At 67.8% G+C, this 115,343-nt stretch carries 94 protein-coding genes and 3 pseudogenes (1 of these 97 cut by a window edge); 48 read left to right on the top strand and 49 right to left on the bottom strand.

The window, feature by feature from the left end; translation table 11 throughout:
* A protein-coding gene (locus CYFUS_RS27140) for a lantibiotic dehydratase (RefSeq protein WP_095987876.1) crosses the window boundary here: on the top strand, positions 1-1,549 show its final stretch. Its footprint begins 1,724 nt before the window's first position; only the last 1,549 of its 3,273 coding nucleotides appear in the window; its start codon lies off the left edge, out of view; it ends in the stop codon at positions 1,547-1,549.
* On the opposite strand, the gene CYFUS_RS27135 is transcribed toward CYFUS_RS27140, so the two are convergent.
* The 3 genes from CYFUS_RS27135 to CYFUS_RS27125 all read right to left on the bottom strand — a co-directional run bounded on the left by CYFUS_RS27135 (position 1,491) and on the right by CYFUS_RS27125 (position 5,090).
* A complete protein-coding gene (locus tag CYFUS_RS27135; RefSeq protein WP_157758677.1) occupies positions 1,491-2,447 on the bottom strand; it encodes an efflux RND transporter periplasmic adaptor subunit in 957 nt (318 codons plus the stop codon). The genes CYFUS_RS27140 and CYFUS_RS27135 overlap by 59 nt on opposite strands.
* Positions 2,448-2,556: 109 nt before the next feature.
* Positions 2,557-4,194 carry a methyl-accepting chemotaxis protein gene (locus CYFUS_RS27130; protein ID WP_095987874.1) on the bottom strand — a complete coding sequence of 546 codons (1,638 nt, stop codon included), beginning with the start codon at positions 4,192-4,194 and terminating at the stop codon, positions 2,557-2,559.
* 5 nt (positions 4,195-4,199) lie between these two features.
* Positions 4,200-5,090 carry a phosphate ABC transporter substrate-binding protein gene (locus CYFUS_RS27125; RefSeq protein WP_157758676.1) on the bottom strand — a complete coding sequence of 297 codons (891 nt, stop codon included), beginning with the start codon at positions 5,088-5,090 and terminating at the stop codon, positions 4,200-4,202.
* Between CYFUS_RS27125 and CYFUS_RS27120 the strand changes: the two genes are divergently transcribed.
* The 4 genes from CYFUS_RS27120 to CYFUS_RS27105 all read left to right on the top strand — a co-directional run bounded on the left by CYFUS_RS27120 (position 5,082) and on the right by CYFUS_RS27105 (position 8,651).
* Positions 5,082-5,303: a hypothetical protein gene (locus CYFUS_RS27120; protein ID WP_095987872.1), complete on the top strand. Its 222-nt coding sequence runs from the start codon at positions 5,082-5,084 to the stop codon at positions 5,301-5,303. The genes CYFUS_RS27125 and CYFUS_RS27120 overlap by 9 nt on opposite strands.
* 200 nt (positions 5,304-5,503) lie before the next feature.
* Positions 5,504-6,172 (top strand): hypothetical protein, encoded by a 669-nt coding sequence (locus CYFUS_RS27115; protein WP_095987871.1) that lies wholly within the window; start codon positions 5,504-5,506, stop codon positions 6,170-6,172.
* Between the two features lie 215 nt (positions 6,173-6,387).
* A complete protein-coding gene (locus tag CYFUS_RS27110) occupies positions 6,388-7,065 on the top strand; it encodes a hypothetical protein (protein WP_157758675.1) in 678 nt (225 codons plus the stop codon).
* Positions 7,066-7,163: 98 nt separating this feature from the next.
* Entirely contained in the window at positions 7,164-8,651 is a 1,488-nt protein-coding gene (locus CYFUS_RS27105) for a bifunctional metallophosphatase/5'-nucleotidase (protein ID WP_095987869.1), read from the top strand.
* 2 nt (positions 8,652-8,653) lie between these two features.
* Here CYFUS_RS27105 and CYFUS_RS27100 read toward each other — a convergent pair whose 3' ends face one another.
* Both CYFUS_RS27100 and CYFUS_RS27095 read right to left on the bottom strand, forming a co-directional pair.
* Positions 8,654-9,196 carry a GNAT family N-acetyltransferase gene (locus CYFUS_RS27100; protein WP_095987868.1) on the bottom strand — a complete coding sequence of 181 codons (543 nt, stop codon included), beginning with the start codon at positions 9,194-9,196 and terminating at the stop codon, positions 8,654-8,656.
* Positions 9,197-9,306: 110 nt separating this feature from the next.
* On the bottom strand, positions 9,307-10,203 hold the full coding sequence (locus tag CYFUS_RS27095; protein ID WP_095987867.1) for a LysR family transcriptional regulator: 897 nt from the start codon (positions 10,201-10,203) through the stop codon (positions 9,307-9,309).
* A gap of 145 nt (positions 10,204-10,348) precedes the next feature.
* Here CYFUS_RS27095 and CYFUS_RS27090 point away from each other — a divergent pair, with 145 nt between their 5' ends.
* Positions 10,349-11,770, top strand: a complete 1,422-nt coding sequence (locus CYFUS_RS27090) for a hypothetical protein (RefSeq protein ID WP_095987866.1) — start codon at positions 10,349-10,351, stop codon at positions 11,768-11,770.
* A gap of 147 nt (positions 11,771-11,917) precedes the next feature.
* Positions 11,918-13,594 carry a multicopper oxidase family protein gene (locus CYFUS_RS27085; RefSeq protein WP_095987865.1) on the top strand — a complete coding sequence of 559 codons (1,677 nt, stop codon included), beginning with the start codon at positions 11,918-11,920 and terminating at the stop codon, positions 13,592-13,594.
* 89 nt (positions 13,595-13,683) lie between these two features.
* Here the strand turns inward: CYFUS_RS27085 and CYFUS_RS27080 are convergent, their stop codons facing one another.
* Entirely contained in the window at positions 13,684-14,790 is a 1,107-nt protein-coding gene (locus CYFUS_RS27080; protein WP_095987864.1) for a hypothetical protein, read from the bottom strand.
* 178 nt (positions 14,791-14,968) lie between these two features.
* On the opposite strand from CYFUS_RS27080, the gene CYFUS_RS27075 reads away from it, so the two are divergent.
* Positions 14,969-15,886 carry an alpha/beta hydrolase-fold protein gene (locus tag CYFUS_RS27075; RefSeq protein ID WP_095987863.1) on the top strand — a complete coding sequence of 306 codons (918 nt, stop codon included), beginning with the start codon at positions 14,969-14,971 and terminating at the stop codon, positions 15,884-15,886.
* Positions 15,887-15,945: 59 nt separating this feature from the next.
* Here CYFUS_RS27075 and CYFUS_RS27070 read toward each other — a convergent pair whose 3' ends face one another.
* From CYFUS_RS27070 to CYFUS_RS27035, 8 genes are all read right to left on the bottom strand, one after another.
* Positions 15,946-17,655, bottom strand: coding sequence for a DUF4397 domain-containing protein (locus CYFUS_RS27070; protein WP_095987862.1), 1,710 nt, complete (start codon positions 17,653-17,655; stop codon positions 15,946-15,948).
* A gap of 90 nt (positions 17,656-17,745) precedes the next feature.
* Entirely contained in the window at positions 17,746-20,475 is a 2,730-nt protein-coding gene (locus tag CYFUS_RS27065) for a hypothetical protein (RefSeq protein WP_095987861.1), read from the bottom strand.
* Positions 20,476-20,679: 204 nt separating this feature from the next.
* A complete protein-coding gene (locus CYFUS_RS27060; protein ID WP_095987860.1) occupies positions 20,680-21,747 on the bottom strand; it encodes a substrate-binding domain-containing protein in 1,068 nt (355 codons plus the stop codon).
* 348 nt (positions 21,748-22,095) lie between these two features.
* Positions 22,096-23,280, bottom strand: coding sequence for a hypothetical protein (locus CYFUS_RS27055; protein ID WP_095987859.1), 1,185 nt, complete (start codon positions 23,278-23,280; stop codon positions 22,096-22,098).
* On the bottom strand, positions 23,274-23,822 hold the full coding sequence (locus tag CYFUS_RS27050) for a glycine-rich domain-containing protein (RefSeq protein ID WP_095987858.1): 549 nt from the start codon (positions 23,820-23,822) through the stop codon (positions 23,274-23,276). Before CYFUS_RS27050 ends, CYFUS_RS27055 begins: the two co-directional genes overlap by 7 nt.
* Positions 23,819-25,090 carry a hypothetical protein gene (locus tag CYFUS_RS27045; protein ID WP_095987857.1) on the bottom strand — a complete coding sequence of 424 codons (1,272 nt, stop codon included), beginning with the start codon at positions 25,088-25,090 and terminating at the stop codon, positions 23,819-23,821. The genes CYFUS_RS27050 and CYFUS_RS27045 overlap by 4 nt, the downstream gene beginning before the upstream one ends.
* 135 nt (positions 25,091-25,225) lie before the next feature.
* Positions 25,226-25,429, bottom strand: coding sequence for a hypothetical protein (locus tag CYFUS_RS27040; RefSeq protein WP_095987856.1), 204 nt, complete (start codon positions 25,427-25,429; stop codon positions 25,226-25,228).
* 203 nt (positions 25,430-25,632) lie between these two features.
* Entirely contained in the window at positions 25,633-27,339 is a 1,707-nt protein-coding gene (locus CYFUS_RS27035; RefSeq protein ID WP_095987855.1) for a flavin-containing monooxygenase, read from the bottom strand.
* Between the two features lie 315 nt (positions 27,340-27,654).
* Here CYFUS_RS27035 and CYFUS_RS27030 point away from each other — a divergent pair, with 315 nt between their 5' ends.
* The 8 genes from CYFUS_RS27030 (at position 27,655) to CYFUS_RS26995 (ending at position 35,907) form a co-directional block, all read left to right on the top strand.
* Positions 27,655-28,080 (top strand): VOC family protein, encoded by a 426-nt coding sequence (locus CYFUS_RS27030; RefSeq protein ID WP_095987854.1) that lies wholly within the window; start codon positions 27,655-27,657, stop codon positions 28,078-28,080.
* A gap of 187 nt (positions 28,081-28,267) precedes the next feature.
* Positions 28,268-28,564: a hypothetical protein gene (locus CYFUS_RS27025; RefSeq protein ID WP_095987853.1), complete on the top strand. Its 297-nt coding sequence runs from the start codon at positions 28,268-28,270 to the stop codon at positions 28,562-28,564.
* A gap of 241 nt (positions 28,565-28,805) precedes the next feature.
* Entirely contained in the window at positions 28,806-29,285 is a 480-nt protein-coding gene (locus CYFUS_RS27020) for an RNA polymerase sigma factor (RefSeq protein ID WP_095987852.1), read from the top strand.
* Positions 29,282-30,076 (top strand): ActD-like protein, encoded by a 795-nt coding sequence (locus CYFUS_RS27015; protein WP_095987851.1) that lies wholly within the window; start codon positions 29,282-29,284, stop codon positions 30,074-30,076. Before CYFUS_RS27020 ends, CYFUS_RS27015 begins: the two co-directional genes overlap by 4 nt.
* Positions 30,073-32,292, top strand: coding sequence for a caspase family protein (locus tag CYFUS_RS27010; RefSeq protein ID WP_095987850.1), 2,220 nt, complete (start codon positions 30,073-30,075; stop codon positions 32,290-32,292). Before CYFUS_RS27015 ends, CYFUS_RS27010 begins: the two co-directional genes overlap by 4 nt.
* 107 nt (positions 32,293-32,399) lie before the next feature.
* Entirely contained in the window at positions 32,400-34,055 is a 1,656-nt protein-coding gene (locus CYFUS_RS27005) for a carboxylesterase/lipase family protein (protein WP_095987849.1), read from the top strand.
* A 90-nt stretch (positions 34,056-34,145) separates the two neighbouring features.
* Positions 34,146-35,456: a hydroxyacid-oxoacid transhydrogenase gene (locus tag CYFUS_RS27000; RefSeq protein ID WP_095987848.1), complete on the top strand. Its 1,311-nt coding sequence runs from the start codon at positions 34,146-34,148 to the stop codon at positions 35,454-35,456.
* Between the two features lie 19 nt (positions 35,457-35,475).
* The gene (locus CYFUS_RS26995; RefSeq protein ID WP_198316088.1) at positions 35,476-35,907 is read left to right on the top strand and encodes an acyl-CoA thioesterase; all 432 of its coding nucleotides are present in this window, start codon (positions 35,476-35,478) and stop codon (positions 35,905-35,907) included.
* Positions 35,908-35,932: 25 nt separating this feature from the next.
* On the opposite strand, the gene CYFUS_RS26990 is transcribed toward CYFUS_RS26995, so the two are convergent.
* Positions 35,933-37,366 (bottom strand): amidohydrolase family protein, encoded by a 1,434-nt coding sequence (locus CYFUS_RS26990; protein ID WP_232536824.1) that lies wholly within the window; start codon positions 37,364-37,366, stop codon positions 35,933-35,935.
* On the opposite strand from CYFUS_RS26990, the gene CYFUS_RS26985 reads away from it, so the two are divergent.
* The 4 genes from CYFUS_RS26985 (at position 37,365) to tesB (ending at position 41,122) form a co-directional block, all read left to right on the top strand.
* Positions 37,365-38,015 carry a glutathione S-transferase family protein gene (locus CYFUS_RS26985; RefSeq protein ID WP_232536823.1) on the top strand — a complete coding sequence of 217 codons (651 nt, stop codon included), beginning with the start codon at positions 37,365-37,367 and terminating at the stop codon, positions 38,013-38,015. The two genes, CYFUS_RS26990 and CYFUS_RS26985, sit on opposite strands and share 2 nt — an antisense overlap.
* 282 nt (positions 38,016-38,297) lie before the next feature.
* Positions 38,298-39,401, top strand: a complete 1,104-nt coding sequence (locus CYFUS_RS26980; protein WP_095987847.1) for a M35 family metallo-endopeptidase — start codon at positions 38,298-38,300, stop codon at positions 39,399-39,401.
* A gap of 110 nt (positions 39,402-39,511) precedes the next feature.
* A complete protein-coding gene (locus CYFUS_RS26975; protein ID WP_095987846.1) occupies positions 39,512-40,147 on the top strand; it encodes a protease in 636 nt (211 codons plus the stop codon).
* Between the two features lie 108 nt (positions 40,148-40,255).
* The gene (tesB, locus tag CYFUS_RS26970) at positions 40,256-41,122 is read left to right on the top strand and encodes an acyl-CoA thioesterase II (RefSeq protein ID WP_095987845.1); all 867 of its coding nucleotides are present in this window, start codon (positions 40,256-40,258) and stop codon (positions 41,120-41,122) included.
* A gap of 18 nt (positions 41,123-41,140) precedes the next feature.
* Here the strand turns inward: tesB and CYFUS_RS26965 are convergent, their stop codons facing one another.
* The 10 genes and pseudogenes from CYFUS_RS26965 to CYFUS_RS26920 all read right to left on the bottom strand — a co-directional run bounded on the left by CYFUS_RS26965 (position 41,141) and on the right by CYFUS_RS26920 (position 50,740).
* Positions 41,141-42,277 (bottom strand): SGNH/GDSL hydrolase family protein, encoded by a 1,137-nt coding sequence (locus CYFUS_RS26965; protein WP_232536822.1) that lies wholly within the window; start codon positions 42,275-42,277, stop codon positions 41,141-41,143.
* A 241-nt stretch (positions 42,278-42,518) separates the two neighbouring features.
* Positions 42,519-43,556 (bottom strand): ABC transporter substrate-binding protein, encoded by a 1,038-nt coding sequence (locus tag CYFUS_RS26960; protein WP_095987844.1) that lies wholly within the window; start codon positions 43,554-43,556, stop codon positions 42,519-42,521.
* Positions 43,557-43,586: 30 nt separating this feature from the next.
* Positions 43,587-44,372, bottom strand: coding sequence for an ABC transporter permease (locus CYFUS_RS26955; protein ID WP_095987843.1), 786 nt, complete (start codon positions 44,370-44,372; stop codon positions 43,587-43,589).
* A pseudogene (locus CYFUS_RS26950) lies at positions 44,369-45,063 on the bottom strand (ABC transporter ATP-binding protein). The gene CYFUS_RS26955 and the pseudogene CYFUS_RS26950 overlap by 4 nt, the downstream one beginning before the upstream one ends.
* A gap of 289 nt (positions 45,064-45,352) precedes the next feature.
* Positions 45,353-46,387 (bottom strand): LLM class flavin-dependent oxidoreductase, encoded by a 1,035-nt coding sequence (locus CYFUS_RS26945; protein WP_095987842.1) that lies wholly within the window; start codon positions 46,385-46,387, stop codon positions 45,353-45,355.
* Positions 46,384-47,319, bottom strand: a complete 936-nt coding sequence (locus CYFUS_RS26940; protein WP_095987841.1) for an ATP-grasp domain-containing protein — start codon at positions 47,317-47,319, stop codon at positions 46,384-46,386. Before CYFUS_RS26940 ends, CYFUS_RS26945 begins: the two co-directional genes overlap by 4 nt.
* A 123-nt stretch (positions 47,320-47,442) precedes the next feature.
* The gene (locus CYFUS_RS26935; RefSeq protein WP_095987840.1) at positions 47,443-48,144 is read right to left on the bottom strand and encodes a head GIN domain-containing protein; all 702 of its coding nucleotides are present in this window, start codon (positions 48,142-48,144) and stop codon (positions 47,443-47,445) included.
* A gap of 113 nt (positions 48,145-48,257) precedes the next feature.
* A complete protein-coding gene (locus CYFUS_RS26930) occupies positions 48,258-48,980 on the bottom strand; it encodes a hypothetical protein (protein ID WP_095987839.1) in 723 nt (240 codons plus the stop codon).
* Entirely contained in the window at positions 48,977-49,870 is an 894-nt protein-coding gene (locus CYFUS_RS26925) for a hypothetical protein (RefSeq protein ID WP_095987838.1), read from the bottom strand. The genes CYFUS_RS26930 and CYFUS_RS26925 overlap by 4 nt, the downstream gene beginning before the upstream one ends.
* Before the next feature lie 57 nt (positions 49,871-49,927).
* Positions 49,928-50,740 (bottom strand): siderophore-interacting protein, encoded by an 813-nt coding sequence (locus CYFUS_RS26920; protein ID WP_095987837.1) that lies wholly within the window; start codon positions 50,738-50,740, stop codon positions 49,928-49,930.
* Between the two features lie 261 nt (positions 50,741-51,001).
* Here CYFUS_RS26920 and CYFUS_RS26915 point away from each other — a divergent pair, with 261 nt between their 5' ends.
* From CYFUS_RS26915 to CYFUS_RS26895, 6 genes are all read left to right on the top strand, one after another.
* Entirely contained in the window at positions 51,002-51,448 is a 447-nt protein-coding gene (locus CYFUS_RS26915; RefSeq protein ID WP_095992247.1) for a hypothetical protein, read from the top strand.
* Positions 51,449-51,454: 6 nt separating this feature from the next.
* Positions 51,455-52,156, top strand: a complete 702-nt coding sequence (locus CYFUS_RS51830; RefSeq protein ID WP_198316086.1) for a hypothetical protein — start codon at positions 51,455-51,457, stop codon at positions 52,154-52,156.
* Positions 52,068-53,123, top strand: a complete 1,056-nt coding sequence (locus tag CYFUS_RS51825) for a type IV pilus twitching motility protein PilT (RefSeq protein WP_198316939.1) — start codon at positions 52,068-52,070, stop codon at positions 53,121-53,123. The genes CYFUS_RS51830 and CYFUS_RS51825 overlap by 89 nt, the downstream gene beginning before the upstream one ends.
* Before the next feature lie 812 nt (positions 53,124-53,935).
* A complete protein-coding gene (locus tag CYFUS_RS26905) occupies positions 53,936-55,288 on the top strand; it encodes a Tox-REase-5 domain-containing protein (RefSeq protein ID WP_157758674.1) in 1,353 nt (450 codons plus the stop codon).
* Positions 55,285-56,004: an Imm52 family immunity protein gene (locus CYFUS_RS54375; protein ID WP_095987835.1), complete on the top strand. Its 720-nt coding sequence runs from the start codon at positions 55,285-55,287 to the stop codon at positions 56,002-56,004. Before CYFUS_RS26905 ends, CYFUS_RS54375 begins: the two co-directional genes overlap by 4 nt.
* Before the next feature lie 85 nt (positions 56,005-56,089).
* Complete coding sequence (locus tag CYFUS_RS26895; RefSeq protein ID WP_095987834.1) at positions 56,090-56,857, top strand: hypothetical protein; 768 nt, start codon at positions 56,090-56,092, stop codon at positions 56,855-56,857.
* Positions 56,858-56,866: 9 nt separating this feature from the next.
* Here the strand turns inward: CYFUS_RS26895 and CYFUS_RS26890 are convergent, their stop codons facing one another.
* Positions 56,867-58,387: an MFS transporter gene (locus CYFUS_RS26890; RefSeq protein WP_095987833.1), complete on the bottom strand. Its 1,521-nt coding sequence runs from the start codon at positions 58,385-58,387 to the stop codon at positions 56,867-56,869.
* 178 nt (positions 58,388-58,565) lie between these two features.
* Here CYFUS_RS26890 and CYFUS_RS26885 point away from each other — a divergent pair, with 178 nt between their 5' ends.
* From CYFUS_RS26885 to CYFUS_RS26860, 6 genes and pseudogenes are all read left to right on the top strand, one after another.
* Positions 58,566-59,570, top strand: a complete 1,005-nt coding sequence (locus CYFUS_RS26885) for a polyprenyl synthetase family protein (RefSeq protein WP_095987832.1) — start codon at positions 58,566-58,568, stop codon at positions 59,568-59,570.
* Positions 59,567-60,139 carry a GbsR/MarR family transcriptional regulator gene (locus CYFUS_RS26880; RefSeq protein WP_095987831.1) on the top strand — a complete coding sequence of 191 codons (573 nt, stop codon included), beginning with the start codon at positions 59,567-59,569 and terminating at the stop codon, positions 60,137-60,139. The genes CYFUS_RS26885 and CYFUS_RS26880 overlap by 4 nt, the downstream gene beginning before the upstream one ends.
* Before the next feature lie 24 nt (positions 60,140-60,163).
* Positions 60,164-60,685: a gamma-glutamylcyclotransferase gene (locus CYFUS_RS26875; protein ID WP_095987830.1), complete on the top strand. Its 522-nt coding sequence runs from the start codon at positions 60,164-60,166 to the stop codon at positions 60,683-60,685.
* Between the two features lie 111 nt (positions 60,686-60,796).
* On the top strand, positions 60,797-61,813 hold the full coding sequence (locus CYFUS_RS26870; RefSeq protein WP_095987829.1) for a type VI immunity family protein: 1,017 nt from the start codon (positions 60,797-60,799) through the stop codon (positions 61,811-61,813).
* Between the two features lie 51 nt (positions 61,814-61,864).
* A pseudogene (locus CYFUS_RS26865) lies at positions 61,865-62,215 on the top strand (DUF2019 domain-containing protein); the annotation flags it as partial.
* A 382-nt stretch (positions 62,216-62,597) separates the two neighbouring features.
* Entirely contained in the window at positions 62,598-65,216 is a 2,619-nt protein-coding gene (locus CYFUS_RS26860) for a Kelch repeat-containing protein (protein ID WP_157758673.1), read from the top strand.
* Between the two features lie 70 nt (positions 65,217-65,286).
* Here the strand turns inward: CYFUS_RS26860 and CYFUS_RS26855 are convergent, their stop codons facing one another.
* A complete protein-coding gene (locus tag CYFUS_RS26855; protein WP_095987826.1) occupies positions 65,287-67,338 on the bottom strand; it encodes a glycoside hydrolase family 71/99-like protein in 2,052 nt (683 codons plus the stop codon).
* 62 nt (positions 67,339-67,400) lie between these two features.
* Here CYFUS_RS26855 and CYFUS_RS26850 point away from each other — a divergent pair, with 62 nt between their 5' ends.
* Together CYFUS_RS26850 and CYFUS_RS26845 are read left to right on the top strand one after the other, a co-directional pair.
* Positions 67,401-67,820: a hypothetical protein gene (locus CYFUS_RS26850; RefSeq protein ID WP_095987825.1), complete on the top strand. Its 420-nt coding sequence runs from the start codon at positions 67,401-67,403 to the stop codon at positions 67,818-67,820.
* 111 nt (positions 67,821-67,931) lie between these two features.
* Positions 67,932-69,635 (top strand): serine hydrolase domain-containing protein, encoded by a 1,704-nt coding sequence (locus tag CYFUS_RS26845; RefSeq protein ID WP_232536820.1) that lies wholly within the window; start codon positions 67,932-67,934, stop codon positions 69,633-69,635.
* 40 nt (positions 69,636-69,675) lie between these two features.
* Here the strand turns inward: CYFUS_RS26845 and CYFUS_RS26840 are convergent, their stop codons facing one another.
* From CYFUS_RS26840 to CYFUS_RS26820, 5 genes are all read right to left on the bottom strand, one after another.
* Positions 69,676-70,602, bottom strand: coding sequence for a hypothetical protein (locus tag CYFUS_RS26840; RefSeq protein WP_095987824.1), 927 nt, complete (start codon positions 70,600-70,602; stop codon positions 69,676-69,678).
* Positions 70,603-70,718: 116 nt separating this feature from the next.
* A complete protein-coding gene (locus CYFUS_RS26835; RefSeq protein WP_095987823.1) occupies positions 70,719-71,414 on the bottom strand; it encodes a DUF1349 domain-containing protein in 696 nt (231 codons plus the stop codon).
* Positions 71,415-71,594: 180 nt separating this feature from the next.
* Complete coding sequence (locus tag CYFUS_RS26830) at positions 71,595-72,689, bottom strand: glycoside hydrolase family 76 protein (protein WP_095987822.1); 1,095 nt, start codon at positions 72,687-72,689, stop codon at positions 71,595-71,597.
* Positions 72,690-72,956: 267 nt separating this feature from the next.
* Complete coding sequence (locus CYFUS_RS26825; protein ID WP_157758672.1) at positions 72,957-75,119, bottom strand: protein kinase domain-containing protein; 2,163 nt, start codon at positions 75,117-75,119, stop codon at positions 72,957-72,959.
* A 6-nt stretch (positions 75,120-75,125) separates the two neighbouring features.
* A complete protein-coding gene (locus CYFUS_RS26820) occupies positions 75,126-76,394 on the bottom strand; it encodes a serine/threonine protein kinase (RefSeq protein WP_269770156.1) in 1,269 nt (422 codons plus the stop codon).
* A gap of 217 nt (positions 76,395-76,611) precedes the next feature.
* On the opposite strand from CYFUS_RS26820, the gene CYFUS_RS26815 reads away from it, so the two are divergent.
* From CYFUS_RS26815 to CYFUS_RS26805, 3 genes are all read left to right on the top strand, one after another.
* A complete protein-coding gene (locus CYFUS_RS26815) occupies positions 76,612-82,032 on the top strand; it encodes a caspase family protein (protein ID WP_095987819.1) in 5,421 nt (1,806 codons plus the stop codon).
* Between the two features lie 84 nt (positions 82,033-82,116).
* On the top strand, positions 82,117-82,695 hold the full coding sequence (locus CYFUS_RS26810) for a TetR/AcrR family transcriptional regulator (RefSeq protein WP_095987818.1): 579 nt from the start codon (positions 82,117-82,119) through the stop codon (positions 82,693-82,695).
* A 115-nt stretch (positions 82,696-82,810) separates the two neighbouring features.
* On the top strand, positions 82,811-83,293 hold the full coding sequence (locus tag CYFUS_RS26805) for a hypothetical protein (protein WP_232536819.1): 483 nt from the start codon (positions 82,811-82,813) through the stop codon (positions 83,291-83,293).
* A gap of 433 nt (positions 83,294-83,726) precedes the next feature.
* On the opposite strand, the gene CYFUS_RS26800 is transcribed toward CYFUS_RS26805, so the two are convergent.
* The 6 genes and pseudogenes from CYFUS_RS26800 to CYFUS_RS26785 all read right to left on the bottom strand — a co-directional run bounded on the left by CYFUS_RS26800 (position 83,727) and on the right by CYFUS_RS26785 (position 90,193).
* Complete coding sequence (locus CYFUS_RS26800; RefSeq protein ID WP_095987816.1) at positions 83,727-84,185, bottom strand: Imm26 family immunity protein; 459 nt, start codon at positions 84,183-84,185, stop codon at positions 83,727-83,729.
* A 3-nt stretch (positions 84,186-84,188) separates the two neighbouring features.
* Complete coding sequence (locus CYFUS_RS50945; RefSeq protein WP_157758671.1) at positions 84,189-85,049, bottom strand: hypothetical protein; 861 nt, start codon at positions 85,047-85,049, stop codon at positions 84,189-84,191.
* Between the two features lie 363 nt (positions 85,050-85,412).
* A pseudogene (locus CYFUS_RS54625) lies at positions 85,413-85,541 on the bottom strand (AbfB domain-containing protein); the annotation flags it as partial.
* A gap of 146 nt (positions 85,542-85,687) precedes the next feature.
* Positions 85,688-86,146, bottom strand: a complete 459-nt coding sequence (locus tag CYFUS_RS26790) for an immunity 26/phosphotriesterase HocA family protein (protein WP_095987814.1) — start codon at positions 86,144-86,146, stop codon at positions 85,688-85,690.
* Between the two features lie 3 nt (positions 86,147-86,149).
* Positions 86,150-87,010, bottom strand: coding sequence for a hypothetical protein (locus tag CYFUS_RS50940; protein ID WP_157758670.1), 861 nt, complete (start codon positions 87,008-87,010; stop codon positions 86,150-86,152).
* Between the two features lie 417 nt (positions 87,011-87,427).
* Complete coding sequence (locus CYFUS_RS26785; RefSeq protein ID WP_095987813.1) at positions 87,428-90,193, bottom strand: AbfB domain-containing protein; 2,766 nt, start codon at positions 90,191-90,193, stop codon at positions 87,428-87,430.
* 262 nt (positions 90,194-90,455) lie between these two features.
* Here CYFUS_RS26785 and CYFUS_RS26780 point away from each other — a divergent pair, with 262 nt between their 5' ends.
* The 3 genes from CYFUS_RS26780 to CYFUS_RS26770 all read left to right on the top strand — a co-directional run bounded on the left by CYFUS_RS26780 (position 90,456) and on the right by CYFUS_RS26770 (position 92,369).
* Positions 90,456-91,115 carry a MarR family winged helix-turn-helix transcriptional regulator gene (locus tag CYFUS_RS26780; RefSeq protein ID WP_095987812.1) on the top strand — a complete coding sequence of 220 codons (660 nt, stop codon included), beginning with the start codon at positions 90,456-90,458 and terminating at the stop codon, positions 91,113-91,115.
* Positions 91,116-91,209: 94 nt separating this feature from the next.
* Positions 91,210-91,797: a protoglobin domain-containing protein gene (locus tag CYFUS_RS26775; RefSeq protein ID WP_095987811.1), complete on the top strand. Its 588-nt coding sequence runs from the start codon at positions 91,210-91,212 to the stop codon at positions 91,795-91,797.
* Positions 91,797-92,369 carry a redoxin domain-containing protein gene (locus tag CYFUS_RS26770; RefSeq protein ID WP_095987810.1) on the top strand — a complete coding sequence of 191 codons (573 nt, stop codon included), beginning with the start codon at positions 91,797-91,799 and terminating at the stop codon, positions 92,367-92,369. Before CYFUS_RS26775 ends, CYFUS_RS26770 begins: the two co-directional genes overlap by 1 nt.
* Before the next feature lie 17 nt (positions 92,370-92,386).
* On the opposite strand, the gene CYFUS_RS26765 is transcribed toward CYFUS_RS26770, so the two are convergent.
* On the bottom strand, positions 92,387-93,574 hold the full coding sequence (locus tag CYFUS_RS26765; protein WP_095987809.1) for a sialidase family protein: 1,188 nt from the start codon (positions 93,572-93,574) through the stop codon (positions 92,387-92,389).
* Positions 93,575-93,656: 82 nt separating this feature from the next.
* Positions 93,657-94,574 carry a LysR family transcriptional regulator gene (locus CYFUS_RS26760; protein ID WP_095987808.1) on the bottom strand — a complete coding sequence of 306 codons (918 nt, stop codon included), beginning with the start codon at positions 94,572-94,574 and terminating at the stop codon, positions 93,657-93,659.
* Positions 94,575-94,633: 59 nt separating this feature from the next.
* Here CYFUS_RS26760 and CYFUS_RS26755 point away from each other — a divergent pair, with 59 nt between their 5' ends.
* Positions 94,634-95,560 (top strand): SDR family oxidoreductase, encoded by a 927-nt coding sequence (locus CYFUS_RS26755; protein WP_332468292.1) that lies wholly within the window; start codon positions 94,634-94,636, stop codon positions 95,558-95,560.
* Positions 95,561-95,644: 84 nt separating this feature from the next.
* Here the strand turns inward: CYFUS_RS26755 and CYFUS_RS26750 are convergent, their stop codons facing one another.
* From CYFUS_RS26750 to CYFUS_RS26730, 5 genes are all read right to left on the bottom strand, one after another.
* Positions 95,645-96,904, bottom strand: coding sequence for a cytochrome P450 family protein (locus CYFUS_RS26750; RefSeq protein ID WP_095987807.1), 1,260 nt, complete (start codon positions 96,902-96,904; stop codon positions 95,645-95,647).
* A 108-nt stretch (positions 96,905-97,012) separates the two neighbouring features.
* On the bottom strand, positions 97,013-97,921 hold the full coding sequence (locus CYFUS_RS26745) for a helix-turn-helix transcriptional regulator (RefSeq protein WP_095987806.1): 909 nt from the start codon (positions 97,919-97,921) through the stop codon (positions 97,013-97,015).
* A gap of 68 nt (positions 97,922-97,989) precedes the next feature.
* Positions 97,990-99,048: a hypothetical protein gene (locus tag CYFUS_RS26740; RefSeq protein ID WP_095987805.1), complete on the bottom strand. Its 1,059-nt coding sequence runs from the start codon at positions 99,046-99,048 to the stop codon at positions 97,990-97,992.
* 286 nt (positions 99,049-99,334) lie between these two features.
* Positions 99,335-100,591 (bottom strand): hypothetical protein, encoded by a 1,257-nt coding sequence (locus tag CYFUS_RS26735; protein WP_095987804.1) that lies wholly within the window; start codon positions 100,589-100,591, stop codon positions 99,335-99,337.
* Positions 100,592-100,720: 129 nt separating this feature from the next.
* Positions 100,721-101,386, bottom strand: a complete 666-nt coding sequence (locus tag CYFUS_RS26730) for an O-methyltransferase (protein ID WP_095987803.1) — start codon at positions 101,384-101,386, stop codon at positions 100,721-100,723.
* Positions 101,387-101,478: 92 nt separating this feature from the next.
* Between CYFUS_RS26730 and CYFUS_RS26725 the strand changes: the two genes are divergently transcribed.
* Together CYFUS_RS26725 and CYFUS_RS26720 are read left to right on the top strand one after the other, a co-directional pair.
* On the top strand, positions 101,479-102,111 hold the full coding sequence (locus CYFUS_RS26725) for a TetR family transcriptional regulator (RefSeq protein WP_095992244.1): 633 nt from the start codon (positions 101,479-101,481) through the stop codon (positions 102,109-102,111).
* Positions 102,112-102,229: 118 nt separating this feature from the next.
* Entirely contained in the window at positions 102,230-103,330 is a 1,101-nt protein-coding gene (locus tag CYFUS_RS26720; RefSeq protein ID WP_095987802.1) for a citrate synthase, read from the top strand.
* A 614-nt stretch (positions 103,331-103,944) separates the two neighbouring features.
* On the opposite strand, the gene CYFUS_RS26710 is transcribed toward CYFUS_RS26720, so the two are convergent.
* On the bottom strand, positions 103,945-105,165 hold the full coding sequence (locus CYFUS_RS26710) for a M12 family metallopeptidase (RefSeq protein ID WP_095987800.1): 1,221 nt from the start codon (positions 105,163-105,165) through the stop codon (positions 103,945-103,947).
* A gap of 200 nt (positions 105,166-105,365) precedes the next feature.
* On the opposite strand from CYFUS_RS26710, the gene CYFUS_RS26705 reads away from it, so the two are divergent.
* Together CYFUS_RS26705 and CYFUS_RS26700 are read left to right on the top strand one after the other, a co-directional pair.
* Positions 105,366-105,971 carry a hypothetical protein gene (locus CYFUS_RS26705; protein ID WP_157758669.1) on the top strand — a complete coding sequence of 202 codons (606 nt, stop codon included), beginning with the start codon at positions 105,366-105,368 and terminating at the stop codon, positions 105,969-105,971.
* A 42-nt stretch (positions 105,972-106,013) separates the two neighbouring features.
* Positions 106,014-106,679, top strand: coding sequence for an SDR family NAD(P)-dependent oxidoreductase (locus CYFUS_RS26700; RefSeq protein WP_232536818.1), 666 nt, complete (start codon positions 106,014-106,016; stop codon positions 106,677-106,679).
* A 21-nt stretch (positions 106,680-106,700) separates the two neighbouring features.
* Here the strand turns inward: CYFUS_RS26700 and CYFUS_RS26695 are convergent, their stop codons facing one another.
* The 3 genes from CYFUS_RS26695 to CYFUS_RS26685 form a co-directional block, all read right to left on the bottom strand.
* On the bottom strand, positions 106,701-108,326 hold the full coding sequence (locus CYFUS_RS26695; protein ID WP_157758668.1) for an Ig-like domain-containing protein: 1,626 nt from the start codon (positions 108,324-108,326) through the stop codon (positions 106,701-106,703).
* Positions 108,327-108,760: 434 nt separating this feature from the next.
* Positions 108,761-110,098 (bottom strand): hypothetical protein, encoded by a 1,338-nt coding sequence (locus CYFUS_RS52975; RefSeq protein ID WP_232536817.1) that lies wholly within the window; start codon positions 110,096-110,098, stop codon positions 108,761-108,763.
* Positions 110,099-110,402: 304 nt separating this feature from the next.
* Positions 110,403-111,587 (bottom strand): oxygenase MpaB family protein, encoded by a 1,185-nt coding sequence (locus CYFUS_RS26685; protein WP_095987796.1) that lies wholly within the window; start codon positions 111,585-111,587, stop codon positions 110,403-110,405.
* Between the two features lie 172 nt (positions 111,588-111,759).
* Here CYFUS_RS26685 and CYFUS_RS26680 point away from each other — a divergent pair, with 172 nt between their 5' ends.
* The 3 genes from CYFUS_RS26680 to CYFUS_RS26670 all read left to right on the top strand — a co-directional run bounded on the left by CYFUS_RS26680 (position 111,760) and on the right by CYFUS_RS26670 (position 115,190).
* Complete coding sequence (locus CYFUS_RS26680; protein ID WP_157758666.1) at positions 111,760-112,323, top strand: TetR/AcrR family transcriptional regulator; 564 nt, start codon at positions 111,760-111,762, stop codon at positions 112,321-112,323.
* 180 nt (positions 112,324-112,503) lie between these two features.
* Positions 112,504-114,669 carry a malate synthase G gene (locus CYFUS_RS26675; protein ID WP_095987794.1) on the top strand — a complete coding sequence of 722 codons (2,166 nt, stop codon included), beginning with the start codon at positions 112,504-112,506 and terminating at the stop codon, positions 114,667-114,669.
* Between the two features lie 89 nt (positions 114,670-114,758).
* Positions 114,759-115,190 carry a hypothetical protein gene (locus CYFUS_RS26670; RefSeq protein ID WP_095987793.1) on the top strand — a complete coding sequence of 144 codons (432 nt, stop codon included), beginning with the start codon at positions 114,759-114,761 and terminating at the stop codon, positions 115,188-115,190.
* The last annotated feature ends 153 nt before the right edge of the window (positions 115,191-115,343 follow it).

The following is a 115,343-nucleotide window of genomic DNA, read 5'->3' as shown; positions in this document are numbered from 1 at the left end:
GGGCAGGTCCGGTGCTCCGCGCGAACGGCAGATCGATGCGTCCGATCTGAGAGTCTCCGTCAAGGACTCGCGCATCGTGCTGCGCTCGGCGCGGCTGGGGCGGGAGGTCCTTCCCCGGATGACCAACGCGCACGACTTCCAGTTCCAGAACCTCGGGCTCTACCGTTTCCTCTGCACCTTGCAGTACCAGGAGCACCTGGGCGGGCTGAAGTGGGACTGGGGACCGCTGGCTGGCGCCGGCTTCCTACCGAGGGTCACCCATGGGCGGTTGGTGCTCAGTCTGGCCAGATGGACACTCGGGCGCGACACACTGGAGGGGCTCGGCAGGGCGGAGGGAGCCCAACGCTTCTCCGCGATCCAGGCGCTCCGGGCCGAGCGGCGCATGCCCCGCTTCGTCGCGCTGGAGGACGAGGAGAGCCTGCTGCCCATCGATCTGGACAACGTGCTCGCCGTCGAGGCGTTGGTCCAGAAACTCAAGGGCCGGCCCCTGGCGACGCTGGTGGAGATGTTCCCGGGGCCGGAGGCGCTGGGCGTGGAGGGCCCCGAGGGTCGCTTCGTCCATGAGCTGGTGGTGCCCTTCGTCCGCTCCCGCCCCGAGCAGCCCGCGCGCCTCACGGTGGGACCAGGCCGCCCCGTGGAGGAGCCGCGGCCTTCCAGCCAGGCCCGTGTCTTCCTCCCTGGCTCGGACTGGCTGTTCCTCAAGCTCTACACCGGCGCGGCCACGGCGGACCGCCTCCTCACCGGCGCGGTGGCTTCGCTGGTGAAGGCCGCGCTCGGCTCGGGGGCGGCGGATGGGTGGTTCTTCATCCGCTATGGCGATCCGGACTGGCACTTGCGGTTGCGCTTCCACGGCACCCCCGCGCGCATGAGGGCGCTGGCTGGCGAGCTGTCCGACGCGCTCGCGCCGCTCCTCCAGGAGCAGCTCCTGTGGAAGGTGCAGTTCGACACCTACGAGCGCGAGGTGGAGCGCTACGGCGGACCGGAGGCCATCCTCCTCGCCGAGCAACTGTTCCAGGTGGACAGCGAGGCGGTGCTGGAGCTCCTCGCGCTGCTGCCGGGAGACGAGGGGGCGGACGCGCGCTGGCGGCTGCTGTTGTGCGGGATGGAGCTGCTGCTCTCGGACCTGGGGCTCGGGTTGGAGGCCCGGCTCGCGGTCGTCAGCGACTCGCGCGAGGGCTTCCGCCGGGAATTCCAGGTCGATCACGCCATCGAGCGGCGGATGAATGAGCGCTTCCGCGAGGAGCGCCGGGGCCTGGAGGAGCTGCTGGGTTCCAGGAGGGCGGGCACCCCCGTTCTGGCCAGGGGGCTGGAGGTGCTCCAGCGGCGCTCGGACAAGCTGGTGCCCATCGCCGCGGGGTTGAAGGAGCTGGAGGCGGCGGGGAAGCTGGGCCTCTCCATCACCGAGCTGGCCGGGGACTTCCTGCACATGCATGCCAATCGCATGGCCCGGTCGGCGGCGCGCGCGCAGGAGTGGGTCCTCTACGAGTTGCTCACTCGCCACTATTCTGCCCTGGTTGCCCGCCATCGGACGGCGGCGCCGGAGGGCTGAGCCTGGCTGACAGTGACACGCGAGCCACCATGCCCGCCCGGACGGCATCGTCGGACGACTGCAAGAGGGCCTGCGCGAAGATCATCCGGGAGGGTGTGTCCACCTCGGGGGAGATGCTCTCGAGCTTCCCGGGGAGCTCCTTGCCCAGGGCGGGGAGGAAGATGCGGATCGGGAGGCCGACGGTGGCCCTGCCGCTGTGCTTCTCCGGAAGCGCGAAGCGTACCCGGAAGTCACCCGCCTGGATGAGCCGCAGGATGGGCGCTCCGGCCTGGACCCTGGAGCCGGGGTCCAGGTAGCGAATCGCCACCACGCAGTCGAAGGGTGCACGGAACACCGCTTCCTCGAGCCGCTGGCGGATCTGCGCGAGTGATGCTTGCCGCTCGCGGATGAGCGCTCGCGCGACGGCCACCTGGGAGAGCGCGGTCTTCTGCTCGTTGCGTGCATCGGAGAGTTCATCGGTGGAGAGGACGCCATCGGGGGGCTTCAGGTAGCGCTGGAGCCGTTCGGTGGCTGTGTGAGCCTCCACCTCGACCCGTTTCCGGTCGGCCTCCGCTTGTTCGAGCTGGGCCTGGGCCATCTGCTCCGCGCTGCGCAACTGCTCCAGCGCCATGTTTCCCATGAGCGTTCCCGCCTTGACGCGATCCCCCGACTGGACGCCGAGGCGTGCCAGCTGGCCTTCGAACGGGGCGATGATCTCCACCATTTCGTTGCCGAGCACTACGCCCACGAAGCGTTCGTCCTGGGCGGAGTCCGTGGGAGATGGCTCGGCGCTGGGAGCCGGTTTCTCCTGGGGAGTGGCTACGCTCTGTCGTTCCACCTGGCCGGAGCACCCGGCCAGTACCGAGAAACCAAGCACCGCGGCCATGGTGCGCATGGCGGTGAGGTTTTGTCTCCGCACCCGAGGGCGTCAATCTCCGCTCCCCCCAGCGGGGGTCTCACCCGTCGTGCCCTGGACGGATGAGGGTCCGGGCTGCTCAGCTCGTGACGGAAAGGGAGCCCTTCAAGCCTCACAACCGGAAGCCCGAGAGGGCCTCGGTCAGCCGCGCCGTCGTGCCGCGCAGCTGCTCGGCGGACTGGCGCATGGCCGCCACCGACACCACCGCCTTGTCCGTCGTGCGTGACAGCTCGTTCACCGCCGAGAAGATCTGCCCCAGGCCCTCGTGCTGCTGCTTCACCACCTGGACGATGCTCCGCAGGCTGATGCTCGACTCCTGGAGCATCCGGGTGAGCTCCTCCAGGCGCTCGCCTCCCGTCCGCACCTGCTCGAGCTCCGCCTCCATCCGGGCGCGGCCCCGCGCGGTGATGGCCACCGTGTCGCGCATGGCTCTACTCGAGCGCCTGAGCTGCTCGCGCACCGCCACCGTCTCCTTCACCGAGCGGTCCGCCAGCGAGCGGATCTCCACCGCCACCACCCGGAAGCCCTGTCCCTCCGGCCCCGCCCGCGCCGCCTCGATGCCCGCCGACAGCGCCAGCACGTGACTCTGCTCGGCCAGGTCCCGCACCGTCTCCGTCAGCGTGGACACCTTCACGCTGTGCTCGGCCAGCTCCACCACGTGCCGCGCGATGGCCTCGAACTGTCCGCGCAGCTCCTGGATGCCCCGCAGGCTCCCGGTCAGCACCTCCTTGCCGGAGCGACCCACCTCGTCGGCCCGCTCGGCCGTGCTCAGCACGCCCGCCACCTGCCGTTCCGCCAGCTCGGACGCATGGCTGAGCTCCTCGGCCACCGCGTTCGTCCGCGTCACCGCCGTCGCCTGCCGCTCGATGCTGCGCCCCTGCTCGTCCGCCGCGCTCGCCAGCCGCTCCACCGCCCCGGCCATCTCCTGGCCCGCCTGGCGCACCGCCAGCATCAGCTCGCGCAGTTGCGACACCATCTGCCCGAGGATGCGCGAGAGCTGGCCGATCTCGTCCTCGCCGGGAGTGGCCAGTTGCAGGGACAGGTCTCCCTTCTCCACCTGCCGCGCCGCCACCATCAACTCCTTCAGGGGCCGGGTGATGGAGCGCCCCACCGCGGCGAGGAACACGAGCAGGAAGAGTCCGAGCCCCCCATCCACCGCCGCGAGTCCCCACCGGGCCCGCCGTAGCGTGCGCGCCACCTCGAGCTCCAGCTCGCTGGAGCGCAGGCGCAGGCTGTTGGCCGCTGCTTCGAGCAGCTCGGCCAGCCGCGCGTAGCGGCGCGTGTGGGCCCCCTCCAGGAAGTTCGCGAGCACCCGGCTCCGCTCCGCCTCGGAAACGGCGAAGACGCGCGTACGTACCGCCCGGGCGTATCCCTCCCAGGCCACGCGCGCGTCCTCGACGTACAGGCGGGCATCCGGGGCATCCGTCACCGACAGCGCTCGCTCGAAGCGCACGTCCACGCCCGCGGCGATCTCCTCCCACTGCCTGACCAGCTGCCGCGCCCCATCCTCGCTGGAGGGCGCGAGCATGAGGTGCAGGACCGCGCGCGCGGCGTGCAGCTCACCCAGCAGCGCCTGGACCGTGTCGTACGTCTCCGCCTGCAGCTTGAGCTGCTGGTGCACGGGACCGCCGACCTGGAATCGGTCCAGCGTGGACTCCTGGACGGCGTGGCTCGTCACGAACACCGCGAGGATGATGACGAGGAGCAGCGAGAGCTTGTGATGGACCGTCAAGCGGCGCAGCGAGGACATGGCGCTCAGTGCACCTCTCGGACGGGGATGAAGGAGCGCGCGACGATGGCCTGGCCCTCGGGTGACATCACATAGTCGAGGAAGTCCTTGAGCGGCCCATCGGGCACGCCCCGGGCCGCCAGCACCATGGGCCGGGACAGCGGGTAGTCCGCCGTGCGAATCGACTCGGGTCCTGGCGCCACGCCGTCCAATGGCAGCACCCGGACGCCCTGGACGTCAGGCGCCAGCGTCCCCCACGCGAGCGCGTGCGGATGCGAGGCCACGTAGGAGCGCACCTCGCGCGGGTGCTCGAAGGCATGGGTCGGCGCGAACGGGGCTCCCTCCAGCACCGTCTCCCGGAAGAAGTCCGTCGTGCCCGAGCCGGTGGACAGTTTCACCGTCACGAGTTCCACGGGCGCATCCAGTCCACCCACGTCCTTCCAGTTCTTCAGCTGGCCGGTGAAGAACGCCTTGAGCTGGGCCCGGCTGAGGGCGGTGACCGGATTGTCCGGGTGGACGTACACCGCGAGGGCGGCATACCCGATGATGACGTAATAGGGGTGCCGGGCCTTCTCCGTGCTCCGGAGCGAGCGCGCCAGGCCGCTCACGTCCGCGCGCCCCTCCATCAGGAGTTTGAAGCCCTCCGCGGAGCCCACGTAGTGCTTCGCCTCGACGGGCGGACCTCCCCGACGGACGAAGCCCTCGCTGAGCGGTGACAGGACGGTGTCGCCGATGCTGCCGGAGCCCGCGTAGACGAGGGGCGTGTGGGACCCGGCCGGCCGCTGGCAGCCCGGGCCGCTTCCGAGCAGCAGCGCCAGCCCGAGCACCCACGCGCGGGACCTCGCCCCGAGGCGAGCCCCGGGAGTCTGGAGATTGGAGACGGACAGGATGGCGGGGGAGTGTAACGAATGGAGCACGGGCACGGTGCACACGGAGAGTACGAGCGGAGAGGACGCATCGCCCGGACCAACGCCTTCCGCAAGTCGGTGAAGGTGGACGATACCAGCCACTGCGGCATCATCATCGAGGTCAAGCTACCGGAGCCCCAAGCGGCTCGCCTCGCCGAGGCGGTGGGACAACCATCCCAGGGCCGCCCGCACGTGCAACTCGGCGATGCCGGGACGCTGTAGAAACACGCCAGTAGTGGAGGATGTAGTCGCCGTCCTTGGCCTCGTTGGGGGTTGAGCCGCTTGATGCGGCCCTCCTCGATGATCTTGCTCACCATGGCTCCCTTTTATGTCAATGGCCGCTTGTCCTCACTCGCACGCCTGGTCCATCATCCATCCACCTCTATCCCCCCAAAGCCCCAGATCATCTCCAGGTACACTTCATGAGCGGATACGTCTTGCACCGGAGCACGCCACTGGACTCGAGGGGACTCCGAACCGCGCTGGTGGGGCTGTACCTTCTCGGGTGCTCCAGTGGCCCGCGTGCTGGACAGACGGAGGGCTACGGCTTCCTGGGGGACTCCGAAATCGTCTGGGTGCGCGGCCCCTGGGATGACATCCGTCCCTCTGGGAACGTGGATGAAGTCATCGACCAACTCTGCCCGGCGGTGATGGCGCTCCCAAGAGCACAGCAGGGCGAATACGGCCAGGAGTACTGCGGCGTCATCTACTCGTTCGAGGATGGCCTCTACTACGCGAGCATGCCCTCTCCCCTGACGAGAGTGGCGCTGGTGGGCCCGAGCAGAAGGAAGTCCTGTTTCTCTCCATCGGTGGTGAAGGACTCTCGGGGCCAGCTCGAGCCTCTTGCTGACTTCCACAGTCACCCATGGTCCTCCTCGCCCTTGAGCGAGCCAGACAGACGTGGACGAAACCAGCGTTATCGCGTTCGCATCCAGTTCGACACGACCTGCCGCATCCAGAAGCTCGTGCCGTATGTCCGTGAGGCTCGGCCCGGCGAGGTCTATGAACGCCAGTCCGGGAGCTGGAAGCTCATCGGCTACATCCAACCCGAGGACAAGGACTCGGGCTTCATCACCTCTGTACAACCATGAATACCCACCTGCATTCACGGCTCCGTTGGGAGGCATTCAGGGGAAGAGCCACCGGCCTGATGCTCTGCTGCGCCGTGTCGGGATGCGTGACGGCTCGAAGCCCTGTCCGTTACGTTCCAGCCGAAGAGGCCGCCTGGTTCAAGTTCGGAAAGGATTTGCCCGCGGAGGGCAGGGTAGAGCTTTCCGGCACCCGGGCCCGGGCCATGCAACTCGCCATGGAACGTTTCCTCCCGTGGAATGTGCGCCCTCCGTACGGAGCGGCCCGGAGCGACATCTGCATCCTCCAGCGTCAGTCCTGGGACGTGGAGATGGCTCCAGGAAGAGAAGGCACCACGCTGGTCCGCTTCTCCCTCGCCCCTGGAGCCTGTTACCGGTGGGGTCCGCCGCTGGACATGGAATCCACCTACGAAGTGGACGTGCGCAACGGGCGACTGATGGAGGGGGAGCCGATGCAGTCCCCTCCCGAGCTTCCCAGGGAAGGGCGGCTTCGCCTCGAGGGCAACGTCGCCGCGGCGATACAGCTCGCCCTGGAAGACTTCCTTCCCGGCAAGGCCTTGCCTCCCGAGGGCACCCGTCCAGAAGAGGCCTGTCTCTACCGGCCCGACTCCTACGACGTCACGGCGGCTCCGGAGCCCATGGGAGTCGTTCAGGTCCGATTCACTGTCGATGAACAGGCCTGTCCGACGAAGGCGTTGTGGGGCTCCTCTGGAGCCCTGGCCCGCATGGACAGAACCGTTCATGCCGTGGACATCCGCACGATGCGCATTCTCGCCGTCGGCAATCACGCGCACCTGAGACACACTGCACAGGCTCCCGCCGAGGGGACACCGGAGAAGGAGAAGCCAGCAGGGAGCGAACCCACGAGCCAGGAGCGCAAGGCACAGCCCCATTGAGGAAACGGGGCAGGGCTCGTCCAGTGGACGATGACCCAAAGCGGGAATGTGTTGCCCCGCCGCTTGACGGCGTTGGTGCTGACGGGTGAAGAAACCCCATGCCCCATCCCCTGTCGAAGACCCTCCTCGTCCTCTCGAGCCTGCTGTGGCTGAGCGCCTGTCAGACGGCGCGCACGGTGACGCTGGTGGGGATGGCGGACTACCACTCGCACGCGCTGCCCTTCTTCTCGGAAGGGCAGCCGGGGCAGGGCGGGGTGGCCCGGACGATGGCCTACCTGCGCGCGGCCCGAGCGAAGCCGGACACGCTGGTGGTGTCCGGAGGGGACATGGTGAACCAGGGCGTGCCCACGTGGAGTGACGTGTACGGGTGCGTGGAGTGGCCGTGGTTCAACGGCGTGGTGGACGTGATGGCGTTGGGCAACCACGACCTGGACTACGGCGCCGAGGCCTTCGCGCGCTGCCGGGCCTCCATCTCCTACCCGGTGCTCTGCGCCAACCTCCTGGGCTCGAACGGCGTGCCCTACTTCCAGGTGGACGGCCGTCCCTACCTGGTGCGCGAGGTGGGGGGAGTGCGCGTGGGGTTCTTCGCGGTGGCGGGGCCGGACATGCAGCGCCTGGTGAAGCCGGAGCACCTGCCCGTCGGGACGCGGTGGACGGATGCGACGGCCGCGGCGCGGGGCGTGGTGGACGCTCTGCGCACCCGGGAGCGCGTGGCCGCCGTGGTCCTCATCGGCCACCAGCAGCGCGAGGCCGACATGGCGCTGGCTCGGGCGGTGCCCGGGATCGATCTCATCCTCGGCTCGCACTCGCACGAGAAGGAAGGTCTGCGGCGGTTGCCCGGGACGGACACGTACCTCTTGTCGCCCTACCAGTACCTCACCTACCTGTCCGAGGTGCGGCTGCGCTTCCAGGCCGGGCGGCTCGTGGGGATGGACGGGGGCCTGGTGAAGATGGATGCCTCGAAGCCGGAGGATCCCCGAACGGCGGAGGAAGTGGCGCGGTTGCAAGCGGCGCTCGTGGCGGATCGCCCGGAACTCTTCGTGGAGATGGGCCGGCGGGTGACGCCGCTGCGAGACGACGGCGTCACCACGGGCCCGTCCGAGGTAGGCATCTGGGCCACCGAGGTGTGGCGCCGGGCGGTGGGCGCCCATGCCTTCTTCGCGACGGCCTCGACCTTCCGGGCGGGACTGCCGGCGGGACCGGTGGCGGCGGAGGTCTTCTTCGGGGCCTTTCCGTACCGCAACACGCTGGTGACGGCGAAGATGACCGGGGCGCAGCTCCGAGCGTGGGTGGAGCTGAGTGAGTCGAAGCGGGGCTCGGACTCCTACAGTCAGTTCAGCGGCGTGCGCTACACGGTGCGCCAGGGCCGGGTGGAGGACCTGCGTGTGCTCGTGAATCCCGCGACGCCCGGGTCGGGTTTCGAGCCCGTGCTGCCCGAGCGCATCTATCGCGTGGCGACGACGGATTTCCAGGCGTTCGTGGCGCCGGGCTACAAGGAGGCCTGGGCACGGGCGGCCTCTCCCCAGCGCACCGCGTGGGACTCCCAATCGCTGCTCGCGGGGGCGCTGTACACGGACCGGCCCTGAGCTCAGCGCTGTGCCGAGCCCTCCAGCGTCTTCTCCAGCACCTCGAAGCGCAGGTCGTCGCGCAGCGGCACGCCGAAGCGTTCGTCGCCGTAGGGGAAGGGCTTGAACACGCCGGTGCGACGGTAGCCGCGGCGTTCGTAGAAGGCGATCAGCTCGTGGCGCACGTCGATCACCGCCATCCGCATCTGTGTCCGGCCCCATTCCTGGCGGACGATGCGCTCGGCCTCGGTGATCAGGCGCTTGCCCAGGCCGCCACCCTGCAGGCCCGGGCTGACCGAGAACATGCCGAAGTAGCCGGCACCCTCCTCGTCGGCGATATGGGCGCAGGCCACCAACTGGCCGTCCTGCTCGGCCAGCAGCACCAGGCTGCGGTCGCGCAGGATGTCCCCGCGCAGCACCTCGGGGTCGATGCGGGCGCCGTCGAGCAGGCCGGCTTCGGTGGTCCAACCGGCACGGCTGGTCTCGCCGCGGTAGGCCGAAGTGACCAGGACGACGATGGCGTCGATGTCGGCGACGGTGGCGGTACGGAAGGTGAGCGTCTGCATCCACGCATTCTAGCCGGGCAGGCGCGAGCGAGAAGCGTGCAATGCCATAGGAGCGGCCTTGCCGCGATGCGTGAAAGTTGTCGGAACCGTGCTCCGCGAGTTGTCAGGCGTCAAGGTCCAAGTTCACTGGCCATGAGGTCGAGGAACTGTCTGACGCGTGGCTCCAGCAGACGCCTGGTCGGATAAAGCGTCACGATCTTCACCTCGCCGACGTCGAGGTTCGCGAGCACCTGTGTGAGGCGGCCGGCGGCCAGATCCTCTGCGACCAGGAAGTCGGGAAGAAGCGCGATGCCCGCCCCGGAAACGGCGGCATCCCGGATGGCTTCCCCACTATCCAACCGCAGACGGCTTCGTCCGGCCGCCTTCACCCAGGAACCATCGTCGCCACGAAAGCGCCAGCTTTGCCTTCTGGTGGCACTGCTGAACACCAGGCAATCATGGTTCGCCAGTTCATCGATCCCTCCGGGCGCGCCACGCTCGGCGATGTAGGAAGGAGACGCGCAGAGCAGCGCTCTGTATCGGGCGACGACCCGGGAGACCAGCCGCGAGTCCGGATCCGTGACACCAATCCGTACCGCCAGGTCGAATCCCTCCTCGATGATGTCCACCACGCGATCGGTGAAGCTCACTTCGGCTTGGACGTCGGGCCACGCCTGCAGATATTTCCTCAGCAGGGGAAGAATCACCCGCCGTCCGAACGCATCGGGCACGGTCAGCCGCAGGACGCCGCGTGGCGTCCCGGCTCGACTGGCCACACTGGCCTCGGCCTCATCGACCGCCGCGAAGATCTGCAGGCCCCGGTCGTAGAACGCCCGGCCTTCGTCGGTGAGGCTCAGCGTCCTGGTGGTGCGGTTCAGGAGGCGTACGCCGAGCCTGTTTTCCAGACGCATCACGGCCTTGCCCGCCGCCGAGCGTGTCATGCCCAAGGCCTGCCCACCGGCCACGAAGCTTCCGCCGTCGACGACGGCCATGAACACGGTGATGTCATTCAGATTCGTGCGCGGCATGGGGTCGCCTCGAGCGCCTGGCGCGGGCGCCCGGGGCAGTTCGCGGAATATACCAGCACGCATACGCTCCGCTCATGTGCCGGGATGGGGACGCGCCGGTTTCCCTGGGGCTCGCGGGATTCCCTTCCTAGAATGCGTCGACCCCATGCAACTCACCAAAGACACCTTTCTCGCCCAAGCCGAAGAGACGCTCACCCAGCTCGACGGTCCCGTCCTCGAAGCCCTCTCCCATCACGACGAACCCGATGTCGCCACCCTCGCGAACGCCTTCGGGACGGGCAGGGCGCGCTCCGTCACGGAGTTCATCCAGGAGCTGTGCCCCGGGCCCCTCACGCACATCGGTCTCGCGGCCGTGGTGTTGCGGGAGCTTCTCGAGGCCCGGGACGAAGTCCTGGACGGCGAGGTCTCCAAGCCAACGGTCGTCACCGGCCATGCGCGCGTCTCCGGCTCGCTGCGCGTCACCGCCCCGCTCGTCGTCCTCGGTGACCTGGAGGTTGGGGGGGTCATCCACGACGCCGGGCCCGACTCGACGGTCGTCGTCGTCGGCCGGTGCTCCGCCTGGGGGCTTCAGACGTCGGGGAACTTCCTGGTCCTCGGAGACCTCGTCGTGCGCGACGCCATCCAGGGCGTCTACAACGACGAGAGCCTCGTCGTCGCCGGTGCGCTCGAGACGCGCTTCCTCGACGAGAACGACCATGACGTCGCCGTGCATGGAGAGGAGCGCGTGAAGCACCGGTTCGAGCTGGGGCGCTCCGATGAGGAAGCGGCGTCGCTGGCCTCCACCTTCCTCGTCCCCGGCCTCTACGACGTGGAGCAGGACGAGCTCCATCACGACGAACTCTTCGAGCGGATCTCCCGGAACGAGCCTGTCTTCACGCAAGCCCCCCAGCCGCGGCAGGAGAAGGAGCCGGACGCACCCACGGCCGAGGAGCTCCAGGGCATCGACGTGGCGGGCATCGTCGCGCGTGCGCCGGTCGCGGTGAGCGCTCGCAACATCTACTACGCGCAGCGGAAGACCGGCGAGGTGTGGCTGGAGGGCTCGGGTGAGTTCCCCGTGGTCATCTTCGACGGTGAGAAGTTCCTGGGCCTGGAGCCCTCGCCTGCCCTCGATGCGACACGGGCCTCGGAGCGCGTCACCTTCTGGCGCAAGCGTGGCGATCTGTTCCTGGAAATCGAGCGCTTCGAGGCCATCGTGCAGGTGCACGCGGGCTACAACAACGGACGCAAGACGACGTTTCGCTTCGCCTTCGACGGCACGGACGCGGCCACGCGCGAGGTGCGGCGGCTGGAGGCGCGCTACACGGGGGACTTCCTCCGCGTCACGACCGAGGTTCCTGGCCGGGGCCTCCTGGAGCGAGAGCTTTCCAAGTACGCCAACGGGAAGTCCGAGTACACGTCGGCCATCATCAAGGGGACGACGCTCGTGACGAGGGATGGCGTGCGCGAGACCTTCGACGACGAGGTCTCCGCCCTGCTGGCGCTCGAAGACTGGCTCGCCAGGAAGCGGCAAGCCGGATTCGACCTGAAAATCCTCGAGTGGAAGCCGTTCGGCCTCCTCGCGCGGTAGATCGATCACCATGGAAGTGCACACCGGGAAGGAGGGATGCCCTGGAGTGGCTGCTCCCTGCTCACATGGGCATGAAACCAGCATGCGTGGGCGAGGCCAGCGCGGTCACGAAGGCTGGTTGGTTTCACGAAGCATGGGAGAGCAAAGATGAGACAAGACGAGATGGGCGAGCTGCATGCGGGAGTTGGCGTGCAAGATAGGACCGGGGTGCACTTCTTCCGTTCCTGGAAGGACAAACTCGCGCGTGGACTCGAGCGGAGACTCGGCCGTGGGCATGGGCACGAGCACGGGGGCATCTGGGAAAAGCATCTCCCATGGGAGGTAGACATCGAGCTGACGGTCGCCTATGCCACCCACAAGATCCGCCGCGTGCTCGATGATGGTCGCGAGCAGATGGATGAAGTCGAACTCCGTTCCTACAATGGGAAACCAGTGGGGCCCACCATCGAGGTGAAGCCAGGGGACACGCTGAGAGTCCTCCTGAAGAACCAGCTTCCCTTCAAACCAGAGCTGGTAGGAGATCATCCGCACAGCGGCCCGCATGGTGCCAACGTCACCAACCTCCACTTCCACGGGATGAGCGTCTCTCCCTCGGGAAATTCGGACAACGTTCTGCTCTCGGTCGGGCCCAACCAGGAGTTCGAGTACGAGGTCAAGATTCCGGAAGATCATCCCGCCGGGACCCACTGGTACCACGCCCACAAGCATGGCGCGGTGAGCATCCAGCTCGGCAGCGGCATGGCTGGCCCGCTGATCGTTCGGGGTGACATCGATCACGTCGAGGGCATCCGCGAAGCCAGGGAGCGCATCCTCGTCTTCCAGCATATTCCCTACAGGAGGGTCACGAGTCCCTACGACAGCACCCGGCAGGCGAACATGGTGGAGGAGTTCTCGCAGCTCATCGAGCCCACCTGGCGCAATGAGATGGTGCCCCAGGGACGGCGTGTCACCCTCAACGGAGAGGTCCTGCCGACCTTCCATCTCCGGCCCGGAGAAGTGGAGCGCTGGCGGCTCATCCATGCGGGCATCCACTTCCCGTTGCGCCTCCGGCTGGTCCGCGAGGGCGGCGACCCGGCCACCGAGAGCATTCCCTACTACCTGATTGCCATGGATGGCATCACGACGGGTCGCCTCGACAAGGTGGAAGTGACCGAGATGTATCCCGGGTACCGCGAGGACGTGCTGGTGCATGGCGTGGGCCGGGATGGCAGGCCCCTGGCGCCGGGAACCTACCTGCTCATGGACGAGGTGGAGCAGGACCCCAGGGCCCGGGTCCTGGCCCGCATCGTCGTGAACGGCCCGCCGAGGATGATGCGGTTGCCCAGGCCAGAGATCCTGGCCGCGCTGGCTCCGTTCGAGCCCATCGAGGATGAGGAGCTCACCAGCACGACGCCTCAGGAGGCGCACTTCGAGGTCCAGGTCGTCCGGCCGCCTCCAGAGCCGGAGTTCAAGTTCCTGCTCAATGGCAGGGAGTTCAGCCCTCATGATCCCCCGCACCCGCTCACGCTGGGAGCGGTGGAGGAGTGGGTCGTCACCAGCACGGGCGGCGCCGAGTTCTTCCCCGGTCACCCCTTCCATATCCATACCAATCCGTTCCAGTTCAAGGATGAGCAGGGAAGGGTCGTCTGGAAGGACACGATCTTCGTGCCCGTGGGCAAGGAGATGCGGTTGCGCACCCGTTACAAGCGCTACGTCGGCCAGTTCATGCTGCACTGCCACATCCTGACGCACGAGGATGAGGGCATGATGCAGTTGCTGGAGATCGTTCCGCCCAGGCAGGACGCGGGGGGCGAGCCCTCTGGTGGTTCAGGCTCGCACCATTAGAGTCCACTGAGGCGCCCTGCCTCGGCGAGTGCGTCGTGCTCGTATACCAGTACATCCGGTGTGCGAGCACGACGGGCCGGAAGCGGACGTCACTCAATCGTGGAGTCGGTGACCACGATGGGCGTATCCGCGTGATTCGATATCTGGGGATACGTCGCGTACCACGAGCCGCCCGTGTTGTTCCGGATGACCGAGCGATCGATGCGGATGTCGCCAGAGTGGTCATTGCTGACGAAGAAGATGGCGCTGCCGTGGGCGTTGACCTCGTTGTGCTCGATTCGCGTGCCGCAGAGGGACAGCGTCATCGTGTTGCCGTCGTTGTAGATGGCCCCTCCGCTGCCCCCGCCCGGGGTGCCCTCCCTGGCGGGGTTCGCGCCGTTGCCAATGGCCCGGTTGTGGGAAAAGAGGCTGTTGATGATGGTCCACGACACGCCGATGCTGCTGATGCCTCCGCCGTTGGAGCAAGCCCCGCCGAGGCCCTGCTTGCCGCCGAAGGTCGTGTTCACCACATAGACGGGCCGCCCTTCATACTGGCTGAACACACGAAGGGCTCCGCCCCCGACGTCGGGCCCGACATCCGCGCAGACGTTGTTGAAGAAGCGGGAGTTGATGACCTTCACGCGCCCACCGCGCACCCAGACCGCCCCGCCTCCGTCGAACTCCGTCTCGCTCTTGGAGCTGGCGTTCACGAACGTCAGGTTCTGGAGCGTCAGCCGGGGATGATCCTGGTTCTGGCAGTGGGAGGTCGTCCACACCTGCGCCCTGTCGCAGGTGTTCATGTACAGGATGCGATGCTTGCCCGCTCCGCTGAGCGTCACCAGGCCCTTGCCGTCGATGACGATTTCCGGCCCCTTGTCGTTGAAGATTTTCGCCGTCCTGTCGAGCGTGAGGGTGACAGGCTCCGGTCCGCAGTCGAACGTGATGACTCCGCCCCTGGCCACGGCGTCGATGAAGGCCGCGCTGGTACAGCTCGCCGGAGTTCCCGTACCGACGATGGTGGTGGGTCTGGAGACGTCGGCGAGGCCTGCCTCGGCCGGGATGCCACACGTGGCCTCCGCATTCGGATTTCCAGCGGGCGGCCCGTCCTTGGGATGGGTCAGCGGGTTGGGCACGTCTGAAGCGCAGGCGAGTGCGAACCCCGCGGCCAGCGAGAGGACGGTGGGCGCGAGACCGCGGCGAAATCTCTTCGGGTGCATGAATCCAGTGTAGAGCGGTGACGCACCTGGGGGAAACCGGGCGGCAGGCACCCGGCGGCGGCTGAGCTGAACCCGTCAGCATTTTGCTCAAGAAAAGATATCCTTGATTTACGTATTTTGATTGAAATGTTCGATTTGAAGAGATAGGGTCCTCCAACCTCTATCAAGGACGACATCGATGCTCGTGCGTGGGGTTGCGTTGTCGGTCGTGTTGCTGGCCGTGGCTTGCGGTGGTGGACCCGAGGAGTTCGACACCTCACCGCTGGCCACCCGCTCGAATACCTTGTCCATCACGGTCGAGGATCAGGTGGTCGCGAGGCTGCCGAGCAGCACCGGGGCCGTGTATGGCTATGGTGAATATCTACCGCCAGGGTATCTGACGTCGACCACGCACTATCCGGTCATCATCCACCTCAATGGGACGGGAGAGTTCGGCACGTCCACCACCGAGGCGGATCTGCTGAACATCGTGACGCGTCACGGGGCGCTGAAGAAGATCCGTTACACGGCGCAGGGAAAAACCTACTTCGGCGAGCAGCAGGTGATGGTCTTCACGCCGCGAGCGGCGACGGGCTGGCAGCCCGCAGAAGTGAATGCGTTCATCGACTTCATCATCGCCAACTACCGCGTGGACACGACGCGCATCTACCTGACGGGCATCAGCATGGGAGGCTATGGCAGCTGGACGTATGCCTACGCGTATGGAAACAGGCTGGCGGCGCTGGCGCCCATGGCCACCAACATCGGGGGTCCCGGTCCGACGGTGACCACGCTCCTGAACGTGCCGGTCTGGGGGGTGCACTCGTTCAGTGATGGCTCTTCGCTCTTGGCGGAACAGTCGTGGCTGCTCGGCGTGACGAAGAACTATGGGCAGTACCAGATGGTGAGTGTGCCGACTCCCTCGGCGTCGGTGACCTATCTGTTCAGCGCCTCCACCCACGCCTGGACGTCACAGCCGGGCGTGGTGGCCACCGGGGACTCCATCGCGCGCCTCACCGTCTACCCGGGCTCGGCCCATGACTGCTGGACGCAGACGTACGACAACTTTGCCTTCTGGGATTGGATGCTCTCCCAGCAGCGTGGCTCCGTTCCCTAGCTCTTCGCGAGGCGAGTCCCCCCTGAAGGGAAAGACTCGCCTCGCGGGCAGGCCAGGGCTCAGTGCTCGCTGAAGGTGCCCTCCGGCGCCGTGGCGGACCAGGTGTTGATGCGGACGTTGAGCGCCCGGAATTGCAGCGAGGTGTTCCAGTCCCCCATCAGCACGATGAAGTTCGGAGTGGTGAGGGCCCGGCCGTTCACCGAGCGCTCGAGGGTCGTCCCGTCCACGGTGGTCCGGACGCCGTAGTAGACGTAGGGGCTGCCGGCCGCGGGGGTGATCACCTGGGGCTGGAAGGCAGCTCCCTCAACGGGCCCGACGGCCGTGCCATACCCCGCGCCGGTGATGACGGGCGTGAAGGCTCCCCGGGTGACGCCGTCCGCCTCCGCCGCGAAGTGGCCGAAGTCGAGTGCTGGCGGCGCGTGGGTCGCGGCCTGGATGAGCCGGACCCGGGGCGTGGGCACCGCTTCCAGCGCGAACTCCTCCTTCACGACGGTCAACCGCACCTGTGCGCCCTCCGTGCCGCTCACCACGGCCAGGTAGCGCCGGCCCGCCTCGAGCGGACCCGTCGAGGCCTCGGCCAGCACCGTCGCGGCGCTGTCGCCGGAGGCCGTGATCCGAAGCGTCCCTCCCGTCGGGGAGACCGGCAGATCTCCAATGGCCGGCGCGGCTCCATACCGGAGATTGTTGGCGATGATTCGCGAGCCCTCGAGGACCTGGAGCGGGGTGGGAGACGCTTCGGCCGTGGCCGGCTGGACCGCGTGGAAGAAGTAGAGGAGGGGATCCCGCTTCAGGCGGACGGCTCCGTCCTTCCCCGAGGGAACCAGCAGCAGCGCGGGAGAGCCCTCGTCCTGCAAGGTGCGCCGGTCGTCCCCCGTGGTGATGGCGAACCAGGCGCTCGCCGCCACCAACGTCCCGCTCGGGGGAGAGAAGAACAGCTTGCCACTCTGCGAGGGCGTGAAGTTCGGTGCGCCGATGATCGCCAGTCGCTGGAGCTCCGCCGGAATGGAGACGCCACCCGTGGCCGTGTCGGCCGAGTACGGCTCCACCGCGGTGGTGTAGGGGGTCGTGCCCGTCTCGTCGGCGAGCCGGCGGTTGCGGCTGGTTCCCGTGACCCGGTCCGCCGTCACGTAGCGCACCCGGACCGAGCCCGCCTCCGCCGGCTCGAAGGACTCCTTCAGCACCAGCAGCCGCGGCTTGTCCATGCGGTCCGCCCCGGCGTACACGACGTTCCCGGTGCCCACGAGGGTGAGCCGCTCCCCCTCCTCGAGGGTGATGGCCTCCGAGGCCGCCACCGGAGCCTCCGAGAGCTCCGACTCCGCGTTGCGCACGACGAACTGCACGCTCTGGCCGGGGATCAGCTCGAACTCACGGTAGGCCGTCACCGCCTCGTCCCCGGGTTCCACCGGCACCGGAAACAGCTTCGTGTCCCCGGCGTAGAGGTCGATCTCGTACGGCTCCCACGGCGCGTCGGCCTTGTCGCTGGGGTTGTTCTTCAGACCCAGGTAGGCGTTGACGAAGCGGACGTAGGCCTTGGGTGCGACGGTGCCAGCGTCCGTGCCGCCATCGGTGCCCGCGTCCGACGGGGGCTCGATGACGGGTCCACCGTCCCCAGCGTCCGGAAGACGGTCTCCGCCGTCCGTCGGGGATCCCCCCGCGTCCGTGTCACCGGGCGGGTTCTCCGGGCCGCCGTCGTCGCAGCCGGTGGTGATCCCGGCCGACAGGGCGAGGACCGTCATCAACAACCAGACACCCAGAACGTTCCTCTTCACGCGTGCTCTCCCACAGGAAAGAGAAGACAGACATCCACGGGTGGGGGCGCGAGGGATGCGCCCCCATTCGAAATCACCCGTGCTCATGGTTCATCGCTTTTCGCACTCGCCGCGCAGCGGGTAGATGCGGCCCCTGGACAGCTCATCGCGCAGGTAGAAGTAGGCCATGACGCCCGCGTTGAACTGCGCGTGCTGGAGCCACTCCGAGACCGCGGCGGAATCCGTCCCGGCCTCGATCTCCGGGGTCAGCGGATTGTCGAGCGTGCAGAGCTTCTTCCACAGGGTGGCGCCGCCGATGGCGCTCGGGTTGCCGCTGGGCGGCTCGCTCGAGCCGGTGCCGAACTTGCCGACGCGCACGAGATCGCAGGCACCGCGAGCCGCGCCGAGCATGTTGGCGCCCCACCTGCCCCAGTCCGTCTCCCGGGGCGAGAAGTCGATGTCCACCTCCCCGTATTTGATCCACGCCTGCATGAATTCCGGAGTGAAGGTCACCGTGGTGCCGCCCGCGGCCATCCACGTCATGTAGCGCGCGCCGCCGTGCTGTCCGAGCACCCGCTCGAACATCGCGAGGTGGGGCTCGCCGGTGGAGGAGGTGCCGAACAGTCCCTTGGCGAGGTTGGCCACGCGCGCCCCGTTGAGCGCGACCAGCGTCTTGGCGGCGCCGCTCTGCCCGTCACCCGCGCGGCCGTGGCAGTTGGCGCAGATGCCCTGGAACACCGCGGCTCCGGGCGTGGTGGAGTACAACTCGCCCCACGGCTGCTTGGGATTGCCCAGCTTGTCCCTCATCCACGGTTCGATCGACTCCGGCGGCGGCGCGTTGGCGTCGAAGCGGCAGCCCGGCTTCGGCGTCCAGAAGTTGGTGGGGATGCGCTGGTGGGCGAGCGCCTCGTGCGCCGCGGTGATGGGGTAGCGCTTCAGGTACTCGAAGGGTGGGACGCCGATGCTGGACTCCCAGTGGGTGTTGCGCGGCTCGTAGGGAACCTTGTCGGTGAAGTCCTCGGAGACCCAGCGCACGTCGGGGGGATCCTGGCACGTCTCCTTCACGGCGAGCTCCGCCTGGCGCAGGCGCTCCTGGCGGTTGGCTTCCTTCTGCGCCGTGCTCAGTCCGCTGTCGCGAGGCCAGTCCAGCGAGGCGAGCCATCGCGCCACCAGCAGCGGCGCGCGGCAGTCCTGGCCGGGGACATTGGCGGGCATGTGGATGATGCGCTCGTCGGTGTCGCGGGCGACGCGCTGGAAGAGCGTGCTGGAGGGGGTCGGGCCGCGCAGGTCGGCGGCGAAGTCCGTCACCCCGAGGTTGACGTAGGAGCGCAGCCCGTTGCTCTCCTTCAGCGTGGTGGGGAACTGGAACAGGCTGCCCCCCGCGGAGAAGTCGAGCGAGGCGATCGCCGGGTTGCTGAGCACCGCGAAGCCGTTCGGGTTGTGGCACTGGGCGCAGTTGGCGATGAAATAGCCCTGGAGTTCCAACTCCTGCGTGTTGCGCGGGCGCTTGCTCCCGTACGTCTCCAGCCTGGGCAGGTCCGCGCTCGAGCGGATGCCCTGGAGGACGCCGTAGCTGATCAACCGGTCCACCTGCGACAGCTCGTCCTCGAGCACGTCCGCCTCGGCGTCCACACCGCCCTCGCCAGCGGGCCGGCGGTTGAGTTGCAGAGGGGTGAAGCCGAGGACGAAGTTCTGTCCCTCGGAGCCGGTATGACAGTCCACACAGCGGTGGCGGCCGGGGATGGCGTAGTTGCGCGTGGCGCCGGTGGCCTCGTCCGTGCGGTAGACGATGACACGGTCGGAGAAGCTCGAGCCGTCGCGGTAGCGCAGGTCATGCAGCTCCGCCACCGTCTCGTCCTCGTTCCAGAGGTACGTGCCGAAGAGCGAGTCCTTCCACGGCTGGCGCACGACGATGAGCCGCGTCTCGATCTTCCGGTAGCCCACCTGTCCCTGGGCGTCCTTCACCGGCTTGAAGAACGTCTTGTAGAAGCGGGTGTTGGGGGGAATCTCGAAGCGCTTCGTCGTGGCGTCGTACCGGATGGACGTGCCAGCCGGGACGTGCACCTGGCGCAGCTTCCTGGCGTGGTCCGAGAAGAGCGGGTAGGTGGGCGCGAAGGCGACGGTTCCGTGTTGGGCCAGCTTCTCCGCGTCGAAGGTCACGATGTCGGTGTCCGTCTCGGACAGGAAGCGGGGCAGGGCGGTGGCGCGGGCGAACCAGGCATCCTTCTCCGGATCGCCGCCCAGCGGCGCGTTCTCGGGGATGCAGTGGCCCAGGTCCGTCATCGCCTCGCCCACGCCTCGCGCCACGTCCACGCCGCCATCACTCGAGCCTTCCTCCCGCACCTCGAAGGAGCCCTCCGGCGTACCCTGCGCGAGCCAGGAGGAGAGCGCCTGTCCGAGCGCCACCGCCTGCTTGAGCTGCTCGGAGGAGGGCAGGGGCGGCATGGCGCCCTGCGTGGCCATCCGCGCCATGGCGGGGGCGGTCACCCGCAGGCTGGCGAGGTCCGAGGTGTATTGGAAGCCGCCCCTTGTCTCGGGGGCCTTGTGGCACGAGCCACACTGCGCGTCCACGCGCGCCCTCAGGTTGTCGAAGGTCTCCGTGACGACCTCGCGCGTCGCCGCGCGGCGCAGGGGAATGCGCTCGTTCGAGCGTGCCGGGGTGCAGGTGAGACGAGGCGTGCCCGCGTCATCCGCGCCGGGCCCGCTCCCCCCGTCCGCCGAGCCGGCGTCCGGGACGACCGCGGGCGTCTCCGGGGACGGGCAGCCGCCCATCGTGGCAACCACGAACATGGACACACCGAGAGCGAGGCCCGTGACGAGCCCATTCCTTGTCATCACCATGAGACGGGATCTCCTCCTACGCTGCGTGCGAGCCTTATCGGAGAACGTGGGGAGGGGTTTGAAAAAACATCGTGACGAGCGTCGGGCTGGAATCTTCCAGGACCACCGGGTTCGTCACGATTGTATGTCTTTGACGAAAAGGTGACGGCCGGAGGAGCGGGAGGCTCCTCCGGCCGTGGAGTGGCTCAGGGGGTGGGATTCAGCTCACAGGCCCTTGCACACGCCGGCGCCGCGGCCCAGGTCCCCGCCGCAGTCGAGCGGGCTGACGTCGCTGCAGGAGATGAAGCCCTGCTGGACCAGGAGGTCCTCGAAATCCTGGGTGTTGGTGCTGTAGACCCAGTCATACAGGGCCTGCTCCTGGGAAGCCTTGGCGTAGTTCACGTTCTCGTTGAGGAACAGCTTGCGCGAGAGCGGGTAGACGCCCGTGGTGTTGCTGGCGATCAGCTTGCGGACGTTGGCCGCGGTGGGGGCGATGCCGTCCACCTTGAGCGCCGCGTTACCGGTGCGCCTGGCCGAGTCACCGGCGTAGCCGATGGCGTTGGCGTTGGCGGCCGTCAGCTTGCCGATGCAGGTGGTGGCGCTGTCGGAGGTGGTGCAGGGCGAGGGGTTGCTGGCGGACTCGTCGTTGATGACGACCACGTCGGCGCAGAACGTGGTGCAGCCGAGCAGCGACTTGAAGGTGTCCGTCGTGCCGGACAGATCGTCACGGCGGTACTTCGCGATGGTGCCGGCGGTGGGGCGGCCCAGCGCGGACCAGTTGCTCACGCAGGTGCTGGCGCTGCCGCTGCCGTCGCCACAGAAGGCCTTCTTCAGGTTGGCCGTGGAGATGCTGTTGCCGACCAGGGCGCTGTAGGTGGAGCTGCTCACGAAGGCGTTCACCGCGTCGAGCGCGATGACGTTGCTGGACTCGCCAGGGCAGCACGCGCCGCTGGAGGCGGTGCCACCCGCGCAGGTGCCCGCCTTGAAGTCGCGCGACATGGGCGCGAGCGTCTGCTGGCGGCCGATACAGGACGTGCCAGAGCCGTTGCGCAGACAGCCCTCACCCACGCTCGAGCCCTTGCCCTCGATGGTCAGGCCAGCGACCGACTGGACGTTGGCGGCGATCAGGGCCTCCTTCAGGGTGTCCGAGCCGTAGAACTCGTTGTTGGGACCCAGATTCTGGACCACCGAGCCGAGCTGCTGCTGCTCGGTGCTCATGGACTCGCCACCACAGCCCACCACGGACATCGTCACCACCACGGCGGCCGACATGGCCCACTTCATCTTGTTCATGACGAATGCTCCCAGTTGCGAGGATTTGATTCTGGACAAAGGCAATGCCTCTCCGCCAAGCGGGTACGGGAACGCGGGCTTTGGGGAAAGGCGTCGAGCCCGGTCGGGGCCGGTTCGACGGGGCGCAAGGTGCCTCAAACCGCGGACTCCGCGCGCTCCAATTGCGTCAAATCTCCGCCAATGGCGGTTCACATGTCATGAATGACTGTCGTGTCACGGATGGCGCACGGCGCCTCCCGCTCCAACGCTCGCCGGGCGAGCGGACACGAAGTTGACGCAAATGGCACAGCCCACCCCGTACAGGTGGGAGGCCTGGGGTTGACCGCGGGGCTCGTCCTCTTCAATCTCCTACTGAGGCCGTGGGCGGTGGATGTGCCAGGAGAGGGCCATCAGCCCCAGCACCAGCACCAGGCCCAGGCGCACCAGGCCATTCCACCCCAGCACCGACAGCAGGGCCCCGGACGTCAGCGACGCCAGGCCGCTGGCGGCGAACACGCACAGATCATTGATGCCCTGGGCGCGGAAGGACTCGGCGCCCGAGCGGCTGCGCGCCACCAGGGTCGTCGCGGTCACGAACACGAAGCACCAGCCCACCCCGATCAGCGCCAGCCCGATCAGGTGCCCGCCCAACCCCTGCACCCAGCTCACCAGGAAGCCCACGAGCAGGAACAGCAGCCCCAGTCCCTGCACCCGCGCGATCGACATCCTCTTGAGCAGGGCGCCGATCGACAGCGAAGGCAGGTACATGCTCAGCAGGTGGAGTTGGATCACCCAGCTCGCCTGCCGGATCATGTACTTCTCGACGCCGCACATCTGGAGCGGCGTGGGCACCATGAGCAGGCTCATCACCAGGAAGGCGCTGGCCCCCATGGCCACCATCGGCCAATACAGCTCGCGCGCCCGGGCCTCGGGAGCGGCGGATGCCGTCGCCGCGAGCGTGGCCTGGGGCTGCTGGTACAGCACCAACGCGAGCGCGCCCAGCACCTGGAGCAGCGCCAGGGTCAGCAGGGCCCAGGGCACATAGTCGGCGGTCCTTCCCTCCAGCAGACTGAAGAGCGAGATGCCGGGAATGATGCCCGCGGCGCTGGCGAGCTGGATCCGGGTCAGCAGGCCCGGGGCGCTGCTGCTCTGCTGCCCTTCGAGGATGGCGAAGCGGTACTGCTGGACGAAGGCGCCTTGCAGCCCGACTCCCAGAACGGCCGCGCAGAACAGCCAGAACTCCATCCGGTGCACCGCGTGCGCGGCGAGCACCAGGCAGCCGGCCCCCAGCAGCGCCGCGGTGATGAAGCACGGCTTGCGTCCGAAGCGGCGCATGAGCTGGCTGGCGGGCCAGGTGCCCAGGGACGCGGACAGCACCAGCACGGCCACCGGCAGGGTCGCCAGCCGCATGTCCATCGCGAGTCCCTTGCCCACCAGGCCGCCCACGAACTGGATCGCGGCCACGCTGGCGATCCCCACCACCTGACACAGCAGGAGGACGCCCGTGTTGAGGGACGGCGCGGACGCGGCCCACGGGACGCGAAGACTCAACACGCGCGCTCCGCACCGGGGGGCGCGGCGGATGGAGCCTCCGCCTCGAGCGTCGCGATCTCCTCCAGGGAGAGGCCCAGACGCTGGTGGAGGAAGCGCACCATGGTCCAGTGCGGCAGTGCCCCCGCGTCGAAGGGGCCGAACTCCTCGCGGTACAGTGGCAGCCAGCGCAGGGCCTCCTCCAGCATCCGCTCCCGGTTGGGTTGCCCCTGCTGGTAGTCCTCGTACGGCAGGCTGCGGTGGTGGATGAAGAAGCGTCCGGGGAGTCGCTCCTCGCACAGCTCCCGATACTCCCGGGTCTGGAGGATCAAATAGTGCCAGACCTCGTCAATGGCCTGCTCCACCGGCAGGAACAGCCCGACCAGCCGCTGCGGGTAGCGCGAGAGCAGATACAGGTACCTCAGACACTCGAGGAGCTGACGCTCGACGTACGCGGGCTCCTCGCCGGTGGTCAGCACGAAGTGCCGGACCACGCCGGAGTAGAGCGAGTCATCGAGCAGGGCCTTGAGCGCGGCGGGTGTCACCTTGGCGGCATGGGGCTTCACGGCTCACCTCGTCCAGTCATCTCATCCTCTCGTACCAGCCACGCATACTTCCCAGACTTGCCGATCGCGATGTGCGCGCGATGCTCGAGGGCACACTCGAGCCCGGTGGCCTCCAGGACTTCCCGCCGCAGCGCCTGCGCCGCGGCCGGCTCGATGGGTCCGCCGTCGAAGGTGGTGTACAGCAGGCGCGCTCGCCGGGACGCCTCCAGGTGGAGCTGATAGACGAAGATGGAAGGTGTGGCGTCGGCGATCCAGTCGTCGAGATCGGCCTGGGAGATAATCCCCCCATGCTCGAGCCGTAGCAGCTCCTTCTCCCTCCCGCAGAACCGGCGGATCCTCAGCGGATCAGGGGAGCCATCGCTCGTCTCGGCGCAATCGCCAGAGCGATAGCGGATCAGCGGCATGTAGGGGTTGCGCAGGCTCGAGACGATGATGCTGTAGATCTTGCTGCCCTTGTCGACGGGGATCAGCTCCAGGTGCATCTTGTCGAGGTAGGGCCAGTACCGTCCGTGACGATCATTGAAATACAGATACCCCAGCTCGGTGCTGCCAAACAGGTCGATGATCGGGCACTCGAAGTGCCGCTGCAGGAAGCGCTGGACGTTCCTCGGTGTGTACTCATAGGCGTGAATGATGCTGGCCGGCTTCGGGAAGTGCCGCCACAGATCCCAGTCCAAGGCCTTCCGCACCAGATGCGCGAGGTGGTAGCTGTCGCAGTCGAGGTGATACCAGCCCCGTGGATGCGCCTGCTGGATGACGCTCATCTCCTCGAGCATGCGCTCCACCTCACCGCGCTCCCAGAGCGCCGGATCGAGTCGCAGGTTGAGATAGAGCGTGCGCGGATCGAGCCGCCGCTCCTCGAGGCTCGGAAGGGCGGAGGGCTCGGCGCCGCGCTTCCTCGCGTTGAGCCGCGCCACGTGCTCGGTCGCGAGCACCGTGGTGATCGACACGCGCTGGCAGTCCTGCTTCCAGGTGTCGGCGATGTCGGGATGCTCGCTCCAGAGCTGGTAGTACGATTTCAACAGGAAGAAGGGCGGGCGGATGATCTGCATCCGCGCGTGGTTGGTTCCCGTGGAGAGCACGAACTCCGCCGCGCCTTCCTTCAGGGCATCGGCGAGCCTCGGGGTCATCCAGTTGCCTGGGAAGCCCCTGGCGATCTCCGGCTTCTCCAGGATCGGGAAGTGCCCCTGCTCGATCGACGGGCGATAGATGGGGATGTCCCGGACCTGCTCGATCATCTCGGCGAAAGTCTGTTTATGGGCGTTCATCGGTTGAGTCTGGGAAAGACAGTCGAACGGGCCATCCAGAAGCGTTACACCCACCCATTGAAATGGCCGCGAGCGCGGCGGGAATCCTCGCGGACGATGATGCGCCCGCCGCGCTCGCGACCCAGGACAAGCCTCTCAGCTGATGCAGCCCGCCTTGGAGGAGATGCAGCCGGCCTTCGCGGGACCGGAGATACAGCCGGCCTTCGCGTGGCCAGAGATACAGCCGGCCTTCGCGGGACCGGAGATGCAACCGGCGTCCACCGCTTCCGCGGGCGAGTTGGCCTCGACCCACTGGTTCCACAGATGATCCTGGGCGAGCTGGCGAATCAGGTGCTTCATTTGAACCTCCGAGAATGGACTGGTGGATGATGCGTGATTGATCACACTTCCACTGCTCGCACCCCGCTGCGATCGGGTGCTCCACGACCTGGCCGACCGGCTCTCTGGTTTCCTGGTCGCATGTTTGTTTTAAGGACCAAATACATGGAGGTCAAGAAGTTATTTTATTGCCGTGATGACGCGAATTGTCATGACTTCTCGAGTTACTGTTTTTGAGACTGACTGGGAATCCGAGTGGATGGAAGGGGAGGGGGCGTGGAAAACCCTTCTCCTGCGCGCGTCAGGGTGAATCCCTCGTAGCCCTGGGCCGCGATGGCCTCGCACTTCTTCCTGTAGGCTCCGACGCCGCCGGCATAGGGCAGCAGGACGCGTGGCTTGCCGGGAATGTTCGCCCCGATGTACCAGGAGTTGGCCAGGGGGTAGAGCGTGCGGCCAGCCACTTCCCTGACATGCGCGACCCACTCGTCCTCGGCCTGGACGGTGGCCTCGATGCACTCGAGCCGGTGCTCCCGCAGGTACGTGATGCAGTCCGTGATCCATTCCACGTGCTGCTCGATGGAGACGATGGCGTTGCCGAACACGGAGGGGCTGCCGGGGCCGGTGATGGTGAACAGGTTCGGGAAGCCGGCGATGGACAGGCCCAGGTACGAACGCGGGCCCTCGGCCCACTTGCGCTTCAGTGACGCGTTGCTCCTGCCGCGGATGTCGATGTTGAACAGGGGGCCCGTGAAGGCATCGAAGCCCGTGGCGAACACGATGCGGTCCAGCGCGTACTCCGAGCTCCGGGTCCGGAGTCCCGTGGGGGTGATCTCCTCGATCGGTGAGGCCCTGACGTCGACCAGGGTGACGTTGTCCCGGTTGAAGGTCTCGTAATAGTTCGTGTCCACGCAGATGCGCTTGGTCCCCAGGGGATAGTCCCGGGGACACAAGGACTCGGCGACGGCCGGGTCGCGAACCGTTGCCCGAATCCGGGAACGGACGAACTCGGCGGCGGTCTCATTGGCGTCCCGGTTGGCCATCACGTCCGAGAACGTGGCGAGGAAGGAGGTGCCACCCACCTCCCAGCGCGCCTGGTACGCACGCTCCCGCTCCTCGGGGGACACCTCCAGGGCGGACTTGGGATTGACCTCCATGATGACCCCGGCCCGTGTCTCGCGCGCCTTGCGCCGGTACTCGGCATAGGTCGCCTTCATCCGCGACTCGTAGGCCGGGTCCAGGGGCGCGTTGCGCGCGGGCACGCTGAAGGTCGGGGTCCGCTGGAAGACGAAGAGGTGGGAGGCCTGCTCGGCGATGATGGGAATGACCTGGATGCCGGACGAGCCCGTGCCGATGACGCCGACGCGCTGGCCGGTGAAGTCCACTCCCTCGTGCGGCCAGCGGCTCGTGTGGAGCCAGGAGCCCTGGAAGGTGTCGAGCCCCTTGAAGTCAGGCACCTTCGTGGCGGACAGGCAGCCCGTCGCCATGATCACGAACCTGGCGGACACCTGGGCGCCGTCGTCCATCTGGAGCGCCCACTGGCCCGTCGCCTCGTCGAAGACGGTCGCCGTCACCCGCGTGTTGAACTGGATGTCCTGGCGGAGCTCGAACCTGTCCGCGACGTGGTTGAGGTAGCGCAGGATCTCCGGCTGGGTGGCGTAGCGCTCGGTCCACTTCCATTCCTGCTCGAGCTCGTGCGAGAACGAGTAGGAGTAGTTCATGCTGTCGATATCGCAGCGCGCGCCCGGGTAGCGGTTCCAGTACCACGTGCCGCCCAGGTCGCCACCCGCCTCGTAGATCCGGACCGACAGCCCGAGCCGGCGCAGGCGGTGGAGCATGTACAGGCCCGAGAATCCGGCACCGACGATGACGGCGTCGAAGTGGCTGGCGGGCTCCGTTCCGGGCTTCACTCGATTCGACTGCGCGTCTGGCATGTAGTCGTCTCCACTCGGTGGGTGGTTTCGACGTGCATGCTATAGGGACTTGTTTTTGTGCAAAGGACTTCCGGGGTAGGCGTGGATGATTCGTTTCGCTGGAATATGTCTCGTTTATTGCTTGTCATCCACGACAGTTGTGGAGCGCAAGTAATGACGGACGCGGTGGGTTGAAGCCTCCTGTCGGTGCCTGCTTCTCGACGCCCCGCGGCAACGGCATGGCGCGCCGCGTCGGTCGATTTTCTTCCAGGTGACCGATGAGTTTGGCGCTCGCCGGGGGTCTACACCCGCGAACCCCCTTTCTTGGAGGCACCCATGACCGCGAACCGCTCCCCCCGGATGATCTTCGTCAATCTCTCCGTCCGCGACCTGAAGCGCTCGATGGAGTTCTTCAGCCGGCTCGGCTTCGAGTTCAATCCGCAGTTCACCGACGAGAAGGCCGCCTGCATGATCGTCAGCGAGCAGGCCTTCGTGATGCTGCTGGCCGAGCCGTTCTTCAAGACCTTCACGAAGAACAAGATCTGCGACACGAGCACCCAGACCGAGGGTCTCTTCGCGCTGTCCTGTTCCAGCCGGGCCGAGGTCGATCAGATGGTGAAGAGCGCGATCGCCGCGGGCGGCAAGCATGCGATGGACCCGCAGGACCACGGCTTCATGTACGGCTGGAGCTTCTACGATCTCGACGGCCACCACTGGGAAGTCATGTGGATGGACCCGAAGGCCGCGGCGGGGCAGCAGTAGGCGCGCCGCGCCGAGGGTGGGCCCGGTGGACACTCGCGGCAACAGGAGAACTACACCGCGAATGACACGGGATTAGCTCCCCTACATGGAGTGGATACTCCCTTCCATCTCACATCGGTCGATTGGTTTGATCCGAAAATAGGACGTTTTTAGGGTCGAGAAGCTGTTGAGAAAAGGGAGGTCCCACATGAAGACGCTCATCCTGTGTACCGCTGTCACCACCCTGGGCTTGCTCGGTTGCTCGCATTCGCAACCCGTCGCCCGCTCGAGCGCGAACGAGCTTCCCTACCACCAGCACTTCAAGCACGGACGGGGGACGAGCCCGGCCAACTGCTCGGATTCGCAACAGGAGGCCCGCTCGAGCGCGAACGAGCTGCCCTACCACCAGCACTTCAAGCATGGCCATGGGCCGGGGACGGCTTCGTCCGATCAGGTCTCGTCGCAGGGCGAGTGCCCTCCCGAGTCCTCGAACGCCGAGAAGTGAAGGGCTCCGGTCCCCCGCGCCGGTAAGCGGGTAGCCCCTGGCCAGGCCCCTTGCCGCGGCATGGCTCCTCGTCACGTCCCCCCCTTCGTGAAGGCCCTTGGCCCGCGGGCGCTCCGCCCGGGCTTGGAGTGGCCTCGCGCCGGGGGGAGGGCGTCCCCCACGAAAAAAAAGAAGATAGGGGAGTGACGGATCCTTCTGGCGACGGTGTTCCATGCCGCCGAAAGAGGGAGGCGACAGTCCGTTGGCCATCGATGTCGAGGCTTATTATCGCCGTTACGGCCCCCAGGTGCTCCGGCGCTGCCGCTTCCTCCTGCGCGATGAAGAGAAGGCGGTGGATGCCATGCACGACGTATTCGTTCAGCTCCTGCGTCATCGAGAGGACTTGAGGAACAGCGCTCCCTCGAGCCTGCTCCATCAGATCGCCACGCGGGTGTGCCTCAACCGGCTGCGCGGCGCCCGCCGCCGCCCCGAGGATGCCCACGACGAGCTGGTGCTGCGCATCGCCTCCGCCGAGGACACCGGGGCACGCACCGAGGCGAGGGGCCTGCTGGACCGGCTCTTCGGCCGGGTGCCCGCCTCCAGCCAGGACATCGCCGTCCTCCACCTTGTGGATGGGATGACGCTGGAGGAGACCGCCCGCGAGGTGGGGTTGTCCGTCTCCGGGGTGCGCAAGCGCCTCCGGGCCCTCTCGACCGTGCTCGAGGAACTGGAGACCGCATGATGTCCCCCCACCGCACCCCGGACTGGTTGTTGGAGCGCATCGCCCTGGGCGAGCTGCCTCCGGATGAATTGGCCGCGGCCCGCGCCCGCCTGGCCCAGGAGCCCGACGGCGAGGCCCGTCTGGCCGCGCTCGAGGCGGAGAACCGCACCCTGTTGGAGCAACGGCCCCCTTCCGTCGTGGCGCGCGAGGTGGAACGCCGCGCCCGGCGGAGCGAGGCTCGCTCACTCGAGACGAGCCCCTGGCTCCGGTGGCGTCCCGCGCTCGCCCTGGTGCCCGTGCTGGCCGTGCTCCTGCTCGTGGTGGCGCGCCCCGGCACGAGGCCGGGAGCGCTGGAAGAGGAGAGCGCCGAGGAGACCCGCACCAAGGGGCTGTCGCCCCAGCTCGGCCTGCATCGTCTGGCGGCCGAGGGTCCGGAGGCTCTCACCCAGGGGACCCTGGCCTCGGAAGGGGACGTGGTGCAGGTCTCCTACGTGGCCGCGGGAGCCCGCTTCGGCGTCATCTTCTCCGTGGACGGCCGGGGCACCGTCACCCTCCATGCCCCCGAGGGTGGCCTGGACGCCATGTCGCTCAAGCCCTCGGGGACGCACGCGCTGCCCCAGGCCTATGCGCTGGATGACGCCCCCGCCTTCGAGCGCTTCTTCTTCGTCACCTCGGACGAGCCCTTCACCTTGGAGGAGGTGCTCGCCCCCGCCCGCGTGCTCGCCACGTCGGACGGCGCGCGCACCGCGCTCCTCCCGCTCGCCGAGCGCTTCCGGCAGGTGTCCTTCCTTCTCGAAAAGAGTTCCCCATGAACCGGATGATCCCAGTCCTGTTGTGGTCGGCCTTGCTGTGGGGCTCCACCGTGGCCGATGCGGCGCCCGCCAACACTGGGGTGCGCCGGCTGGCGCTCCTGGTGGGCGTCAATGACGGAGGGCCCGAGCGGACGCGCCTGCGCTACGCCGCCACCGATGCCCAGTCCTTCTCCCAGGTGCTGGGGGAGCTGGGCGGTGTGGCTCCCGCGGATCGGGTGTTGCTGCTGGAGACGGGCCGGGCCGGGTTGCTCGAGGGCTTCGAGCGGATGAAGCGCCTGGTCGCGTCGTCCAAGGCCTCGGGGGTGAGCCGGGTGGAGGTGCTGCTCTATTACTCGGGGCACTCGGACGAGGATGGCTTGCTGCTCCAGGGCGAGCGCCTGACGTATGGCGAGCTGCGCCGCGCCCTGGAGGGCCTGCCCGCGGACGTGCGCATCGCGGTGCTGGACTCCTGTGCCTCGGGAGCCTTCGCGCGCCGCAAGGGGGGCTCGCCGCGGCCCGCCTTCCTCGTGGATGCCGGCAGCCGGGTGACGGGGCAGGCCATCCTCACCTCGTCCAGCGAGGACGAGGCCTCCCAGGAGTCGGATCGGCTGGGGGGTTCCTTCTTCACCCACCACCTCATCTCCGGGCTGCGGGGCGCGGCGGACATGACGCGGGATGGGCGGGTGACGCTCAACGAGGCCTACCAGTTCGCCTTCCACGAGACGCTCTCGCGCACCGAGCGCACCCAGCGCGGCGCCCAGCACCCGGCCTACGACATCGAGCTGGCGGGCACGGGAGACCTGGTGATGACCGACCTGCGCGCGACCTCCGCGGCGCTGGTGCTGACCGACTCGTTGCAGGGGCGGCTCTTCGTGCGCGACGAGACGGGGCGGCTCGTCGTGGAGGTGATGAAGATGGCGGGGCGGTCCACGGAGCTGGGTCTGGCGCCCGGACGCTACCGGGTGCGGCGCGAGCTGGAGGGTGGGCTGTCCGAGGCGTCCTTCGTGCTCGCCGAGGGCCGCAGCACGCAGCTGGTGACCGCGAGCTTCTCCTCGGTGCTGGGCGAGGCCACGGTGTCGCGGGGAGGTCCGGTGGAAGAGGTGAGGGAGGCCGTCCCCGGCCGCAAGCGCCTGGCCTTCAACTTCGGCATCGCGCCGGCGGTGAGCAGCAACGACTGGTTCGCGCGGGGCGCGGAGGTGGAGAACGGGTGGGCGCTTGGGTTCATGAACCACGCCACGGCGCTCAAGGGCTTGTCCCTGTCGGTGTTGTCGAACGCCTACGGCGACGAGTCGGACGGAGCACTGGTCTCGGCGGGAGTGAACGTGGTGGGCGGGGGCATGTGGGGCGTGCAGGTGTCCTCGCTTCTCAACGTCACGGGCCAGGAGCAGCGGGGCGTGCAGCTCACGGGAGGAGTGAACGTGGCGGGTGGGGACGTGCGGGGCGTGCAGGTGTCCTCGCTCCTCAACGTCACGGGCCGGGAGCAGCGGGGCGTGCAGCTCACGGGGGGGATGAACGTGGCGGGCGGGAGCATGGTGGGAAGCCAGGTCGCGGGAGCGGTGAACACGGTGGGCGGGACGATGTCGGGCGTCCAGGTGAGCGGGGCCATCAACCATGCGCGGAGCGTCTCGGGGTTGCAGCTCTCCGTCGTCAACGTGGGCGGAGACGTGTCTGGCGCGCAGGTGGGGATCATCAACGTGGGCAAGGTGGTGCGCGGCGCGCAGGTGGGGATCATCAACGTGGCCGACGAGGTGCACGGCGCGCCCGTGGGGCTGCTCTCCTTCGTGAAGCAGGGGCAGTTCCACCTGGAGCTCTGGTCGAGCGACATCCTGCTCACCAACGTGGGCGTGAAGCTGGGCGGCCAGCACGTGTACTCCACGTTCGTGGGGGGCTTCGATCCGACGGATCGGTTCCAGCGCTTCAGCCTGGGGGTGGGGCTGGGCGTGCACATGCCCCTGGGCACGCGCTTCTGGGTGGACGTGGACGCGGTGGGCAGCAGCGTGCACCTGCTCCGGGATCCCTTCACCGGAAACAACCTGCTGGCCCAGGCCCGGGCGATGGTGGGCTTCCAGATCCTCCCGAGGCTCGCGGTGTTCGCCGCGCCCACGTACAACGTCTACTTCGCCTTCTCGCCCGGGGAGCAGCGCGACATGACGCGGTTCACGCCGCGCGAGCGTCCGCTGGGCGATGGCGGCTCGATGCAGTACTGGCCCGGCATCCAGCTCGGCCTGCGCATCTGACTCCGGCGACCGATGAACAGAGGACAACCCGTTGGCTCCCGCGCCGATTTCTCCGTCGGGGGCGGGCCCGTCCTTCTGCTATGGCGCCCCACCAGGAGGAACAATCGATGCGTTCTGGTCGTCCGTCCGTGGTGTCCGCTTCATCCGCCCTGATGGGCCTGCTCGCGTGTGTCCTGGCGAGTGGCTGTGCCCACATCCCTCGCTCCGAGAACAAGGCCCGGGAGGCCCAGGATGAGGGGCCGGTGATCGCGGACACGGCTCAGGGTCAGGTGCGCGGAGCCACCCTCGAGGGCATTCGCGTCTTCAAGGGCCTTGCCTACGGAGGCCCCACCTCGGGCAAGAACCGCTTCATGCCCCCCACGCGGCCCGAGTCGTGGAGCGGCGTGAGGGATGCGCTCGCGTTCGGCCCGCGCTGTGCCCAGCGCAGCGCCATTGGCGCCAACGTCGCCCCCGAGGTCGTCTCGACGCTCGTCACTCCCGACACGAAGGAGATGAGCGAGGACTGCCTGCGCCTCAACATCTGGACGCCCAACGTGGCGGATGGTGGCAAGCGCCCGGTCATGGTCTGGCTGCACGGCGGGGGCTTCGTCGAGGGCTCCGGCTCGGCCGCCATGTATGACGGGACCGCGCTCGCGCGGCGGGGCGACGTCGTGGTCGTCACGCTCAACCACCGGCTGGGCGTGTTCGGCTACCTGTACCCGGGCGCCGCGGCCGGCGAGGCATGGGCCTCCTCGGGCAACGCGGGCATGCTCGACATCGTCGCGGCGCTGCAGTGGGTGCGTGACAACATCGCCTCGTTCGGCGGCGACCCGGGCAACGTCACGATCTTCGGCGAGTCGGGCGGCGGCATGAAGGTGACGCTGCTGCTCGCCATGCCCGCGGCGCAGGGACTGTTCCACCGCGCCATCAGCCAGAGTGGAGCCATGATGAAGGCGCTGGCGTCCGAGCCGGCGGCCTCGCAGGCCGGGGAGGTGCTCGCCGAGCTCGGCCTCAAGCCCGGCGACTTCGCCGCGCTGCGGGAGCTTCCCGTGGAGAAGGTGCTGGACGCCCAGGCCGCGGTGCTCAAGAAGAACCGGGGCGCGTTCAGCTTCAACTCGCCCTTCTCCCCCGTGGCCGATGGGACGGTCCTGCCCGGCCACCCGTTCGATCCCGAGGCTCCGGCCGTCTCGGCCAGCGTGCCGCTGCTCATCGGCACCAACAAGGACGAGATGACGCTCTTCCTCTACGGACAGACGTCGCTCATGACCGATGGCATGGCGCGCATGGGCATGGGCCGGATCGCGGGAGAGGCGGCTGGTCCGATCTTCGATCACTACCGTAAGCGGCTGCCCGAGGACTCGGCCAAGGAGGTGCTCATGACCGCGGGCAGCGACATGTTCCGCACGTCCTCGCTCCTCGTCGCCGAGCGCAAGGCCGCCCAGCAGGCCCCGGTCTACGTGTACCAGTTCAACTGGGAGACGCCCGTGCTCGACGGCCGGCTCAAGGCCACGCACGCCCTGGAGATTCCCTTCGTGTTCGACAACGTGGATCTGATGCCGAGCCTCACCGGCCGCGCCCCCGAGCGCGCGGGCCTCGTCGACCAGATGAGCACCGCGTGGATCTTCTTCGCCCGCTCGGGCTCGCCCCAGCACCCGGGCATCCCCGAGTGGCCCGCCTATGACGCGGAGCGGCGCGCCACGATGCTCTTCAACCTCCAGTCCCAGGTGGAGAACGATCCGGGGCGCGAGGAGCGCCTGCTCTGGCGGGAAGTCCTCACGAAGTGAGCCCGGCGCCCGGAGGGCTCTTCCCTCCGGGCGTCAGCGGCCCCTCCTTCGCGCTACAGTCCGCGGGCTTTTCCAGGAGGAGGTCGAGACATGGGCTGCTGTCATCACTATCAGACGGTCGCGGAAGGCTGTGACTCGGCCTTCACGGTGGACACCTCGCGCGTCACCTTCGGTCGGGGCTGCCTGGCGGAGGTGGGCGAGCGGGCCCGGGCGCTCGGGATGACGCGCGTGGCGTTGTTCTCGGACGAGCGGCTGGCCCGGCTGCCGTTCTTCCAGACGGTGCTCCAGTCGCTGAAGGCCGCGGGCCTGGACGTGGTGCTCTACACCCACGTGCACGTGGAGCCCACGGACCAATCCATCCTGGAGGCGGCGCGCTTCGCCGCCGAGGCGCGGCCGGATGGCTACGTCTCCCTGGGCGGAGGCTCGGTCATCGACACCTGCAAGGGCGCCAACCTCTACGCCACGCACCCGGCGGACTTCCTCGCCTACGTCAACGCGCCCGTGGGCGAGGGGCGCGCGGTGCCCGGTCCGCTCAAGCCACACATCGCCTGTCCCACCACCTCGGGCACGGGCAGCGAGGTCACCGGCATCACCATCTTCGATCTGCTGTCGCTGGGGGCGAAGACGGGCATCGCCTCGCCCCGGCTGCGTCCCACCGAGGCGCTCATCGATCCGGACTGCACCGCGACCCTGCCCGGCGAGGTGACGGCCGCCAGTGGGATGGACGTGCTCTCCCACGCCCTGGAGTCCTATACGGCGCGGCCCTACGTGCGCCGCCCCGCGCCCGCGCGGCCGAGCCTGCGGCCCATGAGCCAGGGGGCCAACCCCTGGAGCGATCTGGGCTGCCGCGAGGCGCTGCGCCTGATGGGGCAGTACCTGGAGCGCGCGGTGGCGGACGCGGAGGACTCCGAGGCGCGCGAGCAGCTCATGTGGGCCTCCACGCTGGCGGGCATCGCGTTCGGCAACGCCGGAGTCCACGCGCCCCATGGCATGGCCTACGCCGTGGCGGGCGCGGTGCGCGACTTCCGCCCCTCGGGCTACCCGCAGGACGAGCCCCTGGTGCCGCACGGCATGGCCGTCATCGTCAACGCCCCGGCGGTGTTCCGCTACACCGCGGAGGTGAGCCCCGAGCGGCATCTGGAAGCCGCGCAGTGGCTGGGCGCGGACGTGCGCGGGGCCACGCCCGGGGACGCGGGCGAGGTGCTCGCGGGCCGGGTGCTCCAGCTCATGCGCGCGGTGGGCATGCCCAACGGGCTGAGCGGGGTGGGGTACACCGAGGCGGATGTCGACACCCTCACCGAAGGTGCCTTTCCCCAGCAACGCCTGTTGCAGAACGCTCCCCGGGAGATGAGCAAGCCGGTGCTCTCCGGGCTGTTCCGTCAGGCGTTGCGCTACTGGTAACCCCGCGGAGACCACGCCCGTGTCCGATGCCGAGACCGCCAAGCACTACCGTTACTTCCTGCCCATCACCACGCGGTGGATGGACAACGACGCCTACGGCCACATCAACAACGTCACCTACTACAGCTACTTCGACACGGTGGCCAATCACTACCTCATCCACGAGGGAGGGCTGGACATCCTCGCGAGCCCCGTCATCGGCCTGGTGGTGGAGTCCAAGTGCTCCTACCACGCGCCGCTCGCCTATCCGGATGCGCTCCGGGCGGGGCTGCGCGTGGACAAGCTGGGCAACCGCTCGGTGACGTATGGCATTGGCATCTTCAAGCAGGGCGAGGAGCGGGCCGCCGCCCACGGCTACTTCGTGCACGTCTTCGTGGACCGGCACACCCGCAAGGCCGTCGCCATTCCCGAGCGCCTGCGCACGGCGCTCGAGCGGCTCCTGCCGGCGTGACGGGTGGGGGCGGGCCCCCGGCGCCTCACGGCTTGAAGGTGTCCACCGTCCCGGAGACCTGCTTGCCGCGGTGCCAGACGGCGTGGATCGTCTTCGTCCGGGAGATGTCGGTGCTCGGGTCGCCGTCCAACACCACGAGGTCCGCCTGCTTGCCGGGGGCGAGGACGCCCCGATCCTCCAGCGCGAGGAGGGTGGCGGCCTCCCGGGTGGCGAGCGTGAGCGCCTGCAGGGGCGTGAGCCCGGCCTCGGTCATCAGCGCCAGTTCCCGGTGCTCCGCGACGCCGGGGATGCGCAGGGGAGTCGCGCCCGAGTCCGTGCCGAACCCGATGCGCACGCCCGCGTCGTACAGGGCCTTGAGGTTGCGCTGGTTCATCGCCACGTCCTTCCGGGCCTTCTCCGACTTCGGCTCCGCGCGCGTCTTCTCCACCCAGGCCGGGTCGGCGAACCGCGCGCGCAGCGCGGGCTGCACGGCGCGTTGGAAGAAGGGCTCGGCCATCCACTCGGGACGCTCGGCGTAGATGAAGGTCGCCTCGTCCAGGCTCAGCGTCGGGACGTACCAGACCGAGCGCTCCTTCATGAGCTGGATGAGCTCGGCGTCCACGGGCTGGTCGCGCACGCCATGGGCCACGATGTCCGCGCCCGCCCGGACGATCATCTTGGCGTCCTCGAGATCATGGATGTGGGCGGCGACGCGCACGCCCCGCTGGTGAGCCTCGTCGATCACCGCCTGGTAGATGTCTGGCTTCATCTTCGCGGACAGCGAGCCGCCGAAGTCGTCCAGCCACAGCTTCACCACGTCCGTCTTGCGCGCCACCATGTCACGCACGGCCTGGCGCGCCTGCTCCGCCGTCTCGGGGCGGGCGAGTTGATCCTCGCCCACCGGGCGACCACCCAGGGTCGGCGGCGCGCCCTGGGGCACGCCAATGCCCCGGTCCGCCCCGAAGAGGTCGGCGCCGGGCCCGCGGCCCGCGTGCTGCTGCGTGCGCAGTTGTTGCAACAGGGGACCATTCAGCCCGAGCGCCAGCACCGTGGTGATGCCATAGGCCTCGTACTGGCGGAGCTGCCGCGAGATGTTGGCGCGGGTGTAGTTCCCAGCACCCATGTTGGCATCCTGGACCTGACCCACATGTGAGTGATTGGAAATCAATCCCGGGATGAGTGTCTTTCCCTGATAGTCCACCACGCGGGCCTTGGCCGGCACCGTCGTGCTCGAGGCCGGACCCACCGCGAGGATGCGCCCGTCCTGGATGACGACCACGGAGTCCTCGATGGGGGCACCTCCCTGGCCGTCGATGAGCCGCGCGCCGCGCAGGACGACGGCGCCCGGAGAGGTCTTCGCGGGCGCGGCGGACGCCAGGAGCGGGGCGGTCAGGAGCGAGAAGAGCAGGGCGTGTGATTTCAGAAGGCACCTCCCAAAGGGGTCGAACGAAGCGCGCGGCACCCTATACTCCCGCGCCATGAGAATCCTCTTTCACATTGCCCACTCGCCGTTTGCTCGGCGTACCCGGCTCGCCCTCGCCGCCAAGGGGTTGACCGTCGAACTGCGCGACGTGCGTGCCCACCCCGAGTTCTTCGAGGAGTCCCGGCGGCTCTCCCCGCTCAAGACGGTTCCCGTGCTGGTCGAGGAGGATGGGCGGGTTCTCGGAGACTCGACGGCCATCTCCCACTACCTGGATCGGGCCTACCCCTCGACGCCGCCGCTGTGGCCTTCCGAGCCCGACGAGGCCCTCGCCGCCTTCGAGGTGGCCTCGCTCGTGGACCTGGCGATCAACACCGCGGTGGACCTCGGGGGGCGCTACCACGCGCTGCGCACCTCCGAGGCCTGGGAGACCGTCCGGACCGAGGCGATGGAGCGCATGCAGCGCGCGTTGGACACCCTGGGTCAACGGGCCGCGGCGCTCTCGCGTCCCACCTTCTCCCGGCGGGGCTGGTCCGCGCCGGACATGTGGTTGTTCACCGCGGAGCACTGGTTCGCTTCATTGCCCGCGCGTGCCCCCACCTTCGCCCCGGCCGCCCAGATCTGCTCCCTGGGTTGGCGTCTGCCTCCGGAGCTCTCCCGCTGGGCCGAGCAGCACCGCGACCGGCCCGACGTGCGCGCACTCGCGTAGTCCTCGCGTTTCGTTTCGTTCATGGAAGGACCGGGAGCGGTGACGCTCCCGTTTTTTTTGCCCGGGGGCGTGCCCACTTCAGCTCCTGTGGAATGCTACAGGGCGTGCCCTCGATGTCACACCCCGTGTCGGGGTGATCTCGCTTTGCCGTCAAAGCATCAGTGGCGCATTAAGAACTATTTCTACGTCCTTCAGTACCTGTACTTAATCCAGCTTTATCGTGTTACAATGGGTCCACCGGGGTAGCCAAGCTACCGGTCCTTTTTGAAAGGAATTGACTGCGTGAACCAGAACGTGCGTGGTTTCAAGTGGCTGGTCGGCGGAGTGGTCGGAATGTCCCTGCTGAGCGCGTGTGGCGCGCCAATGGAGGGGGAGGACACCTCGTCCGCGCTGAGCGATCAGGCCCTGGGCGACGTGGCGGTGAGCCTGTCGGTGGCGAGCAGCAGCCTGAGCGCCCGTGAGGACGTGGCGGTGACGGTGACCTTCACCAACGTGTCCTCCCAGCCGGTGCAGCTCTTGCGCTGGTACGTGCCCGGCACCGAGGGCGTGAAGGCCGGTCTGTTCGAGGTGTCGCGCAATGGTGAGGAGGTGGCGTACGTCGGCCCCCACGTCAAGCGCGTGGCGCCGCGCGCCGAGGACTTCGTCACCCTGGCTCCCGGCGAGAGCCGCTCGGGCACCGCGCTCCTGTCGGGCCTCTATGATCTGAGCGAGAGCGGCACGTACTCGGTGCGCTTCGCCGCCCAGTCCATCAACCAGCACAACGTGGGGCTCACCCGCGCCGCGGCCCTGGACTCCAACATCGTGAACCTGTGGATCGAGGGCCGCGCCAGCCGCGAGCCGGAGATCCAGGCCCAGGCCGTGACGGCCCAGGGTGTCACCGCCGCCAGCAACTGCTCGAGCACCCGCGCCTCGCAGATCGCCACGGCGTTCGCCTCCGCCAAGACGTACGCGAGCAGCACGTCGACCTACCTCAACGGTATTTCCTCGGGCACCACGCGCTACACCACGTGGTTCGGCACCTACTCGTCCACCAACGTGACCACGGCCCGCTCGCACTTCACGAAGATCAGCAGCGCCTTCGCCTCCGCGGCGGTCACGGTGGACTGCAGCTGCACGGACTCGGGCACCTACGCCTACGTGTACCCGGCCTCGCCCTACAAGATCTACGTGTGCGGCGCCTTCTGGAGCGCGCCGAACACGGGCACGGACTCCCGCGCGGGCACGCTGGTGCACGAGATGAGCCACTTCACCGTGGTGGCCGGCACGGATGACCACGCCTACGGCCAGAGCGCCGCCAAGAGCCTGGCCAAGTCCAGCCCCACCCAGGCCTTGGACAACGCGGACAACCACGAGTACATCGCCGAGAACAACCCCGCCCAGAACTGAGGCGGACAGGCAGAGAGAAGTTGAAGGAAGGAACGGGAGCGGCGACGCTCCCGTTTTTTTTTGCCAGGGGGTCCGTTCCGGGCTCCCTCCCAGAGGAGAACACCCTGTTTATGACGCGTGGACATGTGGGTTGGGTCGCGCTGTGCTGCCTGGCGCTGAGTGGTGGTGGCTGTACTCGCCGCGAGTCCGCGGAAGGCAAGCCCCCGGAGCCGGCGGCGCCCGCCCAGCCCTCGGCCCCAGCAGAGCCCTCGGCGCAGAAGCCCCCGGAGACGCAGGCCCCCGAGCAGAAGGAGACTCCCGCCATGGCCACGACCCTGGAGTGCAAGTTGAGCGTGCCGGCGAGCGCGCCCGTGGGCCAGCCGGTGGAGCTGCTCTTCCAGCTCACCAACCGCACCGCGGCGCCGCTGTACGTGCTCTCCTGGCGCTCGCCGCTCGAGCGCCTGGGGGGACGTGACTTCGACATCACCCGCGATGGCGCCGAGGTGGCCTACCAGGGGCCGATGAAGAAGCGCGCCGCGCCCTCCCCGGACCAGTACCTGGCGGTGGCGCCAGGGGCCACGGTGGAAGGGCGGCTCGATCTGGCCCAGGCCTACGATCTGAGCCAGCCCGGGCGCTACCGCATCGTGTTTCCCGGCCCGCTCATGGACGTCACCGACAAGCTGCCCGACACGGCGCGCTCGTTCGAGGTCATGACCGCCCGGCCGGTGACGTGCGCTCCCGTGGAGACGACGATCACCAGGCCCTGATTCGCGCGATGTCTCTGGCGCGCTCGCACCACATCCTCCATGGTGCGGCTTTACGCGGCGCGGCAAGGTGCCTCGCCGCCATCTCCGCCCCTGCATCGAGGAAGAGGAATGAGTCGCGTCCTGGAGGACCTGCTGGAGCTCCTGAAGCTGGAGCCCATTGAGGAGAATCTTTTTCGCGGACGGAGCCAGGATCTCGGTTTCCGGCAGTTGTTCGGGGGGCAGGTGCTGGGACAGTCGTTGTCGGCGGCCAGCCAGACCGTGCCCCCGCATCGCCCCGTGCACTCGCTGCACGGCTACTTCCTGCGCCCCGGCGATGCCAGCCTGCCCGTGGTCTACACCGTGGACCGGCTGCGCGATGGCGGCAGCTTCACCACCCGCCGGGTGGTGGCCATCCAGAAGGGAGAGCCCATCTTCACGGTGATGGCGTCCTTCCAGGCGGAAGAGCCCGGCTTCGAGCACCAGGCGAAGATGCCCGAGGTGCCCGGCCCCGAGGGGTTCCCCACGGATCGCGAGCTGCTCGGCCGCAAGGCGCACCTCATCCCCGAGAAGATCCGCGACAAGCTCCTGTGCGAGAAGCCCATCGAGATCCGCCCGGTGACGCACTTGGATCCCTTCGATCCCCACGTGCTCGAGCCCGCCAAGCAGGTGTGGTTCCGCGTCGATGGCGCGCTGCCCGATGACTCGCGGGTGCACCGCTACCTGCTCGCCTATGCCTCGGACTTCAACCTCATCACCACCGCGCTCCAGCCGCACGGCACCAGCTACATGCATCCCCAGATGCAGCTGGCGAGCCTGGACCATGCCCTGTGGATCCACGGCAACCTGCGGATGAATGACTGGCTGCTGTACTCCATCGTCAGCCCCTGGGCCGGCAACTCGCGCGGCCTGTCGTATGGGCACATCTTCACGCGGGACGGCCGCCTGGTGGCCTCCGTGGCGCAAGAGGGGCTCGTCCGCATGCGCCCGCCGAAGTAGCGCCGCGTCCTCCGTGGCTCAGGCCGGGGAGGAGGGGCTCGCGGACCAGGAACCGAACCAGCGCCCGCCCTGGGCGTCCTGGGCGTGGGCCACCCCGCACAGCCCTTCCTCCGTGCGCACCGCGCGCAAGTGCAGCGTGGCGCCGAGGATCCTCGCGTCGTGGAGGGAGAACGTCAGCTCCTCGCCCTCCACCCGGGGCGTCACGTCTTCCTCGAGGGGGGCGTCTCGTGGAAACAGGATGCGCACCTGCCCGGTGAGCCGCGTCCCCCGGGACTCGACCGAGAGCCACATGGGCACGGGCGCCATCTCCAGCTCCGTGGGGTAGAGCGAGAGCATCCCCCGCCACGTGCCCGCCACCCTGGAGGCGTCCAGCGGAGCGCCGCGCGGTAGCTGGGGGAAGGCGAGGCGGGGCCCGGTGGGGGTGGGGCCTTCGGGAAGCGCGGGGGACAGGCCCACCTCGGAGCCCACCTGCTGGAGGTAGCGCGCGGTGTCCTCCGGGAGCTCCACCAGCGTCTCGGTGCGCGAGGGATCGAAGGCCGAGCCCGTCCAGGGCGCCCCGGAGAGGGTGCCAGGCGCGCCCAGGCAGGGCTGGTGGAACAGCGAGGCGTAGAGCACGCAGGCCGCCAGGTAGGTGCCCGCGGGCCCCGGGTGGTGGCCGTCCTCCCCGTACAGCTCCAGCTCGGGCCGCTCCCTCCGCGCCCGCTCCCACGCCACCCCCACCGGTGCCAGCACGCCTCCTTCTTCGTGAGCGATGTGGGCATAGGCGCGCGTGAGCACCTCCTGGGCGGGCAGGTCCGCCTTGCGCGACCACGTCATGTAGAAGACCGGGCTCGCGCCCACCGCCAGGCTCTCCCGCGCGAAGAGGCGGGCGTAGGGGTAGAAGCTGTCCTCGGGCTCGTTCATCTGCACCGCTCCGTCGATGCGCAGGTGGCCCAGCAGGCTCTGCTCCTGCAGCACGACGTGGCTCCAGGCTTCCCCGCGCAGCAGCTCCCTCGCCTCGCCCCGCTTCCAGTGCGACTCGAGCGTCGCTCCACCCAGGAGCACCGCGCCCGTCTCCAACCGCGTCCCCGGAGACAGCGCCCGCACGAGGCCCTCCAGCATCGCCGGAAGATCGTTGTTGTAGGTGTAGCTGTTGCCAATGAAGAGCACGCGCACGGAGGCCTCGGGGGCGGGGCGGGAAGTCGTTGGAGGTCTAGCCCACATAGACGGACTATGTGAATGACAGTGGGATCATATCTTGATAGACAGACACGAATTGCCTATTTGTTGATTGTCTTCTATTGGCACGAAGCTTGCAAATTTTGTATATGTTTAATTGAAAATAAAAACATACAAATTTGATATGTCGACATCGAATGGCAATGATTGTCATTCGATGTCGATTTGTCTGTCTTTGCTACGGCGTGGCGGGGGCGGGCGAACCCATGTCGACGAATTCCGGCAGCAGGAAGTCGTCCGAGGCGGGCACCTTGTCGATGAGGCCCAGGTCCACGAGTTGCCGCGCCAGGGTGTCCCATCGCTCGCGGCTCATGGTGCCCAGGCCCTTGGCGCGCGTCTGCTCCGTTTCGATGAGGGGCTTCTGGGCGCGCGCCGCCTCGGCGAACGTCTCCGCGTCCATGGAGGTGTTGAGCTTGCCCATGACGGCGTTGGTGGCCGCGGGGTCGTCCAGGTAGGCCCGCCAGCCCTCGCGCACCGCCTCCACGAAGTCCTTCACCCGGGACGGCTGCTCCTTCCAGAGCGCCCGGCGGGTGATGAGCACGGCGATGTAGGGATTGAAGCCCTCGTCCGCCACCAGGAACACGGAGGGATCCGCGCCCTGGCGCCGCGCGGCGATGGGCTCCGAGGTGATGAAGCACTGCTGGCTGAAGTCCTTGTCCGCCACGAAGCGCGCCACGCCGCCGTCGTAGGGCACCACCTTCACCTTGTCGAAGCCATACTTCTTCTTCAGATACGCGGCGTAGGGCAGGCCCGGCTCCAGGGCCACCGTGCCCGAGGAGAGCAGATCCTTGATGCCCTTGGCGCCTCGCGACGCATGCGTCATCAGGGCTTGTGGCGCCGTCTGGTACACGGCGAACAGCGGAATCACATCCACGCCCCGCGCCCGGGCGGTGAGGATTTCATCCGCGCCGGCGATGCCGAAGTCCACCTGGCCCGACGCCACCATCTGCATCACCGGCACCCCGGCGCCGCCACCCTGGATGCTCACGTCCATGCCACGGCGCTTGTAGTGCCCCAGATCCCTCGCGGCGTAGAAGCCACCGAACTCGGGCTCGGCCACCCAGTTGAGGGCCAGCTTGACCTGCGCCACCTGGGGGGCGGCGCTCCCCGCGTCCCCTCCGGCGGCCTGGGGCGCGTTCTCCTTCGAGCGCGAGCACGCCCCGGCCACCACGAGCAGCACCAGTCCACCCACGACTCCAGCCAGACGTCCTTTCACGTGTGCCTTCCTCTCCAATGCAAGGGTTTCTCACGGCTCCGACGAGGCCGAGGGATGCCAGCGTTTGAGCAGCCGGAAGCCCGTCAGGTTCACCGCGCCGAACAGCGCCAGTCCCAACACCGCCGCCGCCAGCACGGAGGCGAAGAGCAGATCCGTGCGCAACTGCCGGTAGGCCGTCAGCACCAGGATGCCCAGGCCCGCGCCTTCCTCGGAGAAGCCCGCGACGAACTCGCCCACGATGGCGCCGATGACGGCCAGCCCCGAGGCGACGCGCAGCCCGGTGAAGATCTGCGGCAGCGCCGCCGGCAGCTCCAGCTTCCACAGCGTGGCGAGCCGCTTCGCCCCGTACAGGCGGAACAGGTCGCGCAGCGCCGGCTCCACCGAGCGCAGCCCGGTGAGCGTGTTGGTGATGACGGGAAAGAGCGAGACGATGAAGGAGGAGATGGCCACGGCGCGCGTGCCCGGGCCGAACCACAGCACCAGCAGCGGGGCGATGGCCACGATGGGCACCGTCTGGAGGAAGAGCGTGTAGGGGTAGAGCGCCCGCTCCAACAGCCGCGAGGAGGCCAGGAGGATGGCGATGAGCACGCCCACCCCGGCGCTCAAGCCGAAGCCGATCAGCGCGGCGCGGCCGGTGGTGAACATCGCGTTCCACAGGGCGGGCGCCTCGTGCGCCCCCGCGAGCGCGATGGCGGACGGGGGCGGCAGCAGCCAGGGGGCGATGCCGAACACCCGCGTCACCCCCTCCCACAGCGCCAGCAGCACCCCGAGCGCGACCAGGGGCGGCACCACCTGCCGCGCGAAGGAGCCGTTCATGTCGAGTCTCCTCGCTCGAGGGCTTCCTGGAGCAGGCCCAGCTCCCGGGCGAAGCCGGGCTCGGCGCGCAGGGAGGGACGGCGCTCCGCGGGCAGGTCGAGCCACCGGTCCAGCATCACCCGCGCGGGCCGTCGCGACAGCACCACGGCGCGCTGGGCCAGGTAGGCCGCCTCCGAGAGCGAGTGGGTGACGAAGAGGACGGTCATCCCCAGCTCCTTCCACAGCGCGAGGAGCTGATCATCCAGCCGGTTGCGCGTCAGCTCGTCCAGGGCGGCGAAGGGCTCGTCGAGCAGCAACAGCCGGGGGCGGGTGACGAGCGCCCGGGCGAGTGACACGCGCATGCGCATGCCGCCCGAGAGCTCCGCCGGGTAGCGCGCCGTGGCGTCCCCCAGGCCCACCTCGGTGAGCAGGGCCCGCGCCGCCGCGTGGCGCTCGGGGCCGGCACTCCCGTCAACTCGAGCGGCAGCGCCACGTTGTCCAGCACCGAGCGCCAGGGCAGCAGGTGTGCGTCCTGGAAGACGTAGGCGATGGGGTTGCGCGCGCCCCGCGTGTGCTCGAGCGGGGGGGAGAAGGTGAGGGTGCCCGCGTTGGGCCGGTCCAGTCCCGCCACCAGCTTCAGCAGGGTGGATTTGCCGCAGCCCGAGGGGCCCACCAGCGCCACGAAGGCGCCCGCGCCGATGTCCAGGTCCATGCCCGAGATCACGGGCACTCCGCCCGGGAAGGTACGCCGCAGGCCCGAGAGCCGCACGCGCACGCCCCCCGAGCCCTCGTCGGGCGCCACGGGGGGGGGGGATTCCGAGGGGGTGGAAGTCATGAGGTGCCTGGGTTCTACCCGCCCCGCGCGTCGGGGGCCAACCTCATCCGACCACCCGGTGGCTGGCACGGCCCGCGCAAGGCCCGGGCCCCACCTCCATCCCAGCGCATGGACTCCTCCCAGGGCCTCGTCGGCCTCCCCGCGGGCCCCGGGAGGGGAGCGGCGCTCAGGCCGCCTTGCGCTCCGGTGCGATGATCGCCGAGGAGAAGCGCTCCATCTCCTCGAGCTGCGGGCTCATCTGCAGCAGGAGCAGATCCACGCCGGCCGCCTCGAACTCGGCGATCCGCGCGCGCACGCGCTGGGGCGTGCCCACCAGGCCCGGCCGCAGCCCGCGGTTGGAGACCGAGTACTCCTTGATCTTCAGCTCCCGCTCGAGCTGCGTGCCGGACAGCCACTGCTCGAAGTTCGCGAAGCCCGCGGCCTGGGGATCCAACGTGGTGATGCGCTCGACCTCGGCCTGGGCCTCCTCCTGGCTGTCGCGCACGATGGCGTAGGCGGCCATGCCGAAGCGCATCGGCGGCAGGCCCTCGCGCTCGCGCCGCGCCCGCATGTCCTGGATCTTCCCGGCGATCACCTCCGGCTCGTCCCCGTGCATGACGTAGGCGTCGCACTGCCGCGCGATCATCTGCTTGGCCGCTTCGGATTCGCCTCCCGCGTAGAGGAGCGGACGCGGCGAGGACAGCGGCTTGGGCTCGCAGATGGCCTCCTTGAGCTGGTAGCGCTGGCCCTCGAAGCTGAAGGGCGTGCGCGACCACAGCCCGTCCACCACCTGCAACCACTCGGTGGTGCGGGCGTACCGGTCGTCATGCTGATCGAACTGGAGGCCGTACTGCCGCGCCTCGTCCGCCCACCACGACGACACCACGTTGAGCGCCAGCCGGCCCCCGGAGATGCGATCGATGTTGGCCGCCTGCTTGGCGAACAACGCCGGGTGGTGGAAGTTGGGCCGCACCGCCACCATCAGTTCCAGCCGGCGGGTGACCGCCGCGAGCGCCGCCGCGGTGGACCAGGCATCCAGGGCCGGCTCGGTCACGCCCTTGATGTCGTTGAGGTTGAGCTCGGCGATGAGCGTCAGGTCATAGCCGATCTCCTCGGCGCGCCTGCACAGCCGGCTCATGTACTCCCAGCTCGCTTCCATCCCCTCGTCCCGCACGTTGCGCAGCCAGCCGCCGAAGACGGGAGCCCAGAATCCGTACCTCATGCCGCCTCCCCGCGCCGCGCCGTGGCGACAATGCCCTCGAGGTAGTCCACCAACTGCTCGTGCGGATCCCACCCCAGCACCTCGAGTGGTTTGGCCACGAAGTTGGACAGGCCGTTGATGTCGTAGAAGCGGCGCACCCCGTCACGCTCGTCGATCATGAACTCGATGCCGCACAGCTCCATGTTCGCCGCGCGCGAGATGGTCTCCACCGCGTGGATGGTGTCGGCGTCCAGCGTCGTCTGCTTGAGGGTGACCTGGGGCTTGCCGACCATGCACGCATCGGCGGGGCACAGGTCGAAGGTGCCGCCGGTGGTCGTCACGGTGATGGCGTAGAGGAAGCGGCCGTTGAGCGTCTCCGCCCGGACGATGTGGCGCTCCTTCGTGGGCACGTACTCCTGCACGAGCAGCACGCTGTCGATGCTGTCGGGCGTGGAGCGCTCCTCGACGGCCTGGGCCAGCTCCGCGGCGCTCTCGTAGCGCACGACGCCCGCCCCCGAGCCGCCGATGTTGACCTTGACCACGATGGGAAAGCGCAGGCCCTCGGCGGCGCGCACCAGGTCCGCCCGGCGATGCACCACGCGCGTCGCCGGCGTCGCGTAGCCCAGGGAGTTGATCAGCGAGAGCTGGCGCGCCTTGGACGTGTCCACCGCCAGCGCCGGATTGCCGTTGATGATCCGCGCGCCGGCCTGCTCCCAGTGCGAGTAGAGCGACTGGGTATAGAAGATGGCGTGCTCGCCCTGGCGCAGGAAGGAGCTCATCGCCAGGCGGCTGAAGATGACCGGCGCCGGCGGCTTGCGCTCGTTCAAGTCGAAGTAATGCTGATCGATGCGGAGGGGCACGTAGGGCACGCCCCGCCGATCGAGGACCGCGAACAACGGTTTGAACCACTCGGGATGCTCGTAGACGACGGCGAGTTGCGGATCGCGACTCATGGGTCACCTGCGGGTGGGACGGTGGGGGAACAGGTCCTCACCCGGCGGAGGCGGGGTGTAGAACGACCCCGACCGCCCTGCAACTCTCCCCGTTTCCACCCCAGGCCCGTCTACTGACGCCGGTTACTCGTAGCGCACCTCGGAGCCGCCGGAGCGCTCCAACTGGACCCTGGCGGGCTTGGCGCCGGCCTTGAGGGTGGCGCCTCCGGACAACTCGCCACGCAATTGTTGCGTGGGAGAAGCCTCGACGTGGGTGCCCCCGCTGGCCTCCACCACCAGCGTCTCCACCTGGACCTTGCGCGCCTGGATGGTCGAGCCGCCACTGCCCTCCACCTTCATCTCCGCCGCGCGGCCCCGGAGGGTCACCTCCGCGCCGCCGCTGGCCTCCACCTCCAGCTTCTTCGTGTCCACCCCGGCGACGAGCAGCTCACCGCCGCCGCTGGCCTCCAGCTCCAGCTCGCTGGCGGGGGTGACCTCCGCGTCGACATGGGCGCCGCCGCTGGCCGACACGTGCTCGAGCCGCGGATTGGTGACGTAGAGGCGCACGTCCCGGATTCCCGAGGAGCGCCACGAGTCCTTGTCCACCCGCGTCGTCAGGATGCCGTCCTTCACCTCGAGCTTGATTCGCGCCAGGTCCTCGGCGCGGCCCTCCAGACGGACCGATTTCGCGCCCGGCTTCACCTCGGCGCGCAGGCCATGGCCCACGGCCACGCCGCGGAAGTCGGGGACCTCGATCGTGCCTGGCCTCGGGGGCGCGGCCTGGTCCTGCGCGAGCACGGGAGCGGACACCAGGAGGACGAGGGGCAGCAGCAGGGAGCGCGACATGTCGGTGACCTCGGGAAGCAGGAGGCGCGGGGGCCTCGGAGTCCTCGGGTCCTACGTCCCGAGCCCGGGCCGATTGCACCCGGGCCGCTCGCCTGCTTCGTGGCCCGACGGGCTCAGGGCTGGAGGGACACGGAGCGGGCCAGGTTGCTCAGAATCTGGTTCGTGGCCGAGCCTCCCGTCGCCACGAAGTCCACCCCATCCAGCCACTGATCATAGGCCAGGTGCAGGGTGCGGTTCGCCTCCAGGGACTCGGGCGACAAGGTGAGCCCCTCCAGCGACACCTCGGCGTTGATGACGTCGCTCGTCTCCAGGTGGAAGGGCACGGTGGGGCCTCCGTCGGCGGGAATCCGCTCGCCCTCCAACACCAGGGTCTTGCCCTCCATGTCGGGCTGGGTGCCCAGGCCCTCGGCATCCGCGTCCGCCGGGGCGAAGACGAGGTGGACACGGCAGTAGCTGTCCGGCGGAGGCCGCAGGGTGCCCAGTGCCAGCGCCTCGCCGTCCGCGAGCGTCAGGCCCACCACGTACGGCGTGCCCAGCTTCCGGGGGCTGCCTTCCGAGTGGGCCTCGGCCGTGCCGATGGGGGAGAGCGCGCGCAGCCACTTCCAGGCACTGCTCCTCTGGCAGGGGAAGATCTCCATGGCGCCGAGCGTGACGTGGGCGCGGCGAAGGACGATGCGGTCTCCTCGGTCATCGAGGAACTCGCGCGTGCTGCCCTGCGTGTGCACGTCGCCCGCCGGGCGGAAGTCGAGACCGAGGTGCAGCCGGGTGCCCTCCTCGCGATAGCCACACGCGCACAGGGCCAGCAGGGCGAGGAGGAGAGGGGCGGAGGTTTTCATAGATCGTGGACGAGCGCGGCCTGGAGGATGGGGGTGGGCCGGACGTTGCCGCGCAACTGGTTGATGACGGGCACGCGCACCCCGAGCTGCACCACCACGTCCGTGACGGGGCTGAAGAGCACGTCGGGCGACACGTACGCGATGGCGCCGCTGCCCACCTCGTCCCGGACGCCGGCCTGGTTGCTCTCGCCCTCGACGCGGCCATCCACGGCGAGCCGCAGCGCCCAGGCGGGGCTCGGCTGGAACTGCGCGGCCAGGGTGGAGAGCACCGAGGGGCCCGCGCGGAAGCCCTCGCGCCCGCGCGTGGGGAGGTAGCCCGTGGCGCTGGCGATGAAGGACCAGTCCCCCGCGTAGGCCGTGTAGGACAGCCCCAGGAAGGGATCCCACGAGCCCGTGCCGAGCTGGGCATCCAGCGACAGCGGCAGGCCCCGGGCCGTCTGGGTGACGGAGGTGGGCAGCCGGCTGCCCGCGAGCACGCTCACGAGGTGGTTGGCGGAGAAGTCCCGATCCCGGAAGAGGAAGAAGCGGGCGCTGACCTCCATGTCCCCGAGCCCCCAGCCCCCCTCGCGCGCGAGGCTGACGTCCTGGAGGCTCCGGGCCTGCAGGGGCGCCATGACGGACAGGAAGAGCCAGGGCAGGGGGGCATAGGCCACCGACAAGTCCATGCGCAGCTCGCGCAGGTCGATGTTGTCCACGCGGGGCTGGCCCGACGCGAGGCTCCAGGCGCGCACCTGGGTGGCCAGGCGCAGGCGCCCGGCGAAGGGCTGCTCGGTGCCCATGGACGTCAGGGTGGGGTCACCACAGGCACAGGTGGCACAGGCGAGTCCCTCCCGGGGAAAGAGGAGGAGGAAGCAGGCCAGGGCGGCGAGGGCGAATCGGATCTTCCACATGGCGCTCGCACTGTAGGGCCAGCCGCCCGCCCTTCCCCCTGCGGCGAGTTGTCGCGCCTACCCCTTGGAGTCGTGATGGTCGCCTACTCCACGTTTCCAGTAGCCGGTCACCCGGGTCCACTCCTTGCGCAGGCCGCGCTCCTGGGTCAGGTGCTCGCGGATGGGCTTGAGCGTGTTGGCCTCGCCCGCCACCCAGGTGAAGCCGTCTCCCGGAGGCAGTTGCACCTCGCGCAGCGCCTTCTCCAGGAGGTTCGTCGTCCCGGCCTCGGCCCCATTGCGGTGCAGCCAGGTGATGGACGCCTGGGCCTTGGTGTCGAAGCGCTGCTCCTCGGAGGCGTCGGCCACCTCGATGAAGACGAGGGCGCGCGCCCCGGCGGGGAGCTCCTCGAGCCGACGGCCGATGGCGGGCAGGGCGCTCGCGTCGCCCGCGAGCAGGTACCAGTCGAAGTCGTTGGCGACGAAGAACGTGCCGCGCGGGCCTCCCACGCCGAGGAAGTCACCCGGTTTGGCCTGGGCGGCCCACGACGAGGCGGGCCCGGCGTCATGCAGCACGAAGTCGATGTCCAGCTCCCCCCTGGCCGCGTCATACCGGCGGGGCGTGTAGTCGCGCGAGGCGGGCTTGGGCTTGCCCTCCGGCATCGTCAGCCCCTGGGGCCCCAGCACCGGCATGGACGGCATGCGCTGCCCCGGCTCCGCGAAGAACAGCTTCACGTGATCATCCGCTCCGGGACTCTGGAATCCCTCCAGCTCCGGGCCTCCCACGGTGATCCGCCGCATGTGCGGGCTGAGCTGCGTCACCCGCCGCACCTCGAGCAGTCGCAGCTTCACGGGCAGGGGTCCTCGCCGGCCGGCGCGTTCGGTTGGCTCCATTCAGTCTTTCTCCTGAATCTTGATAATGATTCGCATTGTCATATTGGACGGAGCGCCAGGGGGCAACCTGAATCCGCCTCCTGGGAGAGGAAGCAGGGGGCCCCTGGTGGGTGGCTCCCGGGTGACGGGAGGGTGAAGGGGGTGGGAAGAGGGCGAGCGGAGGAGCGGGGATGCCGGGAGCGGGCGGGAGTATGCTAGAAAACACACGCCTTCCCCCCCCTGCTCCCTATGCTGGATTCCCTCTCCGTACCGAAACGACGCGTGGCGGCCCAGTTCATCCTGCCGGGTGGCTCCTCGCGCCAGGTCGCCGTGTTCCTCGCCGAAGCCACTCCCGCGCGCGCCGGTGGCGAGCGGCTCTCGGATCTCCTCAACGACAGTGGCTCCCAGTTCATCCCCGCGCTCGACGCGGAGACGGAGACCATGACGTTCGTGCACTGCGAGAACCTCGCCATGGCGCGCGTGGCCGCCGAGCACGAGCCCAATGTCGTGGATCCGTTCAACATCCCCACCGAGCACGAGGTGGAGGTGCGGCTGACGGACGGGCAGCGGCTGCGCGGGCTCATCACCTACGTACTGCCCGAGGCCCACTCGCGGTTGACGGACTACCTCAACAGCGCCCCCTCGTTCTTCCCCATCCTCCAAGAGGCGGGGCAGGTCGTTCTCGTCAACAAGAAACACGTCGCTTATGTGGAAACCCTTCGCCGCTGAGTAGCCATGGCCCGGTTCGACGCCTTCATCGACAAGCTCTACAAGGAATCCGCTGTCGCCATCATGCTGGAGACCGGCAGTGGCATCACCCTGCGTACCGCCTCGGGCAACGTGCCCATGGTCAAGGCGGGGCTCAACACGCAGCAGATCATCGGCGCGCTCTCGGAGATCGTCCCCGCGGATCTGCGCGCGAACTTCCCTCCCGAGGGAGTGTCCACCTTCCCGTACGCGGCCCCCGCGGGCTCGGTGCAGGTGAAGGTACAGAACGTCTCGGGCCACTTGAAGGTGGCGTTGGTGCCCTACAAGGCCCCGGCCCCGGCGGCCAACACCGTCGTGGCGGCGCCCTCGGCCCCGGCCGCCCTGGATCTGCCCCCGTCCTCCGGTGAGGAGAAGCTGGAGCTGGCCTCGCCCGCAGACATGATGGAGCTGGCGGCCCGGGGCTCCGGTGGTGCCTTCACCGCGCCCGCTCCCGCCGCCGCCGCCAAGGCCCCGCCGCCGCCAAGGCCCCGCGCCGACACCGGCTCCGGCCCCGGCCGCCCCCGAGCCGTCCTCCATCAAGGTGCTGCCCGTGGAGGCGGATCCGGACGCGCACAAGACGCTGCTCGGCCTGCTCAACCGAATGCTCGACAAGAAGGCCTCGGACCTTCACATGTCCAGCCAGGTGGTGCCCATGCTGCGCATCGACGGCGACATGGTGCCCCAGGATGACTACCGCGAGCTGTCGCATGACCGGCTCAAGGCCATGCTCTGGAGCATCGCGCCGGAGAAGAACAAGAAGCAGTGGGAGGAGACGCGCGACACGGACTTCGCCTACGAGACCGATCGCGCCCGCTTCCGCGTCAACGTCTTCGAGGATCGCAAGGGCATCGGCTCGGTGATGCGGCAGATCCCCACGAAGATCATGACGGCCGAGGACATGGGTCTGTCCAAGCACATCCTCGATCTGTGCTTCCTGAGCAAGGGCCTGGTGCTCGTCACCGGCCCCACCGGCTCGGGCAAGTCCACCACGCTCGCGGCGATGATCGACTACATCAATCGCAACCGCGAGGATCACATCATCACGATCGAGGACCCGATCGAGTTCGTCCACCCGAACAAGAAATGTCTGGTCAACCAGCGTGAGGTCCACGTCCACACGCACGGCTTCAAGAACGCGCTCCGCGCCGCGCTGCGCGAGGACCCAGACATCGTGCTCGTGGGCGAAATGCGAGACCTGGAGACGATCGCCATCGCCATCGAAACGGCGGAAACGGGCCACCTCGTCTTCGGCACCCTGCACACCAACACGGCGCCCTCGACGGTGGACCGCATCATCGACCAGTTCCCCGCGGACCGTCAGGAGCAGATCCGCATGATGCTCTCCGAGTCCCTCAAGGGCGTCATCTCGCAGATGCTCGTGAAGAAGATTGGTGGAGGCCGCGTGCCCGCGCAGGAGGTGCTCCTGTGCACCAGCTCCGTCGCCAACCTCATCCGCGAGGGCAAGACGTTCCAGATTCCGTCCATCATGCAGACGTCGCGCGGCATCGGCATGTCCACGCTCAACGACTCGCTGTTCGACCTCGTCAAGCGCAAGCTGTGCGAGCCGAACGACGCCTACATCAAGGCCGTGGCCAAGGGCGAGTTCAAGCAGATGCTCGAGCGCGCGGGCTACAAGCTCGATCTGCCCACGAGCTGACGCACCCCGTTGGGAGGAGCGCCGCGCGTGTGGCGGCGCTGCTCCCTTCAAGTCCCGTGCGGAGTCGTAGGCGGCCCCGCGTAGAGCTGTGTCCCGGCAAAGTCCAGGGCTCGGGCGGTGAAGGTCCTTTCGGTGCCCTCGGCGAGCGCGTACATGCCCCTGTCCATGGGCTCGTCTTGACCGAGAGCGTGGTGGTCTCCGGATCCTCCTCGGCCGCGGCGACCGTCACCTCCACCTTCTCGGCCCCGCGCGAGGGCATCCCCCCTGTATGGTTGGGTGCCCCCGTGTCCTATTCTTCAGGGTTGTTTCACCTGGGGGAAAGGCAGCGCCATGGAGAATGAATACCGGAGTCCTGAGGCGGGGAAGGGCGGCGGTACGCAGCTCGAGGTTCGGCGGAGCCGCGGGGCACGCCGTGGTGGGCCTCGCTCTTTGTGGCGCTGGTGCTCCTCGGGCTGCAGACGGCATGCGCGACGGGCTACCCCATGGGCGGGATGCTCGCTGGCGGCGCGCGCCATCGGTGGCGGGTGCAGCGTACGAGTCCCAGGTCACAGGAGGGCGCTGGCCAGGTCCAGAGGGTGTCTTCAACGAGGACCGGGGCGGCCATTGAGGACACCGAGGGCAGTGACGCTGGCACTGAGGCGCGCGAAGCCGCAGTCCCGACGGAGGTTGGCGCGGCCGGGTCTGCCAGGGCGCCGGAGCGGGCCCGGAATCGACCGCGCGGCGTGAGCGTGGTGGACGAGGAGGTACACCCGGAGGGGAAGGGCGGTGGATGGCCGGATGGAGTGGGTGACGGGCGGCCGTTCGAGGTGCCCATGACGCTCGACTACTTCCAGGGGTTCCTCGCGCAAGCTGGCGTGCCTGGCACCGCGTTGCCCAGGGAAGGGCGCACACTGGCGCCTCAGCAGGCATTGGAGCTGGTGCAGCACCTGCTCTCCACGCCGGTGACGCTGGGCAACTTCGGGCTGCGCCGCATGGCGGCGCACCTGCTCTTGGAGGTAGCCGCTAGCGGCGAGGGGGTGACGAGGGACGAGCTCCATGCGCGAATGCGGCGCTTCTCGCGGTTGCTGGTGCTTCGTCCGGACGGATACCTGGTGAGGGCCACGACGGGAGTGGCGGTCCAGCAAGCCGGTCAGGTCGTACTCGCCGAGGACGGGGCGTTACGGGCCGGTCGCTTCGAGGTGGGCCCGTTCTACGCCATCGAGGGCGAGCGCCTCTTTCCAGTGAACCAGCAGCTCGAGGTGCCGAAGGGGGCGCGGCCGACGGGCATGTATGAGCCCGACGACAACCCGGCGCTGGCGGTTGCCGAGGGAGCGGTGCTCGCTGTGGTGGACATGGTGGAAGGTCTCTACCGGCTGGTCTTCTATACGGGAGAGACGCTCGAGGGGCTGGCGCAGCTGCCGGGCGCGGTGAGGCAGCTCTACGAGAACTCGCCGCAGTTGTGGGAGGAGTTCCGTCACAAGCCGTATGCGGCGAAGGTGCGGACGATCTCCCGGCTGTCGACGGGAATAGTTCTGACGGTGGGCACCACGGGGGCGGGAGCTGCGAAGGCCTCATCCTGGGGAGGCAAGCTCGGGAGTATGAGCGTGCCACTCTTGTCCCTCTCGGGGGATGGGCTTCTCGCGGTGCGTCTGGTCGCGGTTCCTGTAGGGGGAGCCGTTGCAGTAGCGGGCAACGCGCTGAGTGCCACCTACGTCCTGCACATGGCCAACGTGGGAGCGCAGGGTGGCGGAGGGGGGAGCGGCTGGCCTCCCTCGGGTGGTCCTGGGAAGTGGGAGCCGGCAAACGAGAGCATGTCTGAGGACTCTCGCTGCTATCAATGCCAGGTGACAGGAGCGCCGCCGGGGTGGGTCTACCGCGTGTGGAGGAACGGAGAGAAGGCAGACTTCGACGGCTACAGCATCTCGGAGGGTGTTCTGCAGGACGGCAAAGCGTTCAGCTACGCCAAGCACTTCGACGAGAACCTTGAACCCAAGGAATATTTTCGAGGCGCAAAGAAGATGCTGGAGACAGCGAAGCGCCAGATCCGGGTAGCCGATGGCGTCCCCATTCGGTGGTACGTGGCAGAGCCGGAGATGGTCGGTATTCTTGAGAAGATGATCGAGAATGCGGGCCTTCACGGGATTGAGGTTGTCTACCAGCGGGCTTCAGCGGGAGGAGTGCCATGACGGAGAGGTACTACGCAGGCGTCTACTGGCCGGCCCGGCTTGAGTCCGCAGAGGAGTGCGCCCGGCGTTCGGTTGCTTTCTTTCGTCTCCTCGCGCAGTGCGACGAGATCTACGCTCGTTGGTTCGAGCAGGGGGACTCACTGGAGGAAGCGCTTCAGAGGGAGCTCACGCCGGATGTTGGGACCTTCCTTCGCTACTTTCAGTGTGAGGAGAACCAGCTCGGAAAGGACGGATTTAGCCTTGGAGCCTGGACGGGGCACGCGGAGGCCGGGCACGGGGGCATGGTGCAACTCACTTGTGGGGATGCATCTGGAGCCTACCCCAATAGCTGCGTGCTTTATCTCCCTCGGACGGACGCTGAACCAGAGGGTGCACGCGTGCTGACAGCTCCCGTCCTGGTGAGCGTGCTGCGGGCAATGGTGCTCGCGTGGGAGCCGCTCTTCGGCGTCATCGCCACCCATGAGTTTCGTAGGGCGCTTCGACCCGCGAGAGATCCGCGGGGCTTCGCGGGTTGGCTCACCTACGTAGCGCGTGAGCGCGGGGATGTGCCTCCGCTGCCTCCGCCCGTCCGAGCAGAGCCAGTAGAGGACAAGGGGACGGTCATGGTCCTGGCACCGGAGCGTCTGAGCGCCTCCAACCCAGAGCACCTGGCGCTCGGTCGCAGGGTCCAGGAGGTGTTGGACGCGAAGGGCCTACTCCGCCCAGTGCTCTCGTAGAGGCTGCGTGCCCCCCAACGCCATGGACCCCTACACCCTGAGTCCCTGACGCCCGTGCGGCTCCGGCGCTAACCTCGCCCCCTGCATGAAGGACTCCCGCGAACCGCCTCCCGTCATCTACCTGTCCGACCGGCGGCCCACCCTCAAGGATCTCCCCACCTTCGATCCCGACAGGGTGCCCGCCACCGCCGAGGCTCCGTCCCCGGACGAGTGCTTGTCCGAGGCGGAGTTGTTCCAGGAGATCGAGGTGCGTCAGGCGCTCCTGCTCGAGCGGCTCATCCCCCTGGCCGCCCCGGCCATGAAGTACTTCCAGCTCGCGCCCCTGCGCGAGCGCCTCGACTTCCCGGGAGGCTCGCTGGAGGCGCGGCGGCGCGCCCTGGAATCGCGGCTGGGCACCCCTCCGGACAAGGTCCTGCGCGAGGCGTGGTTGGACTCGCCGGGCTATCCGCTCGGGATGGATTCCGGCCTGTCGGTCTCGGGGCAACCCCGCTGTGGCTCCCAGAGCGGCGTGCACCTGCGCCGCTCCTTGTTCCTCCTGCCCGACGAGACGCTGGCCTACTTCGAGGAGATAGGAGTCTGGAGCAGCAGGGGCTCGGATGAGTACGAGAGTTCCTTCACCCCCATGAACGCGCGGCGCATCGTGGTGCTGGACGCGGTGCGCCTGTTTCCCCTGCACCGGTTGATCGCGGGACTGCGCGGCCTGCTGTGGTTCGACCGGGGCGCGCCCCAGCTCCCGCTCGAGCCGGGACTGGAGGAGCGGCGGGCGAGCTTCCTCTCCCTGGTGCGCGACTTCTTCCAGGCCACGGCCGTCTACAACGAGCGGCTGCGCCAGATGGCGCTCGATTCCGTCTGAGCGCGGGCGTCAGCTCTCCACGCGCACGGGCTCGGCGAGCGGGGACAGGGAAGCGCTCCGGGATTCCACCGCCGGAGCCTCCCGCCGGGACGGGCGCACCAGGGCCACCAGCGCCCCGAGCGAGTCCACGCTCTTCACCCCCGGCTCGATGATGCGCAGGGCGAGCAGCGCCGCGCACAACCGCGCCACCGCGGACAGGGCGAAGAGCACCTGGAGGTTGGCCCACACGTGGCCGCCCAGGGTGAACTCCGTGGGCAGCGCGCTCGCCAGCGCCCCACCCACGGACGAGGCCAGCGCGTAGGACAGTCCCGCCGCCGTGGAGAACGCCGCCAGGTAGAAGGGCCGGCCCTGGCGCGGGGCCACCGCGAGCGGCAGCGCGAAGATGGCCAGATTGTGGCCTCCCCACAGCACGCCCGCCAGCAGCGCGTCGAGGATGAGCGGCCAGAGGAACGTGGCCGTGGGGAACAGCCACACGAGCGGCAACAGGCCCAGGATCAGCGAGCACAGCACCACCACGGGCTGTGCTCCCAGCCTGTCGATGAGCTTGCCCCACAGGGGCGCCGCCAGCATGCGCACGGCGGCCACCGCCGCGAGCTGCACGGACATGAGCAGGAAGCTCATCTTCAGGTTCTGCAGCATGAAGAAGGAATAGAAGGGCGCGGACAGGCCCACCGCCGCGTTCCAGAACGTCTGGTACACGAGCACCCGGCGCGCCCGCTCGTCGCGCAGCGGCACGAGCGCCACGCGCAGGTCCAACTTCGGCTTCTCCCGGGTGCCGGGGGGCGCCGGATCATGCTGCCGGGCCATCAGCACCGTGCACACGATGCCCGCCGCGCACGACACCGCCGCCAGCAGGGGCAGTGCCGGACCCACGCCCGTCGCCGGACGCAGCCTGTCCATCACCACGCCCGCCACCAGCGAGGCGATCAGGTTGCTCAACGTGCACAGCGCCGTGCGCCGGCCGAAGAAGCGCCCGCGGATGGACTCGGGCACCAGCTCGCCCATCCACGCCACCCAGGCGTTGTTGCCGATGACGCCCAGCACCGCCCACAGCCCCGCCACCGACATCAGCAACCGCTGCTGGCCCACCAGCGGCAAGGGCAGCCACGGCAGCGCGCACAGCGCCAGCATCATCAACCGGGAGACGAGCACCACCGAGAGCGCCATGCGCCGGTGGCCGAAGGTGGACGTCAGCCACGCCGCCGGGAACTGCACGAACTGGGCGAAGAAGGGCAGGGCGGTCATCATCCCCACCTGGAAGGGGCCCAACTCGAGCGCCAGCGCCCACGCGGTGAGCGCCGTGGAGCCCGCGCCCGCCGTCACCACCTCCGCCATGATGCCCTCGGCCACCGAGGCCCGGAGCGACCGGCGCAGGCGGCGGCGCGCCTTGTGGCTTGAGGGCACGTGCGCCGTGGTGCTCGTGGAGGGGGCACTCGCGAGGGGAGGGGCTCCGGGCCGGGCGAACGGCACGACGGAGGCGAGGGCGGCCAGACTGCGCAGGACGTGACGGTGCAGGACGGCGAGAGGCACGCGCCTGTCTCTACCCGACCCCTCCCACCCGCTCCAACCAGCCCCCCGGGCCCGCCTGCTCCGGGGCCGAGTGTCCTCCGCCCACCTCCACCGACCCCTCGGGCCCCTCGGACCCACAGGAAGCTGGTGCGGTTCATGCGGTCTTGAACTATATGAACGCCGCGGAGGAGAGGGGTACATGGAATTGGCGCGTGAGCTGGCGGACTTTCTGGGGAGCGTGGAGCAGCGGCTGGGCACCATGCTGGACGACGGAGACGCGGGACCGGACACCCAGGGAGACACGTTGATGGAGGCCGCGCGCCACCTGTGCCTGGGCGCTGGCGGCAAGCGGGCCCGGCCCCTGCTGGTGCGCCTCTTCGGCGGCGTGTTCGGCGTTCCCCCCGAGAAGCTGCTCGACGTGGCCGTGGCCGCGGAGATGATCCACTCCTCCAGCCTCCTGCACGACGACGTGGTGGACGCCGGCATGTTCCGCCGCGCCCGGCCCACGGTGAACGCGCGCTGGGGCAACATCGTCGCGGTGATGAGCGGTGACCTCATCCTCTCCACGGCGCTCTTCCGCCTGAGCCACCTGGATCCGCGCCTCACCCAGAGCGCGCTCGCGGTGGTGATGGAGATGTCGCGCGCGGCCATCGCCGAGGTGGAGTCGCGCGGCAACCTGGAGCTGTCCCTGGAGCGGCTGCGCTACGTGGCCGAGGGCAAGACGGGCTCGCTCTTCGGCTGGTGTGGCCATGCCGCCGCCACGCTCGCCGGCCAGCCCGAGGCCGCCGAGCGCTTCGACGCCTTCGGCCGCCGGCTCGGCGTGGCCTTCCAGATCGCCGACGACATCCGCGACGTGCTCGGCACCGACCCCGGCAAGCCCCGCTACGCGGACGTGCTCTCCGGCACGCCCTCGCTGCCCATCCTCCTGGCCGTGGCGCGCGATGGCTCCCTGCGCGGCAAGCTCAAGGACGCCTGGGCCTTCACCACCATCAACCCCGAGCGCACGCGCGCCCTCGGCGACGCCATCGAGCGCACCGACGCGGTGCCGCTGGCCGTCGAGCGGATGAACGCGGAGATCGCCGCCGCGCTGGAGGCGCTCGGGCCCTACGCGCACCAGGGCATGGGCACGGAGCTGGTGCGCTGGGCGCGCCAGCTCTCCGAGGGCATCACCGCCCAGGCCGAGGCCCGGAGCCGGGCGGCATGAAGGGCTACCTGTGGACGGGTGGCGAGACGGGCAGCGGTGGGCCACCCGTCTCCGGGCACCTGGCTCCCTGGGAGGCCGTCGCCACGGACGCGGTGGGCAACGTCATCGAGTTCTGGGGCTTCAAGCGCAACCAGGGCCGGGTGTGGGCGCTGCTCTACCTGCGCGGCGAGCCCCTCACCGCGGGCGAGCTGGAGCGCGAGCTGGAGCTGTCCAAGGGCGGGGTGTCCATGCTGCTGCGCGACCTGGAGCGCTGGGGCGTGGTGCGGCGGGTGCGCTCGCCCCAGGACAGCGCCTGGCGTTACGCGGCCGAGACGGATCTCATCCGCATGGTGTCGCACGTGGTGGAGGAGCGCGAGGCGTCCTTCATCGCCCGCATCCGCGCGGATCTGCTCGAGGCGCGCCGGCTCGCCGAGGCGCAGGGCCTGGTGCCCTCCGAGCGGCTGGCGCGGCTGGAGAAGATGACCACGCTCGCCGAGCGCGTGGAGCGCGCGCTGCGCCTGTTCATCAAGACGGCCCGGCTGGACGTGGGCGGAATCCTCGACGCGCTGCGCGAGGAGTCGAACCGGTAGGCAAGTCGTGAGAAGGAGCACCCCATGGACTCGCATTACGATCAGGTGATGAAGGCCCGGAACGCGGCGGACTCCGGGGCGTCGCGGCTGTACTTCGCCTACTCCACCATCCTGGACCGGGCCGCGTTCCTGGAGTGGAGGGATCAGCACAGCTACGGCTTCTTCGAATTGCCCGAGGGCAGGCTGGCCGAGGCGCTGGACGTGGACCTGGTCTACGACTTCCCGTCGCGGTGGTGGGGAGGGCGGGTGGCGGGGCTGACGGACGAGCCGGGGCGGAGCGTGTTCGGGCGGCTGTTCGAGATTGGGGGCAAGGACTGGCCCATCATCCAGCACAAGGAGGGGGCGGTGACGGGGATGTGCGTGGAGCGCGAGGTGCGCGTGCGCGTGGAGGGCCAGGAGGTGAAGGCCACGGCGTTCGTGACGTCGCCCCGGCGCTCGTCCACGGAGGGGCCGGTGAGCCCGCGCTTCATCGAGGCGCTGGTGCGTGGCGCGAAGAGCGCGGGCCTGCCCGCCGAGTACGTCGAGCGCCTGGCCCGCGGGCCCTGACACCCACTACCTGGGGAAACGCGAACACGCAGCCGCTTGATTGACTGACGCAAAGGCACACTGAAGTCCGACCTCGTCAGTCAATCGCAATGCATTACACCCGGTGAGCCGATGAGTGCGCCTTTCCCCCGAGTCAGAATCTCCGGGCCCATCACCCGGTCGTCGTGGACTCCCGAAGGGGGAACGGTCGAGACCGTCGAGCACCAGCTCCTCGTGAGAGATGTCTTTCGCATCATCTTCTTCCTTCCCCACGATCATTTCGACCTCGCGCCGGGGGTGTCCCATGCGCTCGACACTTACTTGCGCGCGGTGGAGGGCCGTCCTGAAGCGCTCGCCGAATACAATTGCCGCTGGTGGCAAGCTTTTCCGTTGGAGGAGCGTGGATGGGAACTCATTCGGGACACTTTGAATCCGAAGGAGCGCACGTTCTTCGAGGACTACCCCGCATACAAGGCCCGTTCCGCGGAGAAGGATGGGACGGATCCTTTCTTCATCCTCCACGGCGCACGCGAGAGCGGTTACTGCTTCGACTACCGTGCTCGGCTTCCCTTCCGCGAAGCGCCACCCAACTTCGTCAGCATCCTCCGCGTTACGTTGCCAACGGAGTTCCTGGAGGAGCGGGGACCCGATTTCATGCGTGAATGGGCTCTCGGCATGGCCTCTCGACTCCCCTTCGCCTCGGGCCATGCCGGACTCGCACTGGACGTCGCGCCCGTGTGTATTGAATGCCCCCCTGACTTGCGTAGGCTGATGACTCGCCATCCCGGCTTCGATCTGCGCAATGCCACCATTCATGACTTCATGGGCGCTCAGGTGGATGGGGTGCATTGGCTGAACTTTCTCGGGCAGCCAATGCTCGGCGAGCTGGGTGAGGTTGCCGGCCTTCGTGCCCGGCTTTCGTCCCCCACCACCTCCGTCCAGGAGTGGGGCGAGGGGCGCGCCGTCGTGACGCTGGGTCCGTGGCCCGAAGCGGGGGACCTGCTCCAAGGTCAGGCGCTCCCCGCGTATCGCGAGCTTGCTCGGGTGCTCGAACCCTGGCTTGAGCCGTTCGACCCGGGCTTCCTTTCCTGCTCAGCTCAGGCGGATGACGAGCCCGCGCTGCTCCAGTGGTGGAAACGCTTCCTCTGAGGCTCAGCGCGAGTTTGGTTTGCAGGCGATCCGGAATGTGAGGAGCGGGATTTGGTAGAGAATCTCGAGAAGTTCGTGGCTGAGTTTGCTCATCACGTCCAAGCCCAGAACGAGGAGATCTTCCGGGGGGACGCGAAGAAGGGCAACCTGCACGCCAGGAAGATGATTGCCGCGTTCACGCAGCTCCGTTCACACGGTGATGTCGGGCGGGACGCGCTCGCGGTGCTGTTCTCTCATCCGCGCATGGACGTGCGTGTCATGGCGGCGGTGTTCCTGCTCCGCCATCGGACGACCGAGGCCCGAGCCGTTCTGGAGGAGGCCGCGAAAGGGCAGGGGTTGGTTCCGTTCGGAGCCTCCGAGGCCTTGAAGCGCTGGGAAGAGGGCACCTGGGCCTTGGATCCCGCTGATGATGCCGTGGAGCAGCCAGAGCCGCCTCGCCCACCTCCCCAGCGCAGCAGGGCTCGCGCGGCGCGCCCCGTGAGCGACAGCCGGCGGAGCGTCAAGCGGGACAAGCCCGGCGGGTGACGAGCCCGCGCTGCTCCATGTGGTGGAAGCGCTTCCTCGCTTGAGGTTCTCGGGTCAGGCGGGAGGGGTCCCTGTTCAGTACTTCAGGGGTCCTCCAGGAGGGCTGTACTCCGAGAGACGGTTCCTCCTCGGCGGGGAGAACGGCCAGGAGGGAGGGCACTTCAAGGGTTCCCTCATCACCCGGCCGCGCGAGCGAAGGCTCGGGTAGCGTGCGGGGTACCGCGCGCCGTCCGGCGCGTGATTGTCCCTGGGGGAGTTCGTGCAACGAGAAGGTTCGTTCCTGTTGTCATGGCTGACAGTGGGGTTGGTGTGGATGGTCTCGGGTTGCCGTCCGGAGGTGCCTGACGCGCCCGTCATGGCGGGCGCGGCCCGCTTGGTGGCCCATCTCGAGCAGACTCCGGCCCCGACGGAAGTGGAGCGGGTGTCCGTCACGCTCTCGGCGGAGGGCCTGGAGCCGCGCACCCTGGAGCTGGCGCGGGTGGACGACGAGTGGAGCGGAACGGTGGAGGACATTCCCGCGGGGGACGCTCGTGCCTTCCACGCGGAGGCTTTCGGCGCGGGGGGCGCGAAGCTCCTCGTGGGCGAGGCCCAGGACGTCACGATCGTGGCGGGACAGACGGCACGGGTGGACATCGCCCTGCGGCCGCTCCTGGGTCCTCCGCCCCCCCTGCCTCCCGAGGTGGTGGCGGCCACGAGCTCCGCCGAGCAGGCGACCCCGGGGGGCACCCTCACGCTGCGCGTGGAGGCGAGGGATCCCCAGGGCAGCGCGCTCGGCTTCACGTGGTCGGCGAGCCTGGGGACGCTGGGCACGCCGGTGGAGGGCGCCTCGGCGAGCGAGGTGGCCTGGACCGCGCCCAGGTGCGTGCCCGCCGGGGAGACGCCCTCCATCACCGCCACGGTTCGCAACGCGCTGGGGCTGTCCACGTCCCGCGCCTTCACCTTCGGCGGGCTGCCGGAGTGCTCGCGGCTCGCGCCCGGCTCGTGGAGCGCCATCGCGGGGTTGAGCTGGGGCCGGGAGTCCTTCTCGGCGACGCTGCTGCCCTCGGGTGGGGTGCTGGTGATTGGCGGTGTGGCGACGCCGCTCGCCGCGCGGATGACGGAGGTGTACGAGCCGTCGCTGGGGGTCTCTCGGTTGACGGGCGGATTGCGCGAGTGGCGGCTCTGGCACACCGCCACCGTGCTGCCCTCGGGCAAGGTGCTGGTGGCGGGGAGCGGCACCGCCTCGGCCGAGCTGTACGATCCGGCGACGGGCACGAGCACCCCGACGGGCTCCATGTCCGGGCCGCGCGACTCGCACACGGCGACGCTGTTGCCCTCGGGCCAGGTGCTGGTGGTGGGGGGCTGGAATGGCCCCACTCTCGCGACGGCGGAGCTGTACGAGCCCGCGACGGGCAGGTGGAGGTCGGTGCGTTCTTCGCTCGCGGGCCACGGGGGCCATACGGCGACGCTGTTGCCCTCGGGCAAGGTGCTGGTGGTGGGGGGCGACACCACCTCGACCGAGCTGTACGATCCGACGACGGACACGTGGTCCTCCGCCGGCTCCCTGCGCCTGTCTCGGATGAACCACGTGGCGGCGCTGCTGCCCTCGGGCAAGGTGTGGGTGACGGGGGGCCTGCGGGGGGACGAGCCAGGGGCGAGCTCGGAGGTCTTCGATCCGGCGACGGGCACGTGGTCTCCGGCGGGGGAGGAGCGCGACGCCGCTGCGGCGGTGGTGCTGCCGTCGGGAAAGGTGTTGGTGCTGATCGAGGGGCGGGGGGCGGAGCTGTACGATCCGGCGACGGGGACCTGGGCCCCCACCGGCCCCATGGTTCGGCCCCGCTATCGTCCCGCGATGACGTTGCTGCCCTCGGGCGAGGTGCTGGTGCTGGGAGGCGACAACGACGAGGCCGGCGCGGAGCTGTACGATCCGGCGACGAACACCTGGCGCTCCCCGGCCTCCAAGACCCTGAACCGCACCGCGCACACGGCGACGCTGTTGCCCTCGGGCAAGGTGCTGGTCGCGGGCGGCGGTACTCCAGGGGGAGCGGTGGAGACGGCGGAGCTGTACGATCCGGCGACGAACGCCTGGTCCGTCACGAGCGGCATGCGCACGCCCCGCCGCGAGCACACGGCGACGCTGTTGCGCTCGGGCAAGGTGCTGGTGGTGGGGGGCGCGGCCACGGATGAGCCCCTGCGCTCGGCGGAGCTGTACGATCCGGCGACGGGCACGTGGTCCCCGGCGGCGGATCTGGAGACGGGAATCTCCGCGCCCCTGACCCCCGCGGCGGTGCTGTTGCCCTCGGGCAAGGTGCTGCTGGTGGCGGGGGCGCTGGCGGCGCTGTACGACCCGGAGACGAACACCTGGGCTCCGACGGGAGGACTGCTTTCGGATCACCAGACGCCCACGGCGACGCTGTTGCCGTCGGGCAAGGTGCTGGTGGTGGGCGGCGCCCCATCCGCCACGGCGGAGCTGTACGATCCGACGACGGGCACGTGGTCCGCGGCGGCGTCGCCGGGCCAGGAGCGCAGGCGGCACACGGCGACGCTGTTGCCGTCGGGCAAGGTGCTGGTGGCCGGAGGCTCTCCGGTGGACATGGCGCAGCTCTACGATCCGGCGACGGGCACGTGGTCCGAGGCGGGGACGCTGCCCCTGCCGCCCCGCTCCAGCGCCACGGCGACACTGTTGCGCTCGGGCAAGGTGCTGCTGGTGGGAGGGGATGAAGGGGAGGGCGGACGATGGAGCAACCTGTACGATCCGGCCACCAACACGTGGAGCGCCTCGGAGGACATCGGCAGCAAGCGCGCGTACCACACGGCGACGCTGCTGCCCTCGGGGCAGGTGCTGGTGGTGGGTGGCTACGCCGAGGGATGGGCCCTGGGGATGCTCTACACCCCGTGAGTGGGGCGCCGTGGTGGGGCCGGTCCGGGAGTGCTCTCCGGACCGGCTTCCCGCGCGACACCCGGGCGAGTCAGGGCACGGTGAAGGTTTGTGCCACGCTCCAGCCGCCCGCGTTGCCCAGGGAGTTGACCGCGCGCACGCGCCAGACGTGGCGGCCGGAGGAGGTGCCGCGCGTCACCTGGGTCGAGCTGCCCACGGACGTGATGACCCCATCCAGCCACAGCTCGTAGCGCGCGAGGGTGCCGCCCTGGGCGAGCGCGAGGGCGGGGGTCCACTGGTACGTCACCTGGGAGCCCGTCGGGGTGGCGCCGTTCAAGGGAGCCACCGCGTCTGGAATGGTGGGCTGGGTCATGGCGGCGCAGTTCGGCGGGGTGGTGCGATAGGGAATCTCCCCGCGGATCATCTTGGTGGCCTGCCCGGTGAAGCACAGGTAGGCATCCGAGGGCAGACCCTGGTTGTCGCGGAAATGCGCCTGGGAGGGAGGTGTCGAGGACACCTTGAAGATCTGCGTGCCCTCGTCGATCTCGTCGAACATGCCGAGGAACACCGAGGAGGCGCCGATGGAGGCGGCGCGCGCGACCTGGCTCCACAGGAAGGCCCCCGATTGCCGGTTGTCGGCGTTGGGGTCCCAGACCTTGCCCGAGCGGTTGAAGTCGCTGCTGCCCGGGTAGATCTGCGGCACGTACATGACGCCGCGAGCGGCCAGCGCGGCCTGATCCGCCGCCCAGTAGGAGGAGTTGGGGACGTCCCCCGGATTGCTGCCGCTGTTGCCGGTGTTCCAGGGCTGCCAGGCGCCCATGCGGTAGATGACCTGTTTCCACTCCTCGGGGTACGGCTCGATGTTCCAGTACCAGGCGCCGGCGCCCTCGACGAAGGCCTGGTAGGGGCCAGGGCCCTTGAAGATGTCCAGGATGGCGTGGGCGGTGGCGGGGCTGAAGCGGTCGCGGAAGAAGCCGAAGATGCCCACCACGGGCACGCCGTTGTGGTGCAGGTAGCGCGAGTCCGAGGTGAGCTTCAGGGTGTCCACCAGGTAGTGCCAGTCGCGGGTGATGGTGGAGACGAGCTCGGACTCGGGCGTGCCGGTCATGTCGTACTCGACGAAGAAGGTGCGCCCGGTGAGGTTGGCGGCGGCGCGCGCATGGCTCAGCACGCGCAGGGTGGGCAGGTCCGGGCTCGCGCCGGGGAGGAAGCGCTGCACGGCCACGCCGTCGATGCCGTGGGCCTCCATCCACTGGAAGTGCCGCAGCACCGTGCGGGCGTTGTTGGCGCTGAACAGGGTGGCCGGAGTGCCATCGGGGTGGGTGAAGCCGGTGGCGACGTGGCGTTCGGCCGGGGTGTACTCGGTCATGTCGGGCCAGTAGTCCACGGCGATCTTCGAGGGGCTCATGACGCCGCCCCAATCGGGGATGTAGTGCTGCCAGCCCGTGTTGTCGTCGTCTCCCGGGGTGCGGAACCAGCCCTGGTAGCCGCAGATGAGCTTGCCCTTGAGCGTGGTGGCATCCACCGGCGTGCCCCCGGCATACGTGGGCCCGGTGTAGGGCCCGAGGAAGGCCGTCAGTTGTTGATAGAGCGGGGTGGGCTGATCGCTCACGCGCACCTGGACGATATGCAATTGCAGGGGGCCGGGCTGGGTGAGGCGCAGGTCCGTGCCGCCGTTCTCGCCGTAGTGCAGGTCGGCGTTGTCCAGACGGAAGACCGCCGTCTTGTAGGCACCGGAGCCCAGCACGCTGTTGCCGACGGTGAAGCCCGCGAACTGGAAGTCATTGCCCACGGCGTTGTACTGGGTGCCGAAGTTGCCCGAGCCCCCGATGTCCTTGAAGTCGACCTCCATGTACAGCGTGGCGCCGGGGGTGAAGTTCACGCCCGCGGGCCGCTTGAAGTACATCAACCCCGTGTAGTTGCCACCGCCGAGGTTCTGGCCCTGATAGACGGTCTTCCCATCCAGGCTGATGGTGTTGAAGACGCCGTCCGAGCCCGACCAGGCCGTCATGACCGTGGTCACGGCCCCGGCCCGCCCGGGCAGGAGGGTGAGGCACACGAGGCACGCGAGCCATGACCACGAGAGCAGCCGTGGCCCCCAGGTGCTGCGATTCAGTCCACCGGTAATTTTTTCGTATTTCATGGATTATTACTATAATTCTTGAGATCCTGATTTTCCATCTATTCAATCCCTTGACAATTTGCGTGTACATCGTGACCGACGACGTGGCGAAGAACGAGTCCACCGTGTGGAAGGCCTCGAAGCAGGGCCTGGCGACGCCGACGCGTCTCGCCACCATCCCGGGCAGCATCGTGTCGCTCACCCCGGACGAGGCGGACCTCTACTTCGCCGACCGCACGGGAGGCCTCTTCAGGGTGTCCAAGAGCGGCGATGCCGTCACCCGGCTCGCGAGCACCGCGACCGATCTGTCCATCGCCGTCGATGCGGAGCGCTACTACTGGTTCAATGGCGCGGCCCTGACGGCGACGTGCAAGAACGGCGGCGGTTCCCAGGTGCTGGCCACCGTCCCGTCCCCCCAGACGCGCACTCCCGAAATCATCTCGGTGGATGGGGAGGGCGTCTACTGGCGCAACGCCCGCCAGGTCTGGAAGATCGCGAAGTAGGGCCGCGGTCGAGGAACGCGGGCCCGCCCCCCTCGGAAGAAGGAGCCACCGTGGAGGGCGGGTCGCCGTGCTAGGTTTCCGGCTGCGCGGACAGGGACAAGGAGATTCTCGGTGAACGTCGTTCGGTCGATCTGTTGTCTGATTGCCCTCGTCCTGGCGTGGTCCGCGCAAGCGTCGCCGGTCCGGGCGCAGACGGCGGAGGATGCCGACGCCGCCCAGCTCCACCAGCAGGTGGATGCGCTCTTCGCGCCGTGGAGCGGCGCGGATACGCCCGGTTGTGCGATCGGCATCTCCCGCGACGGAGCGCTCGACTACGTGCGCGGCTACGGCGTGTCGAACCTGGAGTACGACGTTCCCATCACGCCGGAATCGATCTTCCACGTCGCCTCGATCTCAAAGCAGTTCACCGCCTTTTCGATCCTGCTGCTGGTGCACGAAGGCAAGCTGTCGCTGGACGACGACGTCCGCAAATATCTCCCGGAACTGCCGGACTACGGCAAGACCATCACCATCGCCCACTTGCTCCACCACACCAGCGGCCTGCGCGAACAGGGGCAGTTGCTGAACCTGGCCGGTTGGCGCGGCGACGACCTGTCCACCGAGGCCGACATGCTGTGGGCCGTGACCCGGCAGCGCAAGCTGAACTTCGAGCCAGGCAGCGAAGTCGTCTACGTCAATGCCGGCTACACGCTGTTGGGGCTCGTCGTGAAGCGGGTGACAGGACAATCGCTGCGGGCATTCGCCGACGAGCGCATCTTCCAGCCGCTGGGCATGCGCGACACGCATTTCCATGCCGACCACAGCGAAATCGTGAAGCGGCGCACCTCCGCCTATCGTCCGGGAGAAAAGGGCGACTGGCGTGTGAGCATCCCGAATTACGACCACTACGGTTCGACCAGTCTCTTCTCCACGGTCGGCGACCTGCTGAAATGGCAGGACAACCTCATCCGCCCGCGTGTCGGCGCGACAGCCGTCATGGAGTTGATGTTGACGTCGGGCAGGTTGAACGACGGCCGGTCGATCGGCTACGGCGGCGGTGTGATGCTGCGCACCTATCGCGGCTTGCGCATCATCGAGCATGACGGTGCCGACGCCGGTTATCGCGCGGATGCGATGACCTTTCCCGATCAGCGGCTGAGCATCGCGGTGCTGTGCAACAGCGCTTCAGTCGATCCGCAGGAACTCACGCAGCGGATCGCCGAAGTGTATCTGGGCGACCGCATGGGCCCCAAGGTGGTGCCCGCGGTCGAGGTGCCCATGGCGACGCTGCGGGCGTTGGCCGGCACGTACTGGAGCCCCTTGACGGACGAGGTGGTGCGCGTGGAAATGAAGGACGGCGTGCTGCGTCAGGTCGGTGCTCGGACGGCGTTTGTTCCGATCGGCAAGGACACGTTCCGTCCTGGCGAATCGACGCACGAGTGGCGGTTTCGCAGGTCGGCCGACGGCAAGCACGCGCTGAGCATCCGCGACTCGTGGCCCACGCCGCGGACCTTCGAGCGCTTCAGCGCCCCGATGCCGACCCCGGCCGCACTGGCCTCGTTCGCCGGGCAGTACCGTGGCGACGAAGTCGACATGACCTATGCGGTGCGCCTGGCGGACGGCAAGCTGGCGATGCGCTGGCCGCGGCAGAAGGAAACCGTGCTCGAAGCCGTCGGTGGCGACCGCTTCGTCAGCGACATGTTGGGGACGGTGACCTTTACGCGGACCGCATCGGGTGAGGTGAATGGCCTGATGATCAGCAACCGCCGCCTGCGCCGCCTGCGGGCCGAACGCCTCGCGACGAGCAAGGCCCCGGCGCTGGCGGAAGGGCAGTGAGACTGCCTCGGTATTCCAGCAGCGCCTTGGCGACCTCGCTCTAGGGACAGAGCCGCTCGACAGACTTGATCCGCACGGCTCCGTCGATATTCGGATCGTTCGTCTGGTCGCCGATGGCGATGGTGCCGGTCGTCGTGAAGTTGTTCCGCGTGAGTTTCGCGACGCCGTCGATGCTCACCGTTGCCACCTTCTTGGTGTCCACCGAGAGTTCGTAGACATGATACGCGCTGTCGGTCACCGAGAACGCCGCGGACTGCGTGTCGTCCGCCCAGCCGATCGCCGCGCTGTCGAGGTAGATCATCTGCGAGCGATCCGCGGAATTTCCGGCCGGGGGCGTGAAGCTCCCCAGGATGGCCGCGCCGCTGTCGAGCTGGTTGTGGGTGTTCACCGACTCGACCTGCATCGTCACGCGGAGGGTGAACGGCTTCGTGGTGTCGAGCGCATTCGCCCTCATGATGAGCAGCTGCCCGCTCGTTCGCGCGCCGCTGCTCGTCGACGTCGCGAGGCGAACGTAGTCCGCGCCATACGTGAGCGTATTTGGCGTCTGCGAGGCCGTCGTCCAGCCTTGCGCCGCGATGTCGTGACCACCGACCAGCAGCGGAACGGTCGCCCGAGCCGTCCACTGTGTGGTCGACGTCTCCGGCACGCACGCCTCGCAGGCGTTCCCCGGGTTCGGCGCACCCGAGGCGTGGAACACGCCGTCAATGAAGCACTTCGGGGTGCACATGCCGGCCGAGCAGACCTGTCCCTCGTTGCACGACGTCCCGTCAGCGCGTTGCGTCCACGCGGTCGCGGACGTCGTCGGCGAGCACTGTTCGCACGAATTCGATGCGTTCACCGTCCCGTCGGTGACCTGCTTGCCGTCGATCTGACAGGTCGCGACACTGGGACTGGAATGATCGCCGCAAGCCGCTACAAAGCCGAGCACGGCGAGCCAGGAGAGTGTGGTGGAGCGAATGGGGAGCATGCAACCCGTCAGTCTACGCGCCCACACGCCCGCGCGGCGCGTCATAAGGAGCCACCGTGGAAGGCGGGCCGCGGTGGGGGGAGGCTACCCCCCTCAACCGAATGACTTCGCCTGGCTCAGGTCAGGTCGTGCAGATCCTTGCCGAGCGGAGGCGTGAGGCGGAACTCCGAGAAACGGACGCTCAGCCCCGCCCGCTCCGGCGTACAGCACATCGGTCCCACCTGATAGGACGCGGCCTCCGGGAACGGTGCGAGCCGGACCAACGGCCACGTCTTGCCATCGGCCGACACCTGCAACCGCAGCACCCCCTTGGCCACCGTCGCGCGCATCCAGAACGAGCGGGAGTCGTGTGCATAGGGCCCCGTCGCCCAATCCGACTTGCCATTCGTCAGCACGCTGCTGAGCATCGCCTGGCCATCGGACATCTCGATGCCCGCCTTGACCCAGCGCCGATTGTCGACGCGCACCATGATGCCGGCCTGGTCATACAACTGCTCATAGGCCGCCTCGACGCGGAGCTGCGCCGTGAAGCTGGCGCCCGTGCGAACACCCAGGAAATGGCCGGAGTCGCGCGTGAAGCCATAGTGGGTCTCACGCCAGAAGTCGGTCGACTTGTCCGTCGTCACCTCGAGGACGCCCTCGGCTCGCTTCCAGACCTTCGGCTCGTTCAGCCAGATTCCGTCTTCCATCGTCGTTCCCGCTCCCTTTCCAGCCGATGGCGCGGCCGCGGCCTTCTCGACGATCGTCGGCACCAGCAACGCACCCACTCCCGCGCCGAGGATCGTCCTTCGTCCGAATCTCTTCGAGCCCATTCAATGCCTCCATGTCTGGCACCGCCATCACATTCGCGGCGACGCATGTGTTTTCCCCTCGGCGCTCCTCGCCGGTCGCCCGATGGTCGGCCAAAGTGCCAAGGAGCGCAACGCCCGATCGTGCAGTGCGCTCCCTGTTCAGGCACACGCCGGCCCCAGCGGCCCACCCAGGAGGGGGCCTCAGTACGGAGTCTGCGTGACCGCGAGGCCGGGGCTCGACTCCCAGGACGTGACGTAGTTGTCCGGGGTGCGCCGCCACCACTGGCCCCACATCACGCCGGACGAGTTCCGGTACGACCACGCGGTGTTGGAGTTGTTGACCAGCCAGCTCTTGATGGACGCGTCATTGGCCGCGCCGGCCCACTTGCCCGCCCACCGCACGAAGATGCCCTTGAAGCCGGCGGTGTCGCCATGGCCGCCGTTGGCGTCGTACTCGTCATTGAGGATGTCGGCGATGTGCTGGCCCGTGAGGTTGCGGCGGGTCCAGTTCACCGCCAGCCCGCCCACGTCGCGGTAGCTCGTGTTGCCCGTGGCCTGGTAGAGCAGCGTCGACGCTCCCGCGAAGGTGCCCTGGTTGTAGGTGAAGGCCCACCAGACCTTGGTGCCGTTGGCCTGGATGTGGTCGGCCACCTGGCCGGTCGAGGGGTTGACCAGCGTGGCGCGCAGCCAGTTGTAGATCTGGTCCGCCTGCGCCCGGTAGCCCGTGTTCACCGTGTTGCGCGCGAGCAGCATCGCCGCGATGGTGGCCGGACCATTCACGCACGCGTTCTTGGTCTGCTTGTCCGTGCGCCACCACAGCCCTCCGCCCAGCTGGCTGTCCCAGGCCCGGTCCCAGATCTTGTTGAACTGCCATTGCGCCTGATCCAGGAACGGGCGGTGGCCGGTGATCTCGTAGCCACGCGTCAGGGCGATGACCGCCCACATGACGTCATCGTTGTACTCGTTCCACGACGCGAAGTCCGTGGTACCGCTGACCACGTTGTTCAGTCCGTTGAGCAGGCTGAACACCAGATCTCGGTGGACCGGATTGCGCGTCCGGTCGTAGGCGTCCTCGGCCGCCTCGATCTGCTCGCAGACCCGCCAGAAGTCGAACCGGCTCGGCGCGACCCGGTTGGTGTCGACCACGTAGTAGCCGTTGCCGCCGTTCGCGACATAGAAGGCGTTGTTGTAGGAGTCGAACGCCAGGTTCTTCTCCGTCGGGGTGAGCGCGAGGGCACCGGGCGCGGACGCCACGACCACGGCCGCGACCAGGCCATTCAAGAGACGCGAGTTCATGTAGGCTTCCTCCTTGGAAATCAGGACCTCCTGATATGGAGGTTAAATCCAGATAAACAACTTTTGCAAGAAATCAAAGGAGAAGCGACCCGGAAGACCAGGAGGGTGCACCTTCGGGGGCTCTGTCCACGGACAGGCCCGGAGACTCAGCGCCGGGCCACGGGCGGGAAGGGCTCGGCGTCGAGGCGCACGCCCACGTACGAGGGGAAGCGGTGCGTTACGGTTCTCTGTCGTTCCTTGGCGGGTCGGGGCGCCCGCTGGGTTCCATTATTGCTCCACGCATTGGGTGTTTCCCCACGCCGTCAGCAGACCGAGGCTGAGCGCGGCATCGAGTCGCGGTGCCTCGGGTGGCAGGACCCTCTTCACGCCGGAGCTGGCGAGGAGCGTGAAGGGGCTGGACCCCTCCGTCAGGCTGAGCCCTGTATCCACAGGGCGGAAACCATGCTCCAGGGCGAGCTTCTGAATCGGAGGTGAGAGGAGGAACCGGATGAACTCCTGGGCCGCCTCGCGCTGCGACTTCTGGGTCCAGCGGGTCATGATGGCCATGGGATGGTCGCTCCAATAGGTCAGCGAGGGGTAGAGGAGCTCGAATTCCTCCCAGCGGTCCCTGGCGACCTGGAGCTTGGAAAGGGCCAGGCTCTCGTAGACCACGGCCATCTCGTAGCGGGTGGAGCCAAAGCGGAGCATCTCTTCCATGAAGTCTCCGCTGGAGTTGCGCGAGACACGGAGGAACTGCTTGAGCGGCTTCAGCCAGAGCCGGAAGTCCTGGTCGGCAGCCGCCTGACCATGGCTGGGGTGGCGCCTGTGGTAGTCATCGTGCATCATCTGCAGGGCCTGGAGACCCGAGTTGGAGCAGGCCGGGTTGGTCATGCCGATGCTCAGTGGATTGTCTCCCCGCTCGGGCAGGTGTCCACGCAGCGCGTCCCATGAAAAGGCATCCTTGGAAGACCAGCGCTGATTGCTGCGCCATTTGACGATGACCAGCGGGGTCATGACCACGGACTCGTGCTTCTCGATGAGCGGGGCCTCGGCCGCCCCCGTGCGCTCGCGCCACTTGTGCTCGAGGAGCCTCAGCATGTCCTGGCTGGCCGGGCTCCAGATCGTCGGCCGCCTCTCTCCCGAGAGCAGTGCCTCCAAGCTCTCGAGGGAGCCTGCCTCCTCGAGGGTGACACGGATGAGGGGGTGTCTCTCGTGGAAGGCTTGGGTCGCCGCCCGCAGCCAGGCATGTTTCTCCGTGCCGTAGAGGATGGAAATCTCCACAGGGGTGACTGGAGGCAGGGCCGGATTGTCAGGCGATGGGTCAGCGGACCCAAGCCCACTTGGCCTGAGGACCGCAGCGAGCGCGAGGAGCGCCGCCGCCACAACCCCCACCACGGCCCAGCGCCTGCTGGGGTGCCTCGGCTTCGAGCTCACCCGCGTAGACCGAGGCGTTGCTGGCGTTGGGGGCGCGGGAGGAGGGGAGCGCTTCACCGGAGTCTCTTGCGCGGGTTGGAGTTCCGCGGACTCGGGCGCGGTGAACCCCAACTCCGCCAGGTAATGCTCCAGCGCTTGCGAGTCCGAACTCTCCGCGAGTGTGGCGAGCCAGGCCTTGAGCTCGATCATGAACGTCCGGCAGTTCGGGTAGCGCTCCTGTGGCTCCTTGGCGATGGCCCGGTGGACGATTCGCTGAAGTGGCTCGGGGAGCCCTGACCGCAGCTCCTGCACGGGCACGAAAGGCTCTGTCAGTATCGCCGCGCCAATAGCCTCCTCGATCTCGGTGTTGAAAGGCTTGCGGCCGGTGAGCAACTCATAGAGCACGATTCCGAGGGCGAACACGTCCATCTGTACGTCCGCCGCCTCGCCCCGCAGACGCTCGGGAGGCATGTAGGCCAGCTTGCCGCGGAAGATGCCCGTATGGGTCTGGTGGAGCTGATCCACGGTCTTGGCGATGCCAAAGTCCACCACCTTCACCCAACCACCCCGTGTCAGCATGATGTTGTCCGAGCTGATGTCACGGTGGACGATGCCCAGGGGCTGACCCGTGTCGGGGTTGCGCAGCTCGTGAGCATAGACCAGGCCCTTGCAGGCCCAGGCGATGATGCGGGCGGCGAGGGGAGGAGGGAGGGGGCGCTGGAACTCCGCACCCTTGCGGATCAGGGTCTTGAGGGTAGGCCCATCCACGTACTCCGTGGCCAGGAACCACGTGCCCTCATGCTCTCCGAAGTCGAAGACCTGGACGACGTTCGGGTGACGGAGTCGGGTGGCGAGGCGAACCTCCGAGAGGAACAGCTCCTGGAAGTCCTTCTCTTCCGCCAGATGGGGGAGGATGCGCTTGAGCGCCACCTCCATGGAGATGCCTCCGGGCCCCTCCTTGCGCGCCAGATAGACCTCGGCCATGCCCCCCGTGGCAATCTTCCTCACCAGGTGATAGGGGCCCAGAGATCTCTTCAACGACAATCAGTCTGCTCCTCGTGCATGGGCGCCGCGTTGATTGAGGGTCCGCTGCCAGAATCGCGCGGGAGCCGACGGGGTCGTGGCTTCGAGCGAGGCAGGAGGGGTGAGGGGCTGCTGAAACTCCGCCAGGTGCTGCTTGATCTGACGGAGGCCCACTGTCTTGCCCAGGGTGGAGAGCCACGATTCCAGGTCGGATTGGAAGAAGCGGCAGTCCGGGTAGCGCTCCTGCGTCTCCTTGGCAAGGGCCCGGTGGACGATGCGCTGCAAGTCCTCGGGCACTTCCGGGCGCAATTGCCGCACCGGCAGGAAAGGCTCACGGAGGATGGCCACGGCCGCGAAGTGGGGGTTCTGGGCGTTGAAGGGCTTGCGGCCGGTGAGCAGCTCGTAGAGAACCATGCCCAGGGCGAACACATCCGTTTGCACGTCGGCTGGTGCTCCCCGCAGGCGCTCGGGGGGCATGTAACTCGGCTTGCCCCGGAGCTTGCCCGATTGGGTGCGCCGCAGGTGGTTCGCCGCCTTGGCGATGCCGAAGTCCACGACCTTCACCGTGCCGCTACCCGCCACCATGATGTTGTCGGGGCTGATGTCACGGTGGACGATGCGCAGGTGCCCGCCCGTCTCGGTGCAGCACAGCTCGTGGACGTAGGCCAATGCCTCACAGGCCGATGCGATGATGCGGGCGGCCACCGGCAGGGACACCGGCAACGGGTGCTCGACGAGGTTCCTCAGGGACGGCCCGTCCACGTATTCCATGGCCAGATACAGCGCTCCCTCGTGCTCGCCGAAATCCAGCACGTGAGCGATGTTGCCATGGTTGAGCAGTGTGGCGATACGGGCCTCTTCCAGGAAAAGTTCCCTGAACTCCATGTCCTCGGCCATGTTGGGAAGGATGCGCTTGATGACCACCTGCTTCGAAAACCCCCAAGGCCCTGCCATGCGCGCCCGGAAGACTTCCGCCATGCCCCCTGCGGCTATCTTCTCCAGCTGCCGATACCGCCCAAAGTGGTCAGTCAAACAACACGCTCCTCCTACTCTCCGCCGCCGTAGGTCGTCTTCATCACAGCTCCGCGCGCAAGATATCCGAGTGATGTCACGAACCCATGACAACGACGTAAAAACAAATCTCCAAGTGCCCCATCCCGATTGAAGTCCCTCACCACGAAGCTGGCTCGGTTGCCCCTCAAGAGCGGGTAGATGAAGTGCAACGCGAACCGCTCGCCCGAGGCATCCACCCGCGACGCCTCCCGTGCGGTTGGCCAGGACGATGGACACGGAGCTTCCGTTCAATGTGGGCAGATCGCCCTCGCTACCCCACCGCACTCGCCGGGCGAGGGCTTACGGCGGCCTGTCTGCCCCCTGGCCCGGCGAGGCGGCGCCGAAGTGCCGCCATACGCCAGAGGGAAGGACGCGGTGGCGAGCGGCCCGCTGAGTCCCAGGAGGGAAGGCGGCCGTGAACGGGTGAGCAGGCCGCGGGGTGTTGTGTCCGCCGATGCGAGACTTCCCCTTCGACCCGGTCCGGCTGGACCTCGAACGTGGTCTGGCCGTTGTCATTGGAATCAACACCTACGCCCATGGCATCACCCCGCTGTGCAATGCCGTCCGGGATGCCCAGGCCGTCGCGGACACACTGGAGCGCCAGGGCTTCGAAGTGCTCCGCCTGCTCGATGAGCAGGCCACCCTCTCCACCCTCTCGGCGCTCCTGACCGGTCAGCTCGCTTCACGCCCGTCCCCGCCGGACCGGCTGCTCATCTACTTCGCCGGCCATGGGCTGGCGCACACCGACGACGCGAACCGGCTCTCCGGCTACCTCCTGCCCGTCGATGCCCGGCGTGACGAGCCCTCCACCTACTGGCGCATGGACGCGCTGCGCGATGCGCTGCGGGAGCTGCCCTGCCGCCACCTGCTGCTCCTCCTCGACTGCTGCTTCGCCGGCGCCTTCCCCCACGTGCCCTCGCGCGACCTGCGCGCCCCCGCCTCCTGCGCGCCCCTCTACCTCGAGCGCTTTCGCCACTTCTCCTCCCGCCGCTCCTTCCAGCTCCTCGCCTCCACCGCCCACGATGAATTGGCCTCCGACCGGCTCCTGGCCAAACCCGCCCAGGAGGCCCGGGGCGACGGACGGCACTCCCCCTTCGCCCTGGCGCTGCTCCAGGCCCTCCAGCACCCTTCGCCCGCGGACACCAACCAGGACGGCCTGCTCACCGCCTCCGAGCTCTACACCTTCCTGCGCGACCGGCTGGTCGACCTCATGCCCTCGCCCAGTCCGCAAACCCCCGCACTCTGGCCGCTGGATGGGCATGACAGTGGCGAGTTCCTCTTCCTCCTCTCCGAGGCCTTCCCCACGCTGCCCCTGGCGGCGCCCCTCTCCCGGCACTCCAATCCCTACCTGGGCCTGAGACCCTTCGCCTCCACCCATCGCCACCTCTTCTTCGGTCGCGAGCGCCTCGTTGACGCGCTGCACGGACACCTGCGCGTCCAGCCCCTGCTGCTGTTGTGCGGCCCCTCGGGCGCGGGCAAGTCCAGCGCCGTCCACGCGGGCCTCCTGCCCCGACTGGGCGATGACCCCGCCTGGCGCATCCCCCGCTCCCTGCGCCCCTCCGCCCGGCCTCTGCACGCGTTGTCCTCCTGGCTCGCCGCGCTGGAGCCCGGCCGCGCGGTGCCCTCGGCCGCGAGCCTCGCCGAGACCCCTCGCGCCGCCGCCGCATGTGTCCTCTCCTTCCTCGCCCGCCACGAGGACCTGTCGCTGCTGCTCGTCGTCGATCCCCTCGAGGAACTCGTCACCACCTGTCCCGACGACGCCACGCGCGGGGCCTTCCTCCAGGCGATGGGCGCGCTGCTCCAGGCGGGCCACCCGCGGCTGCGGCTGCTGTGGCTGCTGCGCTCGGACTACGAGCCCCACTTCCACGCCCTGCTGCGGCCCGCCGGCGTGCCCGCCGAGCCCTGGCACGGCGGCCGCCAGCCCCTGACGCCCATGAACCGGGACGAGCTGCGGCGCTGCATCGAGAAGCCCGCCGAGGCCTCCGTCCTCTTCTTCGAGCCGGGGCTCATCGAGCGCCTGCTGGATGACGTCGAGCAGATGCCCGGGGCGCTGCCCCTGCTCTCGGTGGCCCTCAGCGAGCTGTTCGACGCCTGTCTCACCAGCGGCCGGGACGACCGCACCCTCGGCTTCGATGACTACCGGGGCATTGGCGGCGGCATCGCGGGGGCACTCCAGCGCCGGGCCGAGCTCGTCTTCGCCGGAGAGCCGCCTCCCGCCACCGATGGCCAGACATCACAGCTCCGTCCGGGGCCGGGGGAGCTGCCCGCCTTCCAGCACACCCTGCGCAACGTGCTGCTGCGCATGGTGTCTCCCGAGGAGGGCGGGCTCGCGCGCCGCCGCGTTCCCCGCGCCGAGCTGGAATACACCTCGCCCGAGGAGAATCGCCGCGTCCAGCGGGCCCTGCGCACGCTCGAGGCTTGCCGCCTGGTGGTGGCCAGCGATGACGCGGGCCCCTGCGTCGAACCCGCGCACGACGCGCTGCTCTCCGCCTGGCCCCGGCTCCACGAGTGGACCCTCCAGGCGAGGCGTGAGCTGCTGCTGCTGCGCCGCGTCTCCCATGCCGCGTCCGAGTGGCACCGCCATGGCCGGGGCCGTGACTTCCTCTGGGCGGATGGGCGCCTGGAGCAACTGGAACTCGCGCCCACGGCCCTGCACCGGCAGGAGGCGCCCCTCTCCCTGAACACCGTGTCCGCGCGGGGGCCCGAGCCCCTGGACTTCAACGCCGCCGAGAGCGCCTTCCTCCGGGCAAGCGCGACACGGCGGCGCCAGCTGCTCACCCGCCGCTCCGCGGTGGCGCTCTCGGTGGGCCTCGCGCTCGTGCTCCTCACCGTGGTGGCGCTCTTCCAGGCGGACCGGGCGCACGCCAAGGCCGAGGAAGCCGAGGCCAGCGCCCAAGAGGCCCGACAGAGAAAGGAGGAAGCCGAGGCCAGCGCGCGGGAGGCTCATGCGCAGCAGGAGCGGGCCGAGCACCACGCCGAGGAAGCCCGCCGGCAGGAAGCCGCCGCCCTGAGCAACTTCGCGGAGGCCCAGCGCCAGCGCGAGTCCTCAGAACGCCACGCCCGCGAGGCGCTCGAACAACAGCGGCTCGCCGAGGCCAACGCCCGCGAGGCCCTGAACCAGAAGCAGCTCGCCGAGGCCAATGCCCGCGAGGCCCAGCGCCAGCAGGAGGCCGCCGAGGCCAATGCCCGGAGGGCGCGGGAGCAGCAACAGCTCGCCGAGGCCAACGCCCGGGAAGCGAGCACCCAGAGGAACGCGTCCGAGGCCAACGCCCGGGAGGCTCGCCGACAGCAGGAGACCGCCGAGGCCAATGCCCGGGAGGCCCAACGTCAGGAGGAGGTCGCCACCACCAACGCCCGGGAGGCTCGCAGGCAGCAGGAGACCGCCGAGGCCAATGCCTGGGAGGCCCAACGTCAGAAGGAGGCCGCCGAAGCCAACGCGCGTGAGGTCTTGACCCAGAAGGAACTCGCCGAGGCCAACGCTCGCCGGGCACGCACGCAGCAGGAGGCCGCCGAGACCAATGCCCGCGAGGCTCGACGCCAACAGGCGCTGGTCCAGCTCAACGTCCGTCTGGCCCGGGTGAGGACCCTCATCGACAAGAACCCCACCCAGGCGATGTTGGCCCTGCGCGAGGTGTTCGGCCAGGATGCGGCATCGAGGAATGACTGGCAGCAGTCCGCCCTGCAGACCAGCCAGCGCGTCATCAGCCGCGCAGTCCTCGCCGGACACGAAGGCGACGTCAACACGGTCGTTCTCAGTCCCGATGGCCTACAGGTCCTCACCACCGCCTCGGACGGTCACGCGCGTCTCTGGCGCGCGGATGGACGGGGGCCTCCGCGCATCCTCGAGGGTTCTCGACAACCCTTGAACTCCGCCGTCTTCAGCCCCGATGGCTCCCTCATCCTCGCCGCTTCGGATGACAAGACCGCGCTCCTTTGGAGCACCCACGACACGATCCGGCCCCTGCACACCTTCAAGGGTCATCGCAAACCGGTGAACTCCGCCGTCTTCAGCCCCGATGGCTTCCTCATCCTCACCGCCTCGGATGACAAGACCGCGCGCCTCTGGCACGTGGATGGCGAGCTGGTCAGCGAACTCACCGGCCACAAGAAAGAGGTGAGCTCCGCCGTCTTCAGCCCCGATGGCTCCCTCGTCCTCACCGCTTCGGATGACAAGACCGCGCGCCTCTGGAATAGGAGCGGAGAAGAACTCAGACGATTCACTGGCCATCAGGATGTGCTGGTCTCGGCCAGCTTCAGCCCCGATGGCTCCCGCATCCTCACGGTCGCCAACGACAAGACCGCCCGTCTCTGGAGCAAGGACGAGAAGAAAGCCCTGAACGTCTTCGCGGCTCATTCGGGCTTCGTGAGCTCAGCGGCCTTCAGCCCCGATGGTACCCACATCGTCACGTCCTCGGATGACGGCACCGCGCTGCTCTGGCGCGTCGACGCGGAAGAAGCCGAGCGCATCTTCACGGGCCACGCCTACGGAGTGAACTCCGCCGTGTTCAGCCCTGACGGCACCCTCATCCTCACCGCCTCGGAGGATGGGACCGCCCGTCTATGGCGCACCGATGGAAAGGACGAGCCCTTCGTGCTCTCGGGCCACCTGGAGCGGGTGAACTCCGCCAGCTTCAGCCCCGACGGCTCCCTCGTCCTCACCGCCTCGGACGATGGCACCGCGCGCCTCTGGCCCATTCGAGGCGCGGGCACACCGTTCTTCTTCACCGAGATGGAGTTCAACGTGCCCATGGCACTCAGCCCCGATGGCTCACGCCTGCTCACCATCTCCTGGGGCAACACGGTGGACCTCTTCAATACCGACGGCACCGGTCAGCTGGTGGACATGTTCCATGAACACACGAACTCCGTGAACACGGCCGCCTTCAGTCCTGATGGCGCCCTCATCCTCACGGCGGCCGATGACGGCACCGCGCACGTGCGGAACAGACGAGACATGAAAAGGCCCCCACGAATCCTCGACACGGGCCAGAAGACGTCGACCTCCGCCCTCTTCAGTCCCGACGGCTCCCAAATCCTCACCATCTCGAACGGCCGCCGCGCTCGCCTCTGGCATACCGAAGAGACTGATTCATCCTCTTTCGGCCTCAAGGATTCTGGATGTGATATGAGTTTCGCCACCTTCAGCCCCGATGGAGCCGCCCTGCTTTCCGACGGCGCGAAGCAGGGGTCCGTCTGTCTCTGGCGCACGGCTAGAAAGCAGGCGCCCCGAGTGCTCAAGGGCGCCACGGGGACGGCCACCTCCGCCACCTTCAGCCCCGATGGAGACCACTTCATCGTCGCCTTCGACAACGGAGAGGCCCGCCTCTGGGACACCCGGAACCTGACGCAACCGCCTCGCGTCCTCGGTGACCATCAAGGCCCCCTGAACACCGCCACCTTCAGTCCGGATGGAGCCTTCATCCTCACCGCCTCCGACGAGGAGAAGGCCCACCTATGGCGGACGGACGGAAGCGATAGGCCACGTGAGCTCAAGGGACACACGGATTACGTCACCTCCGCGCGCTTCACCCCCGATGGCTCCCATGTCCTCACCGCCTCCGACGATGGCACGGCCCGTCTCTGGCCCGTGAATGGACAAGGTCATCCCTTCATCCTGAGGCATGAAGAGCGCATGGACTTCCATGCCAGTCTCCACGCCATGATCACGCGGGATGGAACCCGCATCGTCACGGCATGCGAGAATGGACTGGTGCGCGTCTGGCCCCTGCAACCCGAGCCTTTGCTCGAGTACTTCCAGAACGCCACCACGGTGTGCCTCTCCGCCCTGGAGCGCGAGGAGTACCTGCTCGAGGACGCCGCCACCGCGCAGGTGGGCTACGAGACCTGCGAGCGGGCCCAGGGCCGGCTTCCCTGAGCCCGCCTTCCATCAGTCCCCGGGCTTGATGGATCCCTCGTTGAACTCCTTGCGCTTCGTTCGACTAGTTGGTAGATAGTCGGCATGAACGCCACGACAGCGGACCGCATCCTCGACGCAGCTCAGGCGATCATGATTGAGCGCGGGTACAACGGCTTCAGCTACGCGGACATCGCGGAGGTCGTGAAGATCAGCAAGCCCACCATCCACCACCATTTTCCGAGCAAGGCGCTGTTGGCGAGGGACGTGGTGGTGAGATACCGCGAGAACATCCGCTTGTCGTTCACCCACCTCGGCCGGATGGTGCCCGACCCGCTCGGGCAGTTGAAGGCCTATGTCTCCTATTGGGAGACCTGCATCCGAGAGAAGACGACGCCCTTTTGTGTGTGCGCGTTGCTCGCCGCCGAGATGCCGACGCTCCCCGAGGAGGTGGGGGCCGAGGTCCGGGACCATTTCCGAGAACTCGCGGGGTGGTTGGCCAAGACCCTGGAGGAAGGCCGGCGCCGGGGCCTTCTCGATTTCGGGCGCACGGCCGCCCTGGAAGCCGAACTCTTCATGGCCACGATCCATGGCGCCATGCTGGCCGCGCGAGCCTCGGGGGAGTGGACGGTCTTCAGCGCGGTGACGACCGAGGCGCTTCGCCTCCTCCAAATCAGAACCTGAGTCGCCGGGGCAGGGCCGCGCCTGCTCCTTTCTTTTACCCTGTCTGTCTATCAACTAGTCGGTAGAATTTCGTTCATCCCCGTTGTCCTCGAAGGAAAGCGCAATGAGTTCCTCCATGTCGACCCTTGGCATCGTGCATACCGTGATCAGCGTCGTTCCCCTCGTCCTCGGAGTGTTCGCGTTCGTGCGTGACGGGCAGATCGATCCGCGCAACCGGATCGGCAAGCTGTACACGGCCACCATGGTGGCCTCCATCGTGACGTCCTTCGGCTTGTCGAGCCGGGGCGGTTTCAATCCGGGGCACGCGCTGGGCCTGCTGGCCCTGGGATTGATGTTGGCGGGAGCCGTCACGGGGAAGATTCGAGGACTCGGGCGAGCCCTCCCCTATGTGCGCACGCTCACGTTCTCCGCGAGCTTCCTGCTTCTGCTGGTACCTGGAGTCAATGAGACCCTGACCCGCCTGCCCGTCGGCCAACCCCTGGCCTCGGGTCCGGAGTCACCGCTCGTGCAGAGGAGTCTGCTCGGCCTGCTGCTCCTCTTCCTGTTGGGGTCGAGCTACCAGGTGTTCAAGCTGCGTGGGAGCCAGAGGGCCGTCTAGCTTCGAGTTCCGTTACAGGCGAGCCAGGTCGAGTCGGCGTTGAAGCCGCCGGCCGAATCCCAGGTGCTCCCGTAGCCCGAGGCCGTCCACACTGTCGATATGACGCAGGTCGCGGTTGGTGTAGCCCTCCGCCGTGGTCCTCACCCTCCAGGAGACGTCCGCCCCTGCGCCCCATGGCATTGAGCCCCGGAAGCTACGGGTCAACCAACGTTGGCGGCCTGGGTGTCTCGCGCACGGGGACGTAGCACTTCTCGGCATGCTCGTAGAGCTGGCCACACGGAGGACTTCCCACCATCTCGAACCAGCACCCGCCGTTGCTCTCCACCTGTCCGCCCGAAGGTGGCAAGCACGGAGGGGCCTGCTGCCGCTCCAGGCGTTTCGGGGGCAGGCCGACACTCAGTCTCGCAAGGGCGGGGGATTTCTCGCGCACACTCTACTGCTCCAGCTCCCTCTTGATGCGCTCCAGTACTGAGTTGGGACGTCCCATGAAGGCATCGAGCAGACGTTTTTCGACACCGTGCGATTCCCAAACAGTGGCTGGCTCGAGCCCAATACATTCTTTTGGGGTCGCCTCTCTTTCATTGCCAAGGCTATCGAAAATCGTACAGCGGCGGAGCGGTCCCACTTCCATGCTGAATTGAACAACGGGTTGAGTCAGGTGCTCTTCAATCTTTCTCCACCCGATGGGTTCCCATGATTTCGAATGTGGAGAGCGGACAACAATCCTGAAAAGGATGGGCTTGGATGCGATCCTGTCCAGGTCCGCGTCCGGCTCGGTGGTCCTGTAATTGTAGAAGGCATCGAACGGCAGTTCGAGAACCCTTCCATAGCCGAAGGAGCCGTCTGGGAGGGGAATTCTCAAGAATGAACCTGGTTTGTGCGTTGGCCGCATGTCCTAGTATCCTGTGTAACGGTGAAGTTCGCTCCAGCGAGTCGTAGCGGCATCGTGAAACCGTCTGCCCCGCGGGTTGTTTTTTGCTACGGCGCGCACGACGTTCTCGGTTCGATGGGGCTTGCCCGTGTCGGACTGGGCGCCTCCACTGGAGTCTATCAGTTGCTGTTCTCTTCCGCGAATCCGCCAGTATGCTGGGTCATCATACCTCTGAGCGTAGTCGATGGCAGCCCCAATGTCGAATACATCCAGTTGCGCATCATCGAATGAAACACTGCTCGGATCTTTGTTCTCGTCAACGTGATGATTCAAATCACGGAGCTTGATGGCCAACTGTGCCTGGAGTCTGAGAGGCAGGTTGGGGTCAACGACCATGCTGGTCCGCCCAGAGTAGTAAAGGTTGGTTGCCTCATTGAGCTTCCTGTAGGTTGCATAGAGACGGCCGCGTTTCTTTTTGCTTTCTCTGGCGGATTCCGCATCTGGCCGTCCACTGGGAAGAGCGCGGGGAGAAGACACTGACTCAGGTTGGGGCGTGGGCGCGCTTGTCTCTACTGACACCGTGCCATCAGGCGCCTGGTGAATGAGGATCTCCATCTCGATGTTGGTCGGATGCCCAGCGCCCTTTGGGGAATACCGGCCTCGAGCCCATCCAAAAACATCTCCGAAGTGTGTACCGTAGAACCTGTCCGCGATGTCGATGGGAGTCTGCTCCCCATCCACAACCGCTTTGACGGTGAAGCAAAGCAGCAGAATACTGCCCGCGGCCGCGACGACCGCGCCGCCCGTGACCAGAGCTTCTCCTGCCGCAGCGCCAGTGCCTGCTCCTGCCGCGGTCGTGCCGCCTCGCGGCACCGGGCGGAGCATACCGCGGGGGACCCCATCTCCTGCGCCTCCGCCAGGAAGCCCTCGCAGCGGTGGTGGGGAAGGGGGACGTGGAGCCGTCGGCGAACTCGCACCCGGCGCGGGCACGGCGGCGGATGCTCCACTGTGTTCCGCCGGCTCAACGCCGCTGCTCGGGACGTAGACGCAGTACCTTGTCTGTCCAGTGGCAGGGAGAACGCTCCGGGAGGAGCTACTACACCCCACGAGCAACATGCATGTCAGCAGCGCTATCCCTCTTGGCACCTGGCGCCTCCATGCATGGGCTCCGCTCGCGAGGAGCCCCACGCGGGATTACAGGGAGGCTGGGCGGCCGAGTCAACCAAGGGACAGCGAACGCGAGGGGCGGGACTCGAACGACACCCCCGAGCCGGACAGACCCGGCTGGGCGCAGAAGGTGGCGTCCTGATCGAAGAGCGCCGAGCCATCGCGGCGATCCCTCCGCACGCGGCTGGCCGAGTGCCGCAGGGAGGAACCTCCGATGTCTCTTCACGCCCCTGATGAATGCGCGCCCGCCGCTGCCAGAAGCCCCTGGTCCAGGTTCCGGCGCAAGAAAAAGCCCATCGTGAGCGGAGGACTTGTGCGCTGGGGTGGCCCCTGTGCCGGGACGCGGAGGGCACACCCTATTGCTCCAGCTCCCTCTTGATGCGCTCCAGTACTGAGTTGGGGCGTCCCATGAAGGCATCGAGCAGACGTTTTTCGACACCGTGCGATTCCCAAACAGTGGCTGGCTCGAGCCCAATACATTCTTTTGGGGTCGCCTCTCTCGAATTGCCGATGCTATCGAAAATCCAACAGCGGCGGAGCGGTCCCACTTCCATTCTGAATTGAACAATGGGTTGAGTCAGACGTTCTTCGAGATCTCTCCACCCGATGGGTTCCCATGACTTCGAGTATGGAGAGCGGACAACAACCCTGAAAAGGATGGGCTTGGATGCGATCCTGTCCAGGTCCGTGTCCGGTTCGGTGGTCCTGTAATTGTAGAAGGCATCGAAATGCAATTCGAGAACCCTTCCATAGCCGAAGGAGCCGTCTGGAAGGGGAATCCTCATGAATGAACCTGGTTTATGCGTTGGCCGCATGTCCTAGTATCCTGTGTAACGGTGAAGTTCGCCCCAACGAATCGTGGCGGCATCGTGAAAACGTCTGCCCCGCGGGTTGTCTTTTGCCACGGCGCGCACGACGTTCTCGGTTCGATGGGGTTTGCCAGTGTCGGACCGGGCGCCTCCACTGAAGTCTATCAGTTGCTGCTCTCTACCGCGAATCCGCCAATATGCTGGGTCATCATACCTCTGATCGTAGTCGATGGCAGCCCCAAGGTCGAATACATCAAGTTGCGCATCATCGAATGAAACACCGCTTGGATCTTTGTTCTCGTCAACATGATGATTCATATCACGGAGCTTGATGGCCCACTGTGCCTGTAGATCAAGAGGCAGGCTGAGATCAACGACCATGCTGGTTCGCCCAGAGTAGTAAAGGTTGGTTGTCTCATTGCGCTTCCTGTAGGTTGCATAGAGACGGCCGCGTTTCTTTTTGCTTTCTCTGGCGGATTCCGCATCTGGCCGTCCATTGGGAGGAGCGCGGGGAGAAGACACCGACTCAGGTTGGGTCGTGGGCGCGCTTGTCTCTACTGACACCGTGCCATCAGGCGCCTGGTGAATGAGGAACTCCATCTCGATGTTGGCCGGATGAGCAGAACCCTTTGGGGAATACCGGCCTCGGGCCCATCCAAAAACATCTCCGAAGTGTGTACCGTAGAACCTGTCCGCGATGTCGATGGGTGACTGCTCACCGTCCACAACCGCTTTGACGGTGAAGCAAAGCAGCAGAACACTGCCCGCGGCCGCGACGACCGCGCCGCCCGTGACCAGAGCTTCTCCTGCCGCAGCGCCAGTGCCTGCTCCTGCCGCGGTCGTGCCGCCTCGCGGCACCGGGCGGAGCATACCGCGGGGGACCCCATCTCCTGCGCCTCCGCCAGGAAGCCCTCGCAGCGGTGGTGGGGAAGGGGGACGTGGAGCCGTCGGCGAACTCGCACCCGGCGCGGGCACGGCGGCGGATGCTCCACCGTGTTTCGCCGGCTCAAAGCCGCTGCTCGGGACGTAGACGCAGTACCTTGTCTGTCCAGTGGCAGGGAGAACGCTCCGGGAGGCGCTACTACACCCCACGAGCAACATGCATGTCAGCAGCGCTATCCCTCTTGGCACCTGGCGCCTCCATGCATGGGCTCCGCTCGCGAGGAGCCCCACGCGGGATTACAGGGAGGCCGTGCGGCCGAGTCAACCAAGGGACAGCGAACGCGAGGGGCGGAGCGGCCAGGGAGCCCTCGCGGTGTGGCGAGGGCTCCCTCGGGGGAATGTCACTCAGGGGGCCCAGGGGGCCACGATGCTCCAGGTCGAGTCGGCGTTGAAGCCGCCGGCCGAATCCCAGGTGCTCCCGTAGCCCGAGGCCGTCCACACCTCGGCGGCGTAGTGGCGGATGTAGCGGCCGGGGTAGTTGAAGGACTCGAACGACACCCCCGAGCCGGACAGACCCGGCTGGGCGCAGAAGGTGGCGTCCTGGTCGAAGAGCGCCGAGCCATCGCGGCGATCCCTCCGCACGCGGCTGCTCGAGTGCCTCAGGTACTCACCCGGGAAGTTGCGCGACTCGAACGAGTAGCAGCTCGACTCGGCCAGGCCGGGCACGAGCTTGAAGGTCGCGTCCTGCTTGAGCGTGCTGGAGCTGCCGCTGTTCACCACCTCGGTGTTGGCCACGCTGTCGATGTGCCGCAGGTAGCGGTCGGTGTAGCCCGACGTCGTCACCTGGAAGGACTGGAACGTGTTCGTGGGGACGTTCGCGCCGCTCTTCCACCACGGCGTCGCGATGGCCCAGGTCGCGTCCTGACGGAAGCCCGTGGTGTTCTCCAAGGCGTCCACCCAGACCTCGCCATTGCGGTGACGTACGTAGGAGCCGGGCTTGTTCTTGGACTCCAGCGACACGTTCCCCGAGCCATCCAGCGCGTTGCGCGCGCAGAAGGTGGCGTCCTGGTCGAAGAGCGCCGAGCCGTCCCGCGTGTCCCGGCGGATGCGGCTGCTGGAGTGGCGCAGGTAGCTGCCCGGGTAGTTGCGCGACTCGAACGAGTAGCAGGCGGCATCGGCCAGGCCGGCGACGATCTTGAAGGTCGCATCCTGCTTGAGCGTGGTGGAGCTGGTGTTGGTCACCACCTCGGTGGTGCCCAGGCTCTCGATGTGCCGCACGAAGCGGTTGGTGTAACCCGGCGTCGTCACCTGCAGGGCGCGGAACTGGCCCACGGGCAGCGGTCCCTTGTTGTTGAGCAGCTTCGAGGCGGCGATCAGATCCAGATGGGCCGCGCGAACCTGGTTGAAGTCCATCTTGAACACGGCCCGATCGTAGGTGTACAGGCCGTTCACCTCGTTCTCCACGTCGGTGATCTCCGTGTAGACGGACGCGCTCAGACCGGGGTTGTCGAGCAGCGCCCGCTGGCCCGCCATGAGCTCCAGGTAGCGCGCGGTGAGCGACGCGCTCGTGGTGTACAGGTCTCCATACCCGAAGCCATTGCCAGGGCTCCACTCGTGGCCGGAGATGCGCATGCCCAGGCCGCCGAACTCACCCAGCACCGCCGCGCGCGTGGCGGACGGAACCGGGGAGCCCGGGCCCTGGTAGACGTGCCAGTCCGCCAGGTCTCCGTTGCCACCGTCCACGGCGCCACAGCAGTTGATGCCGCTCATGTTGTCCACGAGCCGCGAGGAATCCCAGCCCTTCACCAGGTCCGCCAGCCGGGCCTGATCGTACTGACCCCAGCCTTCGTTCTGCACCACCCAGGTGATGAGGGACGGGGAGCTGCGGTGCTCGTCCACCATCTCGCGCAGCTCGCGCTCGAACTGGGCCTTGGCCGCCGTGGACGGCCCGGTCAGGGCCATGAGCGGCATGTCCTGCCAGACGAGGAGGCCGAGCTTGTCGGTCCAGTAGAACCAGCGCTGGGGTTCGACCTTGATGTGCTTGCGGATGAGGTTGAAGCCCAGATCCTTGTGCTTCTGGATGTCGAACTTGAGCGCCGCGTCCGTGGGCGCGGTGTAGATGCCATCCGGCCAGTAGCCCTGATCCAACGTGCCGAGCTGGAAGACGAACTGGCCGTTGAGCACCGGACGCAGCACGCCCGCCACGAGCTTGAGGCCCACCGAGCGCATGCCGAAGTAGCTCGTCACCTGGTCCACGACGGTGGAGCCGCTCTTGAGCGACACGCGCAAGTCATAGAGGAAGGGGCTGTCGGGGGACCACAGCTTGGGGTTGGGCACGGGGATGCGGATCTCCCCGTCCACGCTGCCCGTGGCGCTGCCCACCTGCGTGGAGCCATCGAAGGCCACGGCCTCGACCGTCTGGCCGGCGATTCCCGCGCCGCGCACCGTCAGGCGCAGGGCCGAGCCCGCCACGTCCGGCGTCATGTCCAGGCGGGTGATGCTCGCGGACGGCGTGGGCTCGAGCCACACCGTCTGCCAGATGCCCGAGGCGGCCGTGTAGAAGATGCCACTGGGGTTGTTGCGCTGCTTGCCCACGGGCTGTCCGCCCGCGTCGGTGGGATCATAGACACCGACGATGATCTCGTTGGTGCCGCCGTTGAGGGCGTTGGTGATGTCGAAGCTGAAGGCGTCGAAGCCGCCCTGATGGGTGCCGACGAGCTGGCGGTTGACGTAGACGGAGGCCTCCCAGTCCACGGCGCCGAAGTGGAGCTGGACGCGCCGGCCGCTCCAGGCGGCGGGCACGGTGAAGGTGCGGCGGTACCACATGCGGTCCTGGTGCCGCTTGATGCCAGAGATGGCCGACTCGATGGGGAAGGGGACGAGAATGCTCTCGGACAGGTTCTGGCCGAAGGGCGGCGTCTGGCCCGCGGTGGCGTTGCCGAACTGCCACTCGCCATTGAGGTTCTGCCAATCGGCGCGCACCATCTGCGGCCGGGGATATTCCGGCAGGGCGTTGCTGGGAGTCGCCTGCGAGGTCCACTGCGTCGTCAGCGGCGGCGTCTTGGGCGTCCAGGCGGCCTGCGCCCCCTGGGACGAGAACAAGCCACAAAGCAGGGGCAGCAGCCGTAGCGCCGTGCCGCCAAGATGTGTGCGTCGAGATGGTTGGGTCATGGGTGTCCTCCCACGGAGTCGACAGGGGGGAATTCAGCTGTCTCCGGGGCTGTGCCCATCTACACGGTTTCCCATGAATTAACATGAAGACAGTTATTTGAATTTTTCCCGGATTTATCCACTGAGGAACAATGGCGGATCCAGCGGCGAGGATGCCGCGTCGCGTCGTTCCGGGCGGCACTCAACGGCAGGGCCGGCGAGATCGGCGGGTGGGTGACCGGGTAGGCTTGCCAACTTAGGACTCCTAAGTTAGATCGAGACCATGACTGGGAAGCGACCGGAGTACTTCAACGAGAACAGCGAGCCGATCTCCGCGCGCATCGCGACAGGGCTGCACAAGATCGGGCTCGCGATGAAGCAGCAGGCGTGGCAGCAGGCCAATGGGGTGGGCCTGTCTGCCACGCAGGGGCAGATCCTCGCCGCGCTGGTAGCGCACGGGCCCCTCTCCGGTACGGAGCTGAGCGAGCGCCTCGGCGTGACGCTTCCCACCATCAGTGATTCCGTCCGCGTCCTCGTCGAGAAGAAACTCGTGACCAGATCCGCGGACCCGAGGCACTCGCGCGCCAGCCTCCTCACGCCAACGACGGAGGGCGCCGCACTCGGTGCTCGCGCGCGTTCGTGGCCAGAGTTCATGGCGGACGCGGTCGCTCATCTCTCCCCGGATGAGCAGCGCGCGTTCTTCGCCGGCATCGTCAAGATGATCCGGATGCTTCAGGAGCAAGGGCTCGTTCCGTTCACCGGCATGTGCGTGACCTGCACGCATTTCCGTCCGAACGTGCGCCCGGGCGCGTCGCCGCATCACTGTGCCTTCGTGGACGCGCCGCTATCGAGTGCTCAACTGCGCCTCGATTGCCCGGAGCAAGAGCTCGCGGCCGAGTCGGCGCGACGAGAGATCTGGGAGCAGTTCATGCGTCGCGGCTGACGCCATTTCGTCTCAGGCATGAGCGAACACGAATTCCGCGGCCATTCCGGCCGACGGCGACAGCGGAGCTTTGCTCCGCGAAGGAGAAGAAGAAATGAGCAACATCCCTGGCTATACCCATGGCACCTCGTCCGTTGCACGTTCACCTGTGTCCCTCACCGACTTCGAACAGATGAAGGCCAGCGTCCTGTTTGGCGAAGAGGACGTGAAGTACCTCCGCATGTCGCACGACATCGTGAAGGGGCGCGTCGAGGCGATCCTCGACGTCTGGTATGGGTTTGTTGGGAGTCAGCCGCATCTGCTCGCCTCGTTCAGTGGAAAGACGGACGGCAAGCCCCTTGGCGACTACCTTGGCCTCGTCCGCAAGCGCTTCGGCCAGTGGATTCTCGATACGTCGCGTGCCCAGTACGACCAGGCCTGGCTCGACTACCAGCACGAGATCGGCCTGCGCCACCATCGGGCGAAGAAGAACAAGACCGACGGAGCCCCCTCGACGGACATCGTGCCCTTTCGGGACCTGTTCGCGCTCATCTTCCCGGTAACCTTTACCCTGCGTCCCTTCCTGGCCGAGCAGGGCCATTCCGCGGAGGACATCGAGAAGATGTCCGCGGCGTGGCTCAAGTCATCCCTGTTGCAGGTGACGCTCTGGGCCCACCCCTACGTCAAGGACGGGGACTTCTAATGACGTTGCGCCCCGCACCCGCGTGGCGGACGACCGCCTGGCTCAACACGCCGGAGCCGCTCACTCTCGAGCGACTCCGCGGCAAGGTCGTCCTCCTCCACGCATTCCAAATGCTCTGCCCTGGATGCGTCGCCCACGGCATTCCACAGGCACAGCGCGTCGCTGAAGTCTTCGCGGGCGCGCCGCTCGTGGTGATCGGGCTGCACACGGTCTTCGAGCACCACGAGGCCATGAAGATCGAGTCCCTCCGGGCGTTCCTCCACGAATACCGGGTGAAGTTCCCGGTGGGCGTGGACGCACCGGGCGAAGCCGGCGATCCCATCCCGCGGACAATGAGCGCGTACGCGATGCGGGGAACGCCGACGACGGTATTGATCGACGCGCAGGGACGTCTTCGCCGGCAGATCTTCGGTGTTCACGACGACCTGCTGCTCGGCGCCGAGCTGCAGACCCTGCTACTCGAGGCTCATTCGGGACCAGCGTTGGGTGTGCAGCAGTCCACGACCCAGGTGCTTCCCACCGCGGCCTGTGACGACAGCGGCTGCGCTGCGCCTTCGAATGAGGAGCGCTGACGGGTAACCCATGCGCCCTACCGCTGCAGGACACGATTTCCGCCCAGCGCGTCGATCACCACGATGACGTCATTGGAGGCGCGCTCGAAGAGGCCCGGCGTGTAGTTGCGCGAGGTGGCGGTCCACACGGGGCTCGGGGAGGACCAGGTCTCGAAGTTGCTGGTCGTGCTCACGTACCCGACATGGCAGTTGCGCTGATCCGGAGGGGCGCTCGCGAGGTCGGGCGCTCCCGCCTTGTCCTCGTCGGTGCAGAAGGCCACGCCCACGGGGCCGTTGCCCACGCGGATGGCGAAGGGCACATAGGCGTTGTAGCGCCGTCCGGAGCCCGGATCGATCCGGGACTGGTAGACGGTGCGGCGCAGCGAGTCATCCCACGTCTTGCCTCCGTCCCAGGACTCCACGGCGTTGACGACGTTGGCGTGGGCGCCGCCCGTGGGGAACGGCTCCACCCCCTCGGTGACGGCCATGAGGCGATCTCCCCCGAGCTGCACCACGGTGGCCATGCCCTCGCGGTTGAGCGCACCGGCCCGCTTGTCCCGCGACACGGCCACCACGCCGTACGCGGTCCACGGCCCCGTGGTGCCACGGCGACCCTGCATGGCGATCCATTGGTGGCCGGGGTAGCCCCCCTGCGCGGCGAGCGGCTCGGAGTCGTAGTACACCTGCAGGTCGCCGTTGGCGCGCTGGAACAGGAAGGGCGCCCCGACGAAGCGGGACTCGGGGCCCACGACGGTGCTGTCGTAGACCCAGCTGTCCCCATCGTTGTCACTCCGGGTGACGGTGATGCGGAACTGCCCGTTGGCGAACTCGCGGAAGGCGCAGAAGACGGTGCGCGTGCCGGGGATGGCGTGCATCGTCACGTCGCCGAACTCCACGGCGGGATTGTTCGCGACGGAGCCGTGGACGGACCAGGTCGCGCCGTTGTCGCGGCTCGCCCAGACCGTGATGCCATGGCCCGTGCTCGCCCCGCCCAGCAACACCCCATCCGCGCGGCGGGTGATGCTGCGAATGGGGGCGCCGCCATTGGCCATCAGCACCCGCCAGCCGCCTGCCGGGAGCGCCTCCTCGAGCCGGGCGCTCGACGTGTCGCGCTCGGGGGGAGCATCGGGACCGCAGGCCCAGAGCGGCAGGGCGAGCAGGGTCAGCGCCATCGGGCGCGAGAGGGGCCAGCGGGCACGGCGGGACTTCGCGGCGGTTGGGAGCATGGCGGTAGCGTGCAGCGGATGAACTCCCGGAATCAAGGACATCCAGTCTAAACCGGATAATTGGACGCGGTCGTGGCACCGCTCAGACGTCTGCATCACGCGTCACGTCGACGACGAAGTCGAGGAATGCCCGGACCTTGGCCGACATGAGCTGCGCCGAGTGGTGGTACGCGTAGAGCGGGTACGTCTCGTCGGCCCACTCGGGCAGCACCTGCACGAGCCTGCCGTCGGCGAGGAACTCGCGCGCGTGGAACTCGAGCACCTGCGCGATGCCTTGCCCCGCGAGACATGCCGCTAGCATCGGACCGAACTGGTTGACCATCAGCGGGCCGCTCACGTCGACGGGCACCACCTTCCGTCCGTGCACGAACTCCCAGCCGAAGTGGCTGCCAGTCGATGGATCGCGCATCAAGATGCAGCGGTGCTTCTCGATGTCGCGGGGATGGCGTGGTGCTCCGTGCCGGGCGACGTACTCCGGGGATGCACACGTGACGATGTGCGTGCGCATGAGGAGTCGCGCCTTGAGCGCGGAGGGCTCCGGGTTGCCGAGGCGGACGGCGACGTCGAAACCCTCGCGGACGAGGTCGCCCATGCGGTCGCGCGCGACGAGCTCGACGAACAAGTCGGGGTGCTGCTCGAAAAACGGCTGAAGGCGCGGCGTGAGCACGAGCTGCGCCGTACCGGGGTCGACGTTCACGCGCAGACGCCCGCGCACTTTGGCTTTCGAGTCGCCCGCTTCGCTCGTGGCCTCTTCGATGGCGCGGAGGTGCGGTGCGATCGCTTCATAGAAGCGTCGACCCTCCTCGGTGAGCGAGATGGAGCGCGCGGTGCGCCGGAACATGCGAACGCCGACGCGCTCCTCGAGGCGCGCCACCGCGCGGCTGACGGCGGGCTGCGTGAGCCCGAGTGCTTCGCCCGCACCGACGAAGCTCCCGGCTTCCACCACCGCGCGGAGAATGCCGAGGCCGTCGAGCACCTGCCTGTCGAAGTGACGAGACATACTTCTGTGCATACTTAGCATGTCGAGCGTGCTGATTGTGATGGCCTTCGAATCGACGCATGGTGGTCAAAACCACAAAGGACATCGTCATGCGCGTCTTCGTCACGGGAGCCACGGGCTTCGTTGGCTCGGCAGTCGTTCAGGAACTTCTCGCCGCGGGGCACGAGGTGCTCGGCCTCGCTCGGTCTGACGCCGGTGCCGCGTCGCTCACGGCCATCGGCGCCTTCGTGCAGCGCGGAGCGGTCGAGGAACTCGACAGCCTCGAGAGCGGCGCGGCAACGTCGGATGCCGTCATCCACACGGCGTTCAACCACGACTTCTCGAAGTTCAAGGAGAGCTGCGAGATCGACAGGCGTGCCATCGAGACGCTGGGTGCGGCGCTCACCGGAACGACGCGCCCGCTGATCGTCACGTCGGCCGTCGGCGTGCTGCCGAAGGGCGTGCTCGGGACCGAGGAGACGGCGCCGGCGTCCGGGGCCGCGGCGCATCCTCGCGCGGCGACCGAAGAGGCCGCCGACGCCGTCGCCGCGCGCGATGTGCGCGTCTCGGTGGTGCGTCTGCCACCGTCGGTACACGGCGACGGCGATCCTCACTTCGTGCCGACACTGATCAAGCTGGCGCGGCGAACGGGCCTCTCCGCGTACATCGACGACGGCGGCAACCGCTGGCCCGCCGTGCATCGGCTCGATGCCGCGCGGCTCTATCGACTCGTGCTCGAGACGCGACCTGGCGGGGGGCGGTACCACGCGGTCGCCGAGGAGGGCATCCCGCTCCGCGACATCGCCACCGCTATCGGCCATCGCCTCGGGGTGCCGATTGTCGGCAAGCCTCGCGGCGAGGCCGCGCAGCACTTCGGTGGCTTCGTGAACTTCGTGGCGCTCGATGTCCCGGCCTCGAGCGCGAGAACGCGCGAGCAACTCGGGTGGAACCCGAAGCAGGTCGGCCTCCTCGCGGACCTGGAACAGGGCTGCTACTTCGCGGCGTGAAGTCGGCGATGCCGTAGCACAGGCCGTTGGCGGGCACGGGGTGCCCGCGGTGCCATTGGGGTCCGCGAGTTCCGCGGTCCGTTTCTACGCGGCGGACCGTTCAGCCGCCGAGCTGGCCGGCGATACGGAGAGGGGCAGTGCCTCCAGGCCGCGCAGGCCGATGTTGGGACGCCAGCGCAGCTTCTCCGCGGGCACCGCCAGCTCGAGGCGCGGGAAGCGTTGCAGCAGCGCGGGGATGGCGACCCGGGCCTCCAGCCGGGCAAGCGGCGCTCCCAGGCAGTAGTGGATTCCGTACCCGAAGGACACATGGCGGTTCGGGCTGCGGGTGATGTCCAGCTTGTCCGCGTTCGGGAACGCCGTCTCGTCCAGATTCGCCGAGGCGATCAGCAGGGTGACCGCGCTGCCCTTGGGGATGCGAACGCCCGCGATCTCCACATCCTCCTTGGCGAAGCGCGGCGCCACCTGTCCCACCGGGTTGGTGAAGCGCAGCATCTCCTCGATGGCGCTGTCGATGAGGTCGGGCTGCTCGCGGAGCTTCTGGAGCTGGTCGGGGTGCCGCACCAGCGCCAGCACGCCGTTGCCGATGAGGTTCACCGTCGTCTCGTGCCCGGCGAAGAGCAGGAGGAAGATCATGGAGATGAGCTCGTCCTCGCTGAGCCGGTCCCCGCCTTCCTCGGCCTGCACCAGCGCCGTCACCAGATCATTCCCCGGCTGCTCGCGGCGCAGGTTCACCAGCCTCCGGAGGAACCGGTTCAGCCGGAGCATGTGGGGGTAGTTGCGGATGAACGCGATGGGGCTCACCGACGAGGGATCCAGGACCTTGGCAATCAGCTTGCGGAAGTTGATGCGGTCGGGCTCGGGGACGCCGAGCATTTCCGAGATGACGGTCAGCGGCAGGGGCAGCGCGAACTCCTCCATGAGGTCCACGACCGGCTTGCGGACGGCGGCATCCAGCAGCTCCTCGGTGATCTGCTCCACCCGCCCGTTCAGGTTCTCGACCATGATGGGGGTGAACGCCTTCTGGACGAGGTTGCGCAGGCGGCGGTGATCCGGCGGATCCTTGAGCACCATGCTGGAGACGAGCAGCCTCAGGATGGCCGGCATCCACCAACGGTCCATGGACGTGCCGCCGGGGACGTTCCGGCGGTCGTTGGCGAACCGGGGATCCTTGAGGACGCTGACGACCTCCTCGTACCGGGGGAGGACGAAGCCCTCGCCGTAGAGGGCAGTCGAGTGGAGGACCGGCCCCAGCTTCCGCAGCTTCGCGTAGACGGGGATGGGATTGGCCCGCGCCTCCGGGCTCTCGAACTCGCGCTGAAGGTTGACGCGCACTGCCTCCACCATGTGGAACCCACCTGTCCTTGGCCCCTGGGCGGGGCGGTTTGGGGGGTAGTTATGCGCGGGGGGCCCGGTCAGCACCAGGGCCCATATTGCGGTGAAAATTGACCGGGTTCAGCGGCCCTGCTGGCGGTGCCGCTCGCGCCAGGCCCGGGGGGTCATCCCGTGCGCGCGCCGGAAGCCGCGGACGAACGAGGTGACGTCCGAGTAGCCGACCTGGCTGGCGATGGACTCCACGCTCGTCGTCGTCTCCAGCAGGCGGCGCCGCGCCTCGGCCATGCGGTGCTCGCGGAGCCAGTCGCCCACGGTCAGCCCGGTCTCCTCGCGCACCGCCGTGGCGACGTACGAGGGCGTCCGGTCCACCGCCGCCGCCACGTCCGCCAGCGAGATGGGCTTCAGGCTGTGCGCCGCGACGAAGGCGAGCACGTCCTGCACCAGCCTGCCCGGCGACGGCAAGCGCCCAGAGGCGTGCTCGCGCGCCTCGCGCCGGAGCTCCGTCAGCAGCAGCATGAACAGGGCGCGCGCCGCGCGTTCGAAGTCCCACTGCCGTTCGCGCAGCTCCGTGTCCAGCGCGGCGATGAGGTGTTCGAGCCGCTGGCGCCGCGCCTCACCGATCGCGAGCCTGAAGGACCATCGGGAGGCCAGGCTGCTCGCCAAGCCCGCCACCGACGGCCCTCTTGTCACCGGGGCGTGGTTCGGCGGCTCCAGCTCCAGCGAGCCCAGCAGCGTGGGGTCGAAGGCCACCAGCCAACCCTCCAGCTCGCCCACGTTGAGGGCGTGGATCTCCACCCCCGCGGGGATGAAGTGGAGCTCCCCCGGGCGCGCGTCCACCTGCTCGAGGTGGCGACCGTGTCCCTTGCCGCCGGTGACGAGGAAGAAGAGGGCGAAGGTGGCGACCACCGGCTCGTGCGAAGACGAGAGCGTGCGGCTGGCGATGCGGCTCACGTGGAGCGGGAGACCCCGGGCGCCGAGTGCCGCCAGCGTGAGGATCCGGGGTCGCGGCTTTCGGGGTGGGTGCGGCATGGAAGCAGCCTACGCCGCGCGGGGGCGCGGTGCGCGGCAACCTCTATGGGTGTCCTCCCGGCGTGGGGTCAGGGCAGCTCCTGGGCGATGCCGCCATAGGGCTTTCCCATCCCATCCTGCGTGCTGCTCACGCGCAGCAGCACCAGGTGCGACTTCGCGTTGAGCACGTCGGGCGACTTCCAGGCATTGGAAAAAAAGGTGTCGGGCCGCAGAGTGACCTTGAGCGTCTGTCCGGGAGCAAGGCCCCGCTCGCCGAAAGAGGTGAAGAGGTTCTCGGATGAGGCAACTTCGGATGTCTCCTCCTCCTCGCCTGTCTTGATGACGGGCGTGGTCTGGCCATCGATGTACAGCTGTGCCTGGATACTGGCATTGGAGAGGGTGCGCTCGCCGATGTTGGTCACGTCCAACGTGATGACCGGCTGGGTCCTGCCGAAGTTGCCGCGCCCGATGGCCACCTTCACGTTCCGCAGCGCCAGCGCCTGGTTCCCCGCGCCAGCGCTCACTCCATCGCGCAACGCGGCGGTGAAGTCCACGGTATCGGCCGCTTTCAAGGCCGGGGCGGAAGACGCCGACGCGGTGTAGAGAGGGGTCGTGCTGGGCAGGCTCGTGAACGGGGGCGCCTCCACGTCGAGGGAGTGATTCATGCCGTCGGCCACGCTGGTGTTTCGGATGACGAGCTGCCAGCGCCTGGCGTTGAGGACGTCTGGCACCACCCAGGCGCTACTGAAGAACGTATCCGGGGTCACCGTGTTCGTGGTTGCCTCGCCCGGCTTCAGCCCCTGAGCTCCAAACGACAGGAACAGTGTTCCGCCGTGCGAATCGTGTTCATCCACCACGGGCCCGGGCTGGCTGTCGATGAACAGACGCGCATCGTAGCTCGCGGAGGAGAGTGTCTTCGTCGACGTGTTCCTCACCGTGAGCTGGATGCGCGGCTTGGAGCTCCGAGAGTTGTTCCCGGTGATCGCCAGTGAAAGTTTCTCGACCTTGAGCAGGGGCGAGTCCAGTGCTACGTGTTCTCCCTTGGCGAAGAGCGCCTGGCCATTGTCCGAAGGCGCTTGGACGGTGGTGGGCTGCGTGCTCTCTTCCTTCTGCTCCTGGGCGGTGGTGGGCTGCGTGCCCTTCTTCATCCCCGCTTTCTTGGTCGAGGCAGCTTCCGGCGCGGGCTGCGTCGACGCCGCCTCCGCGAGGTGCGTTGAGGCAGTGTCCGCGGGCTTTCGCGTGGCGGGGGCCGGGCTCCGCGCACACTGAGAGGCGATCGCCACGCACACCACGGCCGAGACGAGGGCCAGCTTGCCGAGGGTGTCCCCGGACTTTCCGCACCGCATCCTGGACTGAGCTGGTGCCGCGGGCCCCGCGGCGGAACGGTCTCCGTCGCGGGGCGGCTCCTTCGGGCGCGTGGGGCTGGAAGGCGCCTCAGTGCGGCTGATACAACTGGTAGGAGAACGCGTAGATGGAGTCCGATCCCAGGAGGGCCGCGGTATCGGTCGAATAGACGTCCACGTAACCCCAGTCCCAGTAGTGGCCGCTCACCCAGTTGTCGTAATAGTGCAGACCATAGCCATACGGCACGAGCACGGAGGCCGTGAAGTAGCCAAAGACATCCGCGACGACGTCCTTACGGCTGATGTTCGTGATCCCCTCCGTCTGGAACACGACGGAGACGCGGGCGAAGCTGGCCGCCTGCTGGTTGCTGTCGAAGGCCTGCCCAGTCACTATCAGCTCACACCCCTCCTTCGCCCGGAAACGCATTCCATACCCGTAGTTCACGGGATGGGCGTCACTGGCCCAGCAGGGCTGGATGTAGGACAGGGTCCCGATCCGGCTCGCCACCGAGGGAGACAGTGACAGCGTATAGCTTCCCGTTCCACTGGAGGAGGCGATCCGGAAGTAGTACGTGCCGGGCGACAGGGAGAGGCTGTACGTGCTTCCTTGGGAACCGCGACCCATGCTGCCCAGGTTGGAATTGAAGATGTCCAGGAAGAAGGTGCTCCCCGCGGTCTGCCCGTCCAGTCTCACGCGCAGGTTCGTCTGGGTGGTGACCTGGTAGGCGACCCAGTCCTGGTCATAAACGTTGTCGATCGTCCGCTGGAGCGTGGGCAAGCCCGATACGGCCCGGGCCTGGGTCACGTTGTCATCGGGCTCGGCCGAGTCCGGGTTGGGCGAGAACGTCGCCAGCAGGTAGAACGGGGCGGTCGCCGACGAGCCCGCGTAGGAGGTGACGCGGATGAAATAGTAGCCTCCCGGGCTGGCCGACAGGCTGAGCTGCTCGGTCGAGCCCGGCCCGTACATGGAATCGAGCTGGTTCTCCAGGTACCCCGTGGACGCATTCAGACTGAACACGCTCAAGTCATAATCAATGGTCGTGTCGTTCGGGGGCACCACGAGGGTCGTGAGCTTTCCGGCGGAGGGCGTATAGACGTAATACCAGTCCTCCTGTCCCACGGCGGTGAGGTAGTCGCCGTAGACGGTCTCCAGGTTGATGGCAATGGCCTGACCCGGATCGTGATTGTTGGCGGCCAGGGGTGACATGAGCGCGGCACTCGCGGAGAGAGTCTTCATCCCCTCGGGAGGCGCCACCGGTACACGCGGCACCTGGGAAAGCGGCTGCTCCGAACCACAGCCCAGGACGGCCATCGAGGCACAGAGAAACGCCAGGATCTTTCTTCGCATGTCTATTCTTTCCTTGATCATCCGGTCTCGGCGGCGGGTCCCCCCCCCTGCCTCGACGGGATGCGTGGCTAGATAGAGCCGCGCCGCTTCATCTGTCAAATCTTATCGTGCATGGGCTCAGTCTCCTCTTCAACCGAGCCGCATGGACAGCTCGACATCTTCGGCGAACGGCGTGGACAGGTAGCCCGAGGCGGGCGAGCGGACGCGCGCCAGGTAGTCGGGGCTGAAGTCGGCGTTGTCGGCGATGATGAGCGCGCCCGGCCTGAGGCGGCTCTCCACCCGGTCCAGGATTTCGGGATAGAGCGCCTTGGCGCCGTCGAGCAGGAGCAGGTCGATCGTTTCCGGGAGATCGACGGCCAGCGTCCGCAGCGCGTCTCCCTCGCGGATCTCCACCAGGTCGATGAGACCACCGGCCGTCAGGTTCTCGCGGGCGCGCACCACCTTGGACGGCTCGAACTCGCTGGTGATCAGACGGCCGCCGCCATTGTCACGCAGTGCCGCGGCGAGGTGCAGGGTCGAGATGCCGAACGAGGTCCCGAACTCGACGATCGTCCGCGCGTTGCGGCTCCGCGCCAGCATGTAGAGCAGGGTGCCCGTCTCTCGTGAAACCGCGAGCGGAAAATCCTTCAGGCGCCCATAGAAGTCCAGGTAGTCGGTCTTGCTACGCATCCGCCTGGCCCGTTCTTCGCTGGAAAGATCGGCGAAGAACGGGCTCGTCGTCGGCGACGTCGAGGCGGCCTCTTCGAACAACCGATCCAGCAGCGGTGCGAGCGGGGAAGTGGTGAGGGTGGTCATGCATGTCTCCGGTTCAAGGTGCGTTCGTCGTTGAGCTGGATTAGAATGCGACGAATCCGTCAGGTTTCCTATTCGCATTGCCGTGCCCCCACATGACCGACCGCAAGAACCCCGGGATTTCCTCACGAAAACAGCCTCAACAGGCCCGCTCGACCCAACTCGTCGCCGCGATCCTGAAAGCCGCGGCTCAGGTTTTGGCGAAGGAAGGCGCGCGGCGCTTCACCACCGCGCGGGTGGCCGAGCGGGCCGGCGTCAGCGTGGGCTCGGTGTACCAGTACTTCCCGAACAAGGCGGCGATCCTCTTCCGGCTGCAGAGCGACGAATGGCGGCAGACGTCCGAGCTGCTGAGCGGCATCCTCGAGGACGTCCGGAAACCGCCGTTCGAACGGCTGCGCCTCCTTGTCCACGCTTTCATCCGCTCGGAATGCGAGGAGGCCGGGATGCGCGTGGCGCTCAACGACGCCGCCCCTCTTTATCGCGATGCGCCCGAGGCGCGGGAGGCGAGGGCGTCGAGTGACCGCAGCGTCCAAGCCTTCATGCGGGAGGTGCTCCCCGAGGCCACGAAAGCGACGCGTGCATTGGCCACCGAGCTGGTCACGACGACGCTCAGCGCGGTGGGAAAGGATTTTTCGGAAAGTCCCCGGACACCCGCGGAGATCGACGCCTTCGCCGGGGCCATGGCCGATATGTTCTGCGCCTACCTTGAACGCCTCGGGAATCGTTGAAGCAGCCGCCAGCACTCGCCGCCCACCTCCACTCCTCTCCCTCTTTACATGTCGATTGTCGAATCGAGTTTCGAGCCCGGAGGGCGGAAATTAAAGCTTGCCTCGGAGGGACACGAACATGGACGCGACGCAGGCTGCGGTGCAGGCGGGTCTCGAGGGCGTGGTGGTGGCCGAGACCCGGTTGAGCGAGGTGGACGGCGAGCGGGGGAGGTTGGTGATTGCCGGCGGGGACGTGGAGTCACTCGCCGGAGCGATTTCCTTCGAGGAGGTGTGCGCGAGGCTCTGGGCCCCGTACGCGAAGGGGGCCTTGCCTCCGTCGCTCCAGGCGGCCCTGGGCGAGGCTCGGGTGCGCGCCTTCGGGTTGCTCGAGCGGGGAGGGGATGCGTTGGAGGCGCGGGACGCGATGGACGCGCTCCGGGCCGCGGCGGCCCACGTTCCGGCGCACCCGGGCGAGGAGCTGGACACGTTCGTCCTGCTGACGGGCGCGCTGGCGGTGTTCACCGGCGCCTGGGCGAGGCGCGGACGCGGCCTGCCACCCGTGCGTCCGGATCCCTCGCTCTCGCACGCGGCGGATCTGCTGCGCATGGTGACGGGCGAGTCCCAGCCCGAGCGGGCGGCCGGACTCGAGGCCTACCTGGTCACCGTGTCCGACCATGGGCTGAATGCCTCCACGTTCACCGCGCGGGTGATTGCCTCGACGGGCTCGGATGCGGTGTCGGCGGCGGTGGGGGCCATCGGGGCGTTGAAGGGACCCCTCCACGGAGGCGCACCCGGGCCGGTGCTGGACATGCTGGACGCCATTGGCGCTCCGGAGCGGGCCGCCGCGTGGCTCGAGTCGGAGCTGCGGGCCGGGCGCCGCATCATGGGCATGGGCCACCGCATCTACCGGGTGAGGGACCCGCGCGCGGCGGTGCTGGAGCGCGCGCTCGAGCGGCTCGAGCAGCGGGGCTTGAAGACCGAGCGGCTCGCGCTGGCGCGAGCGGTGGAGCGCGCGGCCGATGAGCTCCTGCGTCAGCGCTACCCGGACCGGCCGCTGCGCGCGAACGTGGAGTTCTACACGGCGGTGTTGCTCGATGCGGTGGGGCTGGAGCGCTCGCTGTTCCCGGCCGTGTTCGCCTGCGGCCGGGTGGCCGGGTGGCTGGGCCATGTCGCCGAGCAGCGGGCCACCGGCCGGCTCATCCGCCCCGCCTCCCGCTACGTGGGGCCGATGCCGGGCTGAGTGGGTCGCAGACGTTGAAGGGCCCCGGCGACGGAGGTGAATGTGCGGCCGGCGAGGGTCATGTCGTCAACGTGTCGAGCGTGTTCGGCCTCATCCGAGTGTGCCGCCTGGCCTCCCGGCCAGGAGGAGTTGGTGCTGCTCTCCGGCGGTCACGACGGGGTGATACTCCTGATGATCTTCGCCATGTGGACGCTGCCGATGCTCGGCGCGCCCATGTGCAGCGACCTCATCCAGACAGAATCACCTGGATCGTGTTCCCGAGTAATGCGGAGCGCCTCCCCGAGGACTTCTTCCTGACAGTGGACGCAAGAGGACGGCGTGTCACATTCACCAACCTTGAGCACCTCGACCGGCTGGAGGCATTGCTCCGCGAGCACTGTAAGCGCCCCCCTCGCGGACGGACCCTCGGTGTCGGCTGGTCCCCCCGTCGCCGGGGCCGGCCAGCCGGGCGTCCGTGAACCGGCGCGAGCCTCGGCAAGAAGGCCTCGGGAATCGTTGGAGCAGCGGCTGCATCCGCCCCTGACGGAGCGAGAGCGCGTGCAGGGCCGCGGATTGAAGTCCATGCACGCGGAGATGTCACTGACCCGAGAGGAAAAGGGAAGCGTCGCGGCGCCTCAGAACCGGGTCCACTTCTGGGCGGCCGAGCGGTTGCAGTCCCAGATCTGCACCGCGGTTCCCAGGGCCGTGCCCGCGTCGGACACGTCCAGGCAGAGATTGCTCCCCAGCGCGCTGCGCACCTCTCCGCCGCTGATCGTCCATTTCTGCGCGGCCGTCCCGTTGCACTCCCAGATCCGGACCCGAGTGCCCGGCGTCGTCTTCGCGTCGGACACATCCAGGCAGCGGTTGGGAGCGAGGGTGCTGCGCAGCTCCCCACGGACGGTCAGGAACCATTCCTGCGCGGCCGAGCCATTGCACTCCCAGATCTGCGTGAGAGTCCCCTGTGCCGGGTTGCCGTCGGAGACGTCCAGGCAGCGATTCCCGGCCACCCCGCTGCTGAAGCGGGCGCGCGGGCTATAGAGCGACTCCGCGCCACGGGTGTCCCCATCGGACAGCGAATCTTGCCGCCCGAGGCTCCCTCCCCCATCCCTGCGGACGATGGTCGGCTGGCCATTGGAGGAGAAGGCGTAGGCGTCGTAGTGCATGATGGAGCCATAATCGTAGGGGCCCAGGTCCATGCCATCCGCTCCCTGCTGCGCGTAGGTCTGGAAGTTGTGCTGCGTTCCGGACTGGACGTTGCCCCAATTGATGATGATGTGGTTGTCCCGGTCGGCACGGCTCTGCTCGTGCCAGAGGCCCACGGCATGTCCGATCTCATGGATCGCGGCGGTCAGGCCGCATCCACTGGCCAGGTCCACCGTCTGCTCGCCCCCCATCCTGCCGACGTACGAGCTACAGCCAGAACCCGGCCGGAACCGCAGGTAGTCCGCTTCCGTCGTGCGCGGCTTGAAGCGCAAGGAGGTCTTGGATTCCCAGTGGCGGATGGCGGACGTCACCCGGCCGCTGTCGGGCAGGCCCGCATCGATGACGTAGGGGACAGTGGCCCCCGGCCAACGCGAGTACGTGTCCGTCCGGGCCACGGACTGGCCGCTTCGGGTCGGCGCCTCCCGCAGGTCGAGCAGGATGTCCCCCTCCAGTACAGCCATTCCGTCGATCTTCTCGTAGGTGACCGTCTGGAACCCGAGTCCCGGCAACGCCACCCGGGCGGTCACCACTTCACCTGACCTTCCGGGGAAGGCCTGCTCAGTCTCATGGGAGAGACCACAGCCGCCGAGCAGCAGGGCGCTCAGCGCGGAAGTACTCATGGACAGACGGGCGAATCGATGATGACGGCTCATGTGGGTTGTACCTTTTCGTGGCGGCTCGGTTCGGGTCGAGCGTGAAAGGACCCTAGCAGGAAGCCACGAAGAAGAACCGCAATACGAGCAATACGTGTAATACATGTATAGAATAATTATCCGGTGTCCCTGGACCCGGCGGGGGAGCACCCGTTGGGGAGCGTCTTGACCTCACTATTCTTGTCTGTTATCGGACGGTGGTGTCTATCCAACATATCGACCATATCACCTACGTGTCTGCGTTCGAGGACGAGAACGACTTCATCGCACGATGGGGCTTGCTTGGCTTCAAGGAATACGTTCGCGTCCACACCCCGCGATATCCCGCGGCGCATATCGCGCTGGCGAGTGGCGATGATCCGAACTTTCCATGGGCGATGATGACGGGTCTCTCGGTCAGTGACGATCCGAAGTCGGCCATCAACCTGTTCATCCAGCGTTACGGCGCGGGACCGCAGCACGTGGCCTATAACATCGGGCCCGAAGAGGACATGGAAGAGCTCCACCGCAAGCTGGTTGCCCGCGGTTGGCGCTTCATGACCGAAGTGCTCACCTACCGAGACAGCACGGGTGCTGGAATTCGCCAGATGTTCGTGGCGCCCCAGGTTCCTTACGGTCCCTTCTCCGAGCTCGTCCAGCGGATTCACGGTCCGTCTGGTCAGCCCTTCGACGGGTTCGATACCACCAATATCGACAACCTGTACGAGGCCTATGTCGACTACAGCGTTCATCTGGACAACCGGAAGTCCGCGGTCCGGGTCGGAACGGCAAACCCTCCTGGCAGCAGCCTTCTCACTCTCGGATAGGGACTCAGGATGAGCGGACGATTGAGTGGACGCAGGGTACTCGTGACCAGCGCTGACCGGTATGCCGGCCCGCCGGTCTGCGAGCTCTTCACCAAGGAAGGGGCCGAGGTCATCGCCGACACGACCGACTACCTCGACCCCAAGGCCCCCCAGCGGGTCGTCGACGCAGCGGGAAGGATCGACGTGCTCGTGACCAACTTCGCGGGTCCCCTGAGGATCACGCCCTATTCAAAGATGCTCGGAAAGGTCCAGGACTTCGTCGACGAAGACTTCCAGGCCTACCTGGACGAGATCGTCTGGCCCATGGTCCGCTTCGTTCGCGCGGTCGTTCCGCAGATGATCGAGCGGCGCTCCGGCAAGATCGTGGCCTTCACCAGCGCCGTTGCCGTCCGGGCCATCCCAGGGCTGGCGGTCTACTCCGCGGCACGGGGTGCCCAGAACGCCTTCGTCCTGGCCACCGGCGCGGAGGTTGCCCCCTACAACGTGCAGTTCAACGCCATCGCCCCGTCGTACCTGGAGAACGTCACCTACTTCACTCCAGCGATGCTCGCCGAGCCTGGAATGCGCGCTTCGCTCGTGGCCAACATCCCGGCCGGCCGGACCGGCGAAGGGTATGAAGCCGCCGAGCTTGCTCTCGCGCTCTCCACCGATGCCAGCAACTTCATGGCTGGACAGGTCATCTCGATGGCCGGAGGCTGGTGCATCTGAGGCGGTGGCACTCCGCCAGCGTCAGGGAGCAACCAGCACCACGACTTCCTTCGTGTAAGCACTGCCGTCCGAACCCTTCACCGTGAAGGTGAAGGACGACAGTCCGCGGAAGCCGCTCGCGGGCTGAAGGCGCGCGGTGTGCCCGTCCGACTGCAGCGTGACGGTTCCATTCTTCGCCGCGGCCACCGTGTAGGTCGGGGACACGCTCAGGAACCCGGCGGTCCATGCGGACAAGTCGATGTTCACGGCGGTCCCCGCGGTGGTGGACGCATGCGGCTCCGCCAGCCAGTTGATGTAGTGCTCGATGAGGGCATAGCCGTCGGCGGCCTTGGTCATCGCGTCATTCACGTTCGGCTGGGACCCGGTCGCCATTTCCCAGGTGTCGGGCATGCCGTCGTTGTCCGTGTCCGTGGGCCGCGAGCCACCTGCGATGGAGCCATAGCCGTTGTTCGGGAGGCCGGTCTGCGCCTGACTGGTGTAGAGCCCTCCGTCGGGCCCGGCGGTGTTGGCCCCGGTCCCCGTCGTTCCGCTGCCCAGCTTCGACACCTGACTGATGAGCAGCGCATCCACCGGATCCCGCGGCAGCGGCCCCGCCATGGAGATCGCCACGCGAGCCGCGGAGGCGGTGTCGAGGGGGGCGGTCGCGGTGGTCTCGCTGGACCAGGGGCTCGAGAGCACCGTGCCCGGCCCCTGATACCAGTAGGGCGTCGTCGTCGCGCCGTCGAGCTTGCCGTTGCGGTTCGTGTCCTTGAGGTTGCCTTGGTAGTAGATGGATTGGTTCTTGTCGACCTGGAACCAGGTGTTGTCCGTCCCCGTGGAGGCCGGCCCGAAGACGAAGTAGTTGTTCAGGATGTCGTGCTTGAAGTTCGTGCTGGTGTGCGTCGTGTAGGCCGCCGAGTAGTTGTAGATCAGGTTGTTGACGAACACCGTGTTGATCTTGGCGAGCGGGTTCCGGTTGTGGGAATGGGCGAAGATGTTGCGGTACCAGGCCCACTGACTCGAGACGGACTCCGTGTGAGCGCCGAACTGTTGCCCCGTGGGGTTGGCGATCAGGGAGTCCTGTATGGTGATGTCCGTGACGGGGGCGTTCTGCCAGTCGTCGCTGACTCCATCGATGTTGTTCCAGGGACCAAATTCGAAGGAGGAGTGATCGATCATCACGTTGCGCGCCCGGTAGAGGCTCAGCGCGTCGTCCGTGGTGCTCGCGGTCTCGCTCCCCGGACGAATGCGCAGGTACCGACAGATGATGTTGGACGACTTGGCGAAGGAGATCTCCCCGCCCCGGAACCCGATGCCCTCTCCCGGAGCCGTCTGGCCCGCGATGGTGATGTTGCTTTTGACTGACACGGCGGTCTTGAGCTGGATGTAGCCGCCCACGTCGAACACGACGATCCGGTTCGAGCTGCTGACGGCATCCCGGAAGGAGCCAGCGCCCGAGTCATTGAGATTGGTCACGTGGTAGACCGTGCCGTTCCGTCCGCCCGTTGCGTTCTTGCCAAATCCCTGCGCACCTGGAAATGCCAGGGGGGACGCCAGTAGCGGGGCCCCCACGGTGTCGCCCACTCCGTCGGTCGCGATGGTGTCGTCGGTGCTACAAGCGGTAGAGACGAGCGCGATCGGCACGGCGAATTTAAGTAGGTTTTTCATGGTTGGCTGCTTATTCTACTTTTCATGCCGTTGAGCGTCAATGATGAGGATGTTAGATTTCAGGATGACGCGCCGCGGTGGTGCGCTCAAGTCAGTGACAGTGCAAAGGGATGCTCTGGCTGTGCTGCCGATTCTTGATGTGCGCTCAGCACATGCGGCACGTCGGTAGATGCCGCCGGGGTAGCGCACACATGATGTGCGTATGGATGGTTGCTTGTTTGATTTCCAAGCTTGTCAGTGAATCGGCCAGGAGTGCTGTCTCAGCCTGCTCGATGCGGTGGGGCCGGAGCGCTCGCTGTTCCCGGCCGCGTTCGCCTGCGGCCGGGTGGCTGGGCCATGTCGCCGAGCAGCGGGCCACCGGCCGACTCATCCGCCCCGCTTCCCGCTACGTGGGGCCGATGCCGGGCTGAGTGACTCCTTGAACCCAGCCCTTCTCAGGGATCGACCGGGTACCACCGGGTATAGGCGTAGTGATAGAGGTGTCTGCCGACCGAGACACCGTCCGCGGACAGGCGGAAGTTGGCGAGATCATAATACTCCGCCCCAAACACGAAGTCATACGGCAGTGTGCCAAGAGCCGCGGGCAGATCCACCGGGATGCTGAATGCGCCATTGGCATCCGACAGGCCGCTGGCAGAGGTCTCCTTCCGGTAGGTGCTCGGTGTGTAGACGACGAGGTTTACGGGGGTGTTCGGCAGCACGCGGCCGTACCGGTCCTTCAAGACGCCTTGGAAGGTAGCGGCCGTCTGGATGCGCCAGGAAGGGCCCTGTCCATAGTTGATATAATCTTCGACCCCGGCGTGGTTGAGAACCTTGACATCCGTCAGCGCGCCAGCCGCCACGGCCACGCGGAGGGTATAGGGTTCGGCGGGGAGCACGGAGTCGAGCGAGAGCACGCGCACATACCAGGTGCCGGGAGACAACGTGAAGGCGGCCTGGGTGTTCTTGTTGACGGTGGCGAGCGGCGCGCCATGGATGTTGGTGCCAAACAGGTGAAGCTGATAGGCCCCCGTGGCCGCCGTGCTCAACGAAAACGCGAAGGTGTTCTCCTGGGTGAGGGTGATGCGGGTCCAGTCCTCGTCGAAGCCGTTGTCCAGCGTGCGAATGGCCGTGACCCCATCGACGGCGCTCCTGGCCTGCCAGGGGTTGTCATTGGGCTCATCCACGTCGGGAAGGGATGAGTACAAGACGGCCAGTGTATAGGGGTTGACGGGGTCCGCCCCCTGATAGGCATGGACCATGATGAAGTAGAAGTCACCCGTGGCAGCGGAAGTGCTGGCCTGCTCATAGTGCGTGGGCGCGTAGAACGAATAGGCCTGCGGCGCGAGCGAGCCGTCCACCGGGTTGTACTTGTAGAGGTACAGATCATAGTCCAGACTGGCGTTGTTCACCGTCTGGAGAAAAGCCGTGACCTTGCCATTGGCCGGCACGTAGACGTAGTACCAGGCCTGCTCGCCCGGCGTGGCCAGGGGGGCGCTCACCTGGGTGTTCAGGTCAAGGTACTGCGCGGTTCCCGGTGTGTTGTTACCCGCGAACGAGGTGGTGTCGCCTACCGCTGCCTGGTTCGTCAGCCGTTGCAGGTCGACCCGGCCATGGATCTTCGGCTCTTTCTTGTGACCTGTAGTGGCCGCGACCGGGGCGGCAGGTTCCAGTTCCTTCGCGCGGCGCAGCGACGCATCCACACGCTCCGGGGTGGCGGCAATCACGGGGGACGACGCCAGAAGCAGCAATGACAGAGCGGTCCGAGCCCTCTTCAAGGCAACCAGTTTCAAGGCAATCTCCTCTCAAAGATGCGGCGTGCCGGTATAGAGGAGTCCAAGAAGAAAGATCAAGATATGCTTTCCTCCCGTAACGAGGAGGTGGCGCCCCGTGCGCCGCTCGCGCCGCGGTGGTGCGCTCGAGTCAGTGACAGTGCAAAGGGATGCTCTGGCTGCGCCGCCGGTCCCCGAAGAGCGCTCAGCGTGCGTGACACGCTGGTGACACATGCTGCCGCCGGGGTAGCGCACACACGATGTGTGTTTGATGGCTGCTTGTTTGATGTCCAAGCTTGTCGGCGAATCGGCCAGGGGTGCCGTCTCAGTCCACGGCCTTCACGTGCTTCTGGTACTCCGTCCCATCGGGTGCCAGGGTCATCCGCGCGTGGTAGAGGGCGAGGTGCTCCTCGCGCGCTCGTGCCGCGGCCTCGGGTGAGTGGAGCTGCCAGCGTTGGAGTTCGGCATTGCCCAGCGCGATCAGCGGGAGCAGCGCCATTCCGGACGCGGGCGGAATGCCCAGGGCGTCGGCGGCTGTATCGCCCTGGAACGTGCGCGTCAGGGTGTCGAGCATCTGCCGGGCCATGGGGACGGTGAAGGGCGAGCCCTTCACCGAGCAGAGCACCTGCGCGGTGGCGTCCAGCAGGGCCGCGGTCAGGGCGCGCGTGTGCTCGTCCGGCGGCGTGAGGGTGGAGTCGACCAGGTCGAGCAACTCCCCGGCCTGGGCATGGTTGCGCACGGGCAGGAAGAAGCCCTCGTCCAGTCCCAACAGGTAGCCGACGTACCACCAGTGCCGGTAGAGGGCCTCCTGCCGCGGCTCGGTGAGGAAGAAGCCGAGTGTCTCCAGGGCGCGGAAGGGCACCACGGTGAAGTCCAGCCAGGTGCGCGCGACGTCGGTCTGGTTGATGGGGACGCCCCATTGCTGGTGCTCCCAGCCGTGCTGGAGCGCGGTGGCGCGCACCCGGGCGTGCAGCAGCCGGACCTGGGCGGTGTGGATGTAGCCGGGCGCACCGCGCACCAGCCCTCCGGGCAGCATGCTGTGCACGCGCCAGATGCCTGTCTCCAACAGCCGCCTCGACGCCTGGGTGGCGAGCTGGCCGGTGCGCGTGAGCAACCGGGCGATGGCCGGCGCACGGTAGGTGTGCACCAGCGAGCCGGCGGAGAAGGCGAGGTCGCTCCAGAGCGGTGGAATGGACTGGGACACGACGTCGCCCTGGTGCAGCGCCTCGCGGTCGACCCACTCGGGCACGGTCTCGAGCTGGCGCAGCAGCGCGGCGATGGCCGGCGGTGGATCCTTCAAGCTGTCCAGGCCGTGGGCGAGGCCGGCGTTGAGTTGCTGCCTGCCGTCCTTGCCCAGCGCGTCCAACTCGCGGATCACCGCGTCCGCGAGGGGATCTCCCACGGACAGCATGCGTGCCGTGAAGTCCGCTTTCTGGCCATGCCGGGCCCGCGCGGCCTCGTGATGGACCCACCTGCCGGGCAACCCGCTGTCCTGCTCCGTCGCGATCATGACGTCCTCCCTGTCCTGGTGCACTGCCGAGCCTCGGCCAACGGGATTGCTGGCCGATCGTCCAGTTCTTGTATCACCAGTGACTGGACGATCGTCAAGTGCTTGCTGGACGATCGTCCAGTGGATTGCTGGACGCTCGTCCAGTCCATACAGTGACGGGAGAGGAGGACGGATGAGGGCGGAATCGGAGCAGACGAGGGAGCGGATGATCCGCACGGCGCTCGAGCTGTTCACGGAACATGGCTACGAGGGCGCGTCCATCCAGATGATCGCCACGGCCATGGGGTTGTCCAAGGCGGCGGTGTCCTACCATTTCCGCACGAAGGAGGATTTGCTGGCGGCCGTGGCGGAACCGGCATTCACGGATCTGCAACGGTTCCTGGACGAGGCGGAGGCCGAGCCGGGGAGGGCGGCGCGCTGGCGCATGGCGGTGCGGGGCTATGTGTCGTTGCTGGTCAAGCACCGGGGGCTGCTGAGCCTGCTGGAACAGGATCCGATCGCGGCGGCGAGCCCGGTAGTCAGCGAGAAGATGGATCGTTTCGCCGAGCGCATCCGGCTGCTCTTCGGGGAGGAGTCGATGACGCCCGAGGACCAGGTGTACCTGGCGGTGGCGCTCGGTGGGTTGCGCAACGCGGCGGCATGGTTCCCCTCGTTCTCGGACACGGAGCTGAACCAGTACCTGCTGTCGGCCGCCGAGCGAATCCTCGGGCGCACCGCGCCACGGGCTCGCCGGTAGGCCCCTTGGGAGTTCGTTCACGTGACGACAGGTGTCCGGGCCCTGGGGCCGTCTCCGAGCCGTCGCTCTGTGACGTCCCGCACGGGAGCCCGCATCCTCCCGTCGACAAGCCTGGACCCATCTGCCAAGGAGGAGGCACCGCGTCGTGAGCGCGGTCATTCAGCCAAAGGGGATGGATAGATGCAGCGCATTCGAGTGGGCGGCTTGCAGGTGGATTCCCGGCTCCATGCCTTCCTCATGCAGGAGGCGCTGCCCGGCACGGGCGTGGACGCCGAGGCGTTCGGCTCCGGACTGGATGCCCTCGTGCACGCGTTGGCCCCCGTCAACCGCTCCCTGCTCCAGCGCCGGGACGCCCTCCAGAAGGCCATCGACGACTGGCACCGCGCCCACCCCCGGCCGTTCGATCCCAAGGCCTACCTGGCCTTCCTGGAGGAGATTGGCTACCTGCGGCCCGAGCCTCCGCCCTTCAGTGTGGGCACCGCGAACGTGGACGAGGAGATCGCCCGGGTCGCCGGCCCGCAGCTCGTCGTGCCGGTGACCAATGCGCGCTACGCCCTCAACGCCGCCAACGCCCGCTGGGGCAGCCTCTATGACGCCTTCTATGGCACCGACGTCCTTCCCGAGGACGGGGGCGCCACGCGCTCGGGGCCCTACAACCCCGTGCGCGGCGAGCGTGTCATCGCCCGCGCCCGGGCCTTCCTCGATCAGGCCTTCCCCCTGGCCCGGGACTCGCACCGCGACGTGACGTCCTACGCCGTGGAAGGGGGCGCCGTGGTGGCCACCCTCGCGGAGGGCCAGCGCACGGGCCTCGCCCAGCCCGCGAAGTTCGCCGGCCTGCGTGGCGAGCCGTCGCGCCCCTCGGCCCTGCTGTTCGTCAACCACGGCCTGCACGTGGAGCTGTCCATCGATCGCGACCACCCCGTGGGCCGCACGGACAAGGCGGGCGTGGCGGACGTGCTCGTGGAGTCCGCGCTCACCGCCATCATGGACGGCGAGGACAGCGTGTCCGCGGTGGATGCCGAGGACAAGGTGCTGCTCTACCGCAACTGGCTCGGGCTGATGAAGGGCACGCTGTCGGCGCACTTCGACAAGGGCGGCAAGAAGGTGGAGCGCCGCATGGCCGCGGATCGCGTCTACACGAAGCCGGGCGGGGGCGAGCTCACGTTGCACGGCCGCAGCCTGATGCTCGTGCGCAACGTGGGCCTGCACATGTACACCGACGCCGTGCTGGACAAGGACGGCGCGCCCATCCCCGAGAACATCCTGGATGCCGTCGTCACCTCGCTCGTCGCGCTGCATGACCTGCGCGGCCCCAACGCCCGGCGCAACAGCCGCGCGGGCTCGGTCTACACGGTGCGGCCCAAGATGCACGGCCCCGAGGAGGTCGCCTTCGCCGACGACTTGTTCTCGCGCGTCGAGCAACTGCTGGGCCTGCCCGCCCACACCCTGAAGATCGGCATCATGGACGAGGAGCGCCGCACGAGCGCCAACCTCGCCGCGTGCATCCACGCGGCGCGCGACCGGGTGGTGTTCATCAACACCGGCTTCCTGGATCGCACGGGCGATGAGATCCACACCTCCATGGAGGCGGGACCCATGGTGCGCAAGAACGACATCAAGTCCACGATGTGGATCAAGGCCTACGAGGATCGCAACGTGGACGTGGGGCTGGCGTGTGGGCTCAAGGGCCGCGCGCAGATCGGCAAGGGCATGTGGGCCGCGCCGGACAAGATGGCCGACATGCTGGCGCAGAAGGTGGGCCACCCCCAGGCGGGCGCCAACACCGCCTGGGTGCCGTCGCCCACGGCGGCCACCCTGCACGCGCTGCACTACCACGAGGTGGACGTGGCCACCCGACAGGAGGCCCTGCGCCAGCGCGCGCCCACGTCCCTGTCCGCGCTGCTCACGCTCCCCCTGGCCCCCGAGGCGAAGTGGACGCCCGAGGAGGTGCGCCAGGAGCTGGACAACAACCTCCAGGGGATTCTGGGCTACGTGGTGCGCTGGATCGATCAGGGGGTGGGCTGCTCCAAGGTGCCGGACATCCACGACGTGGGGCTGATGGAGGACCGCGCCACGCTGCGCATCTCCAGCCAGCACGTGGCCAACTGGCTGCGGCACGGCGTGGTGACGGAGGCCCAGGTGCTGGAGGGGCTCAAGCGGATGGCGGCGGTGGTGGACCGGCAGAACGCGGGGGACCCGGGCTACCGGCCCCTGGGGCCGGGGTTCGATGGGGTGGCCTTCCAGGCCGCGAGGGAGCTCATCTTCAAGGGCCGCGAGCAGCCCAACGGCTACACCGAGTGGATCCTCCACGCGCGGCGCCGCGAGGTGAAGGCCTCCCGGCGGTAGGGTCGCTCACTGTCACATTCTGGACAGAACGCAGCCGCTGCGCTTAATCCCCCCCGGGGAAACTGGTTTCCCTCCTTTGGGGGTTGTTCATGAAGAGCAGCACGCTGTTCGCCGCGATTTCGGTGGCCGCACTGGGTATGGGCTCCGCTCAGGCGGCTACCCTGACGTTCACGGTTCAGAACAAGATCACCACCGGCGCGATTACCAATACATATCAGAACACGTGCGGGACGATCATCCCGAGCCTCGGCCCGGTCGCGGCCAACGGGATCTCGGTGACGCACCAGACGGACTGCGGCACCTCGACCGCCCTCGTCTTCGAGTACACGAACGGCAACAAGGTCTGCCGCTTCAACCTGAGCACCATCTACACCCCGCCCAACCCGATCCTGGGCACCTCCGGGTACTGGACGCCGAGCGGCTCGGGCACCTCCCGGGGCAGCACGTCCGCTACCTGCAAGGCGACGCTGACCTCTCTGGGTTCGAACGGAAACTATAGCTGGGCATTGTCGATGCAGTGAGGCTCTGGTGGCCGAGCGACTCCCGAGGGTTCGGCCACCGGCTCTCTCGGAACGCGGGAGCGCGGGGGCGGCTTCCGGCTCGAATGGGGATGGGCGAGGGGCGGGGGAGCAACTGTCGCCATCGTCTCGCGATAATCGAGAATCCTCATTTCC

The sequence above is a fragment of the Cystobacter fuscus genome (assembly GCF_002305875.1).
GTDB classification, from domain to species: domain Bacteria; phylum Myxococcota; class Myxococcia; order Myxococcales; family Myxococcaceae; genus Cystobacter; species Cystobacter fuscus_A.
This window is presented reverse-complemented; position numbering and strand designations above follow the sequence as displayed.

Excerpts from the sequence above, each read along its gene's own strand:
- CYFUS_RS26770 (WP_095987810.1), top strand. The coding sequence starts at position 91,797 with ATGACGTTGCGCCCCGCACCCGCGTGGCGGACGACCGCCTGGCTCAAC.
- CYFUS_RS26880 (WP_095987831.1), top strand. The coding sequence starts at position 59,567 with ATGAAGGGCTACCTGTGGACGGGTGGCGAGACGGGCAGCGGTGGGCCA.
- CYFUS_RS26920 (WP_095987837.1), bottom strand. The coding sequence starts at position 50,740 with ATGGAGCCAACCGAACGCGCCGGCCGGCGAGGACCCCTGCCCGTGAAG.
- CYFUS_RS27110 (WP_157758675.1), top strand. The coding sequence starts at position 6,388 with ATGGAACGTTTCCTCCCGTGGAATGTGCGCCCTCCGTACGGAGCGGCC.
- CYFUS_RS51830 (WP_198316086.1), top strand. The coding sequence starts at position 51,455 with ATGGCCCGGTTCGACGCCTTCATCGACAAGCTCTACAAGGAATCCGCT.
- CYFUS_RS26810 (WP_095987818.1), top strand. The coding sequence starts at position 82,117 with ATGAACGCCACGACAGCGGACCGCATCCTCGACGCAGCTCAGGCGATC.
- CYFUS_RS27085 (WP_095987865.1), top strand. The coding sequence starts at position 11,918 with ATGAGACAAGACGAGATGGGCGAGCTGCATGCGGGAGTTGGCGTGCAA.
- CYFUS_RS26990 (WP_232536824.1), bottom strand. The coding sequence starts at position 37,366 with ATGGCGCGGGAGTATAGGGTGCCGCGCGCTTCGTTCGACCCCTTTGGG.
- CYFUS_RS26730 (WP_095987803.1), bottom strand. The coding sequence starts at position 101,386 with ATGACCACCCTCACCACTTCCCCGCTCGCACCGCTGCTGGATCGGTTG.
- CYFUS_RS26735 (WP_095987804.1), bottom strand. The coding sequence starts at position 100,591 with ATGCGAAGAAAGATCCTGGCGTTTCTCTGTGCCTCGATGGCCGTCCTG.
- CYFUS_RS27075 (WP_095987863.1), top strand. The coding sequence starts at position 14,969 with ATGCTCGTGCGTGGGGTTGCGTTGTCGGTCGTGTTGCTGGCCGTGGCT.
- CYFUS_RS26765 (WP_095987809.1), bottom strand. The coding sequence starts at position 93,574 with ATGCTCCCAACCGCCGCGAAGTCCCGCCGTGCCCGCTGGCCCCTCTCG.
- CYFUS_RS26925 (WP_095987838.1), bottom strand. The coding sequence starts at position 49,870 with ATGTGGAAGATCCGATTCGCCCTCGCCGCCCTGGCCTGCTTCCTCCTC.
- CYFUS_RS50945 (WP_157758671.1), bottom strand. The coding sequence starts at position 85,049 with ATGCTCCGCCCGGTGCCGCGAGGCGGCACGACCGCGGCAGGAGCAGGC.
- CYFUS_RS26805 (WP_232536819.1), top strand. The coding sequence starts at position 82,811 with ATGTCGACCCTTGGCATCGTGCATACCGTGATCAGCGTCGTTCCCCTC.
- CYFUS_RS26955 (WP_095987843.1), bottom strand. The coding sequence starts at position 44,372 with ATGAACGGCTCCTTCGCGCGGCAGGTGGTGCCGCCCCTGGTCGCGCTC.
- CYFUS_RS26885 (WP_095987832.1), top strand. The coding sequence starts at position 58,566 with ATGGAATTGGCGCGTGAGCTGGCGGACTTTCTGGGGAGCGTGGAGCAG.
- CYFUS_RS26685 (WP_095987796.1), bottom strand. The coding sequence starts at position 111,587 with ATGATCGCGACGGAGCAGGACAGCGGGTTGCCCGGCAGGTGGGTCCAT.
- CYFUS_RS27010 (WP_095987850.1), top strand. The coding sequence starts at position 30,073 with ATGAACCGGATGATCCCAGTCCTGTTGTGGTCGGCCTTGCTGTGGGGC.
- CYFUS_RS27080 (WP_095987864.1), bottom strand. The coding sequence starts at position 14,790 with ATGCACCCGAAGAGATTTCGCCGCGGTCTCGCGCCCACCGTCCTCTCG.
- CYFUS_RS26945 (WP_095987842.1), bottom strand. The coding sequence starts at position 46,387 with ATGAGGTACGGATTCTGGGCTCCCGTCTTCGGCGGCTGGCTGCGCAAC.
- CYFUS_RS26745 (WP_095987806.1), bottom strand. The coding sequence starts at position 97,921 with ATGCCGCACCCACCCCGAAAGCCGCGACCCCGGATCCTCACGCTGGCG.
- CYFUS_RS27100 (WP_095987868.1), bottom strand. The coding sequence starts at position 9,196 with ATGCAGACGCTCACCTTCCGTACCGCCACCGTCGCCGACATCGACGCC.
- CYFUS_RS26750 (WP_095987807.1), bottom strand. The coding sequence starts at position 96,904 with ATGGTGGAGGCAGTGCGCGTCAACCTTCAGCGCGAGTTCGAGAGCCCG.
- CYFUS_RS51825 (WP_198316939.1), top strand. The coding sequence starts at position 52,068 with ATGCTCGACAAGAAGGCCTCGGACCTTCACATGTCCAGCCAGGTGGTG.
- CYFUS_RS27120 (WP_095987872.1), top strand. The coding sequence starts at position 5,082 with ATGGAGCACGGGCACGGTGCACACGGAGAGTACGAGCGGAGAGGACGC.
- CYFUS_RS27030 (WP_095987854.1), top strand. The coding sequence starts at position 27,655 with ATGACCGCGAACCGCTCCCCCCGGATGATCTTCGTCAATCTCTCCGTC.
- CYFUS_RS26755 (WP_332468292.1), top strand. The coding sequence starts at position 94,634 with ATGGTGGTCAAAACCACAAAGGACATCGTCATGCGCGTCTTCGTCACG.
- CYFUS_RS26875 (WP_095987830.1), top strand. The coding sequence starts at position 60,164 with ATGGACTCGCATTACGATCAGGTGATGAAGGCCCGGAACGCGGCGGAC.
- CYFUS_RS26670 (WP_095987793.1), top strand. The coding sequence starts at position 114,759 with ATGAAGAGCAGCACGCTGTTCGCCGCGATTTCGGTGGCCGCACTGGGT.
- CYFUS_RS54375 (WP_095987835.1), top strand. The coding sequence starts at position 55,285 with ATGACGGAGAGGTACTACGCAGGCGTCTACTGGCCGGCCCGGCTTGAG.
- CYFUS_RS26975 (WP_095987846.1), top strand. The coding sequence starts at position 39,512 with ATGACGCGTGGACATGTGGGTTGGGTCGCGCTGTGCTGCCTGGCGCTG.
- CYFUS_RS26830 (WP_095987822.1), bottom strand. The coding sequence starts at position 72,689 with ATGAACTCGCGTCTCTTGAATGGCCTGGTCGCGGCCGTGGTCGTGGCG.
- CYFUS_RS27015 (WP_095987851.1), top strand. The coding sequence starts at position 29,282 with ATGATGTCCCCCCACCGCACCCCGGACTGGTTGTTGGAGCGCATCGCC.
- CYFUS_RS26785 (WP_095987813.1), bottom strand. The coding sequence starts at position 90,193 with ATGACCCAACCATCTCGACGCACACATCTTGGCGGCACGGCGCTACGG.
- CYFUS_RS26780 (WP_095987812.1), top strand. The coding sequence starts at position 90,456 with ATGACTGGGAAGCGACCGGAGTACTTCAACGAGAACAGCGAGCCGATC.
- CYFUS_RS26870 (WP_095987829.1), top strand. The coding sequence starts at position 60,797 with ATGAGTGCGCCTTTCCCCCGAGTCAGAATCTCCGGGCCCATCACCCGG.
- CYFUS_RS26740 (WP_095987805.1), bottom strand. The coding sequence starts at position 99,048 with ATGAAGAAGGGCACGCAGCCCACCACCGCCCAGGAGCAGAAGGAAGAG.
- CYFUS_RS27060 (WP_095987860.1), bottom strand. The coding sequence starts at position 21,747 with ATGAACAAGATGAAGTGGGCCATGTCGGCCGCCGTGGTGGTGACGATG.
- CYFUS_RS27095 (WP_095987867.1), bottom strand. The coding sequence starts at position 10,203 with ATGCCGCGCACGAATCTGAATGACATCACCGTGTTCATGGCCGTCGTC.
- tesB (WP_095987845.1), top strand. The coding sequence starts at position 40,256 with ATGAGTCGCGTCCTGGAGGACCTGCTGGAGCTCCTGAAGCTGGAGCCC.
- CYFUS_RS27035 (WP_095987855.1), bottom strand. The coding sequence starts at position 27,339 with ATGCCAGACGCGCAGTCGAATCGAGTGAAGCCCGGAACGGAGCCCGCC.
- CYFUS_RS26695 (WP_157758668.1), bottom strand. The coding sequence starts at position 108,326 with ATGAAAAACCTACTTAAATTCGCCGTGCCGATCGCGCTCGTCTCTACC.
- CYFUS_RS26815 (WP_095987819.1), top strand. The coding sequence starts at position 76,612 with ATGCGAGACTTCCCCTTCGACCCGGTCCGGCTGGACCTCGAACGTGGT.
- CYFUS_RS27005 (WP_095987849.1), top strand. The coding sequence starts at position 32,400 with ATGCGTTCTGGTCGTCCGTCCGTGGTGTCCGCTTCATCCGCCCTGATG.
- CYFUS_RS27000 (WP_095987848.1), top strand. The coding sequence starts at position 34,146 with ATGGGCTGCTGTCATCACTATCAGACGGTCGCGGAAGGCTGTGACTCG.
- CYFUS_RS26985 (WP_232536823.1), top strand. The coding sequence starts at position 37,365 with ATGAGAATCCTCTTTCACATTGCCCACTCGCCGTTTGCTCGGCGTACC.
- CYFUS_RS26680 (WP_157758666.1), top strand. The coding sequence starts at position 111,760 with ATGAGGGCGGAATCGGAGCAGACGAGGGAGCGGATGATCCGCACGGCG.
- CYFUS_RS26760 (WP_095987808.1), bottom strand. The coding sequence starts at position 94,574 with ATGTCTCGTCACTTCGACAGGCAGGTGCTCGACGGCCTCGGCATTCTC.
- CYFUS_RS27040 (WP_095987856.1), bottom strand. The coding sequence starts at position 25,429 with ATGAAGCACCTGATTCGCCAGCTCGCCCAGGATCATCTGTGGAACCAG.
- CYFUS_RS26790 (WP_095987814.1), bottom strand. The coding sequence starts at position 86,146 with ATGCGGCCAACGCATAAACCAGGTTCATTCATGAGGATTCCCCTTCCA.
- CYFUS_RS27045 (WP_095987857.1), bottom strand. The coding sequence starts at position 25,090 with ATGAACGCCCATAAACAGACTTTCGCCGAGATGATCGAGCAGGTCCGG.
- CYFUS_RS26895 (WP_095987834.1), top strand. The coding sequence starts at position 56,090 with ATGAAGGACTCCCGCGAACCGCCTCCCGTCATCTACCTGTCCGACCGG.
- CYFUS_RS26710 (WP_095987800.1), bottom strand. The coding sequence starts at position 105,165 with ATGAGCCGTCATCATCGATTCGCCCGTCTGTCCATGAGTACTTCCGCG.
- CYFUS_RS26675 (WP_095987794.1), top strand. The coding sequence starts at position 112,504 with ATGCAGCGCATTCGAGTGGGCGGCTTGCAGGTGGATTCCCGGCTCCAT.
- CYFUS_RS27025 (WP_095987853.1), top strand. The coding sequence starts at position 28,268 with ATGAAGACGCTCATCCTGTGTACCGCTGTCACCACCCTGGGCTTGCTC.
- CYFUS_RS27130 (WP_095987874.1), bottom strand. The coding sequence starts at position 4,194 with ATGTCCTCGCTGCGCCGCTTGACGGTCCATCACAAGCTCTCGCTGCTC.
- CYFUS_RS26775 (WP_095987811.1), top strand. The coding sequence starts at position 91,210 with ATGAGCAACATCCCTGGCTATACCCATGGCACCTCGTCCGTTGCACGT.
- CYFUS_RS27105 (WP_095987869.1), top strand. The coding sequence starts at position 7,164 with ATGCCCCATCCCCTGTCGAAGACCCTCCTCGTCCTCTCGAGCCTGCTG.
- CYFUS_RS26940 (WP_095987841.1), bottom strand. The coding sequence starts at position 47,319 with ATGAGTCGCGATCCGCAACTCGCCGTCGTCTACGAGCATCCCGAGTGG.
- CYFUS_RS26930 (WP_095987839.1), bottom strand. The coding sequence starts at position 48,980 with ATGAAAACCTCCGCCCCTCTCCTCCTCGCCCTGCTGGCCCTGTGCGCG.
- CYFUS_RS26855 (WP_095987826.1), bottom strand. The coding sequence starts at position 67,338 with ATGAAATACGAAAAAATTACCGGTGGACTGAATCGCAGCACCTGGGGG.
- CYFUS_RS27115 (WP_095987871.1), top strand. The coding sequence starts at position 5,504 with ATGAGCGGATACGTCTTGCACCGGAGCACGCCACTGGACTCGAGGGGA.
- CYFUS_RS27090 (WP_095987866.1), top strand. The coding sequence starts at position 10,349 with ATGCAACTCACCAAAGACACCTTTCTCGCCCAAGCCGAAGAGACGCTC.
- CYFUS_RS26840 (WP_095987824.1), bottom strand. The coding sequence starts at position 70,602 with ATGCTCCCCATTCGCTCCACCACACTCTCCTGGCTCGCCGTGCTCGGC.
- CYFUS_RS26800 (WP_095987816.1), bottom strand. The coding sequence starts at position 84,185 with ATGCGGCCAACGCACAAACCAGGTTCATTCTTGAGAATTCCCCTCCCA.
- CYFUS_RS27065 (WP_095987861.1), bottom strand. The coding sequence starts at position 20,475 with ATGGTGATGACAAGGAATGGGCTCGTCACGGGCCTCGCTCTCGGTGTG.
- CYFUS_RS26835 (WP_095987823.1), bottom strand. The coding sequence starts at position 71,414 with ATGGGCTCGAAGAGATTCGGACGAAGGACGATCCTCGGCGCGGGAGTG.
- CYFUS_RS50940 (WP_157758670.1), bottom strand. The coding sequence starts at position 87,010 with ATGCTCCGCCCGGTGCCGCGAGGCGGCACGACCGCGGCAGGAGCAGGC.
- CYFUS_RS26935 (WP_095987840.1), bottom strand. The coding sequence starts at position 48,144 with ATGTCGCGCTCCCTGCTGCTGCCCCTCGTCCTCCTGGTGTCCGCTCCC.
- CYFUS_RS26725 (WP_095992244.1), top strand. The coding sequence starts at position 101,479 with ATGACCGACCGCAAGAACCCCGGGATTTCCTCACGAAAACAGCCTCAA.
- CYFUS_RS26905 (WP_157758674.1), top strand. The coding sequence starts at position 53,936 with ATGACGCTCGACTACTTCCAGGGGTTCCTCGCGCAAGCTGGCGTGCCT.
- CYFUS_RS26720 (WP_095987802.1), top strand. The coding sequence starts at position 102,230 with ATGGACGCGACGCAGGCTGCGGTGCAGGCGGGTCTCGAGGGCGTGGTG.